The sequence below is a fragment of the Litorilituus sediminis genome (assembly GCF_004295665.1).
In the GTDB taxonomy this organism is placed as follows: Bacteria; Pseudomonadota; Gammaproteobacteria; order Enterobacterales; family Alteromonadaceae; genus Colwellia; species Colwellia sediminis.
In genome coordinates this window covers 1,441,789-1,557,131 of sequence record NZ_CP034759.1, presented here as the reverse complement: position 1 = coordinate 1,557,131, position 115,343 = coordinate 1,441,789, and the positions used below count along the sequence as shown (strand labels likewise).

Genomic DNA, 115,343 nt, shown 5'->3' with positions numbered 1-115,343 from the left:
CAGAATTTTAAAAAACCGCTGACCCTGTAAGCTAAACTCCTTTAGCGCGTTTGTCGTACTCGCAATTTAAAGTGGCTTGCGTATAATAAGGCAAATAATTTTAGCTAATGAATAACACTTTTTTAAAGAGCTTATTCATTCATTATTGAGTAGTTATGCGCGCCTTTACCGCAATATTGTTTGTGCTTTTTTCTTTATTGCAATACCGACTTTGGTTCGGTAAAAACAGTGTGCCTGATTACCTAGCATTAAAAGAAGATGTAGCGCGCCAACAGGCTGCCAATGAAAAGTTAAGACAGCGAAATAAACTCTTGTATGCTGACACCGACGATTTAAAACTTGGTGTTGAAGCAATCGAAGAGCGAGCTCGAAACGAGCTTGGTATGATCAAAGAGAACGAAACATTTTTTCGCATCATTCCCAAAGATAAAATTAAACAAAAGGAAACACCTTAGTGTCTAAGGTTTTAATTGCATCGTCTCAACAAAAGGTTGTCGCGGTTGTGCCAGCAGCGGGTGTTGGCAAGCGTATGCAAGCAAACTGCCCTAAGCAGTACTTAGAAATAAACGGTAAAAGCATTCTCCACCATACGGTAACACGACTTTTATCGCACCCTAATATTAGCCATGTTGTTTTAGCATTAGGTCATGAAGATCAGTACTTTGCTGAGTCTGAATTGGCAACACACCCTGATATAGTCCGAGTTGATGGCGGTAAAGAGCGAGTTCATTCTGTTTTAAACGCTTTACATGCAATTGATGTAGATGAATATCCATGGGTGTTGGTTCATGATGCGGCAAGACCTTGTGTTAGCCATCAAGATATCGATGCGCTTATTGAATGCTGTTTTACCTTAGAGCAAGGCGGCCTATTGGCTGCGCCTGTTCGAGATACCATGAAGCGTGGTTATCAACAGCAAGGCGATACTTGCGTTAAGCATACCGTAGAGCGGGAACAGCTTTGGCATGCACTGACCCCGCAAATGTATAAAACCAATGAGCTAAAGCAAGCAATTGAGCAAGCCTTGGCAAATGATCTGACAATAACGGATGAATCATCAGCCATTGAATTGGCACAATTACCTAGCCACTTGGTGCTAGGGAGCAGTGAGAATATAAAAATTACTCACCCTGATGATTTAGCCTTAGCTGAATTTTATTTAAATAGACAAAGTGAGAACTTATCTAAGGGTAAGTCATCAAAGAATGAGAATTTATAAGGATTTACTATGCGGATAGGGCACGGGTTTGATGTACACAAATTTGGCGGTCAAGGGCCATTAGTTCTTGCGGGTGTAGAAGTTCCGTTTGAGCAAGGGTTTATTGCACATTCTGATGGCGATGTGGCTATTCATGCTTTATGTGATGCTATTTTAGGAGCATTGTGTTTGGCTGATATAGGTAATCACTTTCCTGATACCGATGGCCAATATGAGAATATTTCCAGCCGAATCTTATTACGTCATGTGGTTAGCTTAATGCAAGAAAAAGGTTATCAAATTGGTAATATTGATTTAACTATTGTTGCGCAAGCTCCTAAAGTATCACCATTTTTGCAGGAGATGCGTGCCACCTTAGCTGAAGAACTGCTCTGTGATATTGAGCAAGTTAACGTTAAAGCAACCACTACTGAGCGCTTAGGCTACACCGGCCGAAAAGAAGGTGTCGCTGCACACTGCGTGGTATTATTAACCGTTCAAGACTCTGCTATGCCACCGGCAGATGAAGTACAGCATATATAGTGAAATTACTATTGTAGTTATCTTGTATTAAAGAGAAAAACCATGACCACTGAATTTGCTTACCTATATGGTAAGCCTAAATCTTCTGGCTTATTACGTAGCCAAATGAGTGATTTTAAAGTATTTGAACAATTACCATTTTCACCGTGCGGCGAAGGGGAACACCTGTATATTTATATTCGAAAAACAGGCGCTAATACTGTCTTTGTTGCTCGTGAGTTAGCAAAATACTTTCAAGTTAAAGAGCAGCTGGTCTCTTATGCGGGTCTTAAAGATCGCTTTGCTGTTACCGAGCAGTGGTTTGCAGTACACCTGCCGGGCAAGCAAACTTACGACTTATCAGATGTAAATATTGAAGGTGTTGAGGTACTTAGTTTTCAGCGCCATAACAAAAAACTAAGAACAGGTGCGCTGAGTGGTAATCGCTTTGAATTAACTTTACGAAAGGTCACTGAGTTAAACGCCTTAGCAAAGCGCTGGCAGGAGATAACACAAGGCGGCGTACCCAACTACTTTGGTGAGCAACGTTTTGGTATTGATGGCGGTAATATTGCACGGGCTGAAGCGTTATTTGCTGGCACTAAAGTAAAAGATAAGAAAAAGCGTGGTATTTATCTTTCAGCTGCGCGCTCTTATCTTTTTAATCAAATTGTTGAGCAGCGCATTAAACAAAATAACTTTAATCAGCCGTTAGTAGGCGATGTCATGATGCTTGCGGGTAGCCAGTCTGTTTTTAAGCTAGCTGAAGTTGATGAAGAAATTAATCAACGTTTTCGCGAACATGATATTGATATAACCGCACCTATGTGGGGCGCTGGCGAGTTGCTGACTTTAGCTGAGCCAAAGGAGCTTGAGCAAAACGTGGCCGATCAAAATATGAGTTTTTGCCAAGGCTTAGCAAAGTTTGGTTTAAAGCAGGAAAGAAGGCGTATTCGCTTAGTGATATCGGATGCGGACATTGATCTTGTTGTTGATGACCAAGAACAAGACAGTACGGTTAAAGTAAGTTTTTTCCTGCCTGCGGGCTGTTATGCCACCACAGTGTTACGTGAGCTAGTTAATTATCAAGATATGACACAAAGGGTACAAGCGAAAGAGGCTGAAAAGCACTAATGAAAATTCTTTTAAGTAATGATGATGGCGTTCATGCCTTAGGCATTAAAGTTTTACATCAGGAATTGGCAAAACATTTTGACGTGTCAGTGGTTGCCCCTGATAGAAATTGTAGTGGCGCGAGTAATTCACTGACCTTGTTAAATCCGCTTAGGGCACAAGAACTTGATAATGGCTTTGTTTCTGTTAATGGCACGCCGACTGACTCTGTTCACTTAGGGCTTAGCCAGTTGCTTTGTGATGTTGAGCTTGTTGTAGCAGGGATAAATAAAGGCGCTAATCTTGGTGACGATACCCTCTATTCTGGCACAGTTGCAGCAGCAACAGAGGGACGTCATATGGGCATGCCTGCAATAGCTGTATCGCTTGTTGGCAAGTATGAAAAAAACTATGAAACGGCGGCAATTGTAACTGCTAAAGTGATTCACAGATTAACGTCTCACCCCTTAGCTGCTGATCAGATCTTAAATATCAATGTACCCGATATTCCCCTGAGTGAATTAAAAGGCATTAAGGTGACGCGTTTAGGCCATAGGCATAAAGCGGAAAGTATGCAAAAAATGCAAGACCCATGGCAGCGAGATATTTATTGGTATGGTTTATTAGGACAAGAGCTTGATGGTGGTGAAGGTACTGATTTTCATGCTGTTGCCAATGGCTATGCCTCAGTTACTCCGTTAACCGTTGATATGACTGCATATCAAAGCATAGATGAAATGAAAGATTGGATCAGTGAGCTTAAGTTATGATAACTAGCCGAGTAAGTGGGAAATCAAGACGTAGCGGAGAGTTATTAGCACAAAAGCTACAGGCAGAAGGTATTAGCAACCCGCAAGTGTTGCAGGCAATTGCCAATTCACCGCGGCATATTTTTATTCCAGAGATATTAGCGCATAAAGCTTATGACAATACTGCACTGCCTATAGGGCAAGGACAAACCATTTCTCAGCCTTATATTGTCGCTAAAATGTCAGAATTACTATTGGCTGGCGGTAGACCAAAAAATATTTTAGAAATTGGCACAGGCTCTGGCTATCAAACCTCTATATTGGCGCAACTGACTGATAGAGTCTTTTCAGTTGAACGAATCAAATCATTACAATGGCAGGCTAAGCGCTGTCTTAGGGCAATGGATTTGCACAATGTTTCAATGAAGCATGGCGATGGCTGGCTGGGCTGGGCAAGTAAAGCTCCTTTTGAAGCTATTATCGTTACTGCGGCACCAACACAAGTACCTGAAGCATTACTTGAGCAACTTGCTGATGGTGGGCGCTTAGTTATCCCAGTAGGGGAGCAAACACAAATATTAAAAATTATTACCCGTACAGGAGACAGCTACAGCGAAGAGCAAATTGAAGCTGTGCGTTTTGTACCTTTAGTTCCAGGAGATTTATTGTAGTGAAGTTGTTTTCTGCCCTTTATGATTGGACTTTACGTTGGGCTGAGCACAAGTTAGCACCGCGTATGTTAGCTGTGATCACCTTTGCCGAGTCAGTGTTTTTTCCTATTCCACCGGATGTTTTACTTGCCCCTATGGTTTTGGCTAAACCAGAGAAAGCTTGGTCTTTGGCAACCTTGACTACAGTTTCTTCTATTGTTGGTGGCGCGGTAGGCTACTTATTGGGTTACTGGATGTTTGAACCTTGGATACAGCCATTGATTACTGAATTTGGTTATCAAGAACGATTTGATACGGCGATGGAGTGGTTTGCTACTTGGGGCGTTTGGGTTGTTTTTATTGCCGGTTTTTCACCAATTCCGTATAAATTATTTACCGTCAGTGCTGGTTTTTTGCAGATGGCTTTTTTACCCTTTATGCTTGCTTCAGCAATAGGGAGAGGCTTAAGATTTTTCTTAGTTGCTGGTTTGATTCAGTGGGGCGGAACAGCGATGGAGAAGAAGTTAAGGCAATGGGTTGACGTGCTAGGCTGGGGGGTAGTTGCCGCCATCGTTATAGCGTATTTAATCTTAAGGTAGCTTTTCTTGGGTGGGTTTTTATTCTATTTATGTGCATAAGTAACAGGGTGATATGTATATACAAGCACGCTAATAGTGGCAAAAAACCACGAATAAAGTGTGAACGTTTATCGTTAGATATATTTTGTTACATCATGATTGCGTTTTTTTTGACCGGTTGCTCTACTCGCGATAAACCAGCACCCGTTGCGTCAATTTATAGCGCTGTACCTTTAAATGAGCGTGTTAAAAACTCCATCAACGCCAGTGAATATGTGGTTCGAGCAGGCGAAACCCTGTACTCAATTGCCTGGCGCGCAAACTCCGATGTTAGACAATTAGCTAAATTGAATAAAATATATCCTCCTTATCGGATATATCCTGGGCAAAAATTATTACTTGTTGCTAAATCTAGTGCTAAAGATGCTAAGGCGAGTACCAGCAAGGCTTTGGTTAAAAATTCGACTAATCGCTCTAGTCAGACCAGCATAAAAACTTCAAACAAGGCTATTGCATCAACCAAAAAGCAGGCGTATGGTAAAAATGTAAGAGGTCAAAAAATACCGAAAAAAGCGAGCGATAATCAAAGTGATTTTTCACAAAAAATAAGTCGTTGGCAATGGCCAGTAAAGGGCAAAATAATAGAGTATTTTTCAACTCGAGCACAAGGCAATAAAGGGATTAATATTGCAGGGCGTCGCGGAACAAATATTAAAGCGGCAGCAGAGGGCAAGGTAGTTTATGCGGGTAGTGCGCTTCGAGGTTACGGTAAGCTCATTATTATAAAGCATAACGATGATTATCTTAGTGCGTATGCCCATAATGATAAAATTTTGGTTAAAGAGCAGCAAGTTGTTAAGTCAGGACAAGTGGTTGCAAAAATGGGTGATACTGATGCGACACAAGTTATGCTTCATTTTGAAGTACGCTTTAGAGGTAAGTCGGTAAATCCATTAAATTATTTACCCAAAAAACAATAAATAATAACAAATAATATTAAATCCAAAAAACAGACGGAGTAATCGTGAATATTTAACTATTGAATCTAGCTTTGCTATCTATGGGAGAAGAGCATGGTCACATTAAAAGAAGAACAAATCGTTGAAGCTGAAGACGCGCCTACAATATCTAAGGAAGAAGTTTCGTCAAATTTAGACGCAACTCAGATTTATCTAAGCGAAATTGGTTTTTCGCCATTATTAAGTGCAGAAGAAGAGGTTTATTTCTCACGTTTATCCCTAAAAGGGGATGAAGCTGCAAGAAAGCGTATGATCGAAAGTAATTTACGCTTAGTTGTAAAAATAGCGAGACGTTATAATAATCGAGGCTTACCTTTACTTGATTTAATTGAAGAAGGTAATTTAGGTTTAATTCGAGCAGTAGAGAAATTTGACCCAGAACGCGGCTTTCGCTTTTCAACCTACGCCACTTGGTGGATTCGCCAAACCATAGAACGCGCTATTATGAATCAAACGCGCACCATACGTTTACCCATTCATGTAGTAAAAGAACTCAATATATATTTACGAGCCTCTCGTGAACTAGTGCAAAAATTAGATCACGAACCAACCGCAGAAGATATTGCTGAGCATTTAGATAAGCCTGTTAGCGATGTAAATAAAATGCTGCGCTTAAATGAGCGTATCGCTTCGGTAGATACTCCTTTTGCTGGTGATTCAGATAAAGCACTACTTGATGTCATTGCTGATGAAAAAAGTAGTGGACCAGAAGGTGACTTGCAATCAGAAGATATGAGCAACAATATCATTCACTGGTTAAATGAACTGAACAGCAAGCAACGAGAAGTTCTTGCCCGCCGCTTTGGCTTAATGGGCTATGAAGCTGCAACGTTAGAAGATGTGGGTAGTGAAATTGGCTTAACTCGTGAACGGGTTCGTCAAATTCAAGTAGAGGCATTGAAACGTCTTCGCGATATACTTAGCCAGCAAAACTTATCGATTGAAGCTATCTTTCAAGCCTAGTTAATTCAATTGCTATTAAAGGTAAGCTAAGCTAGTTCATTAGATTAAAATAGCAAAAAAGCTATCAGATTGCTCTGATAGCTTTTTTATTGCCATGTTCTAACTGGTTATACTTTAACTGGTTAGACTTTGCTTTTTAACTCAAAAAGTAAATCAAGGGCTTGTCGAGGGCTTAAGTCATTGACATCAATTGATTTTAGTTGCTCAACGATAACATGCTCCTCAACCATTAAGCTAAGTTGGTTATTAGCTTGCGTTTGACTTGGTAGACTACTTGGCATTTGTGATGATTCTAATTCAGCTAAACGTTGCTTTGCTCGTTTGACTACCGATTTAGGTACGCCTGCTAACTGGGCAACTTGCAAGCCAAAGCTTCTACTTGCAGCACCTTCTTGAACAGCGTGCATAAAGACAATGTTATCTTCATGTTCAACTGCATCTAAATGGACATTAGCGAGCGTTGCTATTTGCTCTGCCAGCATGGTCATTTCAAAATAATGAGTAGCAAATAAAGTGAATGCTTTAGTTTTTAATGCCAGTAATTCTGCACATGCCCAAGCGAGCGATAAGCCATCATAAGTACTGGTTCCCCGGCCTATTTCATCTAATAAAACTAAGCTTTTGCTGGTGGCATTGTGCAGTATGTTAGCGGTTTCTGTCATTTCTACCATAAAGGTTGAGCGGCCACTGGCGAGATCATCTGAGGCGCCGATGCGTGTAAATATTCTATCAACTAAACCTATGGTTGCTGTTTGCGCTGGAACATAGCAGCCAACGTGCGCCATTAAAACAATCAGCGCGGTTTGCCTCATATAGGTTGATTTACCGCCCATATTAGGGCCAGTGATGATCAGCATTCTGCGCTGCTCTGTTAAAGCAACCGGATTAGCAATAAATGCTTCTTTGGTCATTTGCTCAACCACAGGGTGGCGACCAGCTGAGATATCTATACCTGCCTCGTTAACAAGTGTTGGTTTAACATAGTTTAGCGTTAAAGCGCGTTCTGCAAATGTAGATAATACGTCTAGCTCTGCAATAGCTTGACTTAGCTGTTGCAAATCAGCAAGTGCTGGCAATATTTTGCTAAATAACTCTTGATATAAAGACTTCTCTAGCGCTAAGAATTTGCTTTGCGCGCTAAGCACTTTATGTTCATGCTGTTTTAATTCTTCAGTGATAAAGCGTTCGTTATTTTTTAAGGTTTGGCGCCTGATGTAATCTTGAGGCACTTCTTGTGCTGCGCTGCGACTGATTTCAATAAAAAAGCCATGGACTTTGTTATAGCCGACTTTGAGCGACGATATGCCGGTACGCTCTTTCTCTTTTTGTTCTAATTGCTGTAAAAACTCAGTTGCGCCATCACTGAGATCGCGTAATTCGTCGAGTTCTTGATGATAACCAGGGGCAATTACACCGCCATCACGTATTAGTACCGGTGGATTTTCTACAATCGCTTGTTCAAGTAGCGTTTGAATGGCTGGAATAGGTCGGCATTCACTTGCTAAGGTCGCCAAGTAGCCTTGCTTTGCTGGCGTTAGTATTTGTTGCAGTTCGGGTAAGCTTTGTAGTGCATTGCGTAAACGAGCAAAATCACGAGGACGAGCAGATTGCAACGCTATACGAGCAACAATACGTTCAATATCACCTAGCCCTTTTAAAAGAGGATGAACTTGCGTTGTTAAATCTAGGTTGATGATCTCTTCGACGGTATCTTGCCTGCTGCGTAGTGTGGTTAGATCCCTTAGTGGAAAGTGTAACCATCGCTTTAATAATCGTGAGCCCATAGGCGTTGCTGATTTATCAAGTACCTGTGCTAAGGTACTTTCGCTGCCACCTTGCAGGTTTTGTGTTAGCTCTAAATTTCGACGAGTTGCCGCATCAAGCACCACGCCTTTGCGTGCAGACTCACTGACTATGGCTCGTATATGTGGCAAAGCACTTCGTTGGGTATCTTTTACGTAGGCAAGTAGGCAACCAGCCGCAGACAGTCCGTATACTTTTTCTGTTACGCCAAAACCGGTTAATTCTTTCGTTTCAAATTGCTTATTGAGTAAGTTAATCGCGGTATCTAAATCAAACTCCCATTCCGCGCGACGACGTAGACCTTTTTGTGAGGAAATTAAAGAAAAGTCTGAAAAGGACTCGGGGTAGAGTAACTCAGCAGGGGCTAAGCGTTGTAGCTCTGCTTGTAATTGCTCACTGCTTTCTGGCTCTGTAAGAACAAAGCGGCCGCTTGCCATATCTAAATAGGCAAGGCCATAAGCAGGGCTAGCTTGTTTACTTTGATTTTCAACAATGGCGACAATAAGGTTGTCTTGCTTATCTGTTAGTAATGCTTCATCACTTACTGTACCAGGGGTAATGACACGGACAACTTTACGCTCTACTGGCCCTTTACTGGTTGCAGGGTCTCCGACTTGCTCGCAAATCGCGACGGACTCACCTAAATTAACCAGCTTAGCTAAATAGCTTTCAACGGCGTGATATGGAACACCCGCCATAGGAATGGCGTTTCCGCCTGACTTACCTCGAGCGGTTAAAGAAATATCAAGTAAGTCGGCTGCTTTTTTTGCATCATCATAAAAGAGCTCGTAAAAATCTCCCATTCGATAAAAGATTAATATATTTGGAAATTCGGCCTTGATGGTGAGATATTGACGCATCATCGGGGTGTGGCTGGAGAGATCTTTGCTAGCGCTAGTCATGGTGAAGAAATATTTTTTTGATTACAAATTTGAACCGTTAATTATGCCATAAGCTTTGCTTGAAACCGTACAATTTCTTCATCTTTTTTGCTTGCGAATTTAATAGCTGCTGTTTATATTGAAGCTTGATTAGATTGTTTTCTAGGCTTTGGGAGATGTTTGATTAAGCAAAATAACCAACAACAGCTAAAACATAAGAAGGAGCTTAATACCAGTAAGCGTGTTGTTATATTAACAAGTATCGTGATTTTGATATTGCTGGTCTGGCAAGCGTATTCTGCAAGCAAAATTCATCAAAGTTACCAAGAGTCATTAATGGACTCTATTACCGATCGTATCCTGTCAGATTATCAAGAGTACTTTACGCAATTGCGTTTAGAAATCGACTTATTCCAGCAAAAACAATTTAATGCGATTAAGCAGTTACAGCAGCAAGGAAGTACGGCAAATAAAGATGATTATATGGCCGTGCTTAATCAACTACGCTCTGATATTAAAAATACTCGACTCTTTGCCTTAATTGATGCTCAAGGTGAAGGAAGTTTAGCGCATATTACCGGGAACTTTTTACCTGATTGTGAGGCTGAAATTGCTTCAATGCTTGCTTCTGGCGTACAAACGCAATTATTTTTACATCGGAGTAAATCCAGTATTCATTTCGATCTTTTACAGCCATTATCAACCAATTTAACTGAGCAGAATTATCTTTTTGTTGCTTTTAACCCTGATGTGTTAATTGAATTATTGGCCAAGTATCAACTACCGCATCAACAGCTTTTTTTAATGCGGGCAGATAACCCCAGAGAAATTGAGTTAACGACTGGGCATGATAACAGTAAATATGCCTCTTTATTGTTACAAGGTGATGAGTATTCTAGTTTTAGTTTTGTTAAGCCTATACCCAATACGCGCTGGCAGTTAGCGATTCGATTATCACCTCAATACAGTAGTAATCTACATCAGCAAGGTTTGCTGAAAGCAATAGTCCTATGGCTAGCTCTTACCTTGCTTATTTATGGCTTTTATCGTCAGCAAAAGTTGGGCTTTAAAAAGCACCAGAAAGTTAAAAGTGCCTTGGCATTCGTTGATAACCATGATCGACTAACAGGTTTAGCAAACCGTGCTAATTTTGATCGGCAATTAACTGAGCATATCAATAACAAGCAGCCTGATAACAACTCAGGCGTGGTTATGCATATTGATTTAGATAAATTTCAGGTGATAAATAATAGTTTTGGTTATGGTATTGGCGATAAATTTCTTCACAAAATATCACTGATGTTACGTGAATTTATTCCAGATAATGCCACGGTAAGTCGTTTAGGGAATGATGAGTTTGCGATTTTGTTGCCAACATTGCCTAGAGAAGAAGTGAATACATACGCAGAAACTCTCTGTTTATTGGTGCAAAAGGTACGGCTTGATGAGTTGAAATCTGAAAGCAATGTTACCGCAAGCATTGGCGTTATTATTTTAGATGAGTCGGTTTTTGATGCGAAGCAAGTGTTTTCTTCTTTAGGGCAGGCGGTGAGCTTAGCGAAAGAAAAAGGCCGAAATAGGGTTCAAATTTATCAAAGCGATGACTTACAATTAGTACAACATGCTAAAGAAATGGAAGCGGTGCATGAAGTTGCCGAGGCAATTAAAGCCGATCGACTCATACTATATCGTCAACGACTTAAGTCTTTACAAGGTGAAGAAACAGATCATTTTGAAATCTTAGTTAGAATGAGAAGTGCCTGCGGCAATATAGTTGCCCCTAATGAATTTATTCCAGCCGCAGAAAAATACGGTATGATTCGAAAGATTGATTACTGGGTGATAGAAAATACGTTTAAAAAGATAGCATCTTTGCCATCTGAACACAGTGTCTACAGTATCAACTTATCAGGTTTAACCTTAGCGGATAAAGATATTTTTGCACAGATCTCAGTATTATTTTCTCGTTATCAAATCGCTCCTGAGCGCATTTGTTTTGAAATAACTGAAACCTCAGCCATTAGCCATTTAGCATCAGCGTTACATTTTATTGAGCAGATGATTGAATTTGGCTGTAGTTTTTCTTTAGATGATTTTGGTAGTGGCTTATCTTCATTTAGTTACTTACAAAAACTTCCTGTGGATACCATTAAAATTGATGGCGTCTTTGTGCGAGATATGGATACCAACAAGGTTAACCGTATTTTTGTTGAAAACATCAAAAGAACGGCTAGTGCTATGCACAAGAAAACTGTGGCCGAATTTGTAGAAAATGCTGATATTGAGCGTATATTGACTGAAATTGGCATAGATTACGGGCAAGGCTATCACATTCATAAACCTGAACCTTGGTATGAGAGTCAACAATAATTTTACTGTATGCACTGATAAAAAGTACTGTATATAGAGTCCAGTTAATCTTTAGCTACATCTGAAGCACACTTGTTAGTAAATATCCTCTTATTAATTTTTTCTTTTAAAACAAAAAATTAAGGTTTTTATTGACTGTTTTTAGTAAAAATTTTAATAAAAGTCTTGATACTGTACAGTCATACAGTATACTTGTCTCATTAAAACGAAAAACGACTTATTCGTGGAGCAATTAATGAAAGACGATAAAGAAAAAGCACTCTCAGCAGCCCTAGGACAAATTGAACGCCAATTTGGTAAAGGTTCAATCATGAAGCTGGGTGATAACAATGCAATGGATGTTGAAACAGTATCTACCGGCTCTTTAGGTTTAGATATTGCGTTAGGTGCAGGTGGCTTACCTCTTGGTCGTGTTGTTGAAATTTACGGTCCAGAATCAAGCGGTAAAACTACCTTAACTTTGGAAGTTATCGCAGAAGCTCAACGTAATGGCAAAGTATGTGCGTTTATTGATGCTGAACATGCACTTGATCCAATTTATGCTGAAAAGTTAGGCGTTAATATTAATGACCTACTTGTTTCTCAACCTGATACAGGTGAGCAAGCATTAGAAATATGCGATATGTTAAGCCGCTCAGGTGCTATTGATATTATTGTCGTTGACTCGGTTGCCGCTTTAACACCAAAAGCTGAAATTGAAGGTGACATGGGTGACTCGCACATGGGTTTACAAGCACGTATGTTATCTCAGGCAATGCGTAAGCTTACTGCGAATTTGAAAAAATCTAATACCATGTTAATTTTCATTAACCAAATTCGTATGAAGATTGGTGTTATGTTTGGTAACCCAGAAACGACAACGGGTGGTAATGCCTTGAAGTTTTACGCTTCGGTTCGTTTAGATATACGCCGTACTGGTGCAGTTAAAGATGGCGATGAAATTGTCGGTAATGAAACCCGAGTAAAAGTGGTTAAGAATAAGATATCACCTCCGTTTAAACAGGCTGAATTCCAAATTCTTTACGGAGAGGGCATCAATAGCTTAGGTGAATTAATAGAGCTAGGTGTGAAAAATAACTTAGTTGAAAAAGCAGGTGCTTGGTATAGCTGTAATGGTGAACGTATTGGTCAAGGTAAAGCTAATGCTACTAAATATTTAGCAGAAAACCCAGCAATGGCCAAAGAGCTAGACGCTAAGCTTCGTGAAATGTTCTTGTGTAAAACCATTCCTACGGAAGCAGAAGCGGTAGTAGAAGAGTAGCTTCACAGTAAATAAACCTCAGATTTATATAATAAATAGTCAATATCAATAAAATGCAGTGTTAGACGTAGCACTGCATTTTTTTTGGCTCTGACTTTGTACTGTAATAGCAATAACTTTGTAAATTGAGTGTACTTTTGCTTGGTAAGCAATTCATATCAAATTAATATATTAATGATTAATAACTTTTAGACGTCTATACGTTTAGAAGTTGACATATCTAGCAATCTAAGTAACATGGTGTGCAATTCACTTTTGTCATTTTGTTAGGTCGTGTTATGCCCATTAAAATACCAGATCAATTACCAGCCTTGTCGGTATTGGCCAATGAAAATATCTTTGTTATGTCGGAGCACAGAGCCGTGAACCAAGATATTCGCCCCATGCAAGTTGCGATTTTGAACTTGATGCCAAACAAGATAGAAACAGAAGTGCAAATACTGCGTATGCTTTCGAATACGCCGCTGCAAATTAATGTTGAGTTTGTCCGTATTCATGCCAATGAATCAAAAAATACGCCTAAAGAGCATTTAGAAAACTTTTATTGTCTTTTTGATGACATAAAGCATAAACAATACGATGGCCTGATTATTACGGGAGCGCCACTAGCTTTGTTAGATTATCAGCAGGTGAGCTTTTGGGATAAAATCTGTGAAGTCTTTGATTGGGCAGATAAAAACGTAACCTCAACCATGTTTTCTTGTTGGGCTGCTCATGCGGCTTTATATCATCACTATGGTTTAAATAGGCATTTGAGAAAACAGAAGCTATCGGGGGTTTATCAGCATTATCCGCTGGATGCCCATGAGCAATTAACACGTGGTTTTGATGAATGTTTTAATGTGCCACACTCGCGCTATGGCTATATTAATCAGGCTGATTTTGAAAAAGTTGATAGGCTAAATATTTTAGCGCAGTCAGAAGAGGCTGGTGTCTATTTGGTTGCAAGTAAAGATAAGCGACAAGTGTATTTAACAGGCCACCCTGAATACGATACCTCAACCTTGCATGAAGAATACTTGCGAGATAGTAAGAAAGATGCCAATACACAGTTGCCTATCAACTATTATTATCAAGATGATGTAAATAATAAACCAATAGGGTCATGGCGCAGTCATGGCAGTTTATTGTTTACTAATTGGTTAAATTATTATGTGTATCAAATAACCCCTTATAGGTTAGATGCTTCAAACATTAAAGCGGCGCAAGATGCAAAGCAAGAAGACTAAGGTTAGGGATTAGCCGTAAATATTTTATCAGCAATATCTTGTTGGTTTAGCTTGTTGTTATTAAAAAAAGCTTGGATAGATCATGAAAAAACACCCTTCATTTACATTATTAGAGCAGCAATTAGAGAAAAATATCTTAATTCTTGATGGTGCTATGGGCACTATGATCCAAGCGTATAAGTTTGAAGAACAAGATTTTCGTGGTGAGCGATTTGCTGATTGGCATTGTGATGTCAAAGGCAATAATGACATGTTGGTACTGACGCAGCCAGAAGTGATTAAAGCGATTCATAATGAATACCTTGAAGCAGGTGCTGACATACTAGAAACCAATACCTTTAATGCGACAACAATCGCCATGGCAGATTATGACATGGAAGATTATAGCGCAGAAATCAACTTAAAAGCTGCGCAGATAGCGCGAGCAGCAGCAGATGAGTACAACAAGTTAACGCCTGAAAAGCCAAGGTTTGTAGCAGGTGTATTGGGGCCAACCAATAGAACTTGCTCGATTTCGCCTGATGTTAATGATCCTGCCTATCGTAATGTAACCTTTGATGAGCTAAAAGAGGCCTATATAGAGTCTACTAAAGCCTTGATTGAAGGTGGCGCAGATATCATTTTAATTGAAACTATTTTTGATACTTTAAATGCTAAAGCTGCCGTATTTGCCGTTGAAACTGTTTATGATGAACTAGGTTTACGCTTACCTGTGATGATTTCAGGGACTATCACTGATGCCTCTGGGCGAACATTATCAGGGCAAACAACCGAAGCTTTTTATAACTCACTACGTCATGCTAAGCCGGTTTCTTTTGGTCTTAACTGTGCATTAGGGCCAGTAGAATTAAGGCAGTATGTTGAAGAATTAAGTCGAGTGTGTGATGTGGCAGTATCAGCGCACCCGAATGCTGGCTTACCGAATGCTTTCGGTGAGTATGATTTTACCGTGGAAGACATGAATAAGCATGTGGCTGAGTGGGCGAATGCGGGCTTTTTAAATATTATCGGTGGTTGTTGCGGTACAACACCGGCACATATAAAAGGCATGGCGGATACCGTTGCAGCTCTTACACCACGTAAAGTAGAGCCTAGAGAAATAGCTTGTCGATTATCTGGTTTAGAAGCCCTAACCATTAAGGAAGATACGCTTTTTGTTAACGTAGGTGAGCGTACTAATGTTACCGGCTCTGCTATGTTTAAGCGCTTGATCAAAGAAGAAAATTACGATCAAGCAATTGCGGTCGCCTTACAGCAAGTTGAAAATGGTGCGCAGATTATTGATATCAACATGGATGAAGGCATGTTGGAGTCAAAGCAGGCGATGGTGCGCTTTTTAAACCTTATTGCCGGTGAGCCTGAAATCGCCAAAGTACCTATTATGATTGACTCGTCTAAGTGGGATATCTTAGAAGCAGGTTTACAGTGCATTCAAGGTAAAGGTGTCGTTAATTCAATCAGCTTAAAAGAAGGCGAAGAAAACTTTAGAACGCAGGCTGAGTTATTACGTCGCTATGGCGCAGCTGTTATCGTAATGGCCTTTGATGAAGAAGGCCAAGCGGATACTCGAGCAAGAAAATATGAAATTTGTCATCGCGCCTATCATATCTTAGTGGATGAAATTGGCTTTCCAGCAGAAGATATTATTTTTGACCCGAATATTTTTGCGGTTGCTACTGGTATTGAAGAGCATAACAACTATGCCATGGACTTTATTGAAGCGGTTGCTGATATTAAGCAAAACTTACCGTATGCCATGATTTCTGGTGGTGTTTCTAACGTTTCATTTTCATTTCGAGGCAATAACCCTGTCCGTGAAGCTATTCATGCAGTGTTTTTATATCACGCCATTAAAAATGGTATGGATATGGGCATTGTTAATGCGGGTCAATTGGCCATTTACTCTGATATTCCAGAAAAGCTACGTCTAGCAGTAGAAGATGTCATTCAAAATACTGATGATGGCGCGACAGAGCGATTACTTGACGTTGCAGAAGAGTACCGAGGTCAAGCGGGTGGTCAACAATCAAAGGTTGATTTAGCGTGGCGCGAATTGCCCATCAAAGAACGCTTAGCACACTCGTTAGTAAAAGGTATTAATGAGTTTATTGAAGAAGATACTGAAGAAGCTCGGTTACAAGCAGCAAGACCTCTAGATGTTATTGAAGGTCCGTTGATGGATGGCATGAACCAAGTGGGTGACTTATTTGGTGCTGGTGAAATGTTCTTACCTCAAGTGGTGAAATCTGCACGAGTTATGAAGCAAGCGGTTGCTTACCTTAACCCATTTATTGAGGCAGAAAAAACAGAGGCTAGCTCTAACGGTAAAGTGCTTTTAGCGACAGTTAAAGGTGATGTGCACGATATTGGTAAAAACATTGTGGGCGTGGTCTTGCAGTGTAATAACTATGAAATTATCGATTTAGGCGTGATGGTTTCTTGTGAAGATATTTTACGTGTCGCCAAAGAAGAGAATGTCGATATTATCGGCTTGTCGGGGCTCATTACACCATCACTAGATGAGATGGTTCATGTTGCAAAAGAAATGCAAAGGCAAGGCTTCACCTTACCATTACTTATTGGTGGTGCGACAACCTCTAAAGCGCATACCGCAGTAAAAATTGAGCCTCAGTATGAGCATCCGGTTGTTTATGTTGCTAATGCCTCGCGCTCAGTGTCTGTGGTGAGCTCATTACTTTCGGATGAGTTACGTGATAACTTTATGGCCAGACAAAAAGATGAATATGAACGCACTCGTGCTCGCCATTATAAAAAAGGTCCTCGTTCAAGTTTAATTACGGTTGAACAAGCGCGTGAAAACTCAAGCCCATTAAGCTTTGCAGAATATACCCCGAAAAAGCCAAATAAGCTTGGGGTAACAGTACTTGAAAAGCTCGATTTAAGCGAAGTGCGAAATTATATTGATTGGACACCGTTTTTTATGACCTGGCAATTATCGGGCAAGTACCCGTTAATTTTGCGCCATGAAGTGGTTGGCGAAGAAGCGACTAAGCTGTTTAATGATGCCAATGCTATGTTAGATGACGTAATCAATAATGATAAAGTGACGGCAAAGGCAGTTTTTGGTTTATTTCCAGCGCACCGTGAGGGTGATGATACTATTTTGCATCCAGTTGATGGCGATACAGAGCTAAGAGAACAGCAGCTTATCAAGCTTCAGCATTTGCGCCAGCAAAGTAAAAAGCCAGCAGGGCAGTATAATCGCTGTTTAGCGGATTACATTGCGGATAAAGATGCTGGGGTAGATGACTATATTGGTGCGTTTGCCGTTTCAGCTGGCTTTGGTGTTGATGAGTTAGTGAAAGTTTATGATGAGCAACATGATGCTTATAACAGCATTTTGCTTAAAGCGGTTGCTGATAGGTTAGCTGAAGCCTCAGCAGAGTATTTACATGAAAAGGTACGCAAAGAGTACTGGGGCTATGCGGCTGATGAAGACTTTAATAATGATGATTTGATTCGCGAAAGTTACCAAGGTATTCGTCCTGCGCCGGGTTATCCGGCATGTCCTGAACACACCGAAAAAGGTTTGTTGTGGGAGTTATTAAATGTTGAAGAAAATATTGGCATGGAATTAACCTCTAGCTATGCCATGTGGCCTGGCGCTGCGGTCAGTGGTTGGTACTTTGCTCACCCTGATGCGAAATACTTTGCCGTGGCAAAATTAGCGAAAGATCAAGTGTTAGATTACGCCGCGCGGAAAGGCTTTACTATTGAGCAAGCTGAGCGTTGGTTAGCGGCGAATTTAGATTATGAGCCGGAATAACTAATTACTTGCTCAAACTTTAAAAGAAAAACAGGCTGCCGCTGGCAGCCTGTTTTGTTAGCGTTAGCAAACTAGGAGAGTAACGTTTGCCAGGGCGTGTTTATCTTTGTTTACTATTTCAGCTGAGAGATAAAACTTCTTTAATCAAGGCGAAAGTTGCTCAGTTTAGCCAGCTAAATTAGCAACTTTTAACGCAGAGTAAAGGAGTTTTAGCCTCAGTCCTAGGGCAATAGCTATTTTTAACACTAGCTTCATTAGTATTCACTTATTTGGAATAACCAAACCGCGTTCATACTGCTTTGCTATTGATAAAAATAGCTCATTGCTGAAAATGTTAACAAAGGCTAACACGCCCTATGCTACTTGGAACATATCTGATTGTTTAACGACATACTTTTCATTTAACTTAGCTGATAGTACGCCTTTGCGTCTGGCAAGTGCCGCCTGTAGTTTTTTGGTCACTTTAGCTACCGCTGCGTAGAGGGTTTTATCTGATGCGTTAACGGTAATTTTTTCACCTTCATATAATGTCGTTACTTCAAGCTTTTGCTGTTTTGGCTCTACCGTGACGGTGGAATCAATATTCATAATCGATGGATAATGCTTAGAGATTTTAGCAAATTTACTTTCAATGGCTTGCTTAATACCTTCAGTGATTTCAACATGATGACCCGAAATTCTAATTTTCATAGTATTACCTCTTTTGTTATCTTCACCTTCATATTCCTCCTTTAAGCGGGGAATATCAAGCAACTAAGTGTGGTGAAATGCAATTAAATGTAACTGAAGCTTATGACAACGTGGCCGATATTTTGTTGCATTAATTATGAAAAATATCAGGTACTAAATCGACTTCTCGGCATAAGCCATTAATGTCTGGTACCGTAATACAAGCACCCGATTCTTTAATTAGGCCATTAAATTTTAACTTGTTAAATAATCTCGATAAGGTTTCTGGTGTGATGCCAAGTTGAGAAGCTAATACCTTTTTAGTGTTTGGTAGGGTAAAGCGATTGTCTTGGCGTTTTTGTTTTTGATAAATTTCAGCAAAGTGCATAACTAGCCTTTGATTCGCATTGACTTGCGTTAGCATATCCATGGAGTTCATTAACTGACCGACTCGATTACTGATAAAGCTGATGACATTGAGTGCGAGTTCAGGGTAGCTGGTAAATAGTTTGGTAAAGCTTTGATAGCTATAACAAACAATTGAGCTTGCTTGGTCTATATGTGCCGACATAGGATATTGTCTTGGCTGCATAAACACCGCCATTTCGGCAATAACACCACCAGACATAAATACTTTAAATACTTTTTGCTCGCCATTTGGCATTAAGCGGTATAGGGTTACTTTGCCTTTTTTGACCAAGAAAATGTTGTCTGCGCTATCGCCCTTATTAAATAGGCAATCACCTGCGGCTAGCTCAATTTGCGTACTTTGTTGCTCGATTAGTTCCCTCTGCTCGGTATTAAGTAATTGCAGTAAAGTTGTGCAGTTGTTTATTGAATTAGGCATGATGTCTCCTAAAATTCCTTCTGTTAATTAGTGTCTTGATATTTATCAAGTAGATAAAGTAACAATGTGTATTACTATAAATGAAAATCATTATCATTTGTAGTTTGTTGTGAAAAATATTATTACTTTTATTAGTTTTTTTGCTTGTGGTGTTTGCTTTGCAGCTCATAGCGATGAAAGCACTGTGGAAGATGTTGCTTTAGCGGGGCCTGCTGCGGTGATCAGTTACCCTATGATGGTGATGGCCACTCAGCAACCTTTAGCAAATAAAGGCGTTAAGCTCTCTTTTACTCGCTGGAAAAATCCTCAGCAATTGCGTGCCATGGTGGTGGGCAAGCAAGTGGACTTTACCGCTATGCCATCAAACCTTGCGGCAACTTTCTATAATCGTGGTCATAGTTTAAGCCTGCTTAATGTTGCGATATGGGACATTATGGCGGTGGTGACCCGGGATGAACATTACCGCGCTGGCAATGTGATTGAACAGCTTGTTGGTAAGGAAATTGTTGTCCCTTTTAAAAACGACATGCCTAACATAGTGCTTGAGCAACTGTTAACGGCGCAATTGGGTAAGCAAGCAAATAAAGTTAACATCAGGCAAAGTCATAACTTTGCTGATTCAGCGCAACTGCTGTTAGCAGGACAGGTTGATTATGCCTTATTAATAGAGCCGTTAACTTCCATTGTACTTTTTCAAAGTAAGCAACAAGGCAAACAACCGCTTGTACGAGCGTTAAATATTAGTGAGGCGTGGCAACAAACATTTCCCGATAGCCCTAAAATTCCACAAGCTGGGCTTGTTGCTAATACCAGTGTTAATCAAAACAAAGTGTTAGTGAATAGCATTAATCATGCGTATAGCAAGGCGGCTCTCTGGTGCCAGCAAAATGTTGATGCATGTGCCGATATTGTTACTAATTATTTACCTAAAATGCCCAAACCCGCGCTTATTCAAGCCATCAAAAATACTGGCTTAGACGTTGTTCCGGCTAAACAAGCGCGACCTCATTTAGAGTCGTTTTATCGATTATTAGCAAATACCGATGCTAATCGCATTGGTAAAAAGCTACCTGATAGTGATTTTTATTGGGACTAGCACTATGACGGCACAAGAAAATATGGCCTTGTTAGCGAGTAAGCAGAGCCTTGCAAAGCGTGATCAGGCTGCGAGCGTTAAGGTAAAGCAGGAAGAGTTTAAACAAGGAAAGTTTTCGACTGTTATAGACAATAAAACCACTTTACTTGCTAAAGGGCTTGGTATCACGAGTGTTATTTTACTTTGGCAGCTTTTATCTATGGAGCTTAGCGAGCTTATTTTAGCATCGCCTGTACAAACGTTAACGCGGTTAATTGAGCTTTGCCAACAGAGTGATTTTTGGCTGGTGTTGTTAACATCACTTAAGCGGTTATTGCTGGCCTTATCTGTAGCAAGTTTTATCGGTTTTTGTTTAGGGATCATTGCAGGAAGACGCGCTTGGTTAAAAGCGTTTTTATCACCCATCCGCTGGTTATTAATGAGCGTGCCACCCGTTATTGTTGTGCTACTTGCTATGTTGTGGTTTGGCATGGGCTCGAGCATGGTCGTTTTTATTACTGTGCTGCTGTTATCTCCGACCATTTATGTAAATACGCAGAAAAATATTGAGCAAATTGATAATCAGTATCTTGAATTAGCCCATGTTTATCACTTTTCTTTATGGCAGCGCTTTAGTCAAATTTATATCCCTGCCATTGCAGCTCCTTTATGTGCCACCTTAGTGATTGTTTGCTGTAGCGGCGTGCGAATTGTGGTGCTAGCTGAAGTATTGGGGGCGCATCAAGGCATAGGTTATCAGCTGGCTAATGCAAGTAGTAACTTTGATACGTCAGAGCTTTATGCCTGGGTATTGGTCAGTTTGTTATTGGTCGCGATATTAGAATTAGTCTTGTTAAGACCTGTGCAAAATTATTTATTGCGTTGGAAGAGGGCAAGCTAATGATGCGTTTTAATGAGGCGATGAAGGCTGAAAAAATCCGCGAGCTGGTTCAATTTCATCAAGTGAGCTTGTCATTTAATCACCATGATGTGCTTGCTAATATGTCGTTTACCTTAAAAGCGGGCTCAAAATTAGCGCTTTTAGGGCAAAGTGGTTTAGGTAAGTCATCCATTTTAAAGCTGATCGCAGGCTTAGTTGCTCCGACACAGGGACAAGTGGTCAATCATGCGCAGCGTATTGGTTACGTATTTCAAGAGCCGAGGCTGCTACCTTGGCTTACGGTACAAGAAAATATCTATCAAGTGCTAAAAGCTAGTGGCGTTGCTAAGCGTGAAGCTGAGCAGCGTATTAAAGCATTACTGGCGCAAGTTGGCTTATTAGCCTGTATTAATCATTATCCACATCAACTTTCAGGCGGCATGGCGCAGCGAGTTGCTTTAGTGCGCGCTTTTGCCGTTAAGCCCGATTTACTGCTTTTAGATGAACCCTTTAGTGCCCTTGACACCCCTTTAGCTAGCCAATTAACCGAGCTGTTAGCTAAGTTGTTAACCCCACAAACCAGCATGATTTATGTCAGCCATAACATTGAACAAGTTCTGCCTTTGACTGAGCTGGCACTGGTATTAAAAACCGGCAATGACCTTGATTGGCATAGTGTTGCTAACAAGGAAGAGCGGGCAATATTTCTTAATCAATTTTATCGTCATGAGGTGTACTAACCGTGTCCTATCCTATTTTAATTACATTACATTTGTTTGCTGGCGTTACTTTTATTGGCGTGGTGTTCTTTGAAGTACTCTTTTTAGAGTCTATTCGAAAGAAAATTCCTGCTGATACCATGCTGCTATTACAGCAAGGTATTACTGGGCGAGCGCGAAAAATAATGCCTTATGTTTTGGCTGTGTTGTTTCTTTCTGGGCTGGCGATGGCTCACCATCATTTTCCGCATTTCTCTGGCTTGATGTCGTCTTCTTTTGGGCAATTGTTATCAGTAAAAATGCTCTTAGCATTTAGTGTTTTAGGGCACTTTTTTACCGCAATGTACCTTTCTCGTAACGGAAAAATGAGCTGCAGTCGCTTCAAATTTATTCATTTAAGTGTTTTTTGTCATCAAGTGGGAATTATCTTACTCGCCAAAAACATGTTTTATATTCAATGGTAGTTTTAAGGAAATATTATGTTTACATATCATAACCGTGGTTTAGTAAAACAAAGTAAATCACTGTGTAAGAGCAAAAGAAAATATTTGTCACTGTGTTTAACTTTAGCTATGTGCTCTTCACCCGTAGTGGCTGATACGGGTAAAGCCGATATTGTTATTGATGAACATATTGAGGTATCGAGCAGGCCGGTAGAACGAGCATTTCCAACCTTAGATGAAGCCAGAGCTGAATTAAAAAAAGTGGCTGGCGGCACTAATTTAGTTGAGATTGAAAAACTGCCTGCCCGCCAAGCAACCTTGCAAGATGCACTTGGTTTTGAGCCGGGTATTATTATGCAAAGCTTTTTTGGTGGTAATGATCAACCTAGATTGAATATTCGTGGCTCTGGCGTACAAAGTAATCCGGTCAATCGCGGTGTACAACTATTACAAGATGGTTTGGCGTTAAACCAAGCAGACGGTAGTTTCGTTATTGGCTTTTTAGAGCCAAAATCTGCTGAGATGGTGGCTGTATATCGTGGTGCTAATGCGCTTAGGTATGGCGGCACGACCTTAGGCGGCGCGATTAATATGATCAGTAAAAATGGTACCAGTACCAGCCCTAGTGTGCGCTTAGAGTACGGTAGTGATGCTCGACTTGGCGCGAGTGGTCAGCTTGCCGGTCAAAGTGATAATTGGGATTATTTTATTAGCGCTTCTAAAGACAGCTATGATGGTTATCGTAATCACAGTGAGTCAGATCGCAGCAGTGTTAACGGAAATATAGGTGTCAACCTAACTCAGCATATTGCCAATCGAACTTATTTTCAGTGGACAGATAACGTTTTTGACATTCCCTTTGTAGTACCGAAAGCAAGAGCATTATCTAACCCTGAGCAAGTATTAGGTGATGGTAATACGCCGCTAGATAAACTGCTTAATGTCTATAACCGTGACCCGCATCGCGACTCGCAAATGGCTCGAGTTGCCAATAAAACACGTTTTAGCAATGATAATTTAATGCAAGAGCTTGGTGTGTTTTATCAACAAGTAGATGATACCTTTACTGATCCACTATCGCACAGTGTTACCGATACTGATGATTATGGTATGGAATATTCATTGAACTTAACCGGTGATTACCTTAGCGAACATGATGAGCTTTTTGTGTCATTTTCAGCAAGCCAAAGTGATATGACCCGCCGGTATTATGCCAATAACCCGATGAACGGTAGCAAGATGCAGGAGTATGGTCGTTTAGCGTTCGATGCTAATAATTTAATGTTAGCGCTGCAGTGGCAAGCACAGCTTCATGACGATGTGCAGTTAGCAGTTGCAGCACAATGGGTGCAGGCGAACCGAGATATAACAGATGAAATGTCATTGCTGCATAATCAAAAAAACAGCTACGATAGCATCAATCCTAAAATTGGTATTAACTATCAAGTAAGTGACGAGGTACGTGTATTTGCCAATGTTAGTAGTACCAGTGAAGCGCCAACCTATTGGGAGTTGGTTTCTTCAACGGTAAGCCCTAAAAATCCTGCGGCCGCTAAAATAAGTTTAAATGATTTACAAGCGCAAGAATCAACAACAATTGAGTTTGGCTCGTCAGGGCAGGTTGCTCAAACCCAGTGGAATGTCGCGTTATATCGCAGTGAAGTGGATGACGAACTTATCTCTATTGTTAATGACTTTGCTGTTAATGGTAAAACTGATAACTACCATGCGGGTACTATACATCAAGGTGTTGAGTTAGAAGTGATTCAAGGCTTTGCTCAAGATATGCTAGCCAAAGGCGATAACTTTGATGCTAAGTTAGTGTATAACTACAGTGATTTTTACTTTGATGGTGGCGAGTATGATGGTAACCAAATTGCCGGTATTCCAACTCATTTAGCTCAGTTTGAGCTGCGCTATCAAATGGCGAATGGTTTCTATATTGCCCCGAATATTAAGTGGCAGATAGACGATACAGCAATTGATCATGCCAACAGTCAATATCAAGATTCATATACGCTAGTTGGCCTGCAAATGGCCTATCAAGTGAATGAGCAAATCAAGCTATACCTAGATGGGCAAAATTTAACGGATGAGGTTTATCAAACTTCGTATGTTATTCGTGGTTACTCTAACCAAGCTCAGCCTAGCTTTTTACCTGGCTTTGGCCCAAGTGTTACCTTAGGGGTAAATATGAGCTTTTAATTAACGCCATAGCAGGTGCTGATAGAGACAGCACCTGCACAAGTTAGTTTGAGCTATCTTTGGGCAGGCTAATGATAAGGTGAAATCCAGCAGAGGCATTAGACACTAATTGCACACTGCCTTTGAAGCTGTGAACTATTTGATTATACAGTATTGGCATACCTAAGCCGACGCAATCACTACCTCGTTTGGTGGTGACAAAAGGCTCGAAAACACTATCGGCAATCTCATCTTTTAACCCTTGACCGTCGTCTTTATAGTCAAAAATAAGAGCATTATCCTGTTCAGTTACCTCAATGGTGATGGTGAGCGTTTGCTTAGTTGTTTCTTCAAATGCGTGTAAACAGGAGTTTTCAATTAATTGCTTAAAGATTGATTTTAATGTTTCTTGATAGCTATTAAAGACAATATGCTGACTACAGATGAGTTGTAACGAAATGGTATTGTGCTGAGTTTGTAATTGACATTCTTGGTAAGCAAACTCAAGCAGCTGTTTAACATGAAATAATTTCTTCGGCTCATGTTCAGATGAGTGTGATAAGGCTTTGAAGTTTTTAACTAAGCGAGCCGCTTTTTGGCTATTGCTGGCAATGAGGGCAATGCACTCGCTATTAGCTTGAATATATTTATCTAATGCTTCTTGGCTTAAGGTTTTGTTTTGTAGTGCAGCTTTAAGTTGTTGCTGATTATTCTCAAATTGTGATAGTGCTGTTAGCACAACACCTAATGGTGTATTAAGTTCATGAGCAACGCCAGTAACTAAGCTTACCAAAGAGAGCATTTTTTCTGATTCTAATAGCTGTTCTTGTGTGTTAGTTAGCTCAGCTAAGGCATCAGTTAACTCAGCAGTGCGCGCTTTTACTCTTTGCTCAAGCTCACTGTTTAATTGCTGTAATTGTTGTTGCGCTTCAATCAGTTGGTGTACATCTTCAATTGTGCCAACAATTCGTTGGGCTTTACCTTGCTTATTACGCGATACCGCTTTCGCTCGGCTTCTATACCAGCGCCAATTTAGCTTAGGATCTTGTCGTCTATAGGTGATATCTAAAAAGTCTGAGTCATTATCTTTGTGATATTTGAAGGCATGAATAACCGCTTCTACATCATCTGGATGGGTGGTTTTTCTTAAACTTTCTAAAGTAAAGGCTTCTTTACCATTGTGGTTATTGGTAATGGAGTTAACTCTGATGATGTATTTTTCAACTATATGCCAGTCCCACAACTCTCGTTGACTGCCCCATAAGGAGAGGGCTAAACGCTCTTCGTTCTCTTTTAATAAGATAAAGTTTTGGTACCTACGCCAAAAGATAATTATGGCAAGGCTGGCAAAAATTAAGATATACAGGCTATAGGCCCACCAAGATAGCCAAGGTGCTGGCGTAACTTCAATGGCTAAACGTGTGACTTGCTCGCCCCATTGGGCACTTTGCTGCTTGGCTCTTATCAATAAGCTGTAGTTACCTGGAGGTATATTGGTATAGGTTGCAATGCGTGACTTATGATTTGTTTGAATCCAGTCCTTGTCTAAGTTTTCCAGCATGTATTGATAGCTAATACTGGCCTCATCTTGAAATGATAGGGTAGAAAACTCAAATGAAATTAAGTTTTCTTTGTGGCTTAAGGTGATTTCATCAAGTAAATATATTGCCTTTTCTAAGGTAAATTGTTTATCACTTTGTTTGTTCTTAGGCTGTATTTCAACAGGAGTGTTAGACAGTCGCACTTTAGTGATGGTGACCGGTAAGTTTTTTTGGATATTGATATAGTCTTGCGGGTTAAAGTAATTAAAGCCATTAATACCGCCAAAATATAGCTGACCATGAGGTGAGCTAAAGTAAGCGCCAGAGTTAAATTCATAGCTTTGCAAGCCATCAGCTAAAGTAAAGTTAGTGATGGTATAGTCTTTTTTATCGATACGAGAAATCCCTCTATTTGAGGTTAACCAAATACCGCCATCATTACCTTCAAGGGCACTATAAATGGTTTCATTTTTTAGTCCTTGCGCTTTAGTAAAGCGGGTAATGTTTCTCCGTTGTTTATCAAGCTTGTTTAGGCCGTCGGTTGTTGATATCCATAAATTGCCGCTACTGTCTTCACTTACAGCCATGACCTTGTTGCTAGTTATGGTATTTGGCTTATTGGCATGATGCTGGTAATGGCTAAATAATTTACTTTTAGGATTATAAGCGTTTAATCCGCCGCCATAAGTGCATAACCATATGATGCCAGATGAATCTTCAAAAATATTGAGCACATAGTTATAACTAATACTGTTTTTCGCTTGCGGTTGATGGCGAAAATGTTTGAATTCTCTGCTGGCAAGGTCGAGTCTATCAAGCCCTGCTTTAGTGCCTATCCATAGGTAGTTATTTGAGTCTATATGAAGGGCAACCACTTTATTATCAATAAGACTATTGTTGTTATTTGCCTGATGAAGATAGCGTTCAATGGTATCTGTGTGGGTATCTAATCTATTGATGCCAGCATCAAAGGTGGCAATCCAAAATATTCCTGGGCTTTCCTGGGCAATAGCCCAAACTCTATTACTGGATAATGAATTTTCATCTGTATTGTTGTGCAGGTAACGCTTTATCAATTGTTTATTTTTATCATAGACTTGCAGGCCACCACCATCGACACCTACCCAGGTATTTTGTCGATGATCTTCAAATATGGCCCAGATATTGTTACTTGAAGGCGCTTGTTGATCATATGTTTCGGTGTCTATATGTTTAAACAATGGCGTTGCTAATGATGTTTTGCTGATGCCGTCAGTAAAGTGACCAACCCATAAATTGTTGTTATCACTTATAAATAAAGTATTGATAAAATTACCTGCAAGTGAGTATTTATTATTAGCGGCATGAAGAAAACGGCTAATGGTTTTACCATCATGACTTATCTTGTTAATCCCACCTGAGGTCGCTAACCATAAGTTATGTTGGTTATCTTCAACGATATCAACAATGGCATTATGGCTAAGTGAGTTACTGTCGTCCTTATTATGCAGAAAGTGCTTAAAAGTGTCGCTACTTGCTTGATACAGGTTTAGGCCATTAGCACTCGCTACCCAAATCTGCTTTTGACTGTCCTTAAAAATAGCGCTTATTTGATTGTCACTAATTGCACCTAAGGTTGCGCTGTTTTGTCTATGGTGCTTTAGTTGACTGTTGTTCAGGTTAAACTGCATAAGTCCTTGGCTTTGTGTGCCAAGCCAAAGGGTGTCTTTATCTAATAACAAACTCGTAATAACAGCATTAATCGTATCTTTATGTTGATTGAATTGCTTGAGTGGGCTAAATGTTTGGCTGCGTATATTAAACACTTGAATGCCAGCTTCGTAGGTGGCTAGCCATAGCTCTTCATCATTGGCTTGAATGATTTGATGAATATCATTAGCTTGATTGTTTTTATTATCATCAGAAAATGTAAAGTGTTCAAAGCGCTCGGTTTCATAATCAAATAGGTTTAATCCGCCGCCACGAGTTGCAAGCCACAATTGCCCTTGTTGGTCGATAAAAAGATCATAGATATAATCTGCGCTTAATGTCTGGCTATTGTTGGTGTCAGCATAAAAGTTATCAAACTCAAAGCCGTCAAAGCGATTTAAACCGTCTTGGCTAGCAAACCAAATAAAGCCGTATTTATCTTCAACAATGCTGGTAATGGTATTTTGAGATAAACCATGTTCAATTGTGTAATGGTCAAAACGTGCTGTAGCATGGGCTGAACAACTTATAAGCATAACGACAAGTAATATAAGTTGGGGAAGCAGTCCCATACTTAGCAACCTTAATAATGACTAAAGTAATTAAAGAGATATAGCTAAGTATAGACAGGTTTTTAGTAATGGACGCTAAGATAATGGGAGCAAGGAAGTCAAAATCCTTGCCCCTTAAGTGCTATTTAAAGTGACGATCAAAAAAGTTCATAATGGTGTGATTTAAATGCACCTTGACCTTTTTTCCGCGCATACTGTGCTTACTGCCTGGGTAAGTCATCAGTTCAAAGACCTTGTTTTCATCTTGCATGGCTTTGATTAATTTAGTGGTATTGGTAAATAATACATTATCATCAGCCATACCATGATAAACCATTAGCGGGCCATTTAAGCCATTAATATAAGGAAAGACACTACTTGCTTGATAGCCAGCAGCATTATCTTTTGGATGGGCTAAGTAACGCTCTGTATAGTGTGTGTCGTACAATAACCAATCTGTTACTGGCGCGCCACTGACACCCGCGCTAAAGTAATCGCCTGCTTTAAACATGGCCATTAACGCCATATAACCACCATAAGAGTGACCATAGATACCGATACGCTTTTCATCAACAAAAGGTAAGCTTCTTAGGTGCTTAACACCAGTAATTTGATCCTCAACCTCAACTTGGCCAAGTTTTTTATAGATAGGAAACTCAAATGCTGTACCTCGGTAATTAGAGCCTCGGTTGTCTAATTGAAAGACAATATAGCCTTGTTGCAGCATATATTGGATCATATCAGCGCCTTGCCATTTATTGGTAACACGCTGGGCATGTGGACCGCCATATACTTTAACAATTACAGGGTATTTTTTACCCGGCTGCATATTGTTAGGCTTATAGAGTTTATAAAATAAGGTGGCTTCGCCATCGTCAGACTTTAACGAGCCAAATTCCGGCATCACTAAGTCATTGTAATAAGGAGCAACAGGATGAGTAGCGTTAACTTCATTTTGCGCTAACCAAGTAATATGTTCGCCATCGGCTTTATGTAAGCTGACTTGTTTTGGGGTCGAGATATTTGAGAAGCTATCAATATAATTAAGTCCGCTAACGGCACTTTTATTACCAAAAGTGATGCTATGAAAGCCATTACGCTGGGTTAATCGCTCAACTTGCTCTGGGTTTTTACCTGATAATGGCACCTTGTATAAGTGACGCTCTAATGGTGTATCAGCTCGGCCGGTGAAATAAACCCAGCCGTTTTCTTCATCAACACTTTTTAAGTTATCAACAACCCAGTTACCTTGGGTCAGTTGTGAAATCAGTTTACCTTTTAAGTCAAAGTGATATAAGTGCTTGTAGCCATCGCGCTCTGATGCCCAAATAAAGGATTTGCTCTTGCTAAGAAAGTGAAGATCATCGTGCAAGTTGAGCCAATGGTTTGATTTTTCAGTGATTAAATCTTTTTGCTTACGCTTTTTAATATTATAGCTGCGTAAAATGAGTTTTTGTTGGTTACGACTTTGCCATTGATAAGTGAGATTTTCGCTATCAGGCATCCACTTTACTCGAGGAATATAGATATCTTTGTCCTCATTGCCTTGGTCATCCTCAAGGTCAACAAAGCGAATTTTTTTGCCTTTAATATCAGTTACTGCTAATTGAATATGGACATTATTAGTACCTGTGGCGGGGTATCTTTGTTCAATTAAATCAATTTTGTCTGCGTAAATTTCATTGCGAATAACCGTTTGTACTGGGGTCTCATCAACACGCAAAAAAGCAATGTGCTGTTCATTTGGCGCCCACCAATAGCCTGTCATTCTGTCCATTTCTTCTTGAGCAACAAATTCACTCATGCCATTTTTTATCACGCCACCACCATCAATGGTTAATTGACGCTCTTTACCTGATTTAATATGGCGAATATACAGGTTTTGCTCACGAATATAAGAAACATAGTTACCTTGAGGGGAGAATTTAACGTCCGTTTCAAAGCCCGGTGTTTGCGTTAATCGCTTGGCAGCTTGTGTTGCTAAGTGGTAATAGTAGATATCGCCATTTAACGGGAATAATAACGCTGAGCCATCATGGGAAAACTGATATTCCATAATACCAACGCCATAAATACGTTGGCGTTCACGTCGTGCCTTCTCTTCATCAGAAAGCTCTTCTTTACCGCTAAAAAGCGCTTGTGAGTCAACCAGTAGCTTGTTCTCTTTGCTGGCTAAGTTGTACTCCCATAAATCGTAACGGTTTAAATCGTCAGCTTTACCTTGTAAGTAAGTGACTCGACTACCATCAGGAGAGAATTTTAATGATTTTGGCGTTTGCCCATTAAGTGATGGTGAACTATAAATTCGCTCAATAGTCAGTGCTTCTGTTGTCTCTGTGACAGACTCTGTTGCTGCGTAACATGCAAGGCTACTGAGAGAGCAGCCGAAAACAAAGAGTGCTTTTTTAAGGGTTAATTTCATTTATTTGGCAACTTTTAACTTAATAATGGTTTGATAGTTAGCCTTAGATGACATCTAAGGCATCGCTAAGCTTTTTAACAGCGATAACTTCCATGCCGGCAATCGCTTGTTTTGGTTTGTTATTATACGGCACAATGGCTTTTTTAAAACCGTGTTTAGCCGCTTCGTAAATTCGTTCTTGGCCACTTGGTACTGGCCTAATTTCGCCTGATAAGCCGACTTCGCCAAAGATAACTAAATCTTGCGGTAAGGCATTATTTTTAAAGCTTGATACTAAAGCTAAGATTAATGCTAAATCAATACTGGTTTCGGTGACTTTAACGCCGCCAACCACGTTAACGAAAACATCTTGATCACTAAGTTGTAAGCCGCCATGACGATGTAAAATTGCTAGTAACATAGACAAACGGTTTTGATCGGCCCCGACTGCAACACGTCTTGGATTGCCTAGGGCAGAGTGATCAACCAAGGCTTGTATTTCTACTAATAAAGGCCGAGTTCCTTCCCAAAGCACCATAACAACGCTACCCGGTGTTTGTTCTTCACCACGGGTTAAAAAGATGGCTGACGGGTTTTTCACTTCTTTTAAGCCACCACCTGTCATGGCAAAAACACCAAGCTCATTGACGGCGCCAAAGCGGTTTTTATGTCCGCGTAGAGTTCTATAACGTGAATCTGTGCTGCCCTCAAGCATAATAGAACAATCGATACAGTGCTCTAGCACCTTAGGACCAGCCAAAGAGCCATCTTTGGTAACATGACCAACAATTAACATCGCCACTTGGTTTTGCTTGGCGTACCTCGTTAAATAGGCGGCACTTTCTCTGACCTGAGATACGCTGCCGGGGGCTGATTGTATATCTGCCATATGCATGACTTGAATAGAGTCGATAACAATGATTCTAGGTTGCTCTTTTTGCGCAATTTGGCAAATGTTTTCAACGCTAGTTTCTGACAGCATTTTTAACTTATCAGTTGGTAAACCAAGACGCTTAGCGCGCATAGCCACCTGCTGCAGCGACTCTTCACCTGTGATATACAGGGCCGACATATTCACTGCCAGCGAGCACATGGTTTGTAATAATAACGTACTTTTACCTGCGCCTGGCTCACCACCAATTAAAATGGCGCTACCTGGCACAATGCCGCCACCTAAAACGCGATCAAATTCTGCATAGCCAGAGCTAAAGCGAGGGACTTCAGCTAGGTCAATATCATCAAGGGTTTGTACTTTTGCTTCAGTTAAACCGGCAAAGCCAGAGAAATTGCCGGCACGAGCCGGGGCTTTGGCTTGTCTAAATTCAGAGATTGTATTCCATGCTTTACAGTCGGTACATTGACCTAACCAACGGGCGAATTCTGAGCCACAGTCTGTACAAACATAAGCCGTTTTTGTTTTTGCCATGTTGTCCTTATTTATATTTTGCCAGTGATTGGCTTAATAATTGCTTTTATTAGCATTTTAGAAATAGATCACTATTCATGGTCAGCGCTTTGACGGTTTACGCTTGTGCTTTTTATAAAGCATGAACAATTGCGATATTTGCTTGAAATAGTGATTTTAGCTGGGTTAAATTATAATGCTTTTGTTTTGATTGTATAGAAAAGAACAAAGCTATAGAAGGCTTTCCTGTAAACAGACGGTTTTTGCATATATTTTTAATATAACATCCAGATTTATAACAACAATAATCTTACTTGAGTAAATAGACGTATATGAGTACAGACTTTAGCAAACATCAATCCTTGATAACTAAGTTTAGAGGTTTAGTGAATAAAGCAGGTTTTGATGCCAAATTTAGTGCCGCTACCAATAAATTGGCTAAAACAGAGTCTTTTCTACTCAAAATGGAATTAAAACGTTTAGCCAGCCCTTGTACACGCTCTATTGATCTTCGAGGCTTGGTAGATGGTGATTGCCAGATTTTTGACTACCAAGGACAAAAGCACTTTTTAGATGAGGTTGCTATCTCGGTATTTAATGACAATGTTGAGGTGTATGGCGGTTATACCTTTGGTGTTTATGAAGCGGTAAAAAATACTGAAAACAACTTTCGCAATATTTATAAAAATGAACAAGCGAATATTTCTCGGATCACGCCAAAAGCAAGCAGTACTGTAGAGAAAAAACAGTACAGCGCTAAAGCATATTTATTTGATAATTATCCCGACCGACGTGAAGAACGCATGAATTTTGCTGTTGCCATTACCTTAGTACTTGGCAAGCAAAGTGAAGCTAGTGCCACCAGTGTTGATATCAGTGTCTCAGGCATTAAATTACGCTTAACTAATGAAACGCCTTTAAGTGTAGGTCAAGAAATTCAGTTAGTATTTACTGGCTTAGAGCAGGAGTTTCACTTTGGTAAAGACAGCGTTTTTATTTATCAAGTACAAAATAAACTACTTGATGGCAGCACTCAGTTAATTGGCTGTCAGCGCATTGATGTACCTGAAAGAGATGGTTTTGAGCAGTTTTTAAAGGGCTTTATTCAAGGAAACAAACGCCGCTATAAAATCAACTTAGATAACAGCATACAAAGCTTACAAGCTCGAAGCTTTGAGCAATTTGCTTTAATGAAACTAAATGAGCTACCTGTTTTTATTCAGCAGGGCGCAGATGGTCATGTCATACCTAAATATGTGTTAACAACCACGAATAGTCAGCCAAGCTATCAATATTGGAAACATGAAGATAACTCTTCAGCATTAAATTATTTAATCACTAAAGAGCGATTTCTTCACTTACAAGCACAGCGGGGTAGTTTGCTGGTTTACAGTTTTATTCATCAGCATCAAGGAAAGAGCTTTTTTTATTCTATGGATGAGCTGCAGGGTAAAAACGATATGGCGTTCTTTACTCAGTTTATTGGTTTTGCTGCCAGTAAAGATAGCTTTGCCGTGACTGAGTTGTCTTTACTCGACTTAGACATCAATAAGGCGCACTCACCCTTTACACTTTCGAGTGCGGTAACCAAACAACAGCAATATATTAACTCGCCACCTTCGGATGAAGTGTTTAAGAATTTGAGCCAGTTATCACATATTATTGTTGTTAAGTCATTGCAAGATAAAGAAAGTTTGCATGATTATCAGCAGTTTTCCTATTCAGGTATTGATCGTCAAAAATTGAAGTTATTTGGTCATAAGCGATTAAAAGATAAGTTACCCGTTGATGAAATTGGTATTAATTATAAAAACCAGCGCCAAGAGCCAAGATTTAAATATAAAACACCGGCAATAATAGCATGCCAATCGATTACCTGGTCAGGGGTTTCTGAAGATTTTTCCGTGTCAGGTTTAAAATTAAACTTAGATGAGCCCGCGGTGTTAGCAGCAGGTGATGTTGTCCATTTATCTTTTCCTAATTTACAAAAGATCACCTCAGCCTTTGATTTAAAAGGTTTGCCTTATAAAGTGGTGCGCATCAATAAAGCCAAAACAACCATTAATTTACGGGTGTCTGTTAAAGAGCACCAGCATATTGGTCGCTCCTTTTTTAAATTACTAATTGAGAAGAATCGCGACAAACTGACCCCAGATGAGTACGCTATGTTAACTCCTGGTCTTGCTGAAGCATTAAGAACCCTTTATGCCACGCAACTGGCTGTGCCGGCGTTAGCAGTACAAACCAGTGGTAGTCGTTATAAGGTTGAAACCTTGTTGGTGAGTGAAGCGGCCAAGCAGATCACCAGTGAAGGCCTTTATGGCCATATGCAAAGGTTAAGTGATAGGAAAGGTTTCTACAATTTATACCCAATATTAAGTAATCTACAAGCAAGTAGCTCGATTGATAATCACTTAAAGAAATTGCTCGCAACTGATGAGTCGGTAACTGAATTACTGTATATCGCGATTAACCCAAATATTGAACAAATAGAGCGAGCAGTTACCACTAAGTTGGCGAGTGAGCTTAATACGCCAGAATTAACGCGATTTTTTATTAAAAAGTCACTCAAACAAGGCGAGTTATATTGCATAAAACTTAAGTTGTCGCGTGCCGATAGCCCGCAGATGGAATATCTTAATCCAGAGCTAAGTTATATTGGCTCTTATGCTATTCACCGTGGTAAGCAGATTGAGCAAGAGATTTGGAGTGTTGCAGGTATAGTGCAGTTATTTGATGTGACGACAGAAACGCTATTTCGTTATAAGGTGCTTTCTGAGCAAGAGATGAGTTTAACTCAGCATTAATTGCGATTAATGCTGGGTTATGTGAAGCTAAGCTTGATTAGGCTAACCAATGGAGCAGGCAGTCTAAACCTTTAAAGTTAATACAGCTATCAGCTTGCTCTAATACGATAGCTTTGGCGTGAAAAGCAACGCCAAATGAGGCTGCAGCCATCATAACAAGATCGTTAGCGCCATCGCCCATAGCCACAGTTTGGCCATCTTCAATATGATATTCTTTGGCAAGAATAGCTAAAGAGTCTGCTTTTACTTGGGCATCAACCACATCCCCTAAAACCTTACCTGTTAACTTGCCATCTACAATTTCAAGCGTGTTAGCAAAGGCGGCATCAAGTTTTAGTGTATCTTTGAGATGATCAGCAAAATAGGTAAAGCCACCCGATGCAATAGCAATACGCCAATTGTGTTCTTTAAGCTCAGCAATAAGTTTGCTTAAACCTGCCATTAATGGAATATCTTTCGCGACATCGGCAAGAATTTGCTCCGGCGCGCCTGCTAGCGTAGCTACCCGTTGGTGAAGGCTCTGGGCAAAATCTAACTCACCTTGCATGGCACGCTCAGTTACTTCTGATACTTGCTCGCCAACGCCGGCTAATTTTGCTATTTCATCAATGCACTCAATTTCAATAGTGGTTGAGTCCATATCCATCACCAGTAAACCAGGCTGATTTAGTTTCGGAACATCCATAACTAATGCTGCTTCAAAACCTTGCTTTAATGCAAATTGTGCTACGGCTTTTCTTGCGCTGATAAAATCAGTACAGTCAACGTTAAATCTGTAGCTTGTTAGTTTGTTTCTGCTGTTAACCGCCGTAAGTGCAACAGGGGTTAAGTTGGCACTGTTAAGTAGGTGATGCAGTGAGGTTAAGTTAAGATCAGAAAAAACCACTAACTCGGCTTGCGGCAGGGTTTGTGTTTTATCTGCTAAGGAAATCGTCTTGTTTTCATAGCTTAAGTACAGTGGTAATGACGCTTGTTCAATTAACTCTGAAAAAGCAGTGGTTAAGGGGATATCGTTGGCAGAATCTGACACGTTAATTCTCTATGAAGATTAGTGGAAAATATTAAAACTTCACAATAGGTAATAATCTCACTATAGTGGCATTATTCGCGCATTAAGTCGTTATCACTGTTTTATGAAGCAACCTGAACAGCCTTTATACCCTAAATTATCATCGATTTATAATAAAATTCTGCAATTAGCTAGTGCTATTTTGCTTATTATCGTACTAATGAGTATGTGGCAGTCTATTAATGTGAAAGATCAGGTGAATTTGCAAAATCATTTTGACTTTGTTGCTAAACAATATTTGCAGCAGGCAGCAAGCAGTGCTCAGTTATTATTACAACAAAAATATTCATCTAAGGCGGCTAGAAATAAAGCGATGCAAAGCTATTTAGATGATTTAGTTAAAGTTGATTTTGTTAATCAAGTACATTTATATGATGAAAAAGGTCAGCTGTTACTATCAGCAAGTCAAAACGATAATCCAGAGGAAAAAAAGCGTAGCAGCCGCTCTATTAATGAGCTTTATGGAATTGATGAAAATAAGGCGAATTTAAGCGCTAAGTACACGCCATTTATTCGCGAGATTCGTGGCAAAAAGCTCTATGGCTATGTTCGCTTTACTATAGAGGAGTCGTACTTAACCCAAGTGCTGTCACAAGCAGATACAGATAGACAAACGCTATTTAGGCTAATGTTATTACTCGCTGGCGTGGTTGGCTTTTTATTAACGCGTGGCTTGAATAGATTTAGCCGAAGAAGTTATCGCATAAATAAACAATTGGCAAAACAGCAAGCCAATAGTTAAGGCATCACTCGGCAAAGAACACTTGATTGATATTGAGCTCAATTTGCTCGGCAATTTGCTCTTGGCTTTCATCCCTTATTTGCGTTAAACAGTGAAATATTTTGACTAAATTAAGCGGGCTATTGTGCGCTTGTGGCTGGTCTAATACCTCGATACTTAATGGCATAGAAGGGGCATCCGTTTCTAACACTAGGCTATCAAGCGGCAGGCGTTTAATGGCGTTAATGGTTTTTTTCGCTCTTGAATAAGTAATGGTGCTGCCAATACCTAACTTAAAGCCTAAATCGATATAATCTTTTGCTTGTTGATAGCTACCAGAAAAGCCATGAATGACGCCTGTTTTGCTAAGTTTGTGACGCTTAAGTTGTGGCACTATATATTGATGAGATTGCCTGTGATGAATAATAACTGGCAGGTTTTCTTGTTTCGCTAAGGCTAGCTGATAATCAAAAAAATGCTGTTGTTTTTGTAAGTTCACTTCTGGGTTGGCAGCACGCTTACTAATGGCACCGTCAATACCAATTTCACCAACAGCAATAATATTGCTTTTTTCTTGCCTGACTAACTGAGTTAGTTGCTCTAAATCGCTTTGTGATAAGTTATCGAGAAACCATGGGTGAATGCCTAAGGCGGCAAAGAGTTTTATTGGCTTAGCACTATTATGTTTGCTTAGGGTGAGAACTTGATTGAAATTATCTGGGGCAACGCTTGGGATAATAATGCGCTCAATTGAGGCTTGAGCGCACTCGTCTAGTAGGTGAGGTAGTGCTTCGATAAACTTCGCATCATCAAGGTGGCAATGGCTGTCGGTAAACTGCATGCGATTGCCTCCTTGTTTTAGTAGTGGCAAGTTAACTTACATTCTTTCCATCACTTCAATGCCTAAAATATCTAAACCTTGCTTTAAGGTGTTAGCAATTAGTTGGCACAAGGCTAAACGTGATGCTTTTACTTCTTCGCTAATGCCTTCTTTTAGAATAGGGCAAGCTTCGTAAAAACTCATGTAAAGGCTAGCAAGCTCGTATAGGTAGTTACATAGCAAGTTTGGTGTACATTCACTAATTACGGCATCTAAGACATCTTCAAGTTGCAATAATTTTAATGCTAAGGCTTTTTCTTGTGCTTCAACTACCTTAATTTCACCTAATGCATGGCTGCTACCTGCCTTAGTGAAGATACTTTGAATACGTGAGTACGCATATTGCAAGTAAGGAGCGGTTGCACCTTCAAAACTAAGCATGGTTTTCCAGTTGAAGATATAATCGCTGGTACGGTTTTTAGATAAATCGGCAAATTTAACTGCGCCAATACCTACTTTTTGCGAAATAGTGGCTAAATCATCTTCGCTGATTTCAGGATTTTTCTCTTTAATTAAGTCACTGGCTCGAACAACTGCTTCATCCAGTAACTCAGCAAGCTTAATTGTGCCGCCAGTACGTGTTTTAAACGGTTTGCCATCATCACCCATCATCATACCAAATGGACAATGTTGATAACCTACTTGCTCTGGTAAGAAGCCAGCTTTACGAGCAACAATTTCTACCTGCTTAAAGTGCAAGGCTTGGCGAGCATCGGTAAAGATGATGATACGATCAGCATTTAATTTGCCACTTCTGTAACGACATGCAGATAAATCTGTGGTGGCATATAAGAAACCACCACCTGATTTTTGCACGATAAATACAGAAGGCTCACCATCTTTATTGGCCATCTCATCAATAAAGACAACTTTTGCCCCTTGATCTTCAACAGCAATTTCTTTTGCCATAAGCTCATCAATGACGTTATTTAAGTCATCGTTGTAGGCACTTTCACCCATAATGTCTTCACGTGTTAGTGAAACATTTAACTTAGCGTAAATCTCTTCACTGTGGCTAATTGAAATATCAATAAATTGTTGCCATAAACGGCCACATTGCGCATCGCCGCTTTGTAGTTTCACTACATAGTCACGTGCTCTATCGGCAAAACCTTCTTCATCATCAAAGCGCACTTTTGCTTCACGGTAGAAGTTTTCTAAATCGGCAAGGGCTGTTTCTGCGACTTCATTTTCGGCTAACTTATCGCTTAAGTGCGCTAGTAACATGCCAAACTGTGTACCCCAATCACCCATGTGATTTTGGCGAATAACCTTGTCACCTCTAAACTCTAAAGCGCGCACTACGGCATCACCAATAATGGTTGAACGTAAGTGACCAACATGCATTTCTTTAGCAAGGTTTGGCGCTGAATAATCAACGACCACAGTTTGTGGCGTAGCACGTTGAGCAACACCAATTTTTTCATCGCTACTGATTTGATTTAAGTTGGCTGCAAGCCATGCCTTGTCTAAATGAATATTAATAAAACCAGGGCCGGCAAGCTCGATTTTTTCTGCGATACCATCAAGGTTCAAGTTTTCAACAACCTTAGTGGCTAATTCGCGTGGATTAGTTTTAAGTTTTTTAGCCGCACCCATGACGCCATTTGCTTGGTAGTCACCAAACTGTGGGCGATTAGATAGGCTAATAGCTGGGTTGGTATCTTCAGGTAACCCCGCTGCTACCATAGCTTGGCTAACTTTAGCGCTCAATATTTCTTTAATATTCATTTTAATAGACTCTTTATATTGCTATTTGGCTCAATAGATTTATCAACCGTATTTATTGGCTATAGCCAACAGTGTGTGTCTTGAACCAACTAACTGCGATAAAGAAGTTATTCGCAGTTAGTCATTAATCTTTATTGTTCAGGTTTTGATGTTCTATCTTACCTGTCGTCCAAGTAACCCGAAATTTACTTTATTTTGCAAACTAAATGGTTTTTTAGCAAAGCGGTCAAGAAATTTTATCAGGGAGCTTAGTAAGCTAAGTGACTTGATAAAATTTCGCTGACAATGCCGCTAAAATATCATTTAGGAAGCAAAATTAGTGTTCACGGGTCGCATGGAACACTATATCCGGATGACGCTCCTGTGCTAGCGATAAATTCACCATAGTTGGCGCAACATAAGTTAAGTTATCACCACCATCAAGGGCTAAGTTATCCGCAGCTTTTTTCCTAAATTGCTCAAGCTTACGTTCATCATCACAGGTACACCAACGTGCTGTGGCAACACTTATTGGTTCGTAAATTGCCTCAACCTTGTATTCGGTTTTAAGGCGTTGCACAACAACTTCAAACTGAAGCACACCGACCGCACCCACTATCATGTCGTTGTTGGCTAAAGGTCTAAATACCTGTACAGCACCTTCTTCAGATAGCTGAATCAGGCCTTTTTGTAATTGCTTGGCTTTAAGTGGATCTTTTAAACGTATACGACGGAACATTTCCGGGGCAAAGTTTGGAATACCACTAAATTTCATTTCTTCGCCACTGGTAAAGGTATCACCAATTTGAATGCTGCCATGGTTGTGCAAACCGATAATATCGCCAGCAAAAGCTTGCTCAACATTGGCTCTATCACCCGCCATAAAAGTAACAGCATCGGCAATTTTAACATCTTTGCCAATACGTACTTGGCGCATTTTCATGCCTTTTTCATATTTGCCTGAGCAGATACGCATAAAGGCAATTCTATCGCGGTGTTTTGGATCCATATTGGCTTGAATTTTAAAAACAAAGCCTGAGAATTTTTCTTCTTCAGCTTTCACTTCGCGCACATCGGTTTGACGAGGTAAAGGCTTAGGAGCCCACTGAGTTAAACCATCAAGCATATGGTCGACACCAAAGTTACCTAAGGCGGTACCGAAAAATACCGGTGTTAATTCACCTTTTAAGAATTCGTCTAAATCAAACTCATGGGAAGCGCCCACCACTAATTCAAGCTCTTCGCGTAAGTCTTCAGCATAACTACCAATGGCTTGATCAAGCTCTGGGTTGTCTAAGCCTTTGATTACACGTTTTTCTTGAATGGTGTGACCTTGGCCTGATTGATAAAGAATAGTTTCATCTTCAAGAATGTTATAAACACCCTTGAATTCTTTACCCATGCCAATTGGCCAGGTAATAGGCGCACATTTTATTTTTAGTACGTCTTCCACTTCATCCATTACTTCCATAGGGTCGCGCACATCACGATCCATTTTGTTCATAAAAGTGATGATTGGCGTATCTCGTAAACGGGTAACTTCCATCAATTTGATGGTACGTGCTTCAACACCCTTAGCAACGTCAATAACCATAAGACATGAGTCAACAGCGGTTAAGGTACGATAAGTATCTTCTGAGAAGTCTTCATGGCCTGGGGTATCAAGTAGATTTACCAGGCAATCGTTGTACGGGAACTGCATAACAGAGGTGGTAATCGAAATACCACGATCTTTTTCCATTTCCATCCAGTCAGACTTGGCATGTTGGCCTGATTTTTTACCTTTAACGGTACCTGCTTTTTGTAAAGCTTGACCAAAAAGAAGAACTTTTTCTGTGATGGTGGTTTTACCCGCATCCGGGTGGGAAATAATCGCAAACGTTCTACGTAAGTCGACTTCCTGCTGTTGTACAGACATGCAAATTACCTGAAATATTAGGGGTTAAGTGTGCTAATTAGTTAGCGCACTTTTTGAAATAAAAAAAATTGCGCGCATTGTAACATTAAATTAGAAAATATTTGATAGAAAGCGCATATTTTTACGCGTTATTCGCTGGACTAATATCAGCTGCTTTAATTAGGGGAAGTTTGTTAATAATTGAAGTCTAGCGTGAGCCTGTCATTGATTTGCAGGCTCATCATCTTAGGTTTGATTTTCTTAATTTAGAAAAGCTCGGCAATAAATTGAAATTCGTTTTGCTCAAGCAAAGGCTGTTGAAAGCTTCTTGGGGAAGCTTGTGGCTTTTTTTGGTTAGCTGATATTTGTGTTGCAAGTAATTTAAGCGCATCGTCGCTAGAGACACCAGTAAGTCTACTTACATTTTCAATTGCTTGTGCAAGTACTAAGTTTGCCACATCACTTTGTGTTAATTGGCTATCTGTCTTAGGAGTGATTCTGTTAAACATACTAAACACCTCATCAATATTAGGGGTATTGCCTATAGTGGTTATCTTAGTCTTGTTTAGTTTTTAAACTAGAGAGATTGGGTTACCAATTGTAGAGATTTGTAACGAGGTAGCGTATGTTAAGCTTTAAAGCTCTAAACACATCACAATGGCATCTTCATAGCCAAAGCCAGTAGCACTAGGGTAATAGCCGGTACGACGAGATATTTCAACAAAACCTGTATTGATATAGAGCATTTGCGCGCTGATGTTTTTCGCTCTCACTTCTAGCCAAATTTTAATTGCTCCTTTGTTTTTTGCCTGCTCAATAAATTGATTTAATAGTTGTTTACCTAAACCTTGACCTTGCATAGTAGGTTTTACGCAAATATCCATTAAGGTCGCTTCATCGACAACAAACTCACCAATAAAAAAACCAACAATATCATTATCTTGCTGTGCGTAGTCACCAAAATATCTGCCACCAATACAGCTTGAAAATGTCTTTTCACTCCATGGGTGCGAGTGGCAGGCGTTTTCAATAACCATTAATGATGTTACTGATTCAAGGGTGACTGGCTTAAAGGTTAGTTTGTTCATATAAGTGGTTAGATATTAGCTGCCATAGCTGTTTTTTCATCATGGCTGAATGTTTAATTTCATCAAGGCTTGGCGTAATTAACTTGGCATGCTGATAACTTAAGTTTGCTATGTCGTCATAAAAGAACCAATTAAACAAGCCAAGATCGATATGATCTTGCTTTTCTGTAATATCAGCAATAGAGAGTGACAAAGACGTTAAGATATCAGCAAAGAGTCTATCCTTGGCAAGCTCAGCTAGCTCAAGTGTTATTGGCTGTTTTTCTTGCTTATCTTCAGTTGGTTTTGAATTGGCGCGTGCGTGCCACAAATCAATGCCCATTTCACTAAGATGTTGAAATTGTCGTTTAGAAATTGTCATAGCGAGCAAAAATCAATAAGGATACATCTATCATGACAGATAAATAACTTAGGTAAAAGGGTTGATTATTTGAAATAAAAGAGAGGAAAATGGCAGGGGTGGAGAGACTCGAACTCCCAACCATCGGTTTTGGAGACCGCTGTTCTACCAATTGGAACTACACCCCTGCAACGGAGACGAATTATACTTATGCTCAGCCAAAGGTAAAGAGGTATTTTGAAAAAAAAGTAAAAATTCGTTTGTTCGGCTAATTAATCAACAAAGTGATTTGAAACTAGCCGATAATATTAAATCTAAACGTTTAACAAGGCACAAGATAATATGGCACAAGTTAATATGGTGCCGCCTTTTTAATTCCTCTTAAATAACAAAATCTAAATTGATCTGGATAAGGATAAACATCTTTAAATATGCCGTTGGCAACATTGGTTTGGCACTGTTGCCAATAGCTAGCTTCAAGTAAATCGCTATGATGAAGCTTAAACGCTTTTAAATAAGCAGGATTTGCTAAGGCAAAGGTGGCAAGCTCTTCCGGAAACATATCGCCAGGCTCAACTGAGTACCAAGGCTCTGCCGCGTATATTTGTTCTTCGGTTACTGGCTCAGGTTTTACTCTAAAGTTAACTTCATTCATGTAGGTTATTTCATCGTAATCATAGAAAATAACCCTGCCATGGCGGGTAACACCAAAATTCTTTAACAGCATGTCACCAGGAAAAATATCGGCGGAAATAAGCTGTTTAATTGCTTCGCCATAGCCATACATGGCTTCATTGATCTTTTCAGTATCTTTATTCTTTAACGCGTCAGCTAAATAAAGGTTAAGGGGAATCATGCGCCTTTCAATATAAAGGTGTTCAATGATAATTAAATCATCTTCATAGCGAATAATAGACGGGGCAACTTTTTCAAGTTCGGCAAGTAACTCGTCACTAAATCTGTCTTTAGGAAAGGCAACTTCTGAATATTCCATGGTATCCGCCATACGTCCTACTCTGTCATGTAGCTTAACCAGGCGATATTTTCCTTTGACGTCCTTTTTAGTCATATTTTTACTTGGGGAAAACTTATCTTTGATAATTTTAAACACATAAGGATAAGAAGGCAGGGTAAATACTGACATCACCATACCTTTAATACCGGCGGCTAATTCAAAGCTGTCATTGCTGCTGGCTAAGTGATTTAAAAAGTCGCGATAAAACTGAGTTTTGCCTTGTTTATGAAAACCAATCGCTGAATATAAATCGGCTTTGGTCTTGTGGGGGATTAAACTTTGCAAAAAATTCACTAAAGCATGTGGATGCTGACAATCAACGAAAAAGTAGGCACGGGCAAAACCAAAAACTACCGCCATGCTTTCACTGGTGGTTAATAGTGCATCTATGTAAAGCCCGCCTTGTTCGTTATTTAATACTGAAACAATAAATGGTGTTTCGCCGCCGGGGGATAGTACTCGCCCTATGATGTAAGCGCCTTTATTGCGGTAGAAAGTAAAATTTAAAATATCAAAGCTTAACTCTTCTAGTTTGTAGCGAGTTTTGTGAGCTTGTTTTCGAAAAGCGCGGATAAGTGTTTCTACATCAGCGTCTAAGTCTTGATAAGGAATTTCAGTTTTATGAGCTTCCATGATCTCAACAATCGTTTGCTTTAAGCCTTTTTCAGCTGGACAGTACTGATTATAAATTTTCGGCGCTTGTTGTTCATCTAAGCGGCTTGCGGTGCTTTCAACAAAAATAAAGGCATTATGATAGTACTTACGCTCAAATAAACGACAAAATACTGAATTATAGAAAGTTTCCGCTAGCTCAGGTTGTTTGTGTTGGCTGAGTAAGTCGATGTAATTGCGTTTAACTTGCTGCCATAGTTCGTCATCTAATTCACTGATAAAAAAATCTTGTTTGATGGTATTAAAGGTTTCATTAACACGCTGATCATAAAAGGTGGTTCTATCTCGTGCTGCTTTTTGCACTTCACTCCATTGGCATTGCTCAAATCTATATTTGGCAGATTGTGTTATTTCAATGAAAAGTTGAATATGGCGCTCAAAGCCATTAAGAATGGTTTTCGCCAGTGCATAGGCAAGGTTATTCATAATCAGGCTCCTTTAAAGTATAAAGCTCACTATCGAGCATAATATGTCTTGAGCATACGATAAATACTTGGTAGTGAGCGATATGGTTTGCTAAATGTTGGCTATCATTAATATTTATACCGTACCTTTATGTCTATATTTATGCTTACTCAGGTTCGCTAATGGTTAGCTCAATGCTACCTAAGTAGGTTGCCGATAGGGTAAGTTGATCACTAGGTTGTAATAAGCGCTTATGTTTTAGTTGCTCAGCTATATATTGCTCTATTACGTACTTTTTTAGCTCAGTTGAAGTAAAACTACCAGAAAACACATATTTCATCGCGGTTGCGATTTTAAAACGGGTATCGGGTGGCGAAAACATAATACCTTCGGGCGTACCGGTTAAAATACTCATGTCTGAATTGAGCTCTTTGTTAGTTAATAGCGGGCTGTGTTGGCTAGTAGAAGCATTAACTTGATTACTTTGCAATAAGGTATTTTTGGCGATTTTATCTATCGGCCAAACCATTTCGCTAGCCATAGCACGTTGTTTTATTTGACCATTCAGCTTGGTTGTCAGCTCAATGTCATTGACGAGTGTTCGCCAGTCTTTACTGATGATCATAAAAGGGCCGGTTGGAAAGTAACCCGTTTTACTTTTCGCCTGTTCAAAGCCTTGACCGCTTTGAATATTGTCGAGGTTAATACCGCGCATAAGCAGTGCTCTGTCAGTAAAGTCGCCACATAAAAATAAAGCAAACTCAGTAGCTAAAATGTCGGTAGTATCAGTGATTTTAGTTAAGGGCCGCGCGCATAATTCTACTTCATAGTCTAATAGCTCATGCTTATAAACCTTAATAGCTTCTGATCTCGTCGGTGTTGTTGATTTGGCAAATAAAAAGGGCTTTTGCTTAGCCTCTACCTCATCGGCATGTTTGTGGTAATTTAAACCTGCGGCAATATGAGCGGGATGATTGCCAGCTGGGCTGAGTAAATTAGCTATCGGATAAGATTGTGTCTTTTGTCGATTATTTAAAGCAATAGACTGTATTTTTTCATAGCCAAGCTTTTGATAAACCGCAACGACATCGCCAGTTAAAGCAAATTTCTCGCTTAAGTTAATGGCATCAATGTTATCGCCATGATTTTTAACTACTAGCAGTACCAAGAGCTGATCATTTTGCTCTGTCATGGCTAAGGTGATGCCTTTATTAGCAGGTAAAAGGGTTAACGCGCTTGCAGTGAAACTCATGGCGAAGAACATAAGCGTTAGCAAATATTTCATGATTGACTCCTAAAAGCGGTAGAAAAGGCCAAGGCCAAATTGAGTTTGATTTGCTGTGCCTATATCTTTAATGATTGGGCTGTCGGCGGCATCACCAAGCAGTCGAGCATAGCTTAATCGTGAGTAAGCACCCCATTGTGGGCTAGAAAATAAGATAATGTTGGCGTTTACTGTGATATCAGTAAAACCTGCCTTGGCTTGAAAAGGTGTTAACCCTGAACTTTGCCCATCTTGTGCTGAAACGCCATAATAAGTGTTCATGTAATTATCATCGGCATAGCTTGATTCTAATTCGAGTTCAACTCGCCAAGGAATAAATAAAGGGAATGTGTAGGTAGATGAAAAGGTGGTTAGATAGCCTTCATGGGCTGAGGAAACGTCGGCAGTAGTTTGAACTCTTAGCTCTAATTCATCGTTATTGAGTAAAATACTATCACTAAAATGGCTAATATAGCCACCCAAGTTAATATTGGCATCAATAGTTTGCATCGCAGCGACTTGTTTATTACTTACCTCATCATCCCGGCCAAAATCATATTGCATCGCTAGGCCAAAGTGCCAAGCATTGTTAGAATATAAGGATGCTCTAGCGGTTAAGCCTTCGATTTCTACTGGTCGTTTAAAAAGGCTGAATTCAGAAATAATAGCCGGTACCACATCATGGTCTTTACTACCTGAATACTCATTTTTACTTAATGCCCCGAAGATAAGAAAACTGTCGCTATTTTCTTGATAATTATTTGCTAAACATAGCGTGTTTAAGCTCATGATTGAACTTAATAAAATTAGTTTGTGTCTAGGTAATATTCCCATAACTTTTCTCCAATAGGTTAGTACTGGGTTAGTATAAAATTGCTCGAATAGATGAAATACTCGCGTTTTACTTACAAGGAATAAATCAATGAAAATAGACGTAAAGCCAAGGAAATTGCCTGCTCAGGAGCGAGCTAAGTTTACTGTTAATGCCATTAAAGAAGCGGCTACTCATATTTTAGTTGCACAAGGCTATGAAAAATTCACCACGAATAAAGTCGCCGAAAGAGCGGGGGTAAGCATAGGCTCACTTTATCAGTACTTTCCTCGTAAAGAATCACTCATTGCCGCGATAAAAGAAGATCACTTTGCTCAGTTACGTGATTTAATGTTAGCTGCTTACCAACAAACCTTAGACAAACCCTTATCTGACGTTGCCAAGGCCTTTGTCTTAGCAGCATTCGAGGGGCATTTAATCGCGCCAGAATTGCATCGAGTGTTAAGTCATGAACTCCCCGAGTTAGGTGTAAAAGAAGATAATAACGATAAAGATTCTGTGCGCTTATTAGTGCAAACCATGTTTGAACAGCGACGAGATGAGCTGCGTGCTGATCTTAATATTCCTTTGGCGGCAAAAATGGTCAGCAAAACTGTCGAACATTTAGTGCATGAAGCGGTTTTGTTTGAACCAGAGCTGTTAGAAATAGCTGATTTTAGCCAAGAGTTAGTCCATTTTATTATGGCGTACTTAACGCAATCACCAAGTAAGTAACATAAAAAATGCTATTACAGCTTTAAAACGGAGTTTAACTTGCTATCAGGGGCGCGCGGTTTTAAAATTAGCCGCTTTTTAATTTAAGTTTACGCGCTTGTAGTTTGCGGCGTAATACTGTCAGAAACCAATAGTGAGCGATTAGTCAATTCATGCGAGTATCCGATTTTTCATTTAACCTTCCCGAAGAGCTTATTGCTCGTTACCCTAAAGCTGATCGTACTGGTAGTCGCTTGATGACTTTAGATGGCAATTCGGGTCGCATTCAAGATTTAGGTTTTGTGGATATTATCGAACAACTCAATGCCGGTGATTTATTAGTGTTTAATAATACTCGTGTAATACCTGCGCGCATGTTCGGTCAAAAGTCGACTGGCGGTAAAATAGAGGTACTGGTTGAGCGTATGTTAGACCAACATAGTGTTCTAGCGCATATCCGCTCAAGTAAATCACCTAAAGTTGATGCTGAGCTGCTTTTTGCCGGTAAAGAAAATGCTGAAATTAAAGCCACTATGGTTGCGCGCCACGGCGCGTTATTTGAACTTAAATTTCATGGTGAGCAAGGGGTGTTAAATATTCTTGAAGATATTGGCCATATGCCGCTACCTCCTTACATAGATAGACCTGATGAAGACAGTGATAAAGAGCGCTATCAAACGGTTTATAATGAAAAACCTGGCGCCGTTGCCGCGCCTACCGCAGGTTTACACTTTGATGAAGCCATTTTAGAGAAAATAAAAGCTAAAGGTGTTGAGTTAGCGTTTGTTACTTTGCATGTTGGTGCCGGTACATTCCAGCCAGTTAAAGTAGACGAAATTGCTGATCATATTATGCATGCTGAATATGTTGAAGTGCCTGATGAGGTTGTTCAGCAAATTCAAAATACTAAAGCGCGCGGTGGTCGAATTGTTGCAGTTGGCACAACGTCAGTACGTTCGTTAGAAAGCGCTGCTAAAGCTGCTAGTGATAAAGGCGAAGCCTTAAGCGCCTTTTATGGTGATACAGATATTTTTATCACCCCAGGTTATCAATTTAAACTGGTGGATGCCTTACTTACTAACTTTCATTTATCTGAATCAACCTTATTAATGTTAGTGAGTGCTTTTGCAGGTTATGAGCATATTATGCCTGCTTATCAGCATGCCATTAAGGAAAAGTATCGATTTTTTAGTTATGGCGATGCCATGTTTTTAACTAAACAAACATCAGCATAACAATTGTGTGTTGGTAAATATTCACTTACCAATCAATAAACTAAGCACCGCCGGCCTGTTTTGCTAGTGGGTGAAGAGAGTAAAAAATGACAGAAACTGTAAAAAATAGAATGAAATATGAATTGATCAAAAAAGATGGCAAAGCCAGAAGAGGCCGCCTTATTTTTGATCGCGGTGTCGTAGAAACCCCTGCTTTTATGCCTGTTGGTACCTACGGCACAGTAAAAGGCATGAAAACCGATGAAGTTGAAGCAACTGGCGCTGATATTATATTAGGCAATACCTTCCATTTAATGTTGCGTCCAGGTACAGATATTATTGAGCAACATGGTGGCTTACATGGCTTTATGAATTGGGATAAGCCAATTTTAACTGACTCGGGTGGTTTTCAGGTATTTAGCTTAGGTGAAATGCGTAAAATTACTGAAGAAGGTGTATTGTTTAGCTCGCCAGTCAATGGTGAAAAAATTATGTTAACGCCTGAGCGTTCAATGGAAGTACAGCGTAGCTTAAATTCAGATATCGTGATGATTTTTGATGAGTGTACGCCATACCCAGCAACACATGAAGAATCTAAAGAGTCGATGGAATTATCGCTTCGTTGGGCGCAGCGCTCAAAAGATGCTCACGGCGATAGCATGAATGCTTTATTTGGTATTGTCCAAGGCGGCATGTACGAAGATTTACGTGAAATCTCTATCAAAGGCTTAAAAGATATCGAATTTGATGGTTATGCCATTGGCGGTTTATCAGTAGGTGAGCCAAAAGAAGACATGATTCGCATATTAGATCACACCGCGCCCTTGATACCTGAAAATAAGCCCCGATATCTGATGGGAGTAGGCAAGCCTGAAGATTTAGTTGAAGGTGTTCGTCGCGGTATTGATATGTTTGATTGCGTTATGCCAACGCGTAATGCCAGAAATGGTCACTTATTCGTTAATGATGGTGTAATAAAAATCCGCAATGCTAGCCATAAAACAGATACTGGACCATTAGATCCAACCTGTGATTGCTACACCTGCAAAAACTACTCACGCGCTTATTTACATCATTTAGATAAGTGTAAAGAAATTTTAGGTTCGCAATTAAACACCTTACATAACTTGCACTTTTATCAACGCGTAATGCAAGGATTGCGTGATGCCATTGAGCAAGGTAAATTAGACGACTTTGTTGAAGAGTTTTACGCTCTGCGTGGTTTACCTGTTCCGCCTTTGGCTGAAGGTAGTAAGCAGGTTTAGTGGTAAGAATTTTCTGACACTGATATAGCTATTGGTGTCATGTTCAGTTTTTAAATAATAAGAAGTAAGAGGATATTATGAGTTTATTAATCGGTACAGCACACGCTCAAGCAGGCGCTCCAGCACCAGCCGGTGGTGGCATGGAAATGATCATTATGCTAGCCGTGTTTGGTTTAGTGTTTTACTTTATGATTTACCGCCCGCAAGCTAAACGTGTAAAAGAGCATAAAAGCTTAATGGAAGCCTTATCTAAAGGTGATGAAGTACTAACTCAAGGTGGTATTGTTGGTAAAATCGTTAAAGTATCTGATGAGAAAGATTTTATTGCTATCAGTGTTGCTGAAGGTACTGAAGTGACAATTCAAAAAGCAGCCATTAGTGCGGTTTTACCTAAAGGCACAATGAAAAACTTATAATTGATTTTTTATTTAAAGGCTTATTTTCTTTGGTAAATAAGCCTTTTGCTTAAATAAAAGTTGTTATAGCCGTGCTCAATTTAAGATAAAAAAGGACACATAGTGTTAAACAAGTACCCTTTATGGAAAACACTGATGGTGGCATTTATTGTTGCCTTAGGTGCGCTCTATGCCACACCTAACCTATATGGTGAAGCGCCAGCTGTTCAGGTGTCTGGCTTACGAGGTGTTGAAGCTGATGCCGCAACACTTGATCAAGTGAAAGCACAATTAGAACAAAATAATATTGCTTACGACAACATTGCCTTGGACAAAGGGCAGATTTTAACGCGCTTTAAAGACACTGAGTCGCAACTAAAAGCCCGTGATATTCTTGATGACCATTTAGGCAAGCAATATTCAGTCGCGTTAAATTTAACACCAAATACACCAGACTGGTTAGCAAGCATTGGTGGTGCGCCAATGAAGCTAGGTCTTGATTTAAGTGGTGGTGTTAGCTTCTTAATGGAAGTGAACATGAAAGAAGCGATGGCAAAAGCCAAAGCGGGCTTAGTGGGTGAATTTCGTAACGATTTACGTAATGAGAAAATTCGTTATCGTAGCGTTAAAGAAGACGGCGACAACATAGTAGTAATATTCCGTAAAGTTGAAGATTTACAAGCCGCGGAGTCGTTACTAGAAAAGCGCTATCGTGATCTTGTTTTAACAACTGATGAAGATGAGCTGTTAATTAAAGCGTCGATGACTGAGCAAAAGCAAAAAGAAATTCGTGAATATGCGCTGCAACAAAACATTACTATCATCCGTAATCGTGTTAATGAGTTAGGTGTCGCTGAGCCATTAGTACAACGTCAAGGTAAAAAGCACATAGTGATTGAGTTACCGGGTGTACAAGATACAGCAAAAGCGAAAGAGATCTTAAATGCGACGGCAACGATTGAGTTTAGATTAGTTGATACTGAAGGTGACTTAACCAGCGCGTTAAATGGTCGTGTGCCAGCGAGCTCAATTTTACTTACCGACCGTGATGGCAAACCATCACTACTTAAAAAGCGTATTATGCTAACGGGTGATCACATCACCGATGCTAAATCTGGCTTTGATGAATATTCACGCCCACAAGTAAATATCTCGCTTGATAGTGCTGGCGGTAGCAAGATGTCTAACGGTACGAAAAACAATATTGGTAAGCCAATGGCTACGGTATTTATTGAGTACAAAGCGACAGATAAGAAAGATGCTGAAGGTAATATCATCTTTGAAAAAGTTGAAGAAATCATCTCAATTGCCACCATTCAAGCGCGTTTAGGTAAAACTTTCCGTATTACTGGTGCTGGCAGTCAAGCTGAAGCCCATAACTTAGCACTATTACTTAGAGCGGGTGCCTTGATTGCGCCAATTACTATTGTTGAAGAACGTACGGTTGGTCCAACGCTAGGTGCTGAAAACGTACAGTTAGGCTTTAAAGCCATTATGTTAGGTTTTGCTTTTGTTTTTGCCTTTATGATGTTCTATTACCGTGCCTTTGGTGTGGTCGCTAACTTAGCCTTAGGTGCTAACTTAGTATTGATTGTTGGTGTTATGTCAATGATCCCAGGTGCGACATTAACCTTGCCGGGTATGGCAGGTATTGTATTAACCGTAGGTATGGCAGTTGATGCTAACGTGCTTATTTTTGAACGTATCCGTGAAGAAATTCGTGAAGGTAAGTCAATTCAACAAGCCATTCACCAAGGTTATGAAGCAGCGTTTTCAACTATTATTGATGCCAATATCACCACCTTAATTGCCGCGCTTATTTTATTTGCTGTTGGTACAGGCCCTGTGAAAGGTTTCGCGGTAACATTGTCAATTGGTATTATCACCTCAATGTTTACCTCTGTTGTGGCATCAAGAGCGGTAGTTAATGCTGTTTGGGGTGGTAAACGCCTTGAAAAGCTTTCTATATAGTAAGGTGAGAGTTTAAAGATTATGTTTAGTTTTAGATTAAAAGAAACTGTTGCCTTTATGAGCTATCGCAAGTATGCGATGATCTTTAGTGCACTATTAATGCTGGCGGCAGTCGCCTCTCTGGCCACCAATAAGTTAAACTTTGGTTTAGATTTTACTGGCGGTACCTTAATTGAAGTAGGCTTTGAACAAGCCGCTGATTTGGAAACGCTACGCGGTGTTATGACCAGTAATGGTTATCCTGAAGCGAAAATTCAATTTTACGGGAGTAGCCGTGATGTTGTCATTCGCTTAGGTTTACGTGATGACGTTAAAGCGGAAATGTTAGGTAACCAAGTACTTGATATTTTGCAAGAAAATACTGGGCAAAACATAGATATGCGCCGTATTGAGTTTGTTGGAGCAAGTGTTGGTGATGAACTAGCTGAGCAGGGTGGCTTAGCCATGTTAACGGCACTAATTTGTATTTTAGTGTATGTTGCCTTTCGCTTTGAGTGGCGCTTTGCTATCGGCTCTGTGGCAGCATTATTCCATGATGTCTTGTTAACACTGGGCTTATTCTCTGTACTAGGTTTAGAGTTTGACTTAACGGTACTGGCGGCAATTTTGGCTGTTATTGGTTACTCCCTTAACGATACCATTGTTGTTTCTGACCGTATTCGTGAAAACTTCCGTAAGTTACGTACTGGTACTGCTGAAGAGATCATCAATATCTCATTAACGCAAACCTTAAGTCGTACCTTTATTACCTCATTGACAACCTTATTGGTATTAGCAGCGTTGTTTTTCTGGGGTGGTGCTTTAATTCATGGTTTTGCTACTGCGTTATTATTTGGTGTTTTTGTTGGTACTTACTCGTCAATTTATGTTGCTTCATCAGTAGCATTAACTTTAGGCATTTCAAAAGAAGATTTGATCCCTGAAGTGATTGAAAAAGAAGGTGCTGATCAAGAAGAAATGATGCCTTAGCATTTAGCTTAACTAAAGCAATTTAGTAAAAGCCGACACTTAGCTGTCGGCTTTTTTGTTGCTAACATACACCTGATAATAATTGCACTACACTTACCCTTACTGTATCCTGCACGCCCTCACGGCTAGGTGTTGTTTTAAGCACACTATTTCTAGCCTTATATGTTTCAAAGAGAGTATTTATGAGTTTTACCTCACTAGGTTTATCTGCCCCAATTCTAAAAGCCGTTGCTGAGCAAGGTTATCAAACACCTTCGCCTATTCAAGCGCAAGCAATTCCTGCGGTTATTTCAGGTCGCGATATTATGGCGGCAGCGCAAACTGGCACAGGTAAAACCGCAGGCTTTACTTTACCTTTACTTGAGCGTTTATCGTTTGGTAATAAAGTCTCATCGAACAATGTTCGCGCTTTAGTGTTAACGCCAACCAGAGAGTTAGCGGCGCAAGTAGGTGATAGTGTAGAAACTTATGCAAAACACGTAAATATTAGCTCTACGGTGGTTTTTGGCGGCGTTAAAATTAACCCACAAATGATGCGCCTTAGAAAAGGCGTTGATATTTTAGTGGCGACACCGGGGCGCTTACTGGATTTATATAACCAAAATGCGCTTAAGTTTTCGCAACTGGAAGTGTTAGTGCTAGATGAAGCCGATCGTATGCTAGATATGGGCTTTTTACGTGATATTAAAAAGATCTTGGCGTTATTACCTAAACAGCGACAAAACTTATTATTCTCAGCAACTTTTTCGCCTGAAATACGTGAATTAGCCAAAGGCTTAGTACATAAGCCGCTTGAGATTTCAGTGAACCCAGAAAACAGCACTGCGGAAAAAGTGACTCAGTGGATAACCGCAGTAGATAAAAAGCGTAAGCCTGCATTATTAACACACCTAATTAAAGAAAATAATTGGCAGCAGGTGTTAGTGTTTACTAAAACCAAACACGGTGCTAATCGATTGACGCGTCATCTTGAAAGTGAGGGCTTATCAGCAGCAGCCATTCATGGCAATAAGAGCCAAGGGGCGCGCACTAAAGCGCTTGCTGCCTTTAAGGACGGCTCGGTTAAAATCTTAGTGGCAACTGATATCGCCGCCCGTGGTATTGATATTGATTTATTACCGCAAGTGGTTAACTTTGAATTACCAAATGTACCTGAAGATTATGTGCATCGTATTGGACGAACAGCACGTGCTGGGAATACAGGTCAGGCATTATCTTTTGTGTGTGCAGATGAACTACAGTTACTCTGGGATGTTGAACATGTTATTCAACAGCATATAGAGCGTCGTGTTATTGAAGGTTTTGTGCCGGTTAATGAGTTGGGTGAGTCTCGACCTATAAGACCATTAAAAGCGAAAAAGCCAAAGAAACCGAAAAAACCTAAGCAGGCCAAAGTAGAGCATAAAGACGGCCAGCGCTCAGGGGAAAATGCTCGTGGTCATCAGCCTGCAAAAGCGCAGCGTAAGCCGGCCAATAAAAAAACTACTGGAAATAGCGCTAATAGCAATAAAAATAAACAAGGAAAAAAGCCAAAGCAAAACCCAAGCAAAGGCAATGCTAATAACAACCAAGCACAGGCTAAAAAGCCAAGCCGAGCTAATAGCCGTACCAGCAAGAATCAAAACCGCTAATACTCTGCACAATCATAGAGTAGGCTGGTAGTATTTTAACTACTCAGCCTAGCTTGTTTTTGCTGTTAAGTAGCCTAAATTTGATAATTCTGCTTGGTTAAAGGTGTTAATAACATCACCGATAACGATTAAGCTCGGTGGTTTAATATTGTGCTCTTTAACAAGCCCAGCTAGCTTAGTTAGTGTGCCTTTAAATACTTGCTGACTTTGTCTTGTGCCATTACAAATGATTGCTGCTGCCGTGTTGGAGTCTCTTCCAGCACTGATTAATTGCTCTGTGATAATAGGTAGGCTAGTGATGCCCATATAAAACACGATAGTTTGTTGGCTATCGTTAAGGGTATGCCAAGGTAAGTCTAATGCACCATTATCTTGCACATTACCTGTTATAAAGGTGCAACTGCGCGCCACTTTTCTATGGGTTAGCGGTATGCCTGCATAACTTGTACAGGCTGAGGCAGCTGTCATACCCGGTACAATATGACAAGCAATACCATGTTCAAGCAGGTACAGTGCTTCTTCACCGCCACGACCAAAAACAAAGGGGTCGCCACCTTTTAATCTTAATACGCGTTTATTTTCACGGGCATGATCGCGTAGTAGTTTATTGATGCCTTCTTGTGGAACTCTATGATTCGCTTGTTTTTTTCCAACATAGATACGCTGACATTCACTCGGTAGTAATGCCATTATTTCTTCACTGACTAAGCGATCGTAAATAACAACCTCGGCTTGTTGAATAAAGCGATAAGCTTGTAGTGTTAATAAATCAGGGTCGCCAGGGCCTGCGCCTACCAGTGCAACTTCTCCCCTGACAAAGGCTTGTTTATTTGGATTGATGTTATTCATGACTGCTTTTACATAACTATCGAGAACTAGATATTGTAGTTATAGCAAATTAAACGCCAGTAATTATTTTTACCTAGCTAGAACAAGAAAAACTAAGGCATTTCGTTGGCTAAAAATAGCCATAAAAAAAGCGCTTAGGCAAATAAGCCATAAGCGCTTTTCTTATTAATCAGAGCCGCTTTAAATCAGGTGCTGCTACTTGCTTAGCGCTTCACCTAAATGAGGGCGAATGTCTTTTAAGATGTCTTTTTGTAAGCCAGTGCTACTTGCAACTATGTTGCCTGATTTAGCATGGTTATGACCACCAACAAAGTCAGTCACTAAACCGCCTGCTTCAATTACCAGTAACTCACCTGCAGCGGTATCCCAAGGCTTTAAACCAATTTCAAAGAAACCGTCTACACGACCAGCAGCAACATAAGCTAAATCAAGCGCTGCAGAGCCAGCACGACGCATGTCTGAAGTCTTTAAGAATAATGTGCTAAACATTGCCATATACGCTTGGCTGTGCTGTTTATGCTTAAATGGGAATCCTGTCGCTAGAATTGCGCCAGCTAATTCTTTGTTTTTGTTTACACGAATACGGAAGCCGTTTAATTGTGCACCTTTACCACGACTTGCAGTAAATAACTCACCACGAATTGGATCAAAAATAACGGCTTGGTCTAATTTACCTTTTACTTTTAAGGCAATAGAAACGGCAAAGTGAGGAATGCCTTTAACAAAGTTGGTAGTGCCATCAAGTGGATCGATAATCCATTGATAGTCTTCATCTGAGCCCTTAGATACGCCAGTTTCTTCACCAATAATAGTGTGTTCTGGGTATGATTTACGAATAGTCTCAACAATGACTTGTTCAGCGTTAATATCAACACTACTAACAAAATCATTAGTGCCTTTAGATTCAACTTCAACTTTGTCGAGTTGCTCAAATGAGCGAACAATAACTTTACCGGCTGTACGCGCAGCGCGCACGGCAATATTTAGCATGGGATGCATAATAGAGTACCTATTTGTAAATGGCTTTTAAAAGAACAAAAGTGATTTTCCGCACTCGGAAAATCAAGCGGCGCGTAGTATAGCAAAATGAAACTAAGATGGCGAACAATTCAAGTAAAAAATCGTACAAAAACTGTCCGGTGCAAATAGTGTGATGTTATATATACCTGAATTCGGTTTAAGAGATATGCTAACAATTTGAAATATAAATAGTTAATCATAAGATTTGCACTCTAGCTTGATAATTCTCACTTAATTCAAGGCAAATTTCGCGTCAATAGCCAGTCTATTGCAAGTAAATTTAACGCAGAAGTAAGTAAAATTAGTTGCTAGAGAGTTATTTATTAAGCCGAGATCAGCTTATATAGATAATTCAACTATAAAAGATCAATTCGCCATAGCGCCATAGGCAAAATTCGCGTGCTTTTTATTAAGTACAGCAGTAATCTTCTATGATAGAATTGCTAACAATTTTAGCCATCTAGATGTGAATCTTAATTTCATCAAATGGCAGCTTAGTAATTTAGTAAAGAATAGAGTAAAGAATGTCTGAATCATCAAAGAACTTATTAGATAAAGTAAAGATTGTCTTGGTCAATACCTCTGATTGTCGAAATATCGGCTCAGCAGCACGTGCGATGAAAACCATGGGCTTAAGTCAGCTAGTTTTGGTTGACCCTATCGAAATGCCTAATGGTCAAGCCCAAGCACTCGCTGCAGGCGCTACCGATGTATTGGCTAATGCCAAAGTGGTTAGTACTTTAGCAGAGGCGATTGATGATTGTGGTTTAGTGGTTGGTACCAGTGCCCGTTCTCGCACCTTACCCTGGCCTATGTTAGAGCCAAGAGACTGTGGTGAGAAAATGGTCAGTGAGGCAAGTGAATACCCAGTAGCTTTAGTGTTTGGCCGAGAAAGTAGCGGCTTAACTAATGAAGAGCTACAAATGTGTCACTTTCATGTACAAATTCCAGCAAACCCTGAATATAGCTCTTTAAATCTTGCTATGGCGGTACAAACCTTAAGTTATGAAGTGCGCACAAGTTATTTACTCGCGCATGATCAAGATTACCAAGAGCGCAGCACAGGCAACGGCAACTTAGTTAAAGCCACCAGTGAAGATGATGAGCTATATCCGGTAACAGAAGAAACAGAGCGCTTTTATGAGCACTTTGAAAAGGCATTAAAAGCGACAGGCTTTATTGTTGAAAATCACCCAGGTTTAGTGATGACCAAATTGCGTCGTTTATTTAATCGCGCAAGACCAGATGTTAAAGAAGTTAAAATGATGCGCGGTATTCTTGCCTCAATGGAAAGAGCCGCCAAAGAAAATAAAGAGTAATTGTCTTACACGCATAGGCGTCAAGATAATAGTTAATGTAAGGAAAAATTATGTTTAGTCGTATCAAAGAAGATATTAATAGTGTCTTTGATAGAGATCCAGCTGCCCGTAACAGTTTTGAAGTATTGCTAAATTATCCGGGCTTACATGCCGTTTGGTTTCATCGCATTAGTCATAAATTGTGGAAGGCAAACTGGAAATTACTGGCACGATTTTTCTCAACATTTTCACGTTGGTTAACTGGTATTGAAATTCACCCAGGCGCAACTATTGGTCGACGTTTTTTTATTGATCACGGTATGGGGGTGGTTATTGGCGGCACTGCTGAAATAGGTGATGACGTAACCTTATACCAAGGGGTTACGTTAGGTGGTACTAGCTGGAAGGCCGGAAAGCGTCACCCAACCTTAGAAGATAATGTCGTTATTGGTGCAGGTGCGCAGGTGCTTGGCCCTATCACTATAGGTAAAGGTGGTAAAGTCGGCTCAAACTCTGTGGTTGTAAAGGATGTACCCGCTAATGCTACTGCGGTTGGTATTCCGGGCAAAATTGTACCAGATAAAAAGGTACGTGAAGAAAATGACAAGCGTGAACAAGTGGCGCAAAAGTATGGCTTTGACGCCTATGCGGTTTCCGCGGATAGCCCAGATCCGGTTGCTAAAGCCATTGGTCGCTTAATAGATCACGTTCATTTAATGGACAGCCGCGTAACTGATTTATGCAAAGAAATTAATAATCTTGGTGGTGACGTTTGCTCAAAAGATTTACCTGAGTTACGAGTCGGTGAGTTTGTTGAAGATGAAATCGCCGCAGCCAAGCGACGTGAAAGTAAAGTCGCCAGTTTTGATCCTGAAATTTAATAGTCGTTTATTATTGAAAATAAAAGGCTAATAACAAAACCTTCTAATATAGCTGGCATGAATGCCAGCTATTACTTTTCCCACAGATTTTCTTGATGTATAATACTTGAGTAGATTAGTCGGGTATATATTTGACTATTTTATATGGTTATGTAAAATGCGCGGCATTCAATTAATAAGTTTTATTTGGTTGTCCTGCTAAATAGTTTTACTTATTACCCTGTTGAGTATTTGAGAGCAGATTATGAAACTTACCTCTAAAGGTCGCTATGCAGTTACCGCTATGCTTGACGTGACGATTCACGCAGTATATGGGCCGGTATCTTTGGCTGATATATCTGAACGCCAAGGTATTTCTTTATCTTATTTAGAGCAGCTTTTTTCTCGTTTACGAAAGCATGGTTTAGTTACTAGTGTGCGTGGTCCAGGTGGTGGTTACCGTTTGGGTAAATGTTCTGCTCAAATTGCTGTTGCCGATGTTATTAGCGCAGTGAATGAAAGCGTTGATGCCACTAAGTGTTCTGGTAAAGGTAATTGTCAAGGTGGCGAGCAGTGTTTAACACATTCACTTTGGCAAGGCTTAAGTGAACGTATCGAAGAGTTCTTACGTAACATTACCTTATCCGAATTAGTGGCGAAGCGAGATGTACAAACTGTTTCACAGCGCCAAGATGAATTACATACAGGGCAAAACAAAGAAATTGCTTTAGAAACCCTGATCACTACAAAGAATATAGTTAATGACTGGTCTTAACCTGTCATATTGAAATTACAAAAGAGAGAGTTAGCGAATGAAGCTTCCTATTTACTTTGATTACTCTGCTACAACACCTGTTGATAAACGCGTAGCAGAAAAAATGATGCAATATATGACCACTGAAGGGCATTTTGGTAATCCTGCCTCGCGTTCTCATAAGTTTGGTTGGCAAGCCGAAGAAGCGGTTGATATTGCACGTAATCAGATTGCTGAATTAATTAATGCTGATCCTAGAGAAATCGTCTTTACTTCAGGGGCAACAGAATCAGATAACCTTGCTATTAAAGGTGCAGCAAACTTTTACAGTAAAAAAGGTAAGCACATTATTACCTGTAAAACAGAGCATAAAGCCGTATTAGATACGTGTCGTGAATTAGAGCGTCAAGGCTTTGAAGTGACGTATCTTGACCCGGAAGAAAATGGCTTAATTGACTTAAATAAGTTAAATGAAGCGATGCGTGATGACACAATTTTAGTGAGTATTATGCATGTAAACAATGAAGTGGGTGTGATTCAAGATATTGCTGAAATTGGTGAAATGTGTCGCGCTAAGAAAATTATTTTCCATGTTGATGCCGCGCAAAGTGCTGGCAAAATCAACCTTGATATGCAGCAAATGAAAGTCGACTTATTGTCTATTTCAGCGCATAAAATGTATGGCCCTAAAGGTATTGGTGCTTTATACGTACGTCGTAAACCGCGTATTCGTTTAGAGTCACAAATGCATGGCGGTGGTCATGAGCGTGGTATGCGCAGCGGTACCTTAGCAACACATCAAATTGTTGGTATGGGCGAAGCATGTCGTATTGCTAAAGAAGAGATGGCGCAAGATTTAGAGCACGTAACAAAAATGCGTGACAGATTATGGGCCGGCATTAGCTCAATGGAGCAAGTGTTCGTTAATGGTGATTTTGATAAACGTTATGCAGGTAACTTAAATGTTAGCTTTAACTTTGTTGAAGGCGAATCACTTATTATGGCGTTAAAAGACTTAGCGGTATCATCGGGTTCAGCCTGTACATCGGCAAGTTTAGAGCCTTCATATGTATTACGTGCTTTAGGCTTAAACGATGAAATGGCGCATAGCTCTATTCGCTTTAGTTTTGGTCGATTCACCACAGAAGAAGAAATTGATTACGCGATTGACTTAATTCAAAAATCAATTGGTCACTTACGTGATATGTCACCGCTTTGGGAAATGTTCAAAGACGGTATTGATTTAGACTCAATCGAGTGGGCAGCGCACTAATAACGTGCCTGAGAAATAAATTTTTGCTAAGTGACAAAATATAGCGTGTTGCTTAGTTCAAGCTAGGAGAGTGTTATGGCTTACAGTGAAAAGGTTATTGATCATTATGAGAACCCACGTAACGTTGGTTCAATGGATAAGAATGATCCATCAGTAGCAACAGGTATGGTGGGTGCACCTGCATGTGGCGATGTAATGAAGTTGCAACTTAAGATATCAGACGAAGGTATCATTGAAGATGCTAAGTTTAAAACTTATGGTTGTGGCTCTGCTATTGCCTCTAGCTCACTTGTTACTGAGTGGGTTAAAGGTAAATCAATTGAAGAAGCAGGCGAAATAAAAAATACTGAAATTGCAGAAGAATTAGCATTACCTCCGGTAAAAATTCACTGCTCAATTTTAGCTGAAGATGCAATCAAAGCGGCTATTGACGATTACCAAAGCAAACACGGTAAGTAGCAGGAGAATCTCATGTCTGTAACCATGACTGCTGCTGCTAATGAGCGCGTAAAGTCTTTTATGGCAAACCGAGGCAAGGGCTTAGGTTTGCGCTTAGGGATTAAAACGACAGGATGCTCAGGTTTGGCTTATGTTCTGGAATTCGTTGATGAGCTAAATGAAGATGATGAAATGTTCTCAATTGATGATGTTAACATTATTATCGATGCAAAAAGCTTAGTTTACCTTGAAGGTATTGAGTTAGACTTCGTTAAAGAAGGTCTCAATGAAGGCTTCAAGTTTATCAACCCGAACGCCAAAGGCGAATGTGGTTGTGGCGAAAGCTTTAACGTTTAGCGCATTTAATAAAACGCTAAATCGTATTTAATTAGTAAAAGCACTCTTTAGTGCTTTTACTTTGTTTAGCTAGTAAGTAATTTGCTAGCTAAACAAAGTAAAAATATTTACTCAACTTATGCTTGCTGGATATACACTGTGAATTACTTTCAACTTTTTGATATGGAAACTTCATTCGAAGTCGATCTTAATCAGCTTTCTTCAACTTATCAGCAGTTGCAAAAAACAGTGCACCCTGATCGTTTTGCTCATGCTTCATCACAAGAACAATTAATCGCCGTGCAAAAATCTGCCGAGATTAATGATGCTTATCAAGTACTAAAAGAACCACTAAAGCGTGCTGAATATTTGCTAACACTTCGCGGTGTCGATATGCCTGACGAGCAAAATACCTATGGCGATACCAGCTTTTTGATGCGCCAGATGGAGTTAAGAGAAATGCTAGAAGAGGTTGCTCATGCTGATGATATTGACGCGGCGCTGTTTGCCTTACAAGAAGAGCTAGCAACCGAGTATCAAGCAATTTTTACTCAACTACAGCAGCAAATTACCGAAAACAGCAAAGAGTCTAATAGCTTAGCATGTGATAATTTGCGTAAGTTAAAGTTTTATCAAAAATTGAACGTAGAAGTAGAGCGCTTAGAAGACACCTTGTTTGATGATTAAGCCCCTTAAACTGTTTCACTTTACTTTTTTCATTAAAAATCGACATTAAGAAAAGCCATGGCCTTATTACAAATTGCAGAACCTGGTCAAAGTACCGTTCCTCATGAGCACAGATTAGCTGCCGGAATAGATTTAGGCACAACAAATTCACTGATTGCCAGTGTGCAAAGTGGTAGCACGAAAACCTTAATTGATAGTGACGGCAGTGATATTGTGCCATCTATTGTTAGCTATCAAGAAAACGAAACTTTAGTAGGTAAGGCTGCTCAAGCGTTAACTGTAAAAGATGCGAAAAATACCATTACTTCTGCTAAACGTTTAATTGGTCGCTCTTTAACTGATATTCAAAGCAAATATCCATCATTACCTTATGAGTTTTGCGGTGATGAAAATCACCCAGAAATTATGACTCGTAAAGGCGCTGTTAATCCGGTACAAGTTTCTGCACAAATCTTGAAAACACTTAATGCACGAGCTGAAGCTAGCCTAGGTGGCGAATTAACGGGTGTGGTAATTACCGTACCTGCGCACTTTGATGATGCGCAAAGACAAAGCACAAAAGATGCTGCTAAATTAGCGGGCCTTAATGTATTACGTTTGCTTAATGAGCCAACAGCAGCTGCCGTAGCCTATGGTTTAGATTCTGGTCAAGAAGGTGTTATTGCCGTTTATGATTTAGGTGGCGGTACCTTTGATATTTCCATTTTACGATTAAATAAAGGCGTATTTGAAGTATTGGCAACGGGTGGTGATTCAGCGTTAGGTGGTGACGATTTTGATGTTGCTATTGTTGATTACTTAGTTGAAAAAGCAGAACTTGCTCGCCCATTATCACCAGAAATTGAACGTCAGTTAATGCAGCAAGCCTGTTTTGCTAAAGAACAATTAACGGATAACGAGCAAGTCGAGATTGAATTAGCGCTTGAAAATGGCGCTTGGTCTCATACATTAAATAAGCAAACCTTTGAGCAGCTGGTCTCTAGCTTAGTTAACAAAACACTTCGCGCTTGTCGTCGCAGCTTAAAAGATGCGCAAATTAGTGTTGATGAAGTGATTGAAGTTGTTATGGTGGGTGGCTCAACTCGCGTGCCGCTAGTACGTGCAGAAGTTGAGAAATACTTTAAAAAGACACCATTAACTTCAATTGACCCAGATAAAGTGGTTGCTATCGGCGCTGCTATTCAAGCTGATATTTTAGCGGGTAACAAGCCTGATAGTGATATGTTGCTACTGGATGTTATTCCACTCTCGCTTGGCTTAGAAACCATGGGCGGCTTGGTAGAAAAAGTTATTCCACGCAATACCACGATACCTGTGGCGAAAGCACAAGAGTTTACCACCTTTAAAGATGGTCAAACGGCGATGGCAGTACACGTACTTCAAGGTGAGCGAGAGTTAGTTGATGATTGTCGTTCACTGGCTCGTTTTGAGCTAAGAGGTATTCCAGCAATGACAGCAGGCGCTGCGCATATTAGGGTAACATTTAAAGTGGATGCTGATGGTTTGCTTTCTGTTTCAGCAATGGAAAAATCAACCGGTGTTGAATCAAGCATAGAAGTGAAGCCTTCATTTGGCTTAGATGACAGTAAAATTAGCCAAATGATCAAGGACTCAATGAGTAACGCCGCGGAAGATATGCAGGCACGCATGCTTAAAGAGCAGCAAGTAGAAGCCGCTCGTGTGATTGAGTCTGTACAAGCAGCACTTGCCACTGATAAGGCGTTATTAACGGAAGATGAAGTTAATACCATAGAGAAAGATTTAAAAGCCTTAGCCACCATTAGCCAAGGCAGTGAAACAAAAGCAATAGAAGATGCTATTGAAGTAGTAAACCAAAGCACGGCAGTATTTGCCGAGCGAAGAATGGATAGTTCGATTAGTAAAGCGCTATCTGGTCAATCTGTAGATAAGGTTAAATAAACAATGCCAAAAATTATATTTTTACCTCATGAAGAGCTATGCCCAGATGGTGCAGTAGTTGAGGCTGAACAAGGTGAAAGCGTATTAAATGTCGCACTTAAAAATGACATTGGTATTGAGCATGCTTGTGAGAAAGTGTGTGCTTGTACCACATGCCATGTCATCATTCGTGAAGGTTTTGACTCAATCGAAGAAAGTGATGAGCTAGAAGATGATATGCTTGATAAAGCATGGGGTTTAGAGCCAGAATCTCGCTTAGGCTGTCAAGCGATTGTTGAAGATGAAGACCTAGTGGTAGAAATTCCTAAATATACTGTGAATATGGTTTCTGAGAACCACTAGTGATTTAAACAGATAAGTATTTTTAAAGGGCAATAACAGCAATGTTATTGCCCTTTTTTGTTAGCTCTAACTCAAAGTCGGAGGTTAGTATAAGTAGATTATTGGCGTTACCTCTAGGTTTTATATTGTATGCAATTTGTTTCTTTGTTATGGTTAATCGGCTAGGGAAGGTGAATAGTAGAAGTATTGTTTTCAAGGTATAGCAATTGAAAGCAATAACTCACTATTTTTGTATTTCTATCAATTAATTTAATAAGGATATTTATGAACTTTAGAATAAAGTTACTTTTGCTAACTGTATTTGCTGTAGTAATTTCTTTTTCTGAGAAGTCAAGTGCAGGACCTGTAGGAGTCAAAAATTGCCAAACTCGATACACTAACTCCGGAGGAGGTAATGTATCCCAAACAGTCTGTTGGTGGACTTTATACCACATAGAAGGTGGAGGCTCAGGTGGTTCTGACTCTGGCGGCTCAAGCGGTTCTGATTCTGGAGGCGGTGGCGGTAGTGGTGGAAGTACATCAACTACAACTCCTACAACACCACCAACTGAAAGTAGCTGCGGTGGTAATCCTGTTTTAATTGCCTCTGGTAAAAAATATCAGCATAGCATAGATCACCAATCAGTAAACCCGTGGTTGAATGTCGAGCGCTTTTATAGTCAAACTCAAAATAATATAGGCATGTATGGTCATAAATGGATGAGCAACCATGACCTTAGTTTGATTATTCATCGTAATGATGATGGTGAGCCTACAAGTGCCATGCTTAATCGTCCCGATGGCAGCAATATTTATTTACTTTATAATAGCTCTGACGAAAATTGGTTTCATTTAGATGGACAATTTGCAGCCTTTGGCTTTTCTGATGAGGCTCAACTCTGGCTTTATCAAGCGCCTAATGGTATTACAGAAAATTACTCTAACCAAGGTCAACTTATTTCTCGTTTTAATGCGCAACGTCAAGGTGCATTCTATCTATATGAGGAAGGTGATTTAGTTGAAGTTCAAACAACGAGTGGCCAATCATTGCTCATTGAGTATAACGAGCAAGGGCTCGTGTCAATTATCAAGGTTGGTGGTGTTAACTATCAATACAGCTATACCCCTGAAAATTTGTTGGAAACTGTTATTCAAGCAGATAATACTCACTATAAATATGGTTATAATGATGAGCGATATCAAGGAGTATTAACTAGCGTTCATATTAACCATAAACTCTATGCACAATGGGAATATGATGATAAAGCTCGTGCGATATATAGTGAGCATGCTGGTGGTGCAGAACGCACCGAGTTTACTTATCATGATAATAACAGCACAACAATTAAGAACGCCTTAGGCAAAGAAACAACTTACCATTTTACAACGGTTAATGGGAAAAAATTACCAGAATTAGTAGAAGGTCATGAGTCTGGTAATTGTTATGCTGCGCATAAGGTGTATAGCTATGATGAGTACGGTAACAAAGATAAAATTACTGACTGGCAGGGTAATATTACAGATTATGATTTTAATAGCCGGGGGTTACTTGAGCAGAAAGTTGAAGCGTTTGGTACTGTTAATGCTCAAACAACTCAATACCAGTGGCATTACCAATATCCATTGCTACTTAACACGATAACAGATCATATAACGACCGATTTTGTATACGATGATAACTTTAGGTTAATTACTAAAACTATTACATCGAAAAGCACTGGCAATATTCGCCAATGGCACTATAGCTATGAATTACATGATAACGGTAATGTTGCGACGAAAGTTATTGATGGTCCGCAAATTGGTAATATGGACACTGTAACGCATGAATATGATGAACAAGGGAATTTACTTCGAGTGATAAATGCACTAGGTCATCGCCAACAGTATGGTAATTACAATGCTTTGGGCAAAGCAGGCTATAAAATTGATATTAATGGCGTAAAAACCACCTTTAAGTATGATAACAAAGGTCGATTAGTCGAGTCTAAAATTAAAGTGCCAGGAAAAGACAATCGAATAACTAAGTTTAGCTATAATAGTTTAAATCAGCTAATCGAAACTACTGCTGCAAACGGCGCCAAAACCTATTATCACTATAATGATGCTTTTCAAAAAGTAGGGCAAACTAATGCACTAGGCCATGAAATTAACTATACGTTAGATGCAGCAGGAAATGTACTAGAAAAAACAACGATAGCTGATGAAAAAGCATGGACATTTTCTGACTGCGAAATTAAAGCTGATAGCTCTGGTTGCTCTGTCACGGAGAAACTTATACAAGAAACTTTGTTTGATTCTAAGGTACAAAAATCCTACGATGCTTTGAGTCGTATTACACAAGTAAATAGAAACGGAGAGCTGGTTGGCAGCTTTACTTACGATGCCAATAATAACTTAACGCAAGCGAGTGATGGTGAAGGTAAAACAACCTATTATCAGTACGATAGCTTAAACCGTAAAATCGCTGAAACCGATGCAGATAATCAAACAACGTATTACCAATACAATAAGCAAAATCAAATTACAAAGATAACTGATGCTAGAGGGAATAATACTACCTATGTTTATAACGACTTTGGTGAACTGGTTGAGTTAAATAGTCCGGATAGTGGTATAAGTCATTATACTTATGACGCCGCGGGGAATAAAGTTAGCCATACTCGAGCTGACGGTACTACCTTAATTTTTAGTTATGATGTGTTGGGGCGTATCATTGCTACTCGTCATAATGAAACACAGTTATATCAATACAGTTACGATACGTGTGCAAATGGTATCGGAAAGCTATGTCAATTGACTGATATTAGTGGAGAAACTCACTATATTTACCATAAAACAGGTGAATTAAAATCTAAGTTTGTTACCTTGGCTGATAGTCAATATCAGTTAAATTATCATCATAATGAACTGGGATTAGTCAAAAAAATAACCTACCCAAGTGGCTTAAAAGTAAACTATCGTTACAATACATTAGGTCAAGTGATTAAAGTTAAAGCGAACAATGAAACCCTAATTAACCATGTTGCTTATAAGCCATTTGGTGGCATTAAATCATGGGTTTTTGGTAATGGTCAACAACGTGCTATTCAATACAATAATAAGCAACGCATTAGCCGAATTTTAGCTACAGGTGTGCAAGACTTGCGTTATCAGTACGATGGTGCAAGTAATATTATCTCGTTAGAAAATCTACGCTATGATCGTATTCACAACTTTGATTACGATGCATTAAATCGTTTAACGGTTATTGCGGGTAGCGAGTTTGCAAGTTATCAGTACGACAGCTTAGGTAATCGTATTACCGAAGAAAATTTTGCTAATAGTAGTCAGTACCATATAGCAACTGACTCTAACCGATTAGAGTCTATTACTGGGCCTAATGGCGAGCGAGTATTTACCTATGATGATAACGGTAATATGGTAACTGATATCACTGAAAATACTCACAAAACGTTTGTTTATAATGCTGAAAATCGCATGATTAAAAGTATTGTTAACGGGCAAGAAGCGCATTACCAGTATAATGCTCATGGCAAACGCGTTAGCAAAACCTTTGCTGATGGTACCGTTATTCATTTTATTTATGGTGCAGAGGGGCAATTATTAGCTGAAAGCCGTAATGGTACTATTATTAAAGAATATATTTATCTAAACGGACAACTAGTGGCTTTATATAATAAGCAATCATCAAAAAGCAAATCTGCAAAACATAAACAGAAAAAAAACGGTAAATCGTTTTTATATGTTCATAATGACCACTTAGGTCGACCTGAAATAGTCACCGATCGTCACCAAAATACCGTATGGCAAGCTCATAACCAAGCTTTTGGACGTGAGGTAATACGTGATGATATTGGTAACCTTAATATAGGCTTTCCGGGGCAATATTGGGATGAAGAAAAACACTCTTGGTATAACGGTTTTCGTGATTACGATGCAACTATAGGTAGATATTTACAAAGTGATCCGATAGGTGTTAACGGAGGTATTAATACCTATAACTATGTGTTAAGTAACCCGTTAACTTTTGTCGATATACTCGGGTTAGGACCTGCAGAAGGTGATACCGGTGGTGGCCCTGATGAAGGTGGAAGTAGTTCGCCATGTCAATCTCACCTTAACTCAAAACAAGTTAGCACTTTAACATTAATCGCACAATTACTCGAAACCTATAAAACCCAAACGAGTGTTTTGGCTGCAATTCAAAATGGTTATAATTTAGGTGATATATCTGCTGGTTTGTTAAAGGATACATTTATTTGGGGGCTGAAAGATATTCAAACATATCAACAGATAGGATTGCATGTAGGTAACCCTCAAGGGTCAGTAATACCTTGGCAAACTCTTAAAATAGACTGGAATCAATATGGAGCAAAAACTAAATCACCTGAACAAGTGTTGAAAACATTCATCAATGAGGTCAATAAACTATGAGATGCTTATTTATTATACTTATGATCTTGTCAACAAAGACTTTTGCTAATGGAAGTTTAGCCAATTGTATTAAGACAGAGCGAAACATTGAGGGAGAAGAGCTTATTAAAGTTAAGCTGTATCTTTCTGGTAAATCTAAAAGAGGGGAATATTGGCAAAGTGATGGCATTTTGGCAGCTGAAATAGGTGATATTGCTTTCATAAAAAATAGCAATTCGTCAGAAGTTTATTTTGATGCACTTTATGTAGCTCTATCAAGTAAACCAGAACTATATGATGAAATTATCAGTCTATTTCCAGACATTAATGAGCGTTCAAGTTATGGCGTTACGCCATTAATGATGGCAGTTAGCTGCAACAGAGTAGAAATAGTTAAAAAGTTAATCTCTCAAGGGGCTGATGTTAACCTTAAAGTTCCGCCTGATAACTATGATTCATTGATTTTTGGTGTGTTTACACAAAACCCTACTTTGGTTAATTTACTTATTGAGCAAGGTGCTAACTGTAAAGATTCAATTTTATCAAATGGTTTATCTGTTTTAGGTGTTGCAGAAAAAACCTCAACTGCTGAAGTTGTCAATCTGATAAAGCAGTGCTTAGTAAAAGAATAGAGCGTTAGTTTTTTTGAAGAGATTAAGTAGAGCCTCACGCTCTAATTATGAGGTTCTACTTGAGCTTTTTAGTTAATCATTTAGTTGTAAAGTAATAATGAAGAATTGAGGTATTGTTACAACAGCAAATGAAACAAGTGCGTTTGTTATTTCTGCTATATGGTAAATGAGATCAGATACACATGAATGAAGTAAGTCTAAGCAGCTATAAAAACTATAGGTATTAACGGAGGCATTAATACCTATAACTATGTGTTAAGTAACCCGTTAACTTTTGTATCTGCTTTTTAACCTGTAAGCTACTGTATTGTCAGTAATAAACGCTTGAATTGATTAATTAACTCTTTGTTGTTATTACTTTTCTTATATACCATAAAAATGGGGCGCTTAATTTGTACGGGAGCGTCTATTTCAAATAAGGTTTTGCTATTAAGTTGCTCTGTAATGAACTCAGTTGGTAAGTAGGCAAAGCCTCCTTTAGATAGCATCACTTCCAGCGCAATCATCGCAGTTGATGTTTTAAAGCTAGGAATTACTTTATGATGAAGCGCATGTTCTTTATGAAAGGTTATTCCCCAGTCAACTAAAATGTAATCTTCAACCTCTTTATCAAAATTAGCGCGGCTGCCAACTAAAGAAAGATCAAAATGGCCTATTAATTCATTGCTAAAGCCATCATCTTTGATTGGATCCATTAATAAGCCAACATCAAGTGTTCTATCGTCTAGTTTTCGCTGAATTGCATCAAGCACAGATATCTCCGTGCCTAGAGCAACATTTTCAAATATCTCAATAGCCTCATGGATGCGGTAACTAAAAAAAGCATCCCACACGTTAGGTGTTGCCGCGATATTAAAAGCAATTTTTTGCTGATTGGCAATTGAGATGGATAATTTTGACTGCTCCAGTTGACTTACCATTAGGTAAGCGTGAGCCAGTAGTGATTCGCCTGACGGGGTTAATCGTAAGTTGTTTTTCTCGCGAATAATTAGTTGGGTTGCATAAAATTCTTCAAGTTGTTTAATACGAGCACTAACCGCTGCTTGTGTTATGTATAAATTTGTTGCTGCCTTGCCAAAGTGTTTGTTTTCCGCCACGGCAATAAAGGTTTTAAATACTCGAATATCCATAAATCTACTCAAATTAACTTGATGGCTTTAATGTAAAGAAAAGTTATCGGTGCGACAAATATTTTTTGATTTTCAATGGCGAGAATTTTTCATACATTCGAGAAAACTTTTTTTAGGTGAAGAATTATGGAAACATTAATTAGAAAAGGTAAGGCAACATTTTTTGGTGATCGTTCTTTCGCACATGGTATCTCTCGTAGCGGTCATTTTAATAAACGCGAGTCTGAAGAATTAGCAATCTATGGGGCAACGTTAGAAGGCTTACATCAGGGAACATTATTTCCCGAAAATGAAGAAGAATCTCAGTTTATTATGGAAGTACAGCAAGCAGGTGAAGGCCAGTTATACTTAAGCAACTTATGGAAAAAGTATTTAAGAGCGGTTGAAAAGAGCCGAGTGCATCATGGTTTTTCTAGAAGCCATGGTAGAACAAGAGATATCAATAGTAACGAGCATCTTTTTATTTAACCTCAGCTTCACATAAGCCATGCGTTTCTAGCAGTTATTTTACTGACTTCTTCGTTATTTTGAAGAGAAATAGCCAGCTATTTCTGCTTCAAAAAGCCTTGAATTCAGGCAAAAATATCTAGCTAGAAATCATAAGTAGCTATAACCTATTGACTTTTCTAGATTTGGTGCTGTTTCTTATGCGGGCATGAGGTTATGTGAGCTGATTTGAGAATTGCTATCCATAGATATTTTTTAAGGTAACGATAATTATTTTTTTGCAGTAAATAAGACAAGTTTTCTGTATGCTCCGGCAAAAATAACGATACTAAATTAATGTATCCCTGATTTGAGCTAAGCCAATGAAAATTTGTTTTATTATGTACCCTTGGTCTGATATTGAGCCTGAAACAGATTCAACATTACGATTAATTCATGAATGTGTAAAACGCGGGCACACCGTGGCTATTTCAACGGTAAATAACCTTACCATTCGTGATAGTGTCGCCAGTGCCTTTTGTGATGTTTTTACTAAGAAAACAAAATATTCAGATAATGTGGTGAGTTTTTATAAAACGGCTGACTTTAAGCGTGCACAATTGCCTTTAGCAGGCTTTGATGCCGTTATTATGCGCGCCAACCCTCCGTTAGATACCTTGGCATTAAACTTCCTTGATTCGGTGCGTGGTGATACCTTTATCATGAACGACCTGGACGGCTTGCGTGTTGCCAACAATAAAATTTACACGGCATCGTTTCAAGATACTGAAAGTGAGTTTATTCCTGCCACTCATGTATCAAAAAATCGTGACTATTTAGAGCGCATTTTTGATGAATCAGATAGCGACAAAATGATTTTGAAGCCTCTTGACGGCTATGGCGGTAGAGGTGTTATTGTTTTAGAAAAAAGTGCTCGGCAAAGTTTTAGATCTCTACTTGATTTTTATATTGGTGGTGATGAACAAGGTAAGGGTAGTAACTATGTTATTTTACAAGATTATGTTCATGGCGCGCATGAAGGTGATGTTCGTATTTTAATGTTAAATGGTGAACCCATTGGTGCGATGAAACGAGTACCGGCCACAAATGATGTTCGTTCAAATGTTCATGCTGGCGGAAAAGTCGTTAAGCATAAATTAACCGCACAAGAGAAAAAGCTATGTAAATACATAGGTCCTAAGCTGGTTCGAGATGGCTTATACTTTACTGGTATTGATGTTATTGGCGGTAAGTTAATTGAAGTCAATGTAATGAGCCCAGGTGGTATCGTTAGGATTAATAAGCTAAATCGCGTCAAGCTGCAAGCGCAAGTGATCGACTTTGTTGAAAGTGTGGTGCAGGCTAAAGAGTTTGTTATGAACCGAAAAACCGAATTTAGACAGGTTATTGAAGATGCTAACGCTATCTGATGAAGAATGCATTCAGCTGATTAAAAAGCGTAAATGCTTTCATGCTGAAGTTAATGGTGGCTCGTTTATTGTCAAAATAGACGAGTACACGCCGTTAATATGCGCGGCAATTCATAATGGTCAGAGGTTGCGCGCTGAGCTAAGTAAATTATTTTTACTGTCTAAACAAGAAAAGTTTTATAAAGAAGAGCTTTGTATATAGAGGAATACTTTTCACTTTAAAAAAAAGCTTTAGCTTTATGTAAATATCCACTCTAAAAGCTAAAAAGCCAAAAGCCAAAAGCCAAAAGCCAAAAGCCAAAAGCCAAAAGCCAAAAGCCAAAAGCATAAAGAATAGCTTGTGAACGGGTCTAGTATTATCTTAACTCTCAGCTTGACACTTTATATTTCAATTACTAGGCTTTTGAGGATGTCAGGAACTATAAACTTAAATTAAGGATAATTTATATGCAAATATTTAAGCTAATTATTGCTTTACTCTACTTCTTACCTATGCTGCTTCTAGCAAATATATTACCTGAGGATTTTTTGATAGAAGGGGTATCTATTAATTACCATGAAGACTTAAAAAGATATAACAACTCTTACGATATGGATAACATTGCGATATGCAATAGTAATTCAGTAAAGGTTGAACTTTGTAAACAGCTATTCCCTGATGGACAGATTTACTTAGATACATACAAAAATAAAGCTTACTTAATAAGCGAAAACTTTGAACTCTCTAAAATCAAAAAGAAAAGTTTAAAGATATTTACGCAAAAACTTTTAGAGTACATTGAGGAAGCATCATTTATAAAAAAAAAGTCTCTAGTGTCACATGACCATAACTTAAACCTTTTGCAAGAAGAAATAAAACAAGGGCAGAATTTTGATATATTTCAGGCAGCTGATTCTTACCCTTCAGACTGGTGCTCTTCATCCCCAGAGGTATTTCCGGGGGCTTGTAAGGCTCATGATTTTTGTTATGATTCGGGGGTAGACAAAAGAGCTTGTGACGACGCATTTAAATTAAATATGATGAATCAAGTAAGGTACTTTAAATCAAGAAACCCAGAAAAGACTTTAGAGTATTTATTGTTGGTTGATTTGACTATTGTGTATCATACTGCTGTAAAGTGGTCTCAAGCTGCATGGGATGCATTTTGTGCCGCGACACCAAATCCTAGTGAACAAGTAGCCTGCCAAGAGAATGCTAGAGCAATTGCCATAGCAAGCTTTATGAATGAAGCTGAAAAATTAGGTGAAAGATTTAGTACATTTACAGGAACTACGTTCTATGATGATGGTACTGGTCAAGGAGGTAGAGGTGAACCTAGCTCTAAAAGGTATAGATTTACATGTGAAGTATGGATTGTGCTTACTAATGGCATTGCCACAGGAACATATACTTCAGGCTGCAATTACATTATTTTAGATTAGTATCAAATTCTATTTCCGTACAATCTTGCACCAAATGCTATTTATTATAAATATAATGCAATAACTAAGAAATACGGGGAAAGCAGAGAATAGCATAATCCCTAATATAGGCTCTAGAATTTCTTTAGAGCCTATACCTAGTATATGTTGTCTAAATAATAGTGAAAAAAGTTGTCCAGCTAGCAAACCTAAGATTCCAATTAATACATAATTCTTATCGTACATATACAATAAATATGGAAATAATAACATTCCTGCATAATAATAGGGAGAATCCCAGGGTTCATTAGTGCTAAAGAGTAACTGAGAAAAGCTCCACATTATGATGCCTAGGCAGAATCCGAAAAATATTATTTTTTGAGGTTTACTCATATTTACCTCTGATAAGCTTTTATAGCAAAAATTAAGTGTAAATAATTAATATAGCAAATGTATTTATGCTAACCAATATTTCTATATTGTTGTAATGTTTTCACAAGGTACATGTTTACCTCAGGTTGCTATTACCTCGTAGTAACTATGTTATTTTACAAGATTATGTTCATGGCGCGCATGAAGGTGATGTTCGTATTTTAATGTTAAATGGTGAACCCATTGGTGCGATGAAACGAGTACCGGCCTCAAATGATGTTCGTTCAAATGTTCATGCTGGCGGTAAGGTGGTTAAGCATAAATTAACCGCACAAGAGAAAAAGCTATGTAAATACATAGGTCCTAAGCTGGTTCGAGATGGCTTATACTTTACTGGTATTGATGTTATTGGCGGTAAGTTAATTGAAGTCAATGTAATGAGCCCAGGTGGTATCGTTAGGATTAATAAATTAAATCGCGTCAAGCTGCAAGCGCAAGTGATCGACTTTGTTGAAAGTGTGGTGCAGGCTAAAGAGTTTGTTATGAACCGAAAAACCGAATTTAGACAGGTTATTGAAGATGCTAACGCTATCTGATGAAGAATGCATTCAGCTGATTAAAAAGCGTAAATGCTTTCATGCTGAAGTTAATGGTGGCTCGTTTATTGTCAAAATAGACGAGTACACGCCGTTAATATGCGCGGCAATTCATAATGGTCAGAGGTTGCGCGCTGAGCTAAGTAAATTATTTTTACTGTCTAAACAAGAAAAGTACCATGAAGAAGCTCCTTATACAGACGAGCTCCTGTCTTCTTTTCCAATTCAGTTAATTGCTAATGACTCGCGCTTTGAGTATGACTTAAATCGCGCTAAGGCGTTATCAACGTACTTTAAAAGAGCAAATCAAAAACAAATTTGGCAAAAGTCATTAACACCAAAACAGCGTTTAATCAGTCATCAAAAGCATGAGTCTTTTTATAAGGTGCTCGAAGCGATAGTTTCAGTGATTGAAAAGCAATTTGGTAACGCCATTGTTTTTGATATTCATTCGTATAATTACAAACAACGAGATGAAAATACGCCCACATTTAACATTGGCTCTGAGCAAATTGATGTTGAACGCTGGGGGCAGGTCATTAAGCACTTTGAGCGTCAGCTCAATAAAATTGAATTACCTAACCTTGATGTGAGTGCAGAAACCGACAAGGTTTTTCATGGTAGAGGTTATTTTATTTCCCATATCAATGCGCATTTTGACAATACCTTAGTATTGCCAATTGAAGTAAAAAAAGTCTTTATGGATGAAAACTCAGGTGAGCTTTATCCGCTTGTGCTAGAGGAGCTCAAATCTGGTTTTAAAAATGCAATTGGTGAATCGGCTGCATTTTTTATGCGTCGTTATACTAAGAAAAAAAGCACGCAAAAAGCAGATATGCTCTCGTCCAATATTAGCCCTGAATTATTAGCGCTGGATAAAAAGCTATTTTCGCTATGCAAAAGTGTTGAGACATTAAATTATATTAATCCGATAAATTTGCTCGCGCAAAAAAATCGTTTTTTAAAGAAAAATAGTTATATCTCGCCAAACTTTAACTACAAGCAACTGAATATAAACCCTTATAAATTTCGTGAGCATTTATATAAGTTGCCGGTAGATGATGTCGCTGATGCCGGGATTCAGCAACTTTACCGTCATGTTATTGATAATTTAGCCAGTAAAATTGATTTGTTGGCATCTATTGGTACTGATGATTTTGTTTATAACTCGCTGAAATACTATGGTGAGCCAAATCATACTGACATAGCCAATGCTCAATTTTTACTGCATATCAATGATGAGCAAGAGGAAGATGATCAGCTTTATTTTAATGCCGATGAGGCGGTTGATTATTTCGCCGACCAGGCAAAAGCTTGGGGGCTTAAGTGTAAGGTAGAAAAGTCAGCAAAGATTGTTGCCAAAGCCATGGTCAATAATGAAAAAGCCTTATTATTAATCAATAAGGATGCGCAGTTTAGCAAAAAAGAGTTACACGCATTTGCTTATCATGAGTTAGGCATTCATATGCTGACCAGTATTAATGCTAAAAAGCATCCGTTAAAAGTATTTAGTTTAGGTTTAACAGGGAATACTCATACTCAAGAAGGTATTGCCATATACAGTGAATATTGCTCTGGTAGTTTAACAATACAAAGATTAAAAAGTTTAGCGCTTAGGGTGATTGCTGTTCAGTACATGTTAGAGCATGGCGACTTTGTTAAAACTTATCATGCCTTGATGAATGATTTTTCATTGGCAAAAGAGGTTGCTTTTACCTTAACAACGCGAGTGTATCGAGGTGGTGGCTTTACCAAAGATTATTTATATTTAACGGGGCTTAGAGATATCTTAAAGGTAGTGAAAGAGCAGCCGCTAGATAACTTATTAGTGGGTAAAACCGGCTTACTTGATTTTGATGTTGTTTCTGAAATGGTCGAGCGCGGTATGTTAGAAAAGCCCATACCTTTGTTTGATATTAGCTATGCATCCTCAGGGGATAAAGTGCTTAATTTTATAGTTAATTCAATAAAGTAGTAAATAGTTAACTGAATAAGTGATGAGATAAAAAATGGGAAATAACCGTGTTGTTATTTCCCATTTTTCATTTTAGTTACCTGAATTTTCTATGCATTGAGCAAGCTACTTAAGATAAGTGTAACCACGCAAACAATCTTCATAAAAGTCGATTAAATCCACGCCTTCACGCGGCTTTATTTGCCCTTGTTGAATTTTTCTATCAATGGCTCGTTTTACTGATTGCGCCATAATTTCTGGCGTATATTGCATAGTTGATAAGACATTTTCCATCGAGGAGCCTTTTACTACTTCCTCAATGTAAAAATCTTTTGGATCATCATCATAACTCACAATATGTACCTCATTTAAGCGGCCAAATAAGTTATGCATGTCGCCCATCACATCCTGATAAGCACCCGTTAAAAATAAGCCGATAAAATAATCTTCATCTTTATTTAACTTATGCAAAGGCACATTATTAGCAACGGTTTCATCACCGATAAACTTATCAATTTTGCCATCACTATCACAGGTAATATCCACTAAACTACAGAGTTTACTTGGCTTTTCATTCAACCTTGAAATAGGCACAACCGGTAGCACTTGCTCAATTGCCCATGAATCTGCCGCAGATTGAAACACAGAAAAGTTGGCTAAATACTGAGAGGATAGCAATTCAGGAATTTCTTTTAGCTCTTCAGGAATAAAGTTGAGGTGCTCAGTAATGCTCTCAATAGCATTAAGAGTACTCCAGTAAAGGGTTTCTGTTTTTGCGACCTCTTCAAGGGATAATACCCCAAGCTTAAATGCCTGTATTGCTTGCTCTTTTAAAGGAACAATATGGTTGTACGCTTCTTGATAATTATCATCATTTAGTCCTTGGTAGATATCACGCATATTGGTAACAATAATGTGCTCGCCCGTGACCTTTTTGGTTGGAAATTGCGTCCCGCCCGGGTTAATTTCACCAATAACTTTAGTAACTACACAAGAGTGATGCGCGGTAATTGCCCTGCCACTTTCGCTAACTAAATGCGGATGTGGTACCGATTGCAAATCACAGTTTTGTTTAAAGCCGGTGACAATATCAGCAACGTATTGGCTTAAGTCGTAGTTACAGGAAGAATCATTAGTGGACTGTGAGCCATCGTAATCGACAGCTAGGCCACCGCCAACGTCAACATATTGAATCGGCACGCCGCGCTTGATTAATTGCGTGTATACCGTGGCTGCTTCTTGCACCGCTTCTTTAATGGCGCGAATATCGGTTAATTGGCTACCAATATGAAAATGCAGTAACTGTACGCAATCAAGTAGATTTTCCTGCTCGCATAAGCTAATCGCGGTTAATATTTCACCTATACTTAAACCAAATTTAGCGCGCTCGCCGCTTGAGCTTTCCCACTTACCACGACCTTTGACCATCATTTTAATGCGCAGGCCGATAATTGGTCTAACATCCATAGATTTAGCGAGCTTTACTAGCATGTTAAGTTCGCTAAACTTTTCAATCACGATAACTACTTTACGGCCAATTTTTCTGCCCAGTAAGGCTAAGCGCAGGTACTCTTCATCTTTGTAGCCATTTAAAATGGTTAGTGAATCATTGTTGGTGTTGTATGCTAAAGCGGCGGCTAATTCAGGTTTTGAACCCGCTTCTAGGCCATAGTTAAAGCGATTACCGACATCAACGATTTCTTCAATAACCTCGCGCATTTGGTTAACTTTTACCGGGAATACACCAAAGTACTTGCCTTCATAATCACTGTCTTCAATGACACTACGAAAGGTTTTATTTATTAGCTCTACTTGCGAGCGTAAAATATCGTGAAAGCGTATTACTGCAGGAAAGGCAATGTTTTTCGCCTGCATTTCATCAATCACTTCACGCATATTAATTTTCAAATTCGCTTCGTTGTAGCGAGGAACAACCATTAAGTTGCCACACTCGCCAATATCGAAATAGCCGTTACTCCAGCGTTTTACCCGGTAAAGCTGTTCTGCGTCAGCTATGCTCCAGGCTTTTTTTTGATTTGTTGGTTTGCTCATAAGAAGGCTCTCACTGGTGGTTTTCGTTTAAGCAAAGAATAAGTTCACGTACAACTTTGGCGGCAAAAACATCGCTATTGCCTGTGCTATCAATTTCAGGTGACAGTTCAACGACATCACAGCCAACAAAGTTTTTCTTGCGCAGTATTTTGCACAAGCTAACAAAGGAATGAAAATCTTCACCGCCTGGCTCAGGTGTGCCAGTGCCGGGGAAAAAGCTAGGATCAAAGTAATCTAAGTCAAAAGTGAGATAAATAGGCCGAGTGTTAGCGATTTTCTCCACACTTGCTAAAAAGGCTTGTCGGCTTTGTTTTAGCGTATTGTGTTGTGACATCCACTGGTATTCTTCTTTAGTACCTGAGCGAATACCGTATTGAATTAACTGGTGCTGTTCACCAAAGTGATCTAAAGCGCGGCGCATAATGGCAGCATGCGAGTAATGAAACCCTAAGTAACCATCACGTAAATCTGCATGGGCGTCTAGGTGAATAACCACTAAGTCTGGGTATTGTGCTAAATAGGTTTTTAGCGGCGCATAAGAAATTGAATGCTCACCGCCTAAGGTCAGCACTTTAATATGATTATTTTTTATCTCGGCATCTGAAAACAGCTGGAAAAAGTCATCGGTCGCCGTTTGCCATTGCGCTGCAATGGTGGCGTGTTCACTGCCTTGTTCATCTACCTGAGTTGATAAATTGCCTAAATCATAAAAGCTGACATCTTCTAAATCCAAGTCTAGATAAGGCGAATAAGACTCAATACCGTCTGATACGGCGCGCAGTGCCTCAGGCCCAGCTTTAGTGCCTTTGCGAAAGCATGCTGTGCCATCAAAACCAAAGCCGATTAGGTGAACTGCATTTGCATGAATGTCATTTGTTGTTTTGCTGCACTCATAGGGAATGGCGGCAGCTTCAAGAGAGATATTTACTTTTTTAACCTTGCTCAACATCTCACAACCTTAGTCAAGTTTAAATTGGCGGCATAATATCAGTAATTAAATCTTAGGTAATAGCAATTTTTATTCCCAAAAAATAAAAAAATTTGTAAAATTGTCTACTTTTGTTTTTTATGGGGTGCCTAAGGTGTACTTTGAAGGCTCTGAAAAAAAGGCGGAGATTATTATTGATAGTGAGCAGATGTCCTTGCTCAAAGATATTGACGATAGTTTTTGGGCAACACTGGTTGAACAATGCCACGCAAAAATTCTTTCAACTATCAGTAATCAAACTTGCAAAGCCTTTTTATTATCTGAATCAAGCTTATTTGTTTGGGCTGATCGTATTGTAATTTTAACCTGCGGGGTAACTAAGTTAGTTAACTCAGTAGAATATTTTATTGCGCAAATTGGTCAAGCAAAAATTAAGCAGGTTATTTATCAACGTAAAAACGAATATTTTTCTCATGAGCAGCTTAGCTGCTTTGGTGATGATATTAAGTTATTAAGCCAATATGTTGAGGGTAAAGCGTTACGTTTTGGTGAGCTAGATAGCCATCATACTTATGTTTTTCATCAAGATAATGACTTTACCGCGAGTAGTACAGATAAAACGTATGAGCTGTTGGCCTATCAAATTAGCTCACAAGCATCTATTGCTTTAACTACGCCCAATTTATCTGCTCAAGAGATTCGCTCATTTTTAGCGATTGATGAATTATTAGATGGTTTTATCATTGATGATTTCGTTTTTCAGCCCTTTGGCTACTCGCTTAACGCCATTAAAGATAATGATTATTTAACCATTCATGTGACACCACAAGAAAGTAGTAGTTATGTGAGTTTTGAATCGAACCTTAATTTACTGGCGATGGCACCGAAAATTTTAGCGATTTTATCACCGGCATCATTTGATATTTTAACCTTTAATGAAGCTGATTTTCATGGGCTAACCTTAAAGCATATCCCAAGTGACTATGTCAGCCAGTCATTGGTGCAAAGTGAGCTAACTAACGGTTACCAAGTCGCCTTTGCTAATTTTATTAAGCCACAAACTAGCTATAGCCAAGCAAAAATTATTGATATTAACGGAGAAAACCATGCACTCTGATCTTTGGATAGAAGAAAAATTTTCAGACTTTTTAGGCCTTAGAATTAAAGTAGAAAAAGTGTTGTTCTCTGGTAAAAGTGAGTTTCAATCAGTTGATGTGGTAGAAACCAAAGGCCATGGCAAAATGTTGCTTAATGATGGTTTGATCATGGTAACAGAGCGTGATGAATTTGCTTATCACGATATGATTGCTCATGTGCCGTTATTTGTTCATCCGAACCCGAAAAATGTTTTGGTGATAGGCGGTGGCGACGGTGGCACGGCTCGTGAGGTATTACGTCATGCCAGTGTTGAAAAATGTACTATGGTGGAAATTGATGCCATGGTGGTTGACGCCTGTAAAGAGCATATCCCGCAAACATCAAAAGACCTAGAACACCCGAAAATGAATTTAATTATCGGCGATGGCGTGAAGTTTGTTAACGAAACCACGGAAAAGTTTGATGTGATTATTGTGGACAGTACCGACCCAATAGGGCCAGCGCAACCGCTTTTTGGTGAAGCCTTTTATCAAGACGTTTATAACTGCTTAGCGGATGATGGTATTGTTGTTTCGCAAGGTGAGTCGTCATGGTATGCCATGGATATTCAGCAATCGTTACTAAAGGTATTAAACTCGGTATTTCCTAACAGTTATTTATACAGCTTTAGTAACTTAACCTACCCAGGTGGCTTATGGAGCTTTACTTTTGCCTCAAAGCAGTATCATCCGTGTCGTGATTTTAACCCTGAGCGTGTTAGCGAAAGCGGCTTAAGCTTTGATTATTACAATGCCAATTTACACACAGCGGCGTTTGCATTACCAAGCTTTGCCCTTAACGGCTTAAAAGGGCTGATAGCTAACGATTAGCTGATACTGATAGTAGTTAAGATTTAAGATAAAAGTTAAGATAAAGTGATTCGGATAAAGGGGCAATAACATCAAGGTTATTGCCCCTTTTCTTGTTAAGCTCTGTGCTTCTGGCTAATGGCTAATGTGAAGCTGAGGTTAAATAAGGTTAGTTTAACAACGGGCAAGTTGCGCAAAAGCATCCTTTAATTTATTGACAAATAAACGCAGCACCAAGGGCAGTTGTTGTTGGTATGAGTGTAGGGCATAAACGTCACGTTTTTCTCCAGTAAAGCTCTCTAGCACAGGCAGCAAAATGCCCTTATTTAGTTCATCTTGTACAAAAATTGTAGGTACCAGCGCGATACCCATACCACATTTAACGCTGTTAATGGCACTGGTGGAAGTATTCATTTTTAGCTGGCGGTTAGACTGAAAATTTAGCTGTTTTCCTTGGCCATTAGTCAGTTGCTTTTTATTTTGCCATGGCAAGATGATCAGGCTTTGCTTGGCAAAGTTGTCTTCGTTAATGCTATCGACAGTGGCAATATATTTAGGGGAGGCAACTAATACGCTATCCAGTGTTCCGATTAAAATGGCATGATACGCGCTGTCTTGCTGCTCACCGACAGAAATTGCCATATCTAACTTGTGTTGTAGTAAGTCTAACCTAACATCTGTATAGCTTAGCTCAGGCAGTAATTTCGGGTATTGCTGACAGAGCTGAGCCATTATCGGCGTGACCAAAGGGGCGTCAAAGCCGTGCGGAGCTGTTATTGCCAATCTGCCTGATGGGCTGGACTCAAAATCACTTAATTCTTCCATTGAAAGCGTTAGTAGTTCGGTAAGTTGTTGACTCCGTTTGGCAAACTGTTGTCCTGCTGCGGTTAAATTAAGCTGGCGGGTGCTTCTGTTAAGTAATTTAACCCCAAGGCCAGATTCCAGCTGATTAATATATTGGCTTACCGATGATTTAGTATGACCTAAAGACTCGGCGGCAGCGGTGAAACTACCTTGCTTGAGCACCTCATCAAAGACCAGCATTTGGTAGGCTAAACCCTTTTGTTTATTTTTAATGAACATTTATTTCAATTTTTGCCTAATTATCTCTTGTTGTAATGACAATATACTAGCCATCGTCAATAAACAAGGAGACAAAAAAATGAATCAATCAATTAGACAAGCCGTTATGCAAGCAAGCCAACAGTGGATAGCAGATTTTAATAGCGGCAATTTTGCTGCCTGTTTGGCTCGCTATCAGGCCAAGGCGAGTATGTCTGTGTCCCCCTTCGGACGCTTTCAAGGTATTGAACAAATAAGTAGTTTCTGGACTGAGTTTGCGAAAAGTGCCCCTGCAGAGCTGGTGTATCGCAATGTTCAAATTAAGGTGTTAAATGAAAAGCAAGCGGTATTATCTGCAAACTGGAGCATGAATATTGCCAGTGGCTTTATCAGTAAAGAGCTTTGGAGCTTAGCTGACGATGGTCAGTGGTACTTACAAGAAGATGATTTTAGCGTGTTAACCCAGCTTGAACAGCCATTAGAAAAAGCTGAGCGCACCGCTTTGGTATTAGTTGATTTGCAAAATGACTATTATTCGGGCGGTAAGTTTGAGTTGCAAGGTATTGATGCCGCCACTGAGCAAGCAAGAATATTATTAACTCATTTTAGAGCCCATGATTTACCTGTGATTCACATTCAACATATTTTTAAAGACAGTGCTGCACCATTCTTTAATGAAAACACTCACGGTATTGAAATTGAAACACGTGTCGCGCCATTAGATGACGAGCCTGTTATTGTTAAACACGCTATTGATAGTTTTACCGATACTGACTTAGAGCAAACTTTAGTTGAATTGGGTATTGAAAAGCTAGTTGTTGTTGGCGCTATGGCGCAAGCTTGTGTACAAACCATTTGTCGCACGGCAACTTATAAGGGCTATGAGTGTGAAGTCATTGCCGATGCTATTGCTGCACCTCAGCTAACTCATCCAGTACAAGATTTTTCTGGTGAGCAGTTGGTTGCCGCTAACCTTATTTCATTATCATTTGGTGGTGCTCAGGCTTATGCGTTAAATGACTGGTTAGCTAAATATGGTAAGTAGCTTGTGATGTCTATGCTTATTAGCGCTGGCACTTCGTCAGGAATAAATAGCGTGTAGATACAAGTTGAGTGAAGCTGCTGATTAGTAGCTTCACTTTTGTTAGCTCTGATAGTTACCAGTTTTCAATGATAGAATGAAAGTTCAGATATAAGTTCTTGTTCGGTTACAGAGGAGCGGCTTTTTTAGACTCAGGTGCAGTAAAGTATATATAAATCATTAAAAGAATACTTGGGAAGCAAAACACTAAACCAGATCCCATAGATAGAATAACGGCCAAAGAGCCAAGACATAGCCCTCTAACCTTTAATTTTTTAGAAACGATATCATAATTAATCCAATAACCAGATATTTTAAAATAAAAGTACCAAGCAGCTACGCTAACTAAGGGGAGTAAAAATATAGTTACATCAGTTAATTTAAACCTAGTTTCATCACCAAATGTCACAATAGAGCTAAAAAGGATGATCAAAGTACCAGCCAAACCATAGCTTGATAAAATTGTGCAAATAATGCATATGATTGTTCTCGTATCCAATGAAGTAACCTCCGCCCATTAAAAGGCTATTTATAGTTGGTTAAAATATGTGAGGTATGAACAAAAGCCAACGGTTATGCTTTTGAGTGACTTGTTAATCAACGGACTGCACCGATGATAGCAAAGACTCTGCTGACTTTAATAAGTTAACCGTTTTTTGGAAGTCAATTTTATTGTCTGCATCCGTAATTCTATAATCATCACTATTTACGCAAACAGTCATATATGTCCCACTACCAAACCTTGCGGGCTTTTTAATCGTCAGCTCTGAAAAGCTAGTTGAATTATTTTTTAATAAACTATGCCAGCGAGAACGAAGTTCTCGTTTATCTTCGCCTTCACCAACCCAAATTTTGAAACAAAGCTTATCTTCTTCTAACTGCAAATATTGTTCACACTTACTATCTCCGTGCCAGTGCCACCAAAACCCGAGAAAACCTCCACTAGGATTTGCCACATAATCCCAATCACCTGCTTTTAACTCATCTTTTAAACGAGAGTAAAAGCCAACCCAACTATGCCAACCCCAATCAGAAATTGGTAGATGAATATAGCTATCTACTTTGCTTGAAATTTGTGAGAGGTGGTTTCGGTAATCTATTAGAATTTGATTTTCTCCGTCATACATGGATAAAACAGATATCATTTCATTTCGGAGAAACAGCGCATAACCATTTTTTAGTACCTTGGAGTAACAGCTTTGCTCTTCAGTTTTATAGTAGATTGGTAATATATTATTAATCTCATAATCTCTATTCTCAATTTCATTTAGGTAACGTTTTAGTTGCCCTGAATGATGTTTTGTACCTGTCTTATCTTCAATAATGATTGGGTATTCATTATTAATCACACATAAAACATCTATATGTTTATCTTGCTTTGTAATTTTTATATCCGTTATTTCGCTAGGGATTACTTTTGAGTGTTTCTCAAAAATTTTCGATATGAATTCTCTTGCACAATTATGAAGACTTAGATCTTCCGTAGAATATTCACATTTAGCCCAAGATAAGAACCAGCATATGAATGCATCTTGTGATAATTCACTTGTTGCAAATGAAAATATATTTGGAGTACTCATAATTACCTCGAGTTGCATAACAGTATTATGTAGACCTCACAGTAATGTCCGTCTACGACTATGCAGTTAAAGTAGCAGAAAAGATATGATTATCATACCTTTAAGTTGCTAGTAATTTAATTTTATTTTATTAAGAGAACTTTATAAGGTTGTTTATAAATAATGAACTATTAATCAGTGTTAGGCAGGTATTGATAATTTGAGAAGGTATCGTGTGATACTTCATCTATTTCAGTGAAAAAGGCAAAAGTGCCTTTCATTGCCATATCTTGTCGATAAGGTAACACCTGCTGGTTAATTTGGGTGAAGGTAAAGCTCAGTTTAAAGTCATCAATATTGGCAGTAAATATGGGGGAAAATGCTGCGTTATTGGTAATAGTTAGTGTTTCGATAAATTTAAGCGCTTTGTTGTACTGTAAGCTACCTTGTAGTTTGCTACTGGCAACATCGCCAAGTTGGGAAAGCAATACATCAAAGCTCATTTCAATATGCGCTTCATCCTCTTTTGTAAAGGTTAGCGTATCAAGCTGAATAATTTCTCTTAATGCTACGCTATAACTGTTTCCGGCACTTTTGTCTTTTTGTTGCTCAACTTTGTTTGCTATAAATGCTTCTATCTGCGCTTTAGTTGGCTTTTCTTTGTTGATGCGCAGTAATTGCCAAGGCGTTGCTGCGGTTTCTGATGGCTGGTAGCGTTCAATACTGCTGGTAACATCGCCTTCTTCATTCTCATATCTGGCAACCTCGAAAGACCAGTGGTTTTTCTTAGTCTGCTCAAACTTTTCAATAGCTTGCGTTACTTTTTGTTTAAGAGCTGTTGGTGACTGAACGGCGATTGTCACATCGGTTGCTTGCGCTGTGCTGAAAATAACAGGGCTAACTAATATGCTTGCCGCGATAATCATAAAGCTAAGTAGTGGCTTGAATGAGGTGTGATTTTTGTCAGTTTTCATGGGCTTGTTCTCGTGTAATTTAGTTGGCAATAGCAATTGAGCCATAGCCTAACCTGACAAATGTGAAATGTTTGTGAAGTAGCAATGATGCGAGTAAGTCTAGAAAGTGGTTAGTTAAGTGATGGTAAATTTCACATCCATTTCACAAGTGGGCATTTACTTTATGGGTGAGTCATCAATTAAGAGTAATGCTTATGTCTAGTTACATTGAACTAAAGAATATCAGTCAATCCTTTGAAATGAATGAAGCCCAAGTGACGTTATTTGAGGGATTATATTTAACCTTTCATCAAGGGCAATCTTACGCCATTACTGGGCCTTCGGGTGCTGGTAAATCAAGCTTGCTTATGGTGGCATCAGGGCTAGAGCAGCCTGCTTCGGGGCAAGGGCATTATGTTGATTGCGATAAAATAATGCCCCTAGAACAGGCCAGGGAAGAGATAGGCTTTATTTTTCAGCAATTTCATTTACTGCAAGAATTAACCGCGTTAAATAATGTCGCTTTACCGCTAAAGCTGCGTGGTGATCGTCATGCCATTGAAAAAGCAAAAGTGTGGTTAGAGAAGGTGGGTTTAAGTCATAGACAAGATCATACCCCTAATCAATTAAGTGGTGGTGAGCAGCAACGTGTTGCTATAGCACGCGCATTAATTTTTGAGCCTAAATTTATTTTTGCTGATGAGCCAACCGGTAACTTAGATCAAAAAAGTGCTGATGATGTTGCCGATATTCTGATTGCTTGCTGTAAGGAAAATAACGCAGGGCTTGTTATGGTAACTCACAGTAGTGCCTTGGCAAGTAGAGCGCAGCAGGTATTGTCGCTTGCTAATAATCAGTTAACGGACAATAAAACAATTAATGTTAAGGAGGCGTCATGATAGCAGTAAATCAAGGCAGTCTTCTTGGCCGAGTTAAATTAGCCTGGCACTTTTTTACTCAAGAATATCATTATACTCATCAAAGGTTACTGCGCTGGATTCAAGGTATTTTATTACTGTTTATCGTTACCTTGAGCTTATCTAGTCATAGTATTCAGCAATATTTACAACAAAACTTGCAAGGCTTACTGGGCGCTGATGCGGTTATTAGTCAGCAGCAGGCCATGTCTGAGCAGCAATACGCTTCATTAGCCAAGCTAAGCAAGAAGATTTCGGTAACTCAGCAAATATCAACGGTATTAACGCATCAAAAAAAATGGCAAAAAGCTCAATTAAAGGCTGTTGATAATGCTTATCCGTTGCAAGGAGAATTACTTACTTCTACAACGAAAGGCGACGACGGCCAAGTCAGTGCAAATGGCCCAGTAACAGGTGAAGTTTGGCTAGACGCAAGGTTAATGGCAAGTCTTGAATTAACACTAGGCCAATCACTGCTAATCGCCAATAAGCCTTTTGTCGTCAGTCGCATATTGCAACATGAACCTGATAGGTTAATGGAAGGGCATAGCGTTGCCATGCGCGCCATGATTAATAGTGAAGATATGCAGGCGCTTAATTTTGCTAGTGATTTAATCAAATATCGTTATTTATTGGCAGCTAGTGATAAACAAATAACTCAGCTGATTGATTGGCAAAAAGCAGAGCTGCCAGCGGCTCAACTACTGCATAAGCAAGGTCAACACCCATTAGCACTGTTTTGGCAACGAACTGAGAATTTTCTCGGCTTGGCGTCAATTATTTTATTTTTTATGGCTGCAATTGCTATTGAGCAAATCGGTCAAGTGCATATGAAAAAAGAGCAGTTCTTTAGTGCCGTTTGTATGAGCTTAGGGGCTGATAAAATTACCGGCTTACAAATATCAATAGTTAAATGGCTGTTTTCAGTGGCCACCTTGATTCCTGTGGTATTGATATTAGCGTCTATTTGTCATTTCTTTGTGATTGAGTTTTTAAAAGAGACTTTCTCACAACTGAGTTGGCAATTAGACCTTGTGCAAACCTTCAAGCCGATAGGCTCAGTATTAGTTATTTTTGCGGTATTTCATGCCCCTGTTTGGTTGGCACTCTTAAATACCTCTATTGCAAGTCAGTTTATTGGTCAAAGTAACAAGCTAAACCATTGGCTAGGCAAGCTAGCCAGTGTTGTGGTGCTGTTTATTGTTGCCTTTAGTTATTCAGATAATGCTTTACTGACCTTTATGTTACTAACTGCCGTCACTATTACCGTGCTATTGATGATTTTTATCAGTTGGAGCAGCTTAACCTTAGGTGAAAAAATCACCCAACAGGTGTCGGGTTTAGTGCCGTTTGCCCTTTTTATGATGAAACAAAGGTTAGTCAGTAAAAGTACGCAAATTTTAGGGGTTGGTTTATGTGCTTTTTTATTGCTGTTTACCCTGATGCTATTAAAAGATTTAGGTAATACCATGACGGCTTATCAACGTCAGCATGATGGTAATTTATTTATTTCACAAGCAACGCAAGCTCAAATGGATTATGTAACGACATGGGCTGAAGAAAAAGACGTGAACATACGTCAAAGCAAACCGTATATGTATGCCAAGTTGCTGAAAATTAATGGTACAGATTTATCAGAATATAGTGATAAACCCAGTGATAGTTTAGCAACCTTTAGTGATGCCATTCGCCTGCATTGGACAGAGCTGATGCCGAGCAATAATGCTTTAGTCTCTGGAAAATGGTGGCAAGCAGGTGATAGCAACTGGCAGCAAGTCTCTATTGAGCAAGAAGTCATGACAGATCTTGGCTTGGAGCTGGGAGATATTTTAAGTTTCTATATCAATAAGCAAAGCTATCAGTTTACTGTTGCTGCCAGCCATGAATTCAAACCTGGCGCAGGCTCAATTACCTTTTGGGTACAAATGCCATCCAGTGCATTAGCGCATATTCAGGCGCCTCACTACACTATGGCAAGCATTGAATTAGCTGATGAACAGTGGTCGTTGCTGACGCCGCTTTGGCAAAAGTTCCCAAGTTTACGCATGGTGTCATTGAAGGAATTAACCAGCTTATTTGATCGCACCCTAGCGATGATCAGCAAAGTGATCAGCGGCTTTTCTTTGCTGATCATTTTGTTATCCACCGTGGTGATTTTAGCGTCTATCAATGCTCTGCAAAGTAAAGAGAAAAAGAAAAACAGCGTAATTATGAGTTTTGGCTTTTCTCGCGCAACTTGCTTAAAGCTTAATGTGATTGAGTGGTTGGTAACGGCCAGCATTACGGCTGTTGGCGCAATTGCCGGTACTTACATTGCGGGCTTATTGATATACCAATCTCAGTTCTCACTTACCTATCAGCCAGACTTTACTTGGTTAATCGCCACCTTAGTTATTATTTTAACTAGCATTACGGGCTTGGGCGTTTTCGCTAGCAGACACAGCCTGCAAAGCTCTGTGCGTGAGTTAATGGCTGAGAATTAATAGCAAGCCGAGAAATAATTTTTACATTTCACATCTGTTTCACACGGTGTTTGTCATGATGGCAACACCAGTTAGGAGGACAACATATGATTCGTTTAATAAAGAGAGTAACTAAGTTTGTTTCAGTGTGCGCTGTGATTGTTATGTCAACACAAGTTCACGCAGTAGGAAAAGAGGGCTCAACAGATACACAAGGCTCTGCAGATAAACAAAGCTCAGCAGATAAACAAGTGCTTATGGTGGTCACAAGTTATGGCAAAGGTAATGAAAGACCTGGCTATGAGTTTGATGAGTTTGCCAAAGCCTATAGCGTTTTTAAAGCTAATGGCATAACTGTTGATGTAGCAAGCCCACGAGGTGGCAAGGTGCAAGCGGATGAGTATGATAAAACTAAGCCGTTTAATGTGCCTGTACTGGCAGATAAAGCCATAATGGCAAAGCTTGAAAATACCTTACCTACGGCAAGCCTTGATGCTGCTTCTTATGATGGTATTTTCATTGTTGGCGGAAAGGGCGCTATGTTTGATTTACCTAAAGATAAAGCCTTACAAGCGGTTATTGCAGATATTTATCAGCAACAAGGCAGCGTAGCGGCGGTATGTCATGGTCCTGCGGCTTTAGTTGATGTAAAGCTTGCTGATGGCAGCTACTTAATCGCAGGTAAAGCGGTTAATGGTTTTACCAATAAAGAAGAAGTTTTATTTGGTAAAAAGTGGTTAAAGCAATTTGAGTTTATGCTTGAAGATAAACTAAAAGAGCGTGGCGGTAAATTTCAGTCAAGCAATATTATGTTAAGTCATGTTGCCGTTGATGGTCGCTTAGTAACAGGGCAAAACCCATCGTCAACAACGGGTGTAGCAGTAGCGCTAGTAAAATCGCTAGGCTTAACGCCAGTAGCTACCGAGCAGTACCTAGACGATAAAACCATGGCCGTTATTGCGCAACTGTTAGCAGGCGATAAAACCGCTGAACAAACCCTGACTACTCAGCAAGATCAATATCATATTCCGTTAGTAGGCATGTATGGTTTCTATTTCTTAAAAGTGGCTGAGCAGCCAAGAGAGTTTGAGCAAGCATTAACCTTAATGTTAATTGCCCAAGAAGCCATAAATAACCCTATGTTTGATATGCAAATTGCTAAAACTCAGCATAAGCTAGGTAAAAATCAGGCGGCAAAAACCACGTTAGAGCATGTGCTTGAAGCAAAGCCTGATTACAAACCCGCGTTAGATATGCTAAAAACGCTATAACAATAATAAAAAATGTTAGCGCTTTGGCTTTAGGCGAAAGCGCTACAACAGTTGTTAACAATGGAAAGAATATGACTAATACGGCAAGTCAACAAACTAAACTTAATGTGCTGCTAGTGGAAGATCAGCTAAGCATTGCGCAAAACATTGCCCAATATATGGAAGCAAAAGGGCATGTGTTTGACTTTGCGACTAACGGCAAGCAAGGACTGGAATTGGCGTTAGAGCAGCCTTATGACTTAGTTATTCTTGATTTAAATTTACCGGGCATGGATGGCTTAGAGATTTGTCAGCAATTAAGGGAAAAATCGAGCCGTCATATTCCCATCTTAATGTTAACCGCGCGCGATAGTATTGATGATAAGGTCACTGGCTTTGGTGTTGGTGCCGATGACTATTTAACCAAACCTTTTGTTTTACAAGAGTTAGAAGTGAGATGTTTGGCTTTATCAAGAAGACACTTATTACAAACTAATAATACCCTTGTTTTAGGGCCACTTTCGATTGATAGAAAAAGCAAACAAGTAAAGCGTGACGAACAAGTGCTTGATTTACATGCCATGGGAGTTCGAATCGTAACCATTCTTGCCGAAGCCTACCCGCAAGTAGTGAGTCGCTCAGAGTTAACGCAAAAATTATGGGGTGATGAGCCAACGGAGTCAGATGCCATGCGCTCTCATATCTACCAACTACGCAACGTATTAGATAAACCTTTTGATAAGCCGCTTTTAAAAACTGTGCACGGTGTCGGCTTTGTTTTGGATATTAACAATGACAAATAAAAGCACTAATAAAAGTAATAGCAAAAACAAAAAGTTTCACAGTTTAAGCAGACGTATTGTTGCGCAATTTTGCCTATTCACCTTAGTGCTTTCAGTTATTTTTAGTTTGCTGACCTTTATTTTATTGTTCACCTTAGAAGATAGCTTTATAGAGCGTGAGATTGTTAAAGAAGCCGATTATTTAATTGCACAGTATCAGCAAACTAAGCAATGGCCACAGATGAGAGCTAGGCATTTTACTTTGCATTTCTCTAAAAAAACCTTACCTGATGATATGCGTGAAAAATCAATGCAAGAGCCTGAAAGAGTTGAGTTTTACGGTCAGCAAGGCAGGCATTATCATTTGTATGCTTTCCCTAATTTCGAGCAAACCTATTTGCTAGCAGAAGTAAGTGAAAAACTGCTAGTTCGGCCACTTCGCGAAGGCATAATCACCATACTTGTTGTTAGTGGTGTATCGTTAACCTTAGTTGCTTGCATGCTTGCTTGGTTGTTGGGACGAAAAACCGCAAAACCACTCAAAGCTCTAGCAGATTTGGTTGATGGCGTTGCACCAGAAAATATTCCTGACAGCTTTGCTCATCAATTCCCTAACAATGAAATTGGTGTATTGGCAAACACCTTAGAAGCCTCCATGGCGAAAATTCGCCAAGCCATAGAGCGTGAGCGCTGTTTTACGCGCGATGTCAGTCATGAGCTAAGAACGCCAGTTGCGATTGTTAAAAATGCCGTTGAGCTTTACCGAGAAAAAAGCCGAGAAAAAAGCCGAGAAAAATATGATGCTCAAGGCAGTGAGGCAGAAATTATTAATCGCATTAATGATGCCAGTTTGCAAATGGAACAAACCGTAACAACCTTACTGCACTTAGCGCGTGAAGAGCATGCCGCAGCTGAGCAAAGCGCTGTAAAACTGCTGCCACTTATTGAACAGTCAATTATTGAGCATAGTTATTTGCTTGATGATAAATCAGTAGAAGTGCAGGTGGATGATAACTGCAACACTGAAATTGTGGTACAACAAGGCATGTTAAAAGTGCTGCTTGATAATTTGCTCAGTAATGCCTTTCAATACACCGACTCTGGCATGGTGGAAGTAAGTTTTGCTAATAACACCCTAACCATCGCGGATACTGGCCCAGGCATTGAGGCGGGAATATCAAAGCAAGTGACTGAGCCTGCAATAAAGGGCAGCCAAAGTACTGGCTATGGCTTTGGCTTATCAATTGTTAAGCGCCTGTGCGAACATCAAAAGTGGCAGTTATCGGTAGAAAGTAAGCAAGGTACGCGTATATCAGTGCGCTTTGTTTAGTTTCTAGTGTTTTATGTTTCCTATCTATTTTCTTACCTACATAAAAATGTGCGCTTGTTGCGTACTTTTGTCTTTAACATAACTTAATTAGTCTTGTGAAAAGTTATATATGGCAATATGTTAGCTAATTTGCTATTAATGGCGTCATTATAAAAGTATGCAATTAGAAATCTGGAATAGGCGTGCATTTCGTACTTGCAAACAGTAACGTTTAACAATCTAAATAAAGTAAGGAACACTTTTGAAAATAATCACGAAAACACTATTAACTTCAGCCACTTTAGTTTTATCGGCACAAACAACAGCAAATGATAGCTTTACTTTTGGTTTAGGCGCTGGCGCCTTTTATAGTGGTGTTGGTGTTAATGCAGGTATTCAATCTAAAAGCGACCTGAAATATGTGTCTGCTGGTTGTGTTAGCTACTCTTCAATTTATGGCAGTACATGTGGTATCGGTGTTGGCTGGGTTAAAACGGATATTTTTGACTTTCAAACCCCTAAGCATGGCGCAAGTTTATATCTTGGGATTGTGGGGAATGAGTATGATAACTTTGATCATGAAGCTGTATATGGCGCGGCCTTAGGATACCATTATTTTCTTCGAGGTATTGGTAATGCTGGGTTTAACTTTGGTTTAACGCTAGTTGCAGGAAATGAAAAAGACGGTGTTGGCGTTGGTGCTCTGTTGCAGGCTGGTTATCAATTTTAAACCTCAGATTTAAGGAAAATGAGATTTATCATTACGCTTTTGTAATATATATCAGAAATTGTTTATACAATTATTTTTATCAACGTAAATAGGAGCTCCCCTTGTACCAACTGTACTATTATCCACTGAATGCCAGCATGGCACCTCACTTTATGCTTGAAGAGTTAAACGTTGAGTTTGAACTAATTAAGGTCGACAGGAAAAACAATGCGCAAAAATCGAAGGATTATTTGGCGCTAAATCCTGCAGGTAGGATCCCAACATTAATTGATAATGGCCAAGCTATTTTTGAAAGCCCTGCGATTTGTATTCATCTAGCAGAAAGCAATCCGCAAGCCAATTTGATCCCCGCCATAGGTAGCCCAAATAGAGCGTTATTTTTCCAATGGATGATGTACTTAACCAATACCGTTCAAGCGGAATTGATGATTTATTTTTATCCGCAAAAGCATAGTGCTGACGAAACAAATATTGCTGGCATGGTTGCTGTGCAAGAAAAACGCATTACTGAAATGCTTGCCTTACTTGATAATGAGCTAGAAGGTAAAGATTACCTTGTCGGTGACTCTATCAGCGCCTGTGACTTTTTCTTATTTATGTTAGCTGTTTGGGCTGATGAATTTAAAAAGCCACCTTTAGCTTATACTCATTTATCGCGCTATTTGCGTAAACTAGCACAACGTGAATCTATTATTCAGGTGTGTAAAAAAGAAGGTTTGAGTCTTGCTGATTACCAATAAGCTGCTAATCATTGCTTAGACTAAGGCAATATGGTAAATGGAAAGGCGCATATCATGATCTTAAAGTGTTTTCATTACTCCGTTCAGAGATAATCTAAGCTGCTATAAATTCGCGTACTCCTGTCAAATATCTACATTTACAAGCTTTCGTTTGTTCTTTATATGAACCAAAGTCACTTTACCGACGTATAGGTAAGTTATTACTCGTTGTTTGGTGACTGTTATGAATATTATTAAATTAATTAGCACATTAAGCTTATATGCATTGCTTGCAAGTCTTTTCGGGTGTAGCAGTGTGGTGCAAATGCATAATAATAGCGCGGATAAAACAGTGCCCGTGTGGCAGCAAAGTGCAATAAAAGATGAGCTAAAAGTTAATTTTTTATGGGCTAAACCTATAGCTAAAGGGCCTTTAGCAACCATTATTGTTCACCCTGGTATGCTACAAAACGTTGAAGATATGCGTGGTGTGCTTATTGATCTTGCAGAGCAGGGCTTTATGTCTGTTGCTGTAGATTATCAACGATTAATCGCCGGTAAGTGGCAGGTCTCTACTATGCCCATAAGAGCGCGTGATGAGATAGATTTTATTATGAGTCAGGTTGTCGAGAACCCTTGGGTTGATGCTAATAACATTGGCTTGTTAGGGTTCTCATTAGGGGGCGCGCACAGCTTAAATATTGCCAAAGTTAATCCAGATATAAAGACTGTGGTGGTGTATTACCCTATGACGGACTTTGTTGGTTGGGCGAAATCGGCTGAGAATGAGTTGCTATTATCTCTGGTGGTTAAGCAGGTTAAATCAGCTTATTTAAAGGAGTCAGACAGCCATAGCCATGCCTCACACCTTGAACTTGTTAGTAATTATTCTGCGGTTAATTTTGCGGATGAGATTAGGCCACCAGTTTTGGTGATTCATGGTGATGAGGATGATATAGCGCCTATTGAGTTTTCTAAACGATTTGTCAGCTTATTGCAATCTAGTGGTAATGATCAATCTCAGTTAATGGTTATTAACCAAGGCGCGCACGGCTTTAATTTTAAACGCAGTAAACAGTCGATTAAGTCATGGTTAACGTCTTTAGACTGGATGCAAAAGCATCTTGCGACAGAGCCAAAAAGCTATGTTGTTGCGTCAAATGTTGCTGCCTCAAATGCGCTTGCGTCAAATAACTATTGATTATTAGAGCCGTTAATAATGCAGCTGAAAATATCAATAAAGCTTCATATATTGTTGTTAACTTTTGCCTGATTAGCTAGGTATAATGTTTGGGATATAATATTCAATATTTCAAAAAGGATTTTTATGCAGTTTATTATTACCGCTTATGACTTTACCGATGAAGACGCCATTAACCGTAGGTTAGCACATCGCGATGCGCACTTAGCTGGCATAGAAAGAATGACCAAAGCAGGAAATTTTTTAAGTGGCGGTGCAATATTAGATCAACAGGGGAAAATGATAGGATCATCAGCCCATGTTGACTTTCCCTCAAGAGCTGATGTTGATGCTTGGATTAATTCCGATCCTTATACACTTGGCAAGGTGTGGGATAATGTCAATATCAGTGACGGGCTTTTGTTCCCTGTCGAGAAATTTAAACGCTAGCCTTAATTGCTAAGCTCTGCTTTATGCTTATTCGCTTTGCTGTTTCGGTGACTTTCTAAACTCACCCGGCGCTTGTTGGGTGAGCTTATTAAACCAACGGTAAAAAGAGCTAGGCTCTTTAAAGCCTAATTCTGCACTGATTTGGTTCATGCTTAACGCTTGGTTACTTAGGTAGTCTTTGGCGAGGTCAAGTCGGGTGTTATCTAAAATACTTTGATAACTAACACCTTGTGCTGTTAAGCGACGTTGTAATGTCTTAACGCTTATGTCAAATGAATTGGCAATATCTTGCTGGTGGAATCTTCCTGTTTGCAGAGACTGTGCGATAACCTTCGATAATTGTGTGGCAAAATCAACTTCTGTACTTAAGTTAGAGATGATAGCTTGTGCGTGACTTTCTAACGTTGAAAGTAGCTGCTGATCACCTTTATTAAGTGGTAAAGCTAACAAAGCTTTATCAAAGATAATGGCGTTTTCTGCTTGGGCAAACTGAATGGGGCAATTGAATAAGCTTTGGTATTCTTGTTGTTGGCTTAGCTCAGGCGCTTTTCGGCTGAGTAATAACTCGCTCGGATTACTTTCTTGGCTGACTAAGTATCTGGCAAAGGTGAGCCAAGAAGCCAAGCAATTATCTATCATATGGCGCTTAACTTCAGCATCGGTAAACTGACAATGCCAGCGAATTTTGACCTTATCACCTAATGGCTCAAAGGTGGTTACTCCCATATCGCCAACCAACTTTTCAAAGGGTTGGATCTTTGCAATGGCTTGTCCTAAGTTTTCACAATTCATGGAAATATAGCCCAGCACACTATATGAGCCTGGTTGAACATGCTTGGCGGTATGTAGGCCAAATAACTCATCACTAGAGTGGCTAATGAGTGCGGCTATAAGCTGCTGAAAAAGCACCCCAGGTATATGGTTGCTGTTATCTAACAGTAGGTTTTGCTCTAAACCAACTTGTTGACATATGGCATCAACATCCAGCTGTTGCTCTTGTGCTAATTGCAAGTATTGTTTGACTGCTGGTACTGAAGCTTGACCAAGACTGTCATCTAATCCCGTCACTTGATTTGCTGTTGATGATGCATTTGTGGGCATATTTTTAAATCGTGCTTTTATGAGTCGTGAGCAATTTGTCTTAAAATGTCACCTTGACTGTCTTTTTAGGACATTTTGCCGTTGTTATCTTCGTTTTATCATAAGCTGTAATGAATTGATAGCAGGGGTATTAAATGAGGCGTTGGAATGGTTGGGGTGATGACAGTACCTCGATGGCGTTGCCTGAATCTGCCGGCGAATTTTTAAATAATGCGGTAGGTGCAGGGCAGCTATTGCCAGATGCAACACTTGCAGAGGTTGCATCTAAAGTGCCTGAATCGAGATTAGCCGCACATAAGTTAATAACAACAGATGCGACCGAGCGAGTTCGCCATGCTAAAGGCCAGTCTTTACCTGATTATCTGGCCATGCGCAGTGGTGATATTGATTGCTTTCCTGATGGTGTTTGTTATCCAGAAAATCGTCAAGATGTAAAAGATATTCTCACCTATGCTAAAGCACATAATGTTGAGCTGATCCCTTATGGTGGCGGCACAAGTGTTGCTGGTCATATAAACCCTAATGCTTCGCAGCGCGCTATTCTTACCCTTGATATGGCACGAATGAATCAGCTAATGCATTTAGATGAGGACAGCCAAATTGCTACTTTCGGTGCAGGCACACCTGGTCCTATGGTTGAAGCGCAATTACTTGCCCGAGGATATACCTTAGGGCATTTCCCACAATCGTTTGAGCTTTCAACAATTGGCGGCTGGATTGCTAGTCGCTCTAGTGGTCAACAGTCGCTGCGTTATGGTCGTATTGAGCAACTTTTTGCGGGCGGTAACTTGGAAACCTTTGCTGGCTCATTAGATGTTGCTACTTTTCCAGCTTCTTCTGCGGGCCCTGATTTACGCGAATTACTGCTAGGCTCAGAAGGGCGCTTTGGTATCTTAACGGAAGTGAAAGTTAGGGTAAGTAAGCTGGCTGAAAAAGAGCAATTCTCGGTGATTTTCTTTCCGAGTTGGCAGCAAGCGAGTCAATTTTGTAAAGAAGCGGTGCAACAACGTATTGCGCTTTCTATGCTTCGTGTTAGCAATGCGGTTGAAACACAAACTCAGCTGAAATTAGCAGGTCATGAAAAGGCCATTGCTTGGTTAGAGCGTTACTTATCATGGCGCGGCTGCAATGCAGGTAAGTGTATGCTTACTTTTGGTTTAACTGGCTCTAAAGAGCAAATATCAGCAAGCAAAAAACAGCTGAGCCGATTGATTAAGCAATTTAACGGCGTAAACACAGGTCAGCTTTTAGGTAAAAAATGGCAGAGCAATCGTTTTCGTTCACCGTATTTACGTGATGCTTTATGGCAACAGGGCTATGTTGTCGATACCTTTGAAACAGCGACCGATTGGGGCAATGTTGATTCACTTATGGCTAAGGTAGAAAGCAATATCCGCCAAGGGCTTGCCGCTGAATCTGAACAAGTGCATGCCTTTACTCATTTATCGCACGTCTATAGCCAAGGCTGCAGTTTGTACACTACCTATGTATTTCGTAATGCTAGCAGTTATCAAGCAACGATGGAGTGCTGGCAGAAGCTTAAGCATATTGCTAGCGACACTATTGTTCATAATGGTGGCACCATTAGTCATCAGCATGGTGTCGGTAAAGATCATGCGCCATATTTACATGTTGAAAAAGGCGAGTTGGGCATGAAGGTTATTGCCAGCTTAACTGAGCATTTTGATGCTGATAATCAGCTAAATCCTGGCACCTTGTTGGAATAGATGACTATGCAAACAGCAGGCGTTGATATTTCAAATGACTACACGGCATTACACCAAGATAATGTCTCTAGGCTTGATAGTAACGCCAGTTGTGACTTGCCTGGTAAGTTGAGCCAGACTCGTCAGCAACGCATTGCAGAAATAGCAGCTCAACCCCATTGGGACTTAGTTGTTATTGGTGGCGGTATTACTGGTGCTGGGGTGTTAAAGCTTGCCAGCCAAATGGGCTTAAAAGTCCTGTTACTAGAGCAAAAAGATTTTGCTTGGGGTAGCTCGAGTCGTTCGTCAAAAATGGTGCACGGCGGCTTGCGTTATATGGCGCAAGGGCAGCTGGCATTAACGCGAGAATCTGTTGTTGAGCGTCAGCGTTTAGTCGCACAAGGACAACCGCTGGTAACTAAACACAGTTTTGTGATGAGTCATTATCAGCGCGCTTTTCCAAGTCCTTGGCTGTTTAATAAATTATTGGCTTGTTATGACTTGATTGCTGGCGTTAACCAGCACAAGTTTTGGCCGAAAGCATCATATTTAGCATTAGCGCCACATATTGATGAAAATAAGCTACTCGGTGGTACGCAATTTTTTGATGCCTTAACCGATGATGCCAGATTAGTATTACGCTTAATTCAAGAGTCATTACACTTGGGCGCTCAAGTGCTTAATTATGCACAAGTCACCGCGATTGCAAGTAAGGCGAATGCTAAGCAAGTTTCGCTAACTATTGATGGTCAAGCCGTAACGGTTAATGCTTCTGTGGTGGTTAATGCAACTGGGGCATGGTCGAATCAAGTCAAAGCAAGTTGCACAGATCTTGATACTAAGGCTAAAAAAACAGCGCATATGAGGCCATTAAGGGGCAGTCATTTGGTGCTGCCTAGCTGGCGTTTACCTGTTGCCAGTGTGATTGCCATTCGTCATGGTGATGATAACAGGCCAGTGCAGGTCTACCCTTGGCAAAATGTCACTATTGTTGGCACAACTGATGTAGAGCATTTATCGCCACTATCTGAAGAAGCGAGTATCAGTCAGGCAGAGTTTGACTATTTACTTAAGGCTGTCGCTCAGCAGTTTCCCGATGCCAATATTAACGCCAGCGATGTTATTTCAACCTTTTCCGGTGTTCGCCCTGTAACCACCTCAGCTAAAAATGCACCTCCGTCAAAAGAAAAACGTCAGCATCAGATAAATAATCATGACGGCGTTATTAGTGTCACCGGCGGTAAGTTAACAACGTTTCGTTTAATTGCAGAGCAAGTGTTACAACAAGCCGCTCAGTATATTGCTGTAGCTGATTTTCACCATAAGCTGCAAGCGGTTAATCAATATGCCATTTTCTCACCGGCTAATTGTCAGTCTGAGCGGTTGCTGCCAGCACAGGTTGAACAGCATATTTTGGCTTGTTATGGCTCACTTAGTCAGCATTTTATCAAGCTTTCAGATGCTCAGCAGTTATTGCCGATACGCTATAGTAAGCACGTCTGGGCGGAGCTTATTTGGGCGGTACAATACGAGCAAGTGCAACACCTTGATGATCTATTATTAAGAAGAACACGCCTTGGTAATGTATTGCCAAAAGGAGGCATAGATTTACTGCCAAAAATACAAGCCTTATGCGCACCTTATATGCCATGGAGTGACACTGATTGGCAGCAGGAAATTGCTCGTTATATGCAATTGTGGCGAAAATATTATCGCGTACCTGAGTGCGGTGACAGCAAATAAATTACATGATGACCATGACAGATAAGCACAATAAAGATTTAATTTTAACTATAGATAATGGCACGCAGAGTGTCCGCGCCTTGTTGTTTAACCTAAGTGGTGAGCTGGTTGCTAAAAGTCGACTTGAGCTAGAGCCGTATTTTTCTACCCAGCCAGGTTGGGCAGAGCAAGAGGCTGATTATTTTTGGCAAATGCTAGGGCAATGTTGTCAGGCGCTTTGGCAACAAGCCGAGGTTATTAAGCAGGGTTACCAGCAGCGAGTGATGGCGGTTACTGTGACCACCCAGCGCGGTACAGTAGTAAACCTTGATGGGCAGGGTAAGCCATTAAGACCTGCCATTTTATGGTTAGATCAACGCTTATGTCAGCAAAATAAAGCCATGCCATGGTACTGGCGTTTGGCGTTTGCTGTGCTCGGTCAAAGCAAGGTTATCGATTATTTTCGTCGCAAGGCACAGGCTAATTGGTTAGCGCAAAATGAGCCGAAAGTATGGCAAAACACAAATAAGTTTTTACTGTTGTCTGGCTTTTTCACGCATAGATTAACAGGCCAATATAAAGACTCAGTTGGTAGCATAGTTGGTTACTTACCCTTTGATTATAAAAAGCAAGCTTGGGCCAGTGACTGGGATTGGAAGTGGCAAGCGCTACCGATTAAGCGCACTATGTTACCTAGCTTAGTTAAACCGGGCGAGTTGTTAGGTGAAATTACCGAACAAGCGGCACAGCATACTGGTATTTGCGTTGGCACCCAGTTAATTGCTTCTGCCTCAGATAAAGCGTGTGAGGTATTAGGCTCTGGTTGTATTGAGCCTGATACCGCAAGTTTAAGTTATGGTACTACGGCAACCATAAATACCAATAATGCTAGCTATGTCGAGCCACAAGCCTTTATACCGCCGTATCCTTCTGCTATGCCAGATCATTTTAATAGTGAGGTGATGATTTATCGCGGCTTTTGGATGGTCAATTGGTTTAAACAAGAATTTGGTCAAAATGAAATTGAACAAGGGCGGGCTTTAGGTGTTAGCCCTGAAAGTTTATTTGATCAATTAGTGGCGCAAGTACCGCCTGGTTCTATGGGGTTAATGCTGCAACCTTATTGGTCTCCTGGGCTGAAAAATCTTGAGGCGAAAGGCGCTATTTTAGGCTTTGGCGATGTTCACACCCGTGCTCATATTTATCGCTCAATTTTAGAAGGTTTGGCTTATGCCCTTCGCGAAGGCAAGGAAAGCTTAGCAAAGCGACAGAAATGCAAAATAACCCGTTTGATCGTCTCAGGTGGTGGCTCGCAATCAGATGCGGCACTACAACTTACTGCGGATATTTTTAACTTACCTGCGCACAGGCCACATACCTATGAAACTTCAGGCTTGGGAGCGGCAATCAATGTCGCGGTGGGCTGTGGTCATTATCCAAGCTACGCGCAAGCGGTTGAGCATATGACGCGCATTGAACAATCGTTTTTACCTAACCAAGCGAACGTGCAACTGTACAACAAGCTATATCAGCAGGTTTATCGAAAAATGTATAAGCAGCTAAAACCTATATACCAAGATATTAAAAAGATAACTGGCTACCCAGAATAATAACAAGACATCACGCATCAATAAGTTGTCACAATTGATAATTACAATGTAGTGAATAAGTAACAAAAACAATAAGTAGGAAGGATTTAACTATGATCTATACCCGTCGAAAATTTATTAAAACCCTTGCGGTAAGTGCTGGTGCTATTGTCACCTCAAGTCTCGTTGGCTGTGGTAGTTCCGACAAAAAAGAAGTGGTCGTTACGCCAGAGCCGACTCAGCCGAGTATTTTAGACGGCAGTCAGTATTTTCCACAGTCTGTGGTTTCGGGGGATCCTAAAGTTGATTCTGTGATTTTATGGACGCGTGTTGATAACGGCTCTGGCGCTGATACTTCCTTAATACTGCAAGTTGCCAGTGATGAAAATTTTGCTAATTTAGTGGTAGAAGAAACATTTGCTGCTTTGGCAAGCTCAGATCATTGCTTAAAGATACGGGTAACTGAGTTAAATGCAGGTCAGCATTACTATTATCGCTTTATCTATCAGCAAGATGACAAAAATTACGCTAGCCGTACTGGCCGCACTAAAACCGCTGCAAGCCCAGATAGTGACACCAAAGTGAAATTTGCCTATGTATCTTGCCAAGATTATATCGGTCGATATTTTAATAACTACTTATCTATTTTAGATAACGATGATATTGATTTTATTATTCATTTAGGTGACTACATTTATGAAACCACAGGGGATGCTTTATTCCAATTAAGCGGTGGTGAGCGCAGTATTGAATTTACCGATCAAGCTGGGGCATTAACAATTGGCGTTGGTGACAATAAAACTCAAGCAGCTAACAGCTTAGATAACTATCGTCAGCTTTATAAAACCTATCGTAGTGATGAAGTATTACAACGCGTGCATGAACGCTTCCCTATGATTGCTATTTGGGATGATCATGAGTTTTCTGATGATAGCTGGGCCGATAATGCCACTTATTTAGATGGCGCAGCCAATGAGCAGCAAACCGCGCGTAAGAAAAATTCTGAAATGGCTTATTTTGAATATATGCCCATTGACCATGAGCAGCCACATACCCAAGGTGAGTTAGCATCGGGCGCTATGGCGGTAAATGAAGAGCACTTATTCCCTAATACCCGTATTTATCGAGATTTCCAATTTGGTCTGCACTTGCATTTGGCGATGACAGACTTTCGCACTAATCGTCCTGATCATATTTTGCCAGAAGATGCCTTCCCAGCGACAGTTGCGATTGATCAAGCCTCACTGGCGGGCTTCTTATTGGCAAGTGGTATGCCACAAGCACAAGTGGATGCTGTGGTTAGCCAGATGTCACCGTACGTAAATATTGATGAAGCCATGTTTGCGCCATACAAAGCGGCGTTCTTAGAAGTCTTTACTGGTTTATATATGACAGAGCTGATGGCGCGCATTGAAATAAGTCAAGCTGAGGCACTGGCACAAGCTCAGCAGCGCGCAGTAGCTGCGGTTCAGGGTAACTTGGCAACTAGCTACTTAAACCAAGTGTTAGTCAGTGCTAAAGCAAGTTTACCTGCAGAGCATCCGCTGCAAATGCTGCCTGCTTTGCCAGAAACGGGTGTAGCGCAAGGTCTTGCTTTTTATACCTTAGGTAAAACCTCACTGTTTAACTACATAGGTAGTCGTTATTTTGTTATTAAAGATACTTATGATATTTACGCTGCTTATAAAGAGTATGTTGCCAACCTTCAGGGCACGAGTGCACAAAAAGCCTTTGATGATAGGCAAACCGCTTGGTTAACGCAGACCTTTATGACTTCTAGTAGTACCTGGAAGATGTTAGGTAGCTCAGTTACTTTTGCGCCATTAATGTTTGATTTATCAGCGAGTCGTGCTGACAGTGGCTTGCCAACGCTTGAAGGCGTGCTTGATTCACCTGCAATTCCTGCTGCACTGAAACAGCGCTTTTATTTAGAGGCCGATCAATGGGATGGCTTCCCACAGTTTAAATCAAGCTTTGTTGATAATGTGATGAGTCAATTTGGTGTTATCAGTTTAAGTGGTGATGTCCATAGTAGCTATATTACTGAGCACCAAGCTAATGCGGTAACAGGTAAAAAGTCGTTTAACTTTACTACCTCGTCCATTTCATCTGGTACTTTTGGCTCATTCCTTGAAAATGGTATGAAGCAGATTTTTGCCCAATTAGGTGAGGTGCCTGAGTCAATCAGTAATTTACCTTACTTTTTCGATACGCTGGTGAATACCGCTACTAAACGCGCTGATATTCAAGATAATATGGTATTTTCTCGTATGTGGGAGCATGGCGTTGCTATTGTTGAGGTTGATGCCGAACAAGTCTTGGTAAGCTTACACAATACTGACAGTGAATTTCATCATGTCGATGCCGTGACTAAAAGCTACTACCATGATGCGGATGGCTTCTTGGCTATGGTACGTTTACATCAGTTTAAAGTACAAGATGGCCAGTTAACTCAGTTATCCTCATAGCCAGTTACTCGCGTATAAGGCTACACGAGATAAAAAAGTAATAACGAGGTAAAAGGTAATAGCGAAGCGCTATTACCTTTTCTTAGGCGACTTGTTCAGCTTTACGCTTAAGCTCTTTCTTTGCACCTTGCTTGGTAAAATACGTCAGTATTTTGCTGACATCGCTCACACGTGAATGAAAACTCGCTTTGCTGGCGCGTTCATGTATGGTGTGATCACCATCCCCAAAGGGGCCAAAACCATCTAAGGTAGGTACACCTTGTCCAGCCACGGTATTGGCATCACTAACGCCGCCACGTTTTTCGAGTTTAAGCGGTTTACCAATAATTTCTTCAATTTCTTTGATTAGCAGTACTTGATTTTGATTGGTTTGCATAACGTCACGCTGTAAACCGCCAGAAAAGCTCGAACTGACACCGGTAACATAGCTAGTGGTGGCGATGCGCTCTATTTCAGACAGCACTCGTTCTTTTTCGGTGTTGTTAGTAAAGCGCGCTTCAACCGTTATATTGGCGTGTGGTGAAATGGTATTCGCGCCAATGCCACCAGTAACTTTACCAGCATTAACGGTAGTGCCAAAGCTGTTGCGCGTTAAGGCGGTTAGCTGCACTATCATATGGGCAGCGGCTAAGTTAGCGTTGCAACCTTCATGATAATGATTACCCGCATGGGCTGCTTTACCTTTAATATCGATTTGGTAAGTAGCAACACCTTTACGGGCAATAACCACTTCATTGTCTTTACCGGCTGCTTCAAACACTAAGCAGAGATCATAATCTTTAGCGATAGCTTGCGTTATGTGCTTACTGTCGTCACTACCGCTTTCTTCATCACTGACCATCAGCACATCAATATTCTCGATACAGCCAAATTGCTCAAACACCTGTCTAAGTGCGCACAGGGCAACATAGTTACCACCTTTCATATCACACACGCCGGGGCCGTAAATCCAATTATCATCTTCACTAAAAGAGTCAAAAGTATCAGGTGGGAATACCGTATCGAAATGACCTAACAGCAAGATTTTTTTGCCAGCTACTTTGTTCGATAGGTAAAGAATATGATCGCCTATGTTTTCGCGCTCAAAGCGTTTAATGCTAAAGCCTAATGGCTGCATCCATTGACTAAATAATTGAGCCACTTTATCAACGCCTGCTTTGTTTTTTGTATAGGAGTTGATTTCAATTAACTGCGCCAGTTCAGAAAAATCAAACGCCTGGGTTACTTGCTTTAACTTAGACATAAGCAATCCTTTTTTGTCTATAGGTTGAAAATATCAACAAAGGTCAACACGCCTTTGCTATTGCACAAGAGAAATAAGGCAGTTTGATTACATAAATGTGAAAGTTTTTCGCAAGTTTCATTTCGTCATATCACTGTAACAGAGCAAATTTAGGCTTGGCTTTAATGAGTGAAATTTAACCAGTAAAATTTAACCAGTAAAGAGATGAGGCTGTATAGGTTGTTAGCTGATATTTAAGTAAAAAGGAAAGGACTAAAGAATGTCGAGATATACGGTTGGTATGTGGATGTATAAAAATGGCGGTGGGCTTGCCATTCAAGATGAGATGATAAAACAGCTTAATGACAGAGATATTGCGGTGATACCCGATTTGAATTTAGCCAATGCCATGGCAAGTGATGGGCATATTTTGTGTAAAAAAGTGGCCATGGAGCAGTTAGATTTATTCTTCTCGTATAACGCCAGCAAGCAAACACAGTATCAAATGTATTTATATCAAATACTTAATGAGTCGGTGCCTTGTATTAATAATTTTCAGTCGTTTGCGCTAACCGAAGATAAATTTCGCACCGCACATAAATTAACGCAAGCTGGCATAGTAACGCCACAATATAAAATGCTTAAGCGTAGCGATAAACGTAAGCTGAAAAAAACCATGCAAGAGTGGGGCGGTAAGTTAATTTATAAGCCTGTTGATGGTTGGGGTGGTATTGGTATTGTAAAAATTGAAAATGAAAGCTCGCTCGACATGCTGTTCCCTTTTTTAGATCAAACCAATATTCCCTATTTTTATATCGAAAAATACATTAATTACGATATGACGGATTTTCGTATTGATGTGGTGGATGGGCAGTATGTTAGTTGTTATGGCAGGCGAGCGCCTAGTGATAGCTGGAAAACTAATGTTACCAGTGGCGGCAGTATTATGCTTAGAGAGCCAAGTATCGATGCGGTGGAGTTAGCAATTAAGGCAGCAAGCGTGACTGGGCTAGAAATAGCCGGCGTTGATTTAATTTATGATTTAGAGAAAGAGCAATATGTAGTGCTAGAGGTTAATGGCATTCCCGCGTTTGCCACGCCTGAGCAACAACAACTCGGTCTGAACTTTAATCAAAATAAGATAAACAAAATCGTTGATTTAATTGAGCGCAAAGTAAAACAAAGCAATGTCGTTAATTTACCTGTAGCGGGAGTTGCCTAATGGATAAGTCAGTACAACTTCCGAAAATTGGCTTTGTTTATTTAGATCACGTGATGCGTTTTTTTGATCGTTCTAATTTTAAAGGCTGGCCAGATAAAATAGACAGTGTTACCTATCATTGGGGCAATGATAAGCAGCGCTTTATCAATGAGGTTAAGCGCAAAGGCATTGATATTTTGATTGGTAATATTCCGGCAACGGCATATGAAACCTTTCGAGAAATTAGCAGGGCTTTACCAAACGTACAGTTTGTGCCTTCACTGGATGCGCAGTTTGCTAATAAATCTAAGGAAAATGTCACTCACTTTTGTAAAAAGTATCAACTGCCTATTCCTAAAACTGATGTCTTTTATGAGCTGGACGACGCCTTAAATTTTCTTGCTCAGTGTCGTTACCCTAAGATAATTAAAAAATCTTATGGGCCATCAAATTATGGCGGATATTTTGTTCATAAGGTGGATAGTTTTGCCGAAGCCAAGCTATTAATTGCTGAGAAAAAATACTACCCCGTTTATGTGCAAGAGTTTGTTCCTATGGTGGCTGATATTCGCGTCATGCTTATTGGTCATAAGCCTGTGTGCGCATTTTGGCGTCGCCCACCAGAGGGGGAGTGGTTAACTAATACCAGTCAAGGAGGGGCAATTGATTATAACAATGTCCCGCGTGCGGCATTAGACATTGCCCGAAAAGCCTCTAAAGCTGCGAACGCTGAATACTGGGCTTGCGATATTGCTTTAGGTAATGACGGTAAGTTTCGGATTTTAGAGTGTGCTACCGCGTTTGCCGCATTTCCTTATATTCGAGATTGGATTGGTCAGTATCTAATGTGGCTATTTAGCAATGGCCAATTTGCGAAACCCTATATCCCCCTGAATAACTGGGAAGAGTTGGGCAAAATTGATAGTAAGCTACTAAGAACCATGCGACAAATTGCTTTTTCTAAGCCGTCTTATAGTCAAGATTGTGGTGATAGCCTAGTTGAACAAGATAGTGCCATGTATCAGCTGTTACCTATGGAATTAAGAGCTTATGAAGAGTGGCCAAGTGAAATCTGGAATTTTCAAGACAATTACGTCAGTAAAGCCGTCGCTATGCTTTGTCAGCAAGTATGTGCTAGTGAAGAGCTCGGCTTAGAAGATAGCGCGGCCGATTTAACTGCGCAAAGCAAAGCCTTTATTAATTTGAGCCAGCAAGAGTTAGTAGATTTCTTTTATGCTATTAAAGGGGTGGGTAAGGCCTTAACAGGCTTGATTATTGAAGAGCTTGGCCTTAAGGGCACGCTGGATGCGTTAAATCAAAATCCGCACCAGCTATTAAAAGTAAAAGGCCTTAAAGAGAAGAAGTTACTGACAATAACTGAGGCTTGGCAAGCGTTCGTTAGTCAGCAAGTCAATGATGCCATGACAGATAAACTGCTATAGGAATTTGAGATGAAAAAGCAATATAACTCCTATCAAGACACTCTAGATTTTGTTGAAAAGTGCATGGCTGAGCATCCACACTTAATCAGGTTGCAAACCATAGGCACCACGTGGGAGAAAAGGCCGATTGTCTTAGTAACTATCTCATTAGATGTTGAGTATGCCGATAATAAGCCTGCTTTGTTATATACAGGTACGATTCACGCCAGAGAGTGGATAGGTAATGAGCTGGCAATTAAGTTTATTGATTATGTTATTAATAACTATCGATTTAATCCAAAATTAAAAGAAGCGTTAACACGTAATACCTTGTATATGGTGCCGTGTTTAAACCCCGATGGTTTTGAGTATTCCCGTAATCATTTTTCTTTTTGGCGTAAAAATCGCCGTGATAATGGTGATGGCAGCTTTGGGGTTGATTTAAACCGTAATTTTGCCGTGAAGTTTCGCCACTCTATGGATACCAGTGTTAATACTTATTCTGGCCCTCATGCTTTTTCTGAGCCGGAAACCTGTGCCATCAGAGATTTCGTCTTAGCGCATAGCAATATTACTTTAGCGCTTGATTATCACTCGCAAGGCAATGTCTTTTTTCCTGCCCATAAATTCAATCATGAGCATGAAATTGAAGGTACAGATCTTAATGTTTTGTGTGCCAATATGAATAGAGAAATTCATAAAGTAACGGGTAGAAAATACGGTATTCACCGGGGCAAACCGCCTGCGAATCTGATACATGGCAGTGGCCGCGAGTATTATTATTCACTGGGGATTTTATCGACTGTGGTTGAAGTGGGCACGCGTAATATTCCCGATTATTTAGTGAATATGTCGCAAAGTGTTGATGAAAATATTCCCGCGGTTTTACATGCATTATCAGAAGCAATTAATTATTGCCCGTTAGCGCCAACTAGGCCTGAACGTTTCTCAATCGCCAGTATTGATGATAACAGTGCCATGCTTACTTGGCAGTATCAAAGTGATGCTGAGGTCAACTTTGAGATATATCGAGCTCAGCAGCCGAAATCGCCCTGTAGTGATGAAACACTCGTTGCTATTACGGGTGATACCCAGTTTACCGATGTGCAACTAAAAAGTGGTCAGCCATATTTTTATAATATTAGGGCGGTAGATCGCGTCACTAAAATTAAATCAGGTTTTAGCCCGGAATTAAAAGTGAAAACTGAGCTGGCGGATGATGAATTCTCACGAGCAGTATTTCCCGCCAGTCATGAAGTAGGTTACCTTGGTCAATATACTTTAGATAAAAACAAAGAGCATTTCGGTCATAATTCTTTGTTTGTTGGCGTGAATAAACGTAAAGGCATCTGCTACGGGGTGATTGAATTTAATCTTAATAACATGCCAGAAGATGCCATTATTAAATCGGCGCGATTTTCTTTGTACCCTATGAATCGCGTAAATGCCAAAGTTGAAAATTTTGGCGAGTGGACGGTTTCTTTACTTGATGGTCAAGCGATTGATGATATCAGTAACTTTGAGCAAATTCACAATGCGACTCCGTTGCAAACATTAGGGCAGGCGATTGCTTCTGAGCAATTAACTCAGGGTATTTGGAGTGAATGGCACTTTAATATTGCTGAACGGCATTTATTAAAAAAGGCTATGGCTAGCGGTAAGGTCACTTTACGTATTGAAGGGCCTAAACGCTTACCTTTAGGGGCTGACTCGCAAATGATGCAATTTGATATTGGCTATGGTCAATTTGGTGCTGGCATTCATTATCGCCCTAACTTACAGCTTATTTATACCCGTAAACCCATTAAATTAGCATTAGCGCCATTAGCTACTAATACCATTACGCAAACAGATATTATCGAAGATAAATTGCAGTCTGGCTTTGATAAGCAAGGTGAAATCATTTACGGGCAAATGGCGTTTACCTTAGATGGCTTGCCCGATGCCGATAAAACCGTGATCACTGAAGCTTATTTGATTATGGGTAATAAAACCGCACTTAAAACTAAGCGAGATACGCGCTTTACTATTGAATTAGCTGATCTAAAAGATATAGATTATCACAGCGTAAAACAGCGCAAGAAACGCGAATTTATTGGCTATGAAGTCAGTAACCAGCAGTTAAAAGAAAAAGATACCCATTACTTTATTTTTGATAGTTACGGTAAATTGCATCTGCAAAAACTTCATGCGCAAAACAAACCTTGTTACTTAATTATTAGGGCAACAGCAGCTTCTGCTGAATATGATGAAGTGATTGATTGGGCTGGTGAAGGTGAGCATGAAAGCCCGCAGTTGGTGATTGAATACATTGAGCGGCGAAAAACACCGTTACCAGCGCCAACCTCCCTTAAAACCGATATTGAAAATGGCATGATCAAATTGAGTTGGCTTAACCCAGATGATAGTGATTTTGTCGGTAGCTTTGTGGTACGAAATCGTTTTCATCCACCGAAATCTCCTTATGATGGGGTCAAGCTTTATGGCGGCCCAGATAACTATACCTTTGATAACTTTGCCAATGCCAATATAGAAAAATACTATTCGGTATTTAGTTATGATGATGTGCCCAATTTTTCTGAGCCTGTGAGTGTGCACTATGTTGCCAGAGAAAGTTTCCCCATTATTGAGCAAGAATACCAAGTGCAAGACGGTGAAGAGGAAATTAATTAGCACTAGTTAATATTTACGAATATTTATGAATATTAGTTAGCGCAGCTAACTGTTTTTTACTAAGAAATAGCGCTTAACCATCAGGCTTCTATACTTTAGCTATGGTAGCCTTAAGTTTTGTTGATAGCGCTTATCTTAACAAGGTGACTATAAGTCTTATTGCTTATGGTCTTGCTGTCTTCATGCTCTTGCCCTTTGCTGTGTATTCACAAGAGCTTTGGGTTGGTAAAGCGTGTCCGGTAACTTTTGAGCAAGAGTCATTAGGCATTTTGGTGATTTCACAGCCATGGTTTCATACTAGCCGTTCTAACGCCGCTTATATTGCCTCAGATAATGCGACTGGCATTGGCGTTGAAATTCACTTTTTTGCTAATGCCAAAGGAGATACGCGTCATCAAAATATTGCTAATTGTCAGCAATATCGCATTGTTCAAGCAAGGCAAACCACAGCAAGACTTTTTGCCGGTGAAAAAGCACTGCAACTTGATTTACCCGAAGCTGCTAAAGCACCGTTTTATGATGCTGAAGCGCGAGAGTTTGGTCGCGGCAGTCATCAAACACCGATTGATGATAGCGATAAACCTTGGCAAGGGCGAATAAATAGAGCCTCCACCGTGGCTATTTACGATACACCATATGTTTCAGACTCTTATGGTCAAGAAGGACAAGATATTAGCGTGTTATTTGAAACATGTGTTGTTTGTCAGCGAGAGGCATCTGCAAGTAGTTTGCTTAGCTGTTTGCATTGGGGTTATCAGCGAGAGTTTATCGGCGGGCAAACCGGGTGGACTGAGCCTGAGGCGCTGAATGCGCAATGTCAATTAACTGGCTCAAAAAGCTTAGTGACAATTTTGCGTAATAAACAGGTACTATCTGACATTGAAAAATAAGGTGCTTATCGTTAAGCACCTTATTTTACTTGGCGTTATGGGCGTTATGGGCGATATGCCTAGTCTTTTACCCCTAACTCACGTAAACGCTCAAGTAAGTAGCTTGCTTGCGTGTGTTTTTCTGACAGAACAACTTCACTGCGCGGATGTAAAAACAATGGCAGGGAAATACGAGATTTACTGCTGCCTTTGCCCGTTGGATTGATTACTCTATGGCTGGTCGAGGGGAAATAGCCGGCAGATGCTTCTTGTAACATATCACCAATATTGATAATTAAATTACCAAAATCAGCAGGTACATCCATCCACTGACCGTTTTGCTGCTGCACCTGTAAGCCTGGCTCGTTAGCCGCAGGTAATATGGTTAATAAGTTGATATCTTCGTGGGCAGCCGCTCTGATTGCCCCTGGCTCTTCATCACCTGTTAATGGTGGGTAATGCAATACGCGTAATAAAGTGTTTGGCGTATCTTTGATCATGTTCGATAAGGCTTCAGAATAGTTGGCAGAGATATCGGCGGGACTATGCTTTTCAACCCAATCAAGTAATTCAGCGGCAAGCGCTGAGGTTAATTGGTAATACTCAAGAATTTCGTCTTTTAATGTCGCTGGAATGCGACCCCAAGGATAAACGTGGTAATACTCTTTAATATCTTTTTTGCTGTGACCTTTGGCGGTTTCTGAAATTTCAGGTGAAAAGTAGCCATCTTGTTTCTTAGGATCAAAGGCAAAGTTGTGTTTATCTTCACCATTAAAGAAGCTTTGCCAGTTTTTATAAATTGACTCAACTAAGTCTTGCTTGACTGGGTGATTAATTAAAACGCCAAAGCCAGTTTCGCGTAAACTTTGTACAAACTTCTCTGGGGCATCTTTAGCCGTGTAATCGACAACTTGAACTTGCATTATTTTCTCTTAAATTTCTTGACCATTTGGTAAGGTATTTTAGCTGATTTTTGATTATGTTCAACTTGGTTTAAAAAATAGTCGACTTTCGACTATTTTTTGCGTGACTAAGCCAGATTTAACAAAAATGTAACTAAACTTGTTGGAGACACTAGTAAGATAGTGATTAAATCGCTATGGTAAGTTTTTAGTGTTTTGGTTTTAAAGGGAATTAACTCTTTTTTGTGAGCTAGGCTTTGCTGTTTTCACTCAGGTGTTGAGTGTTATTGAGTTGTTAACTTTGTATTAAGTTTTTCATTAAAGGGGAATGTCCTTTGAGTAAAGAAGTAAAATTTAATGAATCCGAAATCCTCCTTTCCACAACGGATTTAGATAGTTGTATTAAATACGCAAACGATAACTTTTGCGATATTGCTGGTTACACCTTAGATGAAATGGTCGGCAATCCTCATAATATGGTTAGGCATGCTGATATGCCTAAGGCTGCTTTTGCCGATTTATGGCATTTTATTAAGTCAGGTAAATCTTGGATGGGGCCTGTAAAAAATCGCTGTAAAAATGGTGATTATTATTGGGTCAATGCTTTTGTGACGCCGATTAAAAATGAGCGTGGCGAAGTTTATGAATATCAATCGGTTCGCACTAGCCCTGAGCGAGAAGTGGTTGATAGAGCAACAGATTTATACTGCAAAATAAATAAGCAACAAACGCCGTGGCAAATTAAGTTTCAAACCGATATATCGCTTTGGCTGCAATTGCTCTTGATGGTAATGGTTGTTTTATCGCTAGCGACGGTATTTATATCTGATGCAAGCTTGTTTTTAACTATTCCTATGGCAGTTACGGCCTTAACCGGCTTAGTGGTATTTTCCTTATGGCGTAGTAAATATCGAGAAGTTGTACGTGAGGCTAAATCGGTGTTTGATAATCCGTTAATGAGTTATCTTTATTCAGGCAATAATGATGATATTGGCTCAATAAATTTGGCGCTGAAAATGCGTAAAGCTCAGCTTAATGCTGTGGTTGGCCGAGTCAGTGATGACTCTGCCTCTATTACTGATACCGCACGTCAATCCTCTGAACGTGGTAGCAATGTTGCCACTATTTTGAATAATCAACGCTGTGAAACTGAGCAAGTGGCGACGGCAATTAATCAAATGTCGGCAACCGTGCAAGAGATAGCGCAAGTTGTTACTACCGCCTCGAATAGCGCTCAAGAAAGTTTAAATATCAGTAATGATGGACAAGCTGTGGTTAAAGAAACTGTCGACGCTATAGAGGAATTAAGCGCACAGTTAAGTGAAGTTGAAAGCGCAATTGCGCGTTTGATCAATGGTAGTCAAGCAATAACGACGGTACTGGGTGAAATTAGCAGTATTGCCGATCAAACTAACTTGCTAGCACTTAATGCCGCTATTGAAGCGGCGCGTGCTGGTGAGCAAGGACGCGGCTTTGCGGTAGTTGCTGAAGAGGTAAGGGCGCTGGCGATGCGCTCGCAGCAGTCAACAGAAGAGATCAGCAAGTTATTAGGCCAGTTGCAACTTGAGTCTGATTCGGCAACAACGGCAATGACTAAAGGCAATGAGTTAT

The 115,343-nt window shown here is 39.8% G+C and carries 94 protein-coding genes and 1 tRNA gene (2 of these 95 only partly in view); 66 read left to right on the top strand and 29 right to left on the bottom strand.

Annotated features, from left to right (window positions below; genetic code table 11):
* The 10 genes from EMK97_RS06940 to rpoS form a co-directional block, all read left to right on the top strand.
* Positions 1 to 30: the 3' portion of a hypothetical protein gene (locus EMK97_RS06940; RefSeq protein WP_130600680.1), read on the top strand. It extends 600 nt beyond the left edge of the window; the window shows 30 of its 630 coding nt (coding positions 601-630); the start codon falls outside the window, past its left edge; the stop codon is at positions 28 to 30.
* A 125-nt stretch (positions 31 to 155) separates the two neighbouring features.
* Positions 156 to 455 carry a cell division protein FtsB gene (gene ftsB, locus EMK97_RS06935; RefSeq protein ID WP_130600678.1) on the top strand — a complete coding sequence of 100 codons (300 nt, stop codon included), beginning with the start codon at positions 156 to 158 and terminating at the stop codon, positions 453 to 455.
* Between the two features lie 74 nt (positions 456 to 529).
* Positions 530 to 1,219: a 2-C-methyl-D-erythritol 4-phosphate cytidylyltransferase gene (gene ispD, locus EMK97_RS06930; RefSeq protein ID WP_246028935.1), complete on the top strand. Its 690-nt coding sequence runs from the start codon at positions 530 to 532 to the stop codon at positions 1,217 to 1,219.
* A 9-nt stretch (positions 1,220 to 1,228) separates the two neighbouring features.
* Positions 1,229 to 1,741: a 2-C-methyl-D-erythritol 2,4-cyclodiphosphate synthase gene (gene ispF, locus EMK97_RS06925; protein ID WP_130600676.1), complete on the top strand. Its 513-nt coding sequence runs from the start codon at positions 1,229 to 1,231 to the stop codon at positions 1,739 to 1,741.
* Between the two features lie 42 nt (positions 1,742 to 1,783).
* On the top strand, positions 1,784 to 2,854 hold the full coding sequence (truD, locus tag EMK97_RS06920; RefSeq protein ID WP_130600674.1) for a tRNA pseudouridine(13) synthase TruD: 1,071 nt from the start codon (positions 1,784 to 1,786) through the stop codon (positions 2,852 to 2,854).
* Positions 2,854 to 3,603, top strand: a complete 750-nt coding sequence (gene surE / locus EMK97_RS06915; RefSeq protein WP_130600672.1) for a 5'/3'-nucleotidase SurE — start codon at positions 2,854 to 2,856, stop codon at positions 3,601 to 3,603. Before truD ends, surE begins: the two co-directional genes overlap by 1 nt.
* The gene (locus tag EMK97_RS06910; protein WP_130600670.1) at positions 3,600 to 4,253 is read left to right on the top strand and encodes a protein-L-isoaspartate(D-aspartate) O-methyltransferase; all 654 of its coding nucleotides are present in this window, start codon (positions 3,600 to 3,602) and stop codon (positions 4,251 to 4,253) included. The genes surE and EMK97_RS06910 overlap by 4 nt, the downstream gene beginning before the upstream one ends.
* On the top strand, positions 4,253 to 4,831 hold the full coding sequence (locus tag EMK97_RS06905; protein ID WP_130600668.1) for a YqaA family protein: 579 nt from the start codon (positions 4,253 to 4,255) through the stop codon (positions 4,829 to 4,831). Before EMK97_RS06910 ends, EMK97_RS06905 begins: the two co-directional genes overlap by 1 nt.
* Positions 4,832 to 4,965: 134 nt before the next feature.
* On the top strand, positions 4,966 to 5,790 hold the full coding sequence (locus tag EMK97_RS06900; RefSeq protein WP_130600666.1) for a peptidoglycan DD-metalloendopeptidase family protein: 825 nt from the start codon (positions 4,966 to 4,968) through the stop codon (positions 5,788 to 5,790).
* A 93-nt stretch (positions 5,791 to 5,883) separates the two neighbouring features.
* Positions 5,884 to 6,792 carry an RNA polymerase sigma factor RpoS gene (gene rpoS / locus EMK97_RS06895; protein WP_130600664.1) on the top strand — a complete coding sequence of 303 codons (909 nt, stop codon included), beginning with the start codon at positions 5,884 to 5,886 and terminating at the stop codon, positions 6,790 to 6,792.
* A 122-nt stretch (positions 6,793 to 6,914) separates the two neighbouring features.
* On the opposite strand, the gene mutS is transcribed toward rpoS, so the two are convergent.
* A complete protein-coding gene (gene mutS, locus EMK97_RS06890) occupies positions 6,915 to 9,497 on the bottom strand; it encodes a DNA mismatch repair protein MutS (protein WP_130600662.1) in 2,583 nt (860 codons plus the stop codon).
* 159 nt (positions 9,498 to 9,656) lie between these two features.
* On the opposite strand from mutS, the gene EMK97_RS06885 reads away from it, so the two are divergent.
* From EMK97_RS06885 to metH, 4 genes are all read left to right on the top strand, one after another.
* Positions 9,657 to 11,846 carry a putative bifunctional diguanylate cyclase/phosphodiesterase gene (locus EMK97_RS06885; RefSeq protein ID WP_130600660.1) on the top strand — a complete coding sequence of 730 codons (2,190 nt, stop codon included), beginning with the start codon at positions 9,657 to 9,659 and terminating at the stop codon, positions 11,844 to 11,846.
* Positions 11,847 to 12,081: 235 nt separating this feature from the next.
* On the top strand, positions 12,082 to 13,107 hold the full coding sequence (gene recA, locus EMK97_RS06880) for a recombinase RecA (protein WP_130600658.1): 1,026 nt from the start codon (positions 12,082 to 12,084) through the stop codon (positions 13,105 to 13,107).
* Between the two features lie 278 nt (positions 13,108 to 13,385).
* Positions 13,386 to 14,336: a homoserine O-acetyltransferase MetA gene (gene metA, locus EMK97_RS06875; protein ID WP_130604406.1), complete on the top strand. Its 951-nt coding sequence runs from the start codon at positions 13,386 to 13,388 to the stop codon at positions 14,334 to 14,336.
* 82 nt (positions 14,337 to 14,418) lie between these two features.
* A complete protein-coding gene (gene metH, locus EMK97_RS06870) occupies positions 14,419 to 18,123 on the top strand; it encodes a methionine synthase (RefSeq protein ID WP_130600656.1) in 3,705 nt (1,234 codons plus the stop codon).
* Between the two features lie 354 nt (positions 18,124 to 18,477).
* On the opposite strand, the gene hpf is transcribed toward metH, so the two are convergent.
* Positions 18,478 to 18,813, bottom strand: a complete 336-nt coding sequence (hpf, locus tag EMK97_RS06865; protein ID WP_130600654.1) for a ribosome hibernation-promoting factor, HPF/YfiA family — start codon at positions 18,811 to 18,813, stop codon at positions 18,478 to 18,480.
* A 130-nt stretch (positions 18,814 to 18,943) separates the two neighbouring features.
* Entirely contained in the window at positions 18,944 to 19,639 is a 696-nt protein-coding gene (locus EMK97_RS06860; RefSeq protein ID WP_130600652.1) for a Crp/Fnr family transcriptional regulator, read from the bottom strand.
* Positions 19,640 to 19,748: 109 nt separating this feature from the next.
* Between EMK97_RS06860 and EMK97_RS06855 the strand changes: the two genes are divergently transcribed.
* From EMK97_RS06855 to EMK97_RS06835, 5 genes are read left to right on the top strand one after another with little or no spacing between them, the layout of a single operon-like run.
* Positions 19,749 to 20,735, top strand: coding sequence for an ABC transporter substrate-binding protein (locus EMK97_RS06855; protein WP_130600650.1), 987 nt, complete (start codon positions 19,749 to 19,751; stop codon positions 20,733 to 20,735).
* Between the two features lie 4 nt (positions 20,736 to 20,739).
* The gene (locus tag EMK97_RS06850) at positions 20,740 to 21,615 is read left to right on the top strand and encodes an ABC transporter permease (protein WP_211342278.1); all 876 of its coding nucleotides are present in this window, start codon (positions 20,740 to 20,742) and stop codon (positions 21,613 to 21,615) included.
* Positions 21,615 to 22,334 carry an ABC transporter ATP-binding protein gene (locus EMK97_RS06845; RefSeq protein WP_130600648.1) on the top strand — a complete coding sequence of 240 codons (720 nt, stop codon included), beginning with the start codon at positions 21,615 to 21,617 and terminating at the stop codon, positions 22,332 to 22,334. Before EMK97_RS06850 ends, EMK97_RS06845 begins: the two co-directional genes overlap by 1 nt.
* A gap of 2 nt (positions 22,335 to 22,336) precedes the next feature.
* Entirely contained in the window at positions 22,337 to 22,777 is a 441-nt protein-coding gene (locus EMK97_RS06840; RefSeq protein WP_130600646.1) for a CopD family copper resistance protein, read from the top strand.
* Between the two features lie 15 nt (positions 22,778 to 22,792).
* On the top strand, positions 22,793 to 24,961 hold the full coding sequence (locus EMK97_RS06835) for a TonB-dependent receptor family protein (RefSeq protein ID WP_130600644.1): 2,169 nt from the start codon (positions 22,793 to 22,795) through the stop codon (positions 24,959 to 24,961).
* A gap of 43 nt (positions 24,962 to 25,004) precedes the next feature.
* Here EMK97_RS06835 and EMK97_RS06830 read toward each other — a convergent pair whose 3' ends face one another.
* From EMK97_RS06830 to radA, 3 genes are all read right to left on the bottom strand, one after another.
* Positions 25,005 to 28,742 (bottom strand): two-component regulator propeller domain-containing protein, encoded by a 3,738-nt coding sequence (locus EMK97_RS06830; RefSeq protein WP_130600642.1) that lies wholly within the window; start codon positions 28,740 to 28,742, stop codon positions 25,005 to 25,007.
* Positions 28,743 to 28,863: 121 nt separating this feature from the next.
* Positions 28,864 to 31,143, bottom strand: a complete 2,280-nt coding sequence (locus tag EMK97_RS06825; protein ID WP_130600640.1) for a S9 family peptidase — start codon at positions 31,141 to 31,143, stop codon at positions 28,864 to 28,866.
* 43 nt (positions 31,144 to 31,186) lie between these two features.
* Entirely contained in the window at positions 31,187 to 32,548 is a 1,362-nt protein-coding gene (gene radA, locus EMK97_RS06820) for a DNA repair protein RadA (RefSeq protein ID WP_130600638.1), read from the bottom strand.
* A gap of 311 nt (positions 32,549 to 32,859) precedes the next feature.
* Here radA and EMK97_RS06815 point away from each other — a divergent pair, with 311 nt between their 5' ends.
* The gene (locus EMK97_RS06815; protein ID WP_130600636.1) at positions 32,860 to 35,334 is read left to right on the top strand and encodes a PilZ domain-containing protein; all 2,475 of its coding nucleotides are present in this window, start codon (positions 32,860 to 32,862) and stop codon (positions 35,332 to 35,334) included.
* A 37-nt stretch (positions 35,335 to 35,371) separates the two neighbouring features.
* Here EMK97_RS06815 and serB read toward each other — a convergent pair whose 3' ends face one another.
* Positions 35,372 to 36,364, bottom strand: a complete 993-nt coding sequence (serB, locus tag EMK97_RS06810) for a phosphoserine phosphatase SerB (protein ID WP_246028902.1) — start codon at positions 36,362 to 36,364, stop codon at positions 35,372 to 35,374.
* Between the two features lie 103 nt (positions 36,365 to 36,467).
* Here serB and EMK97_RS06805 point away from each other — a divergent pair, with 103 nt between their 5' ends.
* A complete protein-coding gene (locus tag EMK97_RS06805; protein WP_130600634.1) occupies positions 36,468 to 37,145 on the top strand; it encodes a hypothetical protein in 678 nt (225 codons plus the stop codon).
* Between the two features lie 4 nt (positions 37,146 to 37,149).
* Here the strand turns inward: EMK97_RS06805 and EMK97_RS06800 are convergent, their stop codons facing one another.
* The 10 genes from EMK97_RS06800 to EMK97_RS06755 all read right to left on the bottom strand — a co-directional run bounded on the left by EMK97_RS06800 (position 37,150) and on the right by EMK97_RS06755 (position 47,229).
* A complete protein-coding gene (locus tag EMK97_RS06800) occupies positions 37,150 to 37,965 on the bottom strand; it encodes a TatD family hydrolase (protein WP_130600632.1) in 816 nt (271 codons plus the stop codon).
* Positions 37,966 to 38,001: 36 nt separating this feature from the next.
* Positions 38,002 to 39,735 carry an arginine--tRNA ligase gene (gene argS, locus EMK97_RS06795; RefSeq protein WP_130600630.1) on the bottom strand — a complete coding sequence of 578 codons (1,734 nt, stop codon included), beginning with the start codon at positions 39,733 to 39,735 and terminating at the stop codon, positions 38,002 to 38,004.
* Between the two features lie 316 nt (positions 39,736 to 40,051).
* The gene (gene prfC / locus EMK97_RS06790) at positions 40,052 to 41,632 is read right to left on the bottom strand and encodes a peptide chain release factor 3 (RefSeq protein ID WP_130600628.1); all 1,581 of its coding nucleotides are present in this window, start codon (positions 41,630 to 41,632) and stop codon (positions 40,052 to 40,054) included.
* A 245-nt stretch (positions 41,633 to 41,877) separates the two neighbouring features.
* Positions 41,878 to 42,120: a hypothetical protein gene (locus EMK97_RS06785; protein WP_130600626.1), complete on the bottom strand. Its 243-nt coding sequence runs from the start codon at positions 42,118 to 42,120 to the stop codon at positions 41,878 to 41,880.
* A gap of 126 nt (positions 42,121 to 42,246) precedes the next feature.
* Complete coding sequence (rimI, locus tag EMK97_RS06780) at positions 42,247 to 42,699, bottom strand: ribosomal protein S18-alanine N-acetyltransferase (protein WP_246028901.1); 453 nt, start codon at positions 42,697 to 42,699, stop codon at positions 42,247 to 42,249.
* Positions 42,680 to 43,060, bottom strand: a complete 381-nt coding sequence (locus tag EMK97_RS06775) for a DNA polymerase III subunit psi (protein ID WP_130600624.1) — start codon at positions 43,058 to 43,060, stop codon at positions 42,680 to 42,682. The genes rimI and EMK97_RS06775 overlap by 20 nt, the downstream gene beginning before the upstream one ends.
* A 90-nt stretch (positions 43,061 to 43,150) precedes the next feature.
* Positions 43,151 to 43,227: transfer RNA gene (locus EMK97_RS06770), tRNA-Trp, on the bottom strand.
* 164 nt (positions 43,228 to 43,391) lie between these two features.
* Positions 43,392 to 45,152 (bottom strand): bifunctional isocitrate dehydrogenase kinase/phosphatase, encoded by a 1,761-nt coding sequence (gene aceK, locus EMK97_RS06765; RefSeq protein WP_211342277.1) that lies wholly within the window; start codon positions 45,150 to 45,152, stop codon positions 43,392 to 43,394.
* Between the two features lie 145 nt (positions 45,153 to 45,297).
* Positions 45,298 to 46,416 (bottom strand): fumarylacetoacetate hydrolase family protein, encoded by a 1,119-nt coding sequence (locus tag EMK97_RS06760; protein WP_130600620.1) that lies wholly within the window; start codon positions 46,414 to 46,416, stop codon positions 45,298 to 45,300.
* A gap of 9 nt (positions 46,417 to 46,425) precedes the next feature.
* Positions 46,426 to 47,229, bottom strand: a complete 804-nt coding sequence (locus tag EMK97_RS06755; protein ID WP_130600618.1) for a MipA/OmpV family protein — start codon at positions 47,227 to 47,229, stop codon at positions 46,426 to 46,428.
* 88 nt (positions 47,230 to 47,317) lie between these two features.
* Here EMK97_RS06755 and EMK97_RS06750 point away from each other — a divergent pair, with 88 nt between their 5' ends.
* The 7 genes from EMK97_RS06750 (at position 47,318) to EMK97_RS06720 (ending at position 55,365) form a co-directional block, all read left to right on the top strand.
* On the top strand, positions 47,318 to 47,941 hold the full coding sequence (locus EMK97_RS06750) for a TetR/AcrR family transcriptional regulator (RefSeq protein WP_130600616.1): 624 nt from the start codon (positions 47,318 to 47,320) through the stop codon (positions 47,939 to 47,941).
* A gap of 152 nt (positions 47,942 to 48,093) precedes the next feature.
* Positions 48,094 to 49,155, top strand: coding sequence for a tRNA preQ1(34) S-adenosylmethionine ribosyltransferase-isomerase QueA (queA, locus tag EMK97_RS06745; protein WP_130600614.1), 1,062 nt, complete (start codon positions 48,094 to 48,096; stop codon positions 49,153 to 49,155).
* 110 nt (positions 49,156 to 49,265) lie between these two features.
* Complete coding sequence (tgt, locus tag EMK97_RS06740; RefSeq protein ID WP_211342305.1) at positions 49,266 to 50,399, top strand: tRNA guanosine(34) transglycosylase Tgt; 1,134 nt, start codon at positions 49,266 to 49,268, stop codon at positions 50,397 to 50,399.
* 77 nt (positions 50,400 to 50,476) lie between these two features.
* Complete coding sequence (yajC, locus tag EMK97_RS06735; protein WP_130600610.1) at positions 50,477 to 50,815, top strand: preprotein translocase subunit YajC; 339 nt, start codon at positions 50,477 to 50,479, stop codon at positions 50,813 to 50,815.
* A 102-nt stretch (positions 50,816 to 50,917) separates the two neighbouring features.
* Positions 50,918 to 52,765 (top strand): protein translocase subunit SecD, encoded by a 1,848-nt coding sequence (secD, locus tag EMK97_RS06730; protein WP_130600608.1) that lies wholly within the window; start codon positions 50,918 to 50,920, stop codon positions 52,763 to 52,765.
* A gap of 21 nt (positions 52,766 to 52,786) precedes the next feature.
* Positions 52,787 to 53,734, top strand: a complete 948-nt coding sequence (gene secF / locus EMK97_RS06725) for a protein translocase subunit SecF (protein ID WP_130600606.1) — start codon at positions 52,787 to 52,789, stop codon at positions 53,732 to 53,734.
* Between the two features lie 182 nt (positions 53,735 to 53,916).
* Entirely contained in the window at positions 53,917 to 55,365 is a 1,449-nt protein-coding gene (locus tag EMK97_RS06720) for a DEAD/DEAH box helicase (protein ID WP_130600604.1), read from the top strand.
* Between the two features lie 48 nt (positions 55,366 to 55,413).
* Here the strand turns inward: EMK97_RS06720 and cobA are convergent, their stop codons facing one another.
* On the bottom strand, positions 55,414 to 56,214 hold the full coding sequence (gene cobA, locus EMK97_RS06715; protein ID WP_130600602.1) for a uroporphyrinogen-III C-methyltransferase: 801 nt from the start codon (positions 56,212 to 56,214) through the stop codon (positions 55,414 to 55,416).
* A 195-nt stretch (positions 56,215 to 56,409) separates the two neighbouring features.
* The gene (gene suhB / locus EMK97_RS06710; protein WP_130600600.1) at positions 56,410 to 57,213 is read right to left on the bottom strand and encodes an inositol-1-monophosphatase; all 804 of its coding nucleotides are present in this window, start codon (positions 57,211 to 57,213) and stop codon (positions 56,410 to 56,412) included.
* A gap of 545 nt (positions 57,214 to 57,758) precedes the next feature.
* On the opposite strand from suhB, the gene trmJ reads away from it, so the two are divergent.
* The 11 genes from trmJ to EMK97_RS06655 all read left to right on the top strand — a co-directional run bounded on the left by trmJ (position 57,759) and on the right by EMK97_RS06655 (position 70,169).
* A complete protein-coding gene (trmJ, locus tag EMK97_RS06705) occupies positions 57,759 to 58,553 on the top strand; it encodes a tRNA (cytosine(32)/uridine(32)-2'-O)-methyltransferase TrmJ (protein ID WP_130600598.1) in 795 nt (264 codons plus the stop codon).
* 50 nt (positions 58,554 to 58,603) lie between these two features.
* Positions 58,604 to 59,413, top strand: coding sequence for a serine O-acetyltransferase (gene cysE / locus EMK97_RS06700; protein ID WP_130600596.1), 810 nt, complete (start codon positions 58,604 to 58,606; stop codon positions 59,411 to 59,413).
* Positions 59,414 to 59,657: 244 nt separating this feature from the next.
* Positions 59,658 to 60,167 carry a Fe-S cluster assembly transcriptional regulator IscR gene (iscR, locus tag EMK97_RS06695; RefSeq protein WP_130600594.1) on the top strand — a complete coding sequence of 170 codons (510 nt, stop codon included), beginning with the start codon at positions 59,658 to 59,660 and terminating at the stop codon, positions 60,165 to 60,167.
* 37 nt (positions 60,168 to 60,204) lie between these two features.
* The gene (locus EMK97_RS06690) at positions 60,205 to 61,419 is read left to right on the top strand and encodes an IscS subfamily cysteine desulfurase (protein ID WP_130600592.1); all 1,215 of its coding nucleotides are present in this window, start codon (positions 60,205 to 60,207) and stop codon (positions 61,417 to 61,419) included.
* 75 nt (positions 61,420 to 61,494) lie between these two features.
* Positions 61,495 to 61,878, top strand: a complete 384-nt coding sequence (iscU, locus tag EMK97_RS06685; protein WP_130600590.1) for a Fe-S cluster assembly scaffold IscU — start codon at positions 61,495 to 61,497, stop codon at positions 61,876 to 61,878.
* Positions 61,879 to 61,890: 12 nt separating this feature from the next.
* Positions 61,891 to 62,214: an iron-sulfur cluster assembly protein IscA gene (gene iscA / locus EMK97_RS06680; protein ID WP_130600588.1), complete on the top strand. Its 324-nt coding sequence runs from the start codon at positions 61,891 to 61,893 to the stop codon at positions 62,212 to 62,214.
* 162 nt (positions 62,215 to 62,376) lie between these two features.
* A complete protein-coding gene (gene hscB, locus EMK97_RS06675) occupies positions 62,377 to 62,880 on the top strand; it encodes a co-chaperone HscB (RefSeq protein WP_246028900.1) in 504 nt (167 codons plus the stop codon).
* Positions 62,881 to 62,937: 57 nt separating this feature from the next.
* Positions 62,938 to 64,800 (top strand): Fe-S protein assembly chaperone HscA, encoded by a 1,863-nt coding sequence (gene hscA, locus EMK97_RS06670; RefSeq protein ID WP_130600584.1) that lies wholly within the window; start codon positions 62,938 to 62,940, stop codon positions 64,798 to 64,800.
* Between the two features lie 3 nt (positions 64,801 to 64,803).
* Positions 64,804 to 65,142, top strand: coding sequence for an ISC system 2Fe-2S type ferredoxin (gene fdx / locus EMK97_RS06665; RefSeq protein WP_130600582.1), 339 nt, complete (start codon positions 64,804 to 64,806; stop codon positions 65,140 to 65,142).
* Positions 65,143 to 65,406: 264 nt separating this feature from the next.
* On the top strand, positions 65,407 to 69,558 hold the full coding sequence (locus EMK97_RS06660; protein ID WP_130600580.1) for an RHS repeat-associated core domain-containing protein: 4,152 nt from the start codon (positions 65,407 to 65,409) through the stop codon (positions 69,556 to 69,558).
* Between the two features lie 20 nt (positions 69,559 to 69,578).
* Positions 69,579 to 70,169: an ankyrin repeat domain-containing protein gene (locus EMK97_RS06655; RefSeq protein ID WP_170176730.1), complete on the top strand. Its 591-nt coding sequence runs from the start codon at positions 69,579 to 69,581 to the stop codon at positions 70,167 to 70,169.
* A 299-nt stretch (positions 70,170 to 70,468) separates the two neighbouring features.
* Here EMK97_RS06655 and EMK97_RS06650 read toward each other — a convergent pair whose 3' ends face one another.
* Positions 70,469 to 71,299, bottom strand: a complete 831-nt coding sequence (locus tag EMK97_RS06650; protein WP_130600576.1) for a LysR family transcriptional regulator — start codon at positions 71,297 to 71,299, stop codon at positions 70,469 to 70,471.
* 126 nt (positions 71,300 to 71,425) lie between these two features.
* Between EMK97_RS06650 and maoP the strand changes: the two genes are divergently transcribed.
* The 6 genes from maoP (at position 71,426) to EMK97_RS06620 (ending at position 77,499) form a co-directional block, all read left to right on the top strand.
* The gene (gene maoP, locus EMK97_RS06645; RefSeq protein WP_130600574.1) at positions 71,426 to 71,767 is read left to right on the top strand and encodes a DUF413 domain-containing protein; all 342 of its coding nucleotides are present in this window, start codon (positions 71,426 to 71,428) and stop codon (positions 71,765 to 71,767) included.
* Between the two features lie 341 nt (positions 71,768 to 72,108).
* On the top strand, positions 72,109 to 73,155 hold the full coding sequence (gene gshB, locus EMK97_RS06640; RefSeq protein ID WP_130600572.1) for a glutathione synthase: 1,047 nt from the start codon (positions 72,109 to 72,111) through the stop codon (positions 73,153 to 73,155).
* Positions 73,139 to 73,357, top strand: coding sequence for a hypothetical protein (locus EMK97_RS06635; protein WP_130600570.1), 219 nt, complete (start codon positions 73,139 to 73,141; stop codon positions 73,355 to 73,357). Before gshB ends, EMK97_RS06635 begins: the two co-directional genes overlap by 17 nt.
* A gap of 245 nt (positions 73,358 to 73,602) precedes the next feature.
* Positions 73,603 to 74,577: a hypothetical protein gene (locus EMK97_RS06630; protein WP_130600568.1), complete on the top strand. Its 975-nt coding sequence runs from the start codon at positions 73,603 to 73,605 to the stop codon at positions 74,575 to 74,577.
* A gap of 497 nt (positions 74,578 to 75,074) precedes the next feature.
* A complete protein-coding gene (locus tag EMK97_RS06625) occupies positions 75,075 to 75,524 on the top strand; it encodes an ATP-grasp domain-containing protein (RefSeq protein ID WP_484177344.1) in 450 nt (149 codons plus the stop codon).
* Entirely contained in the window at positions 75,508 to 77,499 is a 1,992-nt protein-coding gene (locus EMK97_RS06620) for a flavohemoglobin expression-modulating QEGLA motif protein (protein ID WP_130600566.1), read from the top strand. Before EMK97_RS06625 ends, EMK97_RS06620 begins: the two co-directional genes overlap by 17 nt.
* A gap of 105 nt (positions 77,500 to 77,604) precedes the next feature.
* On the opposite strand, the gene speA is transcribed toward EMK97_RS06620, so the two are convergent.
* Positions 77,605 to 79,530, bottom strand: coding sequence for a biosynthetic arginine decarboxylase (gene speA, locus EMK97_RS06615; protein ID WP_130600564.1), 1,926 nt, complete (start codon positions 79,528 to 79,530; stop codon positions 77,605 to 77,607).
* A 10-nt stretch (positions 79,531 to 79,540) separates the two neighbouring features.
* Complete coding sequence (gene speB, locus EMK97_RS06610) at positions 79,541 to 80,479, bottom strand: agmatinase (protein WP_130600562.1); 939 nt, start codon at positions 80,477 to 80,479, stop codon at positions 79,541 to 79,543.
* A 133-nt stretch (positions 80,480 to 80,612) separates the two neighbouring features.
* On the opposite strand from speB, the gene EMK97_RS06605 reads away from it, so the two are divergent.
* Both EMK97_RS06605 and speE read left to right on the top strand, forming a co-directional pair.
* Complete coding sequence (locus tag EMK97_RS06605; protein WP_130600560.1) at positions 80,613 to 81,575, top strand: adenosylmethionine decarboxylase; 963 nt, start codon at positions 80,613 to 80,615, stop codon at positions 81,573 to 81,575.
* Positions 81,565 to 82,425 carry a polyamine aminopropyltransferase gene (gene speE, locus EMK97_RS06600; RefSeq protein WP_130600558.1) on the top strand — a complete coding sequence of 287 codons (861 nt, stop codon included), beginning with the start codon at positions 81,565 to 81,567 and terminating at the stop codon, positions 82,423 to 82,425. Before EMK97_RS06605 ends, speE begins: the two co-directional genes overlap by 11 nt.
* A 153-nt stretch (positions 82,426 to 82,578) precedes the next feature.
* On the opposite strand, the gene EMK97_RS06595 is transcribed toward speE, so the two are convergent.
* Entirely contained in the window at positions 82,579 to 83,487 is a 909-nt protein-coding gene (locus tag EMK97_RS06595) for a LysR family transcriptional regulator (protein WP_246028899.1), read from the bottom strand.
* Positions 83,488 to 83,566: 79 nt separating this feature from the next.
* On the opposite strand from EMK97_RS06595, the gene EMK97_RS06590 reads away from it, so the two are divergent.
* A complete protein-coding gene (locus EMK97_RS06590; RefSeq protein ID WP_130600556.1) occupies positions 83,567 to 84,511 on the top strand; it encodes a cysteine hydrolase family protein in 945 nt (314 codons plus the stop codon).
* Positions 84,512 to 84,674: 163 nt separating this feature from the next.
* Here EMK97_RS06590 and EMK97_RS06585 read toward each other — a convergent pair whose 3' ends face one another.
* From EMK97_RS06585 to EMK97_RS06575, 3 genes are all read right to left on the bottom strand, one after another.
* Positions 84,675 to 85,046 carry a hypothetical protein gene (locus tag EMK97_RS06585; protein WP_130600554.1) on the bottom strand — a complete coding sequence of 124 codons (372 nt, stop codon included), beginning with the start codon at positions 85,044 to 85,046 and terminating at the stop codon, positions 84,675 to 84,677.
* A 94-nt stretch (positions 85,047 to 85,140) separates the two neighbouring features.
* The gene (locus EMK97_RS06580; RefSeq protein ID WP_170176729.1) at positions 85,141 to 86,127 is read right to left on the bottom strand and encodes a PD-(D/E)XK nuclease family protein; all 987 of its coding nucleotides are present in this window, start codon (positions 86,125 to 86,127) and stop codon (positions 85,141 to 85,143) included.
* Positions 86,128 to 86,297: 170 nt separating this feature from the next.
* Complete coding sequence (locus tag EMK97_RS06575; RefSeq protein ID WP_130600550.1) at positions 86,298 to 87,125, bottom strand: hypothetical protein; 828 nt, start codon at positions 87,123 to 87,125, stop codon at positions 86,298 to 86,300.
* A gap of 149 nt (positions 87,126 to 87,274) precedes the next feature.
* Here EMK97_RS06575 and EMK97_RS06570 point away from each other — a divergent pair, with 149 nt between their 5' ends.
* From EMK97_RS06570 to EMK97_RS06530, 9 genes are all read left to right on the top strand, one after another.
* Complete coding sequence (locus EMK97_RS06570; protein ID WP_130600548.1) at positions 87,275 to 87,958, top strand: ABC transporter ATP-binding protein; 684 nt, start codon at positions 87,275 to 87,277, stop codon at positions 87,956 to 87,958.
* 1,259 nt (positions 87,959 to 89,217) lie between these two features.
* The gene (locus EMK97_RS19425) at positions 89,218 to 90,459 is read left to right on the top strand and encodes an ABC transporter permease (RefSeq protein WP_425462190.1); all 1,242 of its coding nucleotides are present in this window, start codon (positions 89,218 to 89,220) and stop codon (positions 90,457 to 90,459) included.
* 86 nt (positions 90,460 to 90,545) lie between these two features.
* A complete protein-coding gene (locus EMK97_RS06560) occupies positions 90,546 to 91,709 on the top strand; it encodes a type 1 glutamine amidotransferase domain-containing protein (RefSeq protein ID WP_246028898.1) in 1,164 nt (387 codons plus the stop codon).
* Positions 91,710 to 91,780: 71 nt separating this feature from the next.
* Positions 91,781 to 92,491, top strand: coding sequence for a response regulator transcription factor (locus tag EMK97_RS06555; protein WP_130600544.1), 711 nt, complete (start codon positions 91,781 to 91,783; stop codon positions 92,489 to 92,491).
* Positions 92,481 to 93,800: a sensor histidine kinase gene (locus EMK97_RS06550; RefSeq protein ID WP_130600542.1), complete on the top strand. Its 1,320-nt coding sequence runs from the start codon at positions 92,481 to 92,483 to the stop codon at positions 93,798 to 93,800. Before EMK97_RS06555 ends, EMK97_RS06550 begins: the two co-directional genes overlap by 11 nt.
* A gap of 241 nt (positions 93,801 to 94,041) precedes the next feature.
* Positions 94,042 to 94,509, top strand: coding sequence for a hypothetical protein (locus tag EMK97_RS06545; RefSeq protein WP_130600540.1), 468 nt, complete (start codon positions 94,042 to 94,044; stop codon positions 94,507 to 94,509).
* Between the two features lie 101 nt (positions 94,510 to 94,610).
* Entirely contained in the window at positions 94,611 to 95,249 is a 639-nt protein-coding gene (locus EMK97_RS06540; protein ID WP_130600538.1) for a glutathione S-transferase family protein, read from the top strand.
* 223 nt (positions 95,250 to 95,472) lie between these two features.
* Positions 95,473 to 96,429: an alpha/beta hydrolase family protein gene (locus EMK97_RS06535; protein WP_130600536.1), complete on the top strand. Its 957-nt coding sequence runs from the start codon at positions 95,473 to 95,475 to the stop codon at positions 96,427 to 96,429.
* Positions 96,430 to 96,555: 126 nt separating this feature from the next.
* A complete protein-coding gene (locus EMK97_RS06530; protein WP_130600534.1) occupies positions 96,556 to 96,858 on the top strand; it encodes a YciI family protein in 303 nt (100 codons plus the stop codon).
* Between the two features lie 27 nt (positions 96,859 to 96,885).
* Here EMK97_RS06530 and EMK97_RS06525 read toward each other — a convergent pair whose 3' ends face one another.
* Positions 96,886 to 97,959, bottom strand: coding sequence for an AraC family transcriptional regulator (locus tag EMK97_RS06525; RefSeq protein WP_130600532.1), 1,074 nt, complete (start codon positions 97,957 to 97,959; stop codon positions 96,886 to 96,888).
* A gap of 134 nt (positions 97,960 to 98,093) precedes the next feature.
* Between EMK97_RS06525 and EMK97_RS06520 the strand changes: the two genes are divergently transcribed.
* The 4 genes from EMK97_RS06520 to EMK97_RS06505 all read left to right on the top strand — a co-directional run bounded on the left by EMK97_RS06520 (position 98,094) and on the right by EMK97_RS06505 (position 105,444).
* Positions 98,094 to 99,686 carry an FAD-binding oxidoreductase gene (locus tag EMK97_RS06520; RefSeq protein WP_130600530.1) on the top strand — a complete coding sequence of 531 codons (1,593 nt, stop codon included), beginning with the start codon at positions 98,094 to 98,096 and terminating at the stop codon, positions 99,684 to 99,686.
* Positions 99,687 to 101,408, top strand: coding sequence for a glycerol-3-phosphate dehydrogenase/oxidase (locus tag EMK97_RS06515; RefSeq protein WP_130600528.1), 1,722 nt, complete (start codon positions 99,687 to 99,689; stop codon positions 101,406 to 101,408).
* 5 nt (positions 101,409 to 101,413) lie between these two features.
* Positions 101,414 to 102,997 carry an FGGY-family carbohydrate kinase gene (locus EMK97_RS06510; protein WP_246028897.1) on the top strand — a complete coding sequence of 528 codons (1,584 nt, stop codon included), beginning with the start codon at positions 101,414 to 101,416 and terminating at the stop codon, positions 102,995 to 102,997.
* A gap of 92 nt (positions 102,998 to 103,089) precedes the next feature.
* The gene (locus EMK97_RS06505; protein WP_130600526.1) at positions 103,090 to 105,444 is read left to right on the top strand and encodes an alkaline phosphatase D family protein; all 2,355 of its coding nucleotides are present in this window, start codon (positions 103,090 to 103,092) and stop codon (positions 105,442 to 105,444) included.
* An 82-nt stretch (positions 105,445 to 105,526) separates the two neighbouring features.
* Here EMK97_RS06505 and EMK97_RS06500 read toward each other — a convergent pair whose 3' ends face one another.
* Positions 105,527 to 106,687: a M20 family metallopeptidase gene (locus EMK97_RS06500; protein ID WP_130600524.1), complete on the bottom strand. Its 1,161-nt coding sequence runs from the start codon at positions 106,685 to 106,687 to the stop codon at positions 105,527 to 105,529.
* A gap of 259 nt (positions 106,688 to 106,946) precedes the next feature.
* On the opposite strand from EMK97_RS06500, the gene EMK97_RS06495 reads away from it, so the two are divergent.
* From EMK97_RS06495 to EMK97_RS06480, 4 genes are all read left to right on the top strand, one after another.
* Positions 106,947 to 107,888 carry an ATP-grasp domain-containing protein gene (locus EMK97_RS06495; RefSeq protein ID WP_130600523.1) on the top strand — a complete coding sequence of 314 codons (942 nt, stop codon included), beginning with the start codon at positions 106,947 to 106,949 and terminating at the stop codon, positions 107,886 to 107,888.
* On the top strand, positions 107,888 to 109,309 hold the full coding sequence (locus EMK97_RS06490) for an ATP-grasp domain-containing protein (protein ID WP_130600522.1): 1,422 nt from the start codon (positions 107,888 to 107,890) through the stop codon (positions 109,307 to 109,309). Before EMK97_RS06495 ends, EMK97_RS06490 begins: the two co-directional genes overlap by 1 nt.
* 9 nt (positions 109,310 to 109,318) lie before the next feature.
* Entirely contained in the window at positions 109,319 to 111,961 is a 2,643-nt protein-coding gene (locus tag EMK97_RS06485; protein WP_130600521.1) for a M14 family zinc carboxypeptidase, read from the top strand.
* A gap of 101 nt (positions 111,962 to 112,062) precedes the next feature.
* Positions 112,063 to 112,851: a hypothetical protein gene (locus tag EMK97_RS06480; RefSeq protein WP_130600520.1), complete on the top strand. Its 789-nt coding sequence runs from the start codon at positions 112,063 to 112,065 to the stop codon at positions 112,849 to 112,851.
* 59 nt (positions 112,852 to 112,910) lie between these two features.
* On the opposite strand, the gene EMK97_RS06475 is transcribed toward EMK97_RS06480, so the two are convergent.
* Complete coding sequence (locus EMK97_RS06475; protein WP_130600519.1) at positions 112,911 to 113,753, bottom strand: 2OG-Fe(II) oxygenase family protein; 843 nt, start codon at positions 113,751 to 113,753, stop codon at positions 112,911 to 112,913.
* Positions 113,754 to 114,067: 314 nt separating this feature from the next.
* Here EMK97_RS06475 and EMK97_RS06470 point away from each other — a divergent pair, with 314 nt between their 5' ends.
* Positions 114,068 to 115,343: the 5' portion of a methyl-accepting chemotaxis protein gene (locus EMK97_RS06470; RefSeq protein ID WP_130600518.1), read on the top strand. It continues 275 nt past the right edge of the window; only the first 1,276 of its 1,551 coding nucleotides appear in the window; it begins with the start codon at positions 114,068 to 114,070; the stop codon falls past the right edge of the window.

Bases quoted from the DNA above. Each gene is read 5' to 3' on its own strand.
- EMK97_RS06480 (WP_130600520.1), top strand. From the start codon at position 112,063: ATGGTAGCCTTAAGTTTTGTTGATAGCGCTTATCTTAACAAGGTGACT.
- EMK97_RS06760 (WP_130600620.1), bottom strand. From the start codon at position 46,416: ATGAAATATTTGCTAACGCTTATGTTCTTCGCCATGAGTTTCACTGCA.
- EMK97_RS06505 (WP_130600526.1), top strand. From the start codon at position 103,090: ATGATCTATACCCGTCGAAAATTTATTAAAACCCTTGCGGTAAGTGCT.
- EMK97_RS06555 (WP_130600544.1), top strand. From the start codon at position 91,781: ATGACTAATACGGCAAGTCAACAAACTAAACTTAATGTGCTGCTAGTG.
- EMK97_RS06655 (WP_170176730.1), top strand. From the start codon at position 69,579: ATGATCTTGTCAACAAAGACTTTTGCTAATGGAAGTTTAGCCAATTGT.
- cysE (WP_130600596.1), top strand. From the start codon at position 58,604: ATGTTTAGTCGTATCAAAGAAGATATTAATAGTGTCTTTGATAGAGAT.
- EMK97_RS06900 (WP_130600666.1), top strand. From the start codon at position 4,966: ATGATTGCGTTTTTTTTGACCGGTTGCTCTACTCGCGATAAACCAGCA.
- fdx (WP_130600582.1), top strand. From the start codon at position 64,804: ATGCCAAAAATTATATTTTTACCTCATGAAGAGCTATGCCCAGATGGT.
- EMK97_RS06775 (WP_130600624.1), bottom strand. From the start codon at position 43,060: ATGACAATTTCTAAACGACAATTTCAACATCTTAGTGAAATGGGCATT.
- metA (WP_130604406.1), top strand. From the start codon at position 13,386: ATGCCCATTAAAATACCAGATCAATTACCAGCCTTGTCGGTATTGGCC.
- EMK97_RS06485 (WP_130600521.1), top strand. From the start codon at position 109,319: ATGAAAAAGCAATATAACTCCTATCAAGACACTCTAGATTTTGTTGAA.
- EMK97_RS06635 (WP_130600570.1), top strand. From the start codon at position 73,139: ATGCTAACGCTATCTGATGAAGAATGCATTCAGCTGATTAAAAAGCGT.
- truD (WP_130600674.1), top strand. From the start codon at position 1,784: ATGACCACTGAATTTGCTTACCTATATGGTAAGCCTAAATCTTCTGGC.
- iscU (WP_130600590.1), top strand. From the start codon at position 61,495: ATGGCTTACAGTGAAAAGGTTATTGATCATTATGAGAACCCACGTAAC.
- ispD (WP_246028935.1), top strand. From the start codon at position 530: ATGCAAGCAAACTGCCCTAAGCAGTACTTAGAAATAAACGGTAAAAGC.
- prfC (WP_130600628.1), bottom strand. From the start codon at position 41,632: ATGTCTGTACAACAGCAGGAAGTCGACTTACGTAGAACGTTTGCGATT.
- ispF (WP_130600676.1), top strand. From the start codon at position 1,229: ATGCGGATAGGGCACGGGTTTGATGTACACAAATTTGGCGGTCAAGGG.
- EMK97_RS06910 (WP_130600670.1), top strand. From the start codon at position 3,600: ATGATAACTAGCCGAGTAAGTGGGAAATCAAGACGTAGCGGAGAGTTA.
- iscR (WP_130600594.1), top strand. From the start codon at position 59,658: ATGAAACTTACCTCTAAAGGTCGCTATGCAGTTACCGCTATGCTTGAC.
- speA (WP_130600564.1), bottom strand. From the start codon at position 79,530: ATGAGCAAACCAACAAATCAAAAAAAAGCCTGGAGCATAGCTGACGCA.
- yajC (WP_130600610.1), top strand. From the start codon at position 50,477: ATGAGTTTATTAATCGGTACAGCACACGCTCAAGCAGGCGCTCCAGCA.
- tgt (WP_211342305.1), top strand. From the start codon at position 49,266: ATGAAATATGAATTGATCAAAAAAGATGGCAAAGCCAGAAGAGGCCGC.
- mutS (WP_130600662.1), bottom strand. From the start codon at position 9,497: ATGACTAGCGCTAGCAAAGATCTCTCCAGCCACACCCCGATGATGCGT.
- EMK97_RS06520 (WP_130600530.1), top strand. From the start codon at position 98,094: ATGAGGCGTTGGAATGGTTGGGGTGATGACAGTACCTCGATGGCGTTG.
- EMK97_RS06495 (WP_130600523.1), top strand. From the start codon at position 106,947: ATGTCGAGATATACGGTTGGTATGTGGATGTATAAAAATGGCGGTGGG.
- EMK97_RS06560 (WP_246028898.1), top strand. From the start codon at position 90,546: ATGATTCGTTTAATAAAGAGAGTAACTAAGTTTGTTTCAGTGTGCGCT.
- EMK97_RS06620 (WP_130600566.1), top strand. From the start codon at position 75,508: ATGCTAACGCTATCTGATGAAGAATGCATTCAGCTGATTAAAAAGCGT.
- radA (WP_130600638.1), bottom strand. From the start codon at position 32,548: ATGGCAAAAACAAAAACGGCTTATGTTTGTACAGACTGTGGCTCAGAA.
- EMK97_RS06835 (WP_130600644.1), top strand. From the start codon at position 22,793: ATGTTTACATATCATAACCGTGGTTTAGTAAAACAAAGTAAATCACTG.
- EMK97_RS19425 (WP_425462190.1), top strand. From the start codon at position 89,218: ATGTTACTAACTGCCGTCACTATTACCGTGCTATTGATGATTTTTATC.
- EMK97_RS06825 (WP_130600640.1), bottom strand. From the start codon at position 31,143: ATGAAATTAACCCTTAAAAAAGCACTCTTTGTTTTCGGCTGCTCTCTC.
- cobA (WP_130600602.1), bottom strand. From the start codon at position 56,214: ATGAATAACATCAATCCAAATAAACAAGCCTTTGTCAGGGGAGAAGTT.
- EMK97_RS06525 (WP_130600532.1), bottom strand. From the start codon at position 97,959: ATGCCCACAAATGCATCATCAACAGCAAATCAAGTGACGGGATTAGAT.
- hpf (WP_130600654.1), bottom strand. From the start codon at position 18,813: ATGAAAATTAGAATTTCGGGTCATCATGTTGAAATCACTGAAGGTATT.
- EMK97_RS06850 (WP_211342278.1), top strand. From the start codon at position 20,740: ATGACGGCACAAGAAAATATGGCCTTGTTAGCGAGTAAGCAGAGCCTT.
- EMK97_RS06720 (WP_130600604.1), top strand. From the start codon at position 53,917: ATGAGTTTTACCTCACTAGGTTTATCTGCCCCAATTCTAAAAGCCGTT.
- EMK97_RS06475 (WP_130600519.1), bottom strand. From the start codon at position 113,753: ATGCAAGTTCAAGTTGTCGATTACACGGCTAAAGATGCCCCAGAGAAG.
- recA (WP_130600658.1), top strand. From the start codon at position 12,082: ATGAAAGACGATAAAGAAAAAGCACTCTCAGCAGCCCTAGGACAAATT.
- rpoS (WP_130600664.1), top strand. From the start codon at position 5,884: ATGGTCACATTAAAAGAAGAACAAATCGTTGAAGCTGAAGACGCGCCT.
- EMK97_RS06595 (WP_246028899.1), bottom strand. From the start codon at position 83,487: ATGTTCATTAAAAATAAACAAAAGGGTTTAGCCTACCAAATGCTGGTC.
- ftsB (WP_130600678.1), top strand. From the start codon at position 156: ATGCGCGCCTTTACCGCAATATTGTTTGTGCTTTTTTCTTTATTGCAA.
- trmJ (WP_130600598.1), top strand. From the start codon at position 57,759: ATGTCTGAATCATCAAAGAACTTATTAGATAAAGTAAAGATTGTCTTG.
- suhB (WP_130600600.1), bottom strand. From the start codon at position 57,213: ATGCATCCCATGCTAAATATTGCCGTGCGCGCTGCGCGTACAGCCGGT.
- EMK97_RS06535 (WP_130600536.1), top strand. From the start codon at position 95,473: ATGAATATTATTAAATTAATTAGCACATTAAGCTTATATGCATTGCTT.
- EMK97_RS06660 (WP_130600580.1), top strand. From the start codon at position 65,407: ATGAACTTTAGAATAAAGTTACTTTTGCTAACTGTATTTGCTGTAGTA.
- hscB (WP_246028900.1), top strand. From the start codon at position 62,377: ATGGAAACTTCATTCGAAGTCGATCTTAATCAGCTTTCTTCAACTTAT.
- EMK97_RS06490 (WP_130600522.1), top strand. From the start codon at position 107,888: ATGGATAAGTCAGTACAACTTCCGAAAATTGGCTTTGTTTATTTAGAT.
- EMK97_RS06750 (WP_130600616.1), top strand. From the start codon at position 47,318: ATGAAAATAGACGTAAAGCCAAGGAAATTGCCTGCTCAGGAGCGAGCT.
- EMK97_RS06860 (WP_130600652.1), bottom strand. From the start codon at position 19,639: ATGCCTAATTCAATAAACAACTGCACAACTTTACTGCAATTACTTAAT.
- gshB (WP_130600572.1), top strand. From the start codon at position 72,109: ATGAAAATTTGTTTTATTATGTACCCTTGGTCTGATATTGAGCCTGAA.
- queA (WP_130600614.1), top strand. From the start codon at position 48,094: ATGCGAGTATCCGATTTTTCATTTAACCTTCCCGAAGAGCTTATTGCT.
- EMK97_RS06690 (WP_130600592.1), top strand. From the start codon at position 60,205: ATGAAGCTTCCTATTTACTTTGATTACTCTGCTACAACACCTGTTGAT.
- EMK97_RS06785 (WP_130600626.1), bottom strand. From the start codon at position 42,120: ATGTTTAACAGAATCACTCCTAAGACAGATAGCCAATTAACACAAAGT.
- EMK97_RS06590 (WP_130600556.1), top strand. From the start codon at position 83,567: ATGAATCAATCAATTAGACAAGCCGTTATGCAAGCAAGCCAACAGTGG.
- iscA (WP_130600588.1), top strand. From the start codon at position 61,891: ATGTCTGTAACCATGACTGCTGCTGCTAATGAGCGCGTAAAGTCTTTT.
- EMK97_RS06580 (WP_170176729.1), bottom strand. From the start codon at position 86,127: ATGAGTACTCCAAATATATTTTCATTTGCAACAAGTGAATTATCACAA.
- EMK97_RS06650 (WP_130600576.1), bottom strand. From the start codon at position 71,299: ATGGATATTCGAGTATTTAAAACCTTTATTGCCGTGGCGGAAAACAAA.
- EMK97_RS06845 (WP_130600648.1), top strand. From the start codon at position 21,615: ATGATGCGTTTTAATGAGGCGATGAAGGCTGAAAAAATCCGCGAGCTG.
- EMK97_RS06805 (WP_130600634.1), top strand. From the start codon at position 36,468: ATGAAGCAACCTGAACAGCCTTTATACCCTAAATTATCATCGATTTAT.
- argS (WP_130600630.1), bottom strand. From the start codon at position 39,735: ATGAATATTAAAGAAATATTGAGCGCTAAAGTTAGCCAAGCTATGGTA.
- secF (WP_130600606.1), top strand. From the start codon at position 52,787: ATGTTTAGTTTTAGATTAAAAGAAACTGTTGCCTTTATGAGCTATCGC.
- EMK97_RS06815 (WP_130600636.1), top strand. From the start codon at position 32,860: ATGAGTACAGACTTTAGCAAACATCAATCCTTGATAACTAAGTTTAGA.
- surE (WP_130600672.1), top strand. From the start codon at position 2,854: ATGAAAATTCTTTTAAGTAATGATGATGGCGTTCATGCCTTAGGCATT.
- EMK97_RS06530 (WP_130600534.1), top strand. From the start codon at position 96,556: ATGCAGTTTATTATTACCGCTTATGACTTTACCGATGAAGACGCCATT.
- speB (WP_130600562.1), bottom strand. From the start codon at position 80,479: ATGTTGAGCAAGGTTAAAAAAGTAAATATCTCTCTTGAAGCTGCCGCC.
- EMK97_RS06800 (WP_130600632.1), bottom strand. From the start codon at position 37,965: ATGCAGTTTACCGACAGCCATTGCCACCTTGATGATGCGAAGTTTATC.
- EMK97_RS06515 (WP_130600528.1), top strand. From the start codon at position 99,687: ATGACTATGCAAACAGCAGGCGTTGATATTTCAAATGACTACACGGCA.
- EMK97_RS06575 (WP_130600550.1), bottom strand. From the start codon at position 87,125: ATGGCTCAATTGCTATTGCCAACTAAATTACACGAGAACAAGCCCATG.
- EMK97_RS06570 (WP_130600548.1), top strand. From the start codon at position 87,275: ATGTCTAGTTACATTGAACTAAAGAATATCAGTCAATCCTTTGAAATG.
- EMK97_RS06500 (WP_130600524.1), bottom strand. From the start codon at position 106,687: ATGTCTAAGTTAAAGCAAGTAACCCAGGCGTTTGATTTTTCTGAACTG.
- EMK97_RS06755 (WP_130600618.1), bottom strand. From the start codon at position 47,229: ATGGGAATATTACCTAGACACAAACTAATTTTATTAAGTTCAATCATG.
- rimI (WP_246028901.1), bottom strand. From the start codon at position 42,699: ATGAACAAACTAACCTTTAAGCCAGTCACCCTTGAATCAGTAACATCA.
- EMK97_RS06510 (WP_246028897.1), top strand. From the start codon at position 101,414: ATGATGACCATGACAGATAAGCACAATAAAGATTTAATTTTAACTATA.
- EMK97_RS06630 (WP_130600568.1), top strand. From the start codon at position 73,603: ATGCAAATATTTAAGCTAATTATTGCTTTACTCTACTTCTTACCTATG.
- EMK97_RS06830 (WP_130600642.1), bottom strand. From the start codon at position 28,742: ATGGGACTGCTTCCCCAACTTATATTACTTGTCGTTATGCTTATAAGT.
- metH (WP_130600656.1), top strand. From the start codon at position 14,419: ATGAAAAAACACCCTTCATTTACATTATTAGAGCAGCAATTAGAGAAA.
- hscA (WP_130600584.1), top strand. From the start codon at position 62,938: ATGGCCTTATTACAAATTGCAGAACCTGGTCAAAGTACCGTTCCTCAT.
- aceK (WP_211342277.1), bottom strand. From the start codon at position 45,152: ATGAATAACCTTGCCTATGCACTGGCGAAAACCATTCTTAATGGCTTT.
- speE (WP_130600558.1), top strand. From the start codon at position 81,565: ATGCACTCTGATCTTTGGATAGAAGAAAAATTTTCAGACTTTTTAGGC.
- EMK97_RS06550 (WP_130600542.1), top strand. From the start codon at position 92,481: ATGACAAATAAAAGCACTAATAAAAGTAATAGCAAAAACAAAAAGTTT.
- maoP (WP_130600574.1), top strand. From the start codon at position 71,426: ATGGAAACATTAATTAGAAAAGGTAAGGCAACATTTTTTGGTGATCGT.